This window comes from Cupriavidus sp. 05L411, assembly GCF_056398045.1.
The window spans coordinates 56193-171535 of record NZ_JBFTOQ010000003.1; the positions used below are offsets into that span (position 1 = coordinate 56193).

Here is a 115343-nt window from a genome sequence, read left to right on the forward strand (position 1 = left end):
GCTGTACGCCATCACCACCATGGCCACGCGCCGCCTCAAGGGGATTCCGGCAGGGCAGATCGCGGGCCTGCAGATGGCGATGGGGGTGGTCATGCTGTTCCCCCTGGCGCATCCGGCGGTCGAGACGTTCGGCGGGCGGACCTGGGGGGCATTGCTGGCGCTAGGCCTCGTGCATACGGGCGTGATGTACACGCTGCTGTATGGCGCCTTCCAGCGCCTCAACGTGCTGTCGATCGCCACGCTCTCGTTTGTCTATCCGCTGGTGGCCATCGTGATTGATGTGCTGGTGTTCGGGGTGGTGCTCACGCCGCTACAGCTCGCTGGCATGGCGCTGATCCTGTTGGCGGTGATCGGCAACCAGCTTGGCTGGAATCCGCTGCGGCGGGCGCGGGCGGGGGGCTGACCCGGCGGCGGATTGGAGGGGGCGCCCGGTTGACGCGGTGCCAGCGCCTGTCTGCCGTTTGCAGTATTATCGAACGATCGTACTTTTTTGGTCCCCAACATGTCCGCCACGCCAGCCAGCCAGACCATCCATTCCTTCGACCACGCGATCGCGCTGGAGCCGGCGGGAGGCAATCTTTTCCACGGCCGCACCACGCCGGCCTACTGGAACATGATCGGCCCCTTCGGTGGCATCACGGCGGCCACCTTGCTGCAAGCCGTGCTGCAGCATCCCGAGCGGCTGGGCGATCCGTCCGCGCTGACCGTCAACTTTGCCGGCCCGATCGTCGAAGGGCCGTTCGTGATCGAAGCGCGTCCGGTGCGCACCAACCGCAACACCCAGCACTGGACCATCGAGCTGCGCCAGGGCGATGAAGTGGCGACCACGGCCACTGCCTTCTTCGCCGTGCGCCGCGAGACCTGGAATTGCGGCGAGGCCGTGTTCCCGCAGGTGCCGCCGGCAAGCGATGTCGCCCCGATGGCCGGTTTCGCACCGGTGCGCTGGCTGGATGCGTATGAGTTGCGGCCGGTGCGCGGCGCCAAGCCGAATGTCGAGGCCGGCACCGAGAACCCGGACAGCGTGACCCAGTTCTGGCTGCGCGACGCGCCCGCGCGCACGCCGGATTTCGCCGCGATGGCGGCATGGTGCGACACCTTCTACCCGCGCATCTTCCTCAAGCGCGCCGGCTTCGTGCCGGCCGGCACGGTGTCGCTGACCACGTATTTCCATGCCGATGCCCCGGCCCTGGCCGCGCTGGGCAACAGCCACGTGCTGGGCAGCGCCCAGGCGCAGGTGTTCCGCCAGGGCTTCTTCGACCAGAGCGCGCAGATCTGGAGCCCGCAGGGAGAACTGCTCGCGACCTCGCACCAGATCGTCTACTACAAGCAGTAAGAGGCCATTCTGAAACAGCCTCTAGGCGAGTAAGCGCTCGCGCTGCTGGGTGTCGGGGGGGGCTAGGCCGCGGCGCGGGCCCGGGCTTCGTAGCGATGCACGGTGTTGCGCATCGCCCATAGCAGCACGACGCCGGGCACCGCCGCCACCACGGTGCTCAGGTAAAACGCCGACCAGCCGAAGGCCTCCACCAGGTAGCCCGAGCTGGGGCCAACATAGACGCGCCCGACCGAGGCCAGCGCCGAGAGCAGCGCGTACTGGGTGGCCGAGAACGAGCGGTTGCACAGCGTCATCAGCAGCGCCACGAAGGCCGCCGTGCCCATGCCGCCACAGAGGTTCTCCACGGCGATGGTGGCGCCCATGGTCCACAGGTGCGGCGGCGTCACCGCCAGGATCCAGTAGCCGAGGTTGGACACCCCCTGCAAGATGCCGAACAGCATCAGTGAGCGGTACAGGCCCAGGCGCACCATCAGCGTGCCGCCGAACAGCGCGCCCACAATGGTGGCGGCCAGCCCTAGCGTCTTGTTGACCAGGCCGACTTCACCGGCCGAAAAGCCCACGCCGCGGATCAGGAAGGTGGTGGACAGGCTGCCGGCAAACGCATCGCCCAGCTTGTAGAGCACGATCAGCAGCAGCAGCCACCAGGCGCCCGGGCGCGAGAAGAAGTCGCGCAGCGGGCCCAGGATGGCTTCTTCCATGGAGCGCGGCGTGCGCGCCGGCGATTCCGCCTCGGGCGCCCACAGCAGGCTGACGATGCCGATGCCCATCAACCCCGCCATCAGCAGGTACATCTGCTGCCAGCCCAGCACGCGGTCGGCCAGCCACAGTGCCAACCCGCCCGACACCAGCATCGCCAGCCGGTAGCCCAGCACCTTGACCGCCGCTCCCACGCCACGCTCCGGCGCGCGCAGCACGTCGGTGCTGTAGGCGTCGAACACGATGTCCTGCGAGGCCGACAAGAAGGCCACCAGCGTGGCCAGCGCCGCCAGTGTCCACAGCGCCTCGTGCGGCGGGCAGAAGGCCATGCCCGCGATGCCCAGCACCAGCCCGATCTGGGTCACCAGCAGCCAGCCGCGGCGCCGGCCCAGCAGCGGCGGCGTATAGCGGTCCATCAGCGGGGCCCACAGGAACTTGAAGATATAGGCCTGGCCCACTAGCGAGAAGAAGCCGATGGTCTTGATATCCAGCCCTTCCACCGTCATCCAGGCCTGCAATGTGCCGGAGGTGAGTGCCAGCGGCAGCCCGGACGCGAAGCCCAGCGTGAGCATGGCGCCGATGCGGCGATTGCGGAAAATGTCGAGATAGGCTTGAAAGGTCATGAATCAGGATGGCAAGCGGGGCAATCGGGGCAAATCGGAGCAATCAGGCCGGGCAAGGCGCCGTGTATTATTGCATTACCGTCAGCGCCGCCCCGATGCGCGGGATATGCGGGGCCTGGACCGTGTCCTGGCCGCGTCAACCCTTGCTCACCCTGCTTGCCGAAAACCGCATCCAAGGAATCGTCCATGTCCGATCGCCAGCGTTGTCAGTACCGCCACCGGCGGGCCGGGATTGCGTTGCCACGTCGACTGGCCGCGCTGGCGCTGGCGGCCAGCGCCGCGTTGAGCATGAGTGCGGTCCAGGCCCAGGGCCAGGCCCAGCCGCAGGACGCTGAAGATGGCATCCGCGTGCAACGCGGCGGCGCGTCCATCCGCCAGATCGTGCCGGTCGAGGTCATCGAGCAGCAGGCCTCGCAGGAGTACGAGCAACTCAAGGAAGAGGCGCAGGCCAAGAAGACACTGGTTGGCGACAACAACCCGCAACTGGTGCGCCTGCGCGCCATCGCCAAGCGTATCCTGCCGCAGACCCCGCGCTGGAATGAGCGCGCGAAGCAATGGAAGTGGGAAGTCAACCTCATCAACTCCAAGCAGGTCAATGCGTTCTGCATGCCCGGCGGCAAGATCGCCTTCTACTCTGGCCTGCTCGACCAGCTCAAGCTGACCGATGACGAAGTCGCCATGGTGATGGGGCACGAAATCGCCCATGCGCTGCAAGAGCATGCGCGCGAGCGGGCGGCCAAGTCCGAGATCACCAACCTGGGCGCCAACGTGATCTCGCAACTGTTCGGTTTCGGCAACCTCGGCAATATGGCACTTGGCACCGGCGCGCAGTTGCTCACGCTGCGGTTTTCGCGCTCGGACGAGACCGAGGCCGACCTGGTCGGCATGGACATCGCCGCGCGTGCCGGCTACGACCCGCGCGCCGCCGTGTCGCTGTGGCAAAAGATGGGGGCGGTCTCGCAATCTTCGGCGCAGTCGGGCTCGGAGTTCCTCTCCACCCATCCATCGGGCCGCACCCGCATCGCCGAGCTGGAGAAGCACCTGCCCGAGGTGTTGCCGCTCTACGCGCGCGCGATCGATTCCAGCGTTGGCAAGTTGCCGGCCTATCGGGCCAATATGGCCAACCTGAGCGGCGCGCCGGTCGACAGCGGCGACGACGACCGGCAAAAGCCACTAAAAAAGTAAAGACGCCTGAGAGGCGCTCTTTATGGCGGATCCTGTACGATAAATACATCGAACCGGGGCAATGAGGAGAAGACCATGAAGCGTTGGATGCGATTCAGTCTGATGGCCGGCGCGTTGCTGGCGGGCGGCAGTGCGCAGGCGGCCGACCAGCTGCTGAGCATGCCGATCGACAAGGCGCTGGCCACACCGGGGGCCAAGGAGCGCGTGGACCCGTCGATCAGGCTGCTGTTCGGTTTCAACAAGCTGCCGGGCACCCAGGACGGCCAGTCTTTCAAGACGGTCAAGCGCATGCGCCGGCCTATTGACAACAGCCGCTCCACCGGCGGCCCGCCGCCGCCGGCCGACGACGAGTTGTGCGCCACCCTCTTCGTGCAGGCGGTGCAGGAGTTGCAGCAGTGCGCGACCAAGGAAGGCGGCAGCGCCGTGGTCGATATCCGCAGCAACTGGAAGGACGACGAGACCGCCAGCGACAGCACCTACGTCTGCGCCAAAGGCAGCGCCTACCTTGGCGTTGCGCTCAAGGGCGTCGTGGTCAAGGCCGGGATCTGACCGACGGGATTTCCCGGGGCGAAAAAAAGCCGGCGAAACCATCGCCGGCTTTTTTCATTCGTGCGGCTGGTGCCGCCGCACTAGCGCTTAAGCGTGTCAGGCGCTCAGGCCAGTCGCCTCGTCCGCGCCGACATGCACGTTCATGCATTGCACCGCGGCGCCGGCAGCGCCCTTGCCCAGGTTGTCCAGGCGCGCCATCAGCACGATGCGCTCGGCCGAGCCGAACACGAACAGGTCCACGCGGTTGGTGTCGTTGCTGGCCTGCACGTCGAAGAAGCCGCCGTCCAGGTTGGCCTCGTCGCCCACCGGCATCACGCGCACGAACTGCTCGCCTTCGTAGTGCTTGCGGTACAGATCGGCGATCTGTTCCGGCGTGACCTTGCGCGCCAGGCGATCCGGGTACACCGGCACCGTCACGGCGAGGCCCTTGAGGAAGTTGCCGACGATCGGGTTGAAGATCGGCGCCTGCGCCAGGCCGGCCTGCACGCGCATCTCCGGCAGATGCTTGTGCGCGAGGCCGAGCGAGTAGGGGCGCGGGCTGTCCAGCTTCGGGTTACCGCCGGCTTGGAACTCGGCAATCATCTGCTTGCCCCCACCGCTGTAGCCGGTCAGCGAGAACGCGGAGACCGGGTAGTCGGCCTGCATCACGCCGGCTTCCACCAGCGGGCGCACCGCCATCAGGAAGGCGCTGGCGTGGCAGCCCGGCACTGCAATGCGCTTGCTGGTGCGGATCTTCTCGCGCTGGCCGCGCGTGAGTTCCGGCAGGCCGTAGGCCCAGCTGTCGGTGGTGCGGAACGCCGTGCTGGCGTCGATCACGCAGGTATTGGGATTGGTCACCAGCGCCACGGCCTCGCGGGAGGCAACGTCGGGCAGGCACAGGAAAGCGACGTCGGCAGCATTCAGAAAGCGTGCTCGTTCGGCCGGGTCCTTGCGCTTGTCATCGGCGATACGCAGCAGTTCCACATCGGAACGGCCGGAGAGATAGTCGAGCAACCGGAGACCGGTGGTGCCTTCCTGACCATCTACGAACACTTTGAAAACCATGGCGGACTCACTCGGAAATACGAAGGGTCCCATGCCGGAATCGGATGGGAACCAGCATTGTAACTACGTTGGGGGGAACTGGTGCAGGACACGCGCGACGTGCCCAATACGTACAAGGGCGAAACGGCCATCGTTCCCGCGGTCTCGGGAGGCCTTTTTGTCCGGCGTGCGGGGAAATCGTGACCGGCAAGACCAAGCCGCCGCTGGCGCTGGTCAAGCTGCTCAAGGTGCTGGAGCGGCACCCGGAGCTGCTCGAAGAGGTGCGCTCGGCGTAGCCGGCGCGCCCTCGGCCTTACCTGTTACAGCGGGAAGTCGTAGTCGATCGACAGCGGCGCGTGATCGCTGAATTTCTCGTCCTTGTAGATCGAGGTGGCGCGCGCGGTCTCGGCGATCTTCGCTGTGGCCAGGTGGTAATCGATGCGCCACCCGACGTTCTTCGCATAGGCCTGGCCGCGGTTGCTCCACCAGGTGTACTGCTCGGGGCGCGGGTCCAGCTTGCGGAACACGTCCACATAGCCGTGCACATCGAACAGCTCGCCGATCCAGCTGCGCTCCTCCGGCAGGAAACCCGAGTTCTTCAGGTTGCCCTTCCAGTTCTTGATGTCGATTTCCTTGTGGGCGATGTTGACGTCGCCGCACAGCACGATCTCGCGCCCGCTGGCCTTGAGCTGCAGCAGATGGGGCAGGAAGGCCTCCATGAAGCGGAACTTCGCCTGCTGGCGTTCTTCCCCACTGGAGCCGGAGGGCACATAGACCGAGATTACGGCGAGGTGCGGATACTGCACCTCGACATAGCGGCCTTCGTTATCGAACTCGTCGATGCCGAAACCGGTGATCACGCGCTCCGGCTTGTGGCGCGTGTAAAGGCCGACACCGCTATAGCCTTTTTTCTCCGCATAATGGAAGTAGCCGTGGTAGCCGTGTGGCGCCAGGAACGCTTCCGTCATGTCGGCAGCCTGTGCCTTGAGCTCCTGGACGCAGACCATATCGGCGTCCTGCTTGCCCATCCATTCGAAAAAGCCTTTCTTGGCCGCGGAGCGGATGCCGTTGAGGTTGGCGCTGATAATCCGTAACATCTCGGGAAATTTTGAAATCAGAGAGAAAAGATGACGCAGCAGACGACGCCGCAGCCCGGCGCTGGCGACCTGAGCCAGACCTTCATCCGCTTCGCGCTCGACGCTGGCGTACTGTCCTTCGGCGAATTCGTGACCAAAGCGGGCCGCAAGTCGCCGTACTTCTTCAATGCAGGCCTGTTCAACCAGGGTGCGATGCTGGGCCAGGTGGCGCAATTCTATGCGAAAACCCTGCTCGCATCCGGATTGGAGTTCGACGTGCTGTTCGGGCCGGCCTACAAAGGCATTACGCTGGCGTCCGCCACCGCCGTGGCGCTGGCCGGGCTCGGACGTGACGTCGGCTTCGCCTACAACCGCAAGGAAGCCAAGGATCACGGCGAGGGCGGCACGCTGGTGGGCGCCAAGCTGCAGGGCAAGGTCGTGATCATCGACGACGTGATCTCGGCCGGCACCTCGGTGCGCGAGTCGATGGCGATGATCCGCGCGGCTGGCGCGGAGCCGGCCGCGGTGCTGATCGCGCTCGACCGCATGGAAAAGAGTGGCACCGCCGATCAGGTCGGCACGCATTCTGCAGTGCAGGATGTGCAGCGCGAATATGGCGTGCCGGTGATCTCCATCGCCAGCCTGAAGGACCTGCTGGCTTACCTGGACGCATCGCAGGATCCCGCGCTGGGCGGCTCGCGCGAGGCAGTGGCTGCCTATCGGCAGCGCTACGGCGTATAGTCTGGGATCTGTTGCCTGCTGCTTGCAACGCTTTGTCGCAATGCAGCAGATAGCAGGGAACCGCGCACGAAAATCGCCGGTCTGACTGATCTCGCTGGCCGGCCCCCCGGGGACGCCAGCGATTCGCCTTGCCGCCCGGCAAGGCGGCGCAGCATCTCTTCAGGAGGTTGGCTGGCGATGGACATCAAGACGATCCGCGAGCAGGCATTCGCCATGCCGCTTACCAATCCGGCCTATCCGATGGGGCCATACCGCTTCATCCATCGCGAATTCTTCATCATTTCCTACCGTACGGATCCCGAGCTGTTGCGCGCGGTGGTGCCGGAACCCCTGGAGATCACCGACGCGGTGGTCAACTACGAATTCATCCGCATGCCGGACTCCACCGGGTTTGGCGATTACACCGAATCGGGCCAGGTGATTCCCGTCACCTACCAGGGCAAGCCCGGCAACTACACCCACGCCATGTACCTCGACGACCATCCGCCACTGGCGGGCGGGCGCGAGCTATGGGGCTTTCCGAAGAAGCTGGCCAGCCCCGCACTGGCGGTCCACACCGATACGCTGGTCGGTACGCTCGACTATGGCCCGGTGCGCGTCGCCACCGGCACCATGGGCTACAAGCACCGCGAACTCGACAAGGATGCGCTGGGCCTGGCGCTTGCGAGCACGCCCAACTACCTGCTCAAGATCATTCCGCACGTGGACGGCTCCGCGCGCATCTGCGAGCTGGTCTGCTACTTCCTGAAAGACGTGCAGATGAAAGGTGCGTGGACCGGGCCCGCGGCGCTGTCGCTGTCGCCCCATGCGCTCGCGCCGGTGGCTGGCCTCCCGGTGCTGGAAGTCCTCGGCGCCAAGCATTACGTTGCCGACCTCACTCTAGGGCTGGGCGAGGTGGTGTTCGACTACCTGGCCTGAGCGGCCAGGCATCCAACGATTTCCAACGGTTTCCATCGGTCCCGGCCCCTCCGGCCGGCCCGGCTAACCTGAATCATCCAGACAGGAGAAACGTCCATGAAGCTCCAAGGAAAATCCGCCATCGTGACCGGCGCTGCCAGCGGCATCGGCCGCGCCATTGCTGACCTGCTGGCCAAGGAAGGCGCGGCGGTCGCCATCGCCGACCTGAATCTCGAGGCCGCGCAGAAAGCTGCCGCCGATATCGAAGCTGCCGGTGGGCGCGCCATCGCCGTGGCGATGGACGTGACCAACGAGGACGCGGTCAACAGCGCTACCGAGGAGGTGGCCAAGGCGTTCGGTGGCATCGACATCCTGATCTCCAACGCCGGCATCCAGATCGTCAACCCGATCCAGAACTACGCCTTCTCCGACTGGAAGAAGATGCAGGCCATCCACGTCGATGGCGCCTTCCTCACCACCAAGGCCGCACTCCAGCATATGTACAAGGACAAGCGCGGCGGCACCGTGATCTACATGGGTTCGGTGCATTCGCACGAGGCCTCGCCACTGAAGTCCGCATACGTTGCCGCCAAGCACGCGCTGCTTGGCCTGGCGCGCGTGCTGGCCAAGGAAGGGGCGGAGTACAACGTGCGCTCGCACGTGATCTGTCCGGGTTTCGTGCGCACGCCGCTGGTCGACAAGCAGATTCCGGAACAAGCCAAGGAGCTTGGCATCAGCGAAGAAGAGGTGATTCGCCGCGTCATGCTGGGCGGCACCGTGGACGGCGTCTTCACCACCGTGGACGACGTGGCGCAGACCGCGCTGTTCCTGTGCGCCTTCCCGTCGGCGGCGCTGACCGGGCAGTCCTTTATCGTGAGCCACGGCTGGTACATGCAGTAAGCGACAAGAAAAGCGGCCGGGCGGCGGTATAGCCGCCCGGCCGGCATGACCGCATGCACGGTCGGAAAGCAAAGTCATCAAGGAGGGGTTCGTGGCAGGTGGACGTCGGCAGAAGCTGGATAAAGTGGCACAGGAAAACACAGTGGCACAGAGAAAGGGCACGCCGAAGCAGGCTGTAAAAAGCGCCGCGGCGGCCGTGGTAGCGAACCCGGCGGCGCCCACGCTAAAACGCGAGGCGCCAAAGCCCGAAGCGCTACGAGAGCCGGAGCCCAACCTCCTGCCTCCCGGCGGCTGCGCGCCGCCGGACCTCGCGCCCGAGGGCGCCGGCCGCACGCGGCCGGTTCACCATGAATACACGGTCAGGGCCTTAGTGCTGCAGGGCGGTGGCGCGCTCGGCTCGTATCAGGCGGGCGTGTACCAGGGGCTGGCGGAGGCGGGCATCCAGCCTAACTGGGTGGCCGGGATTTCAATCGGCGCGCTGAACGCAGCCGTGATCGCGGGCAATGCGCCTGAGCGCAGGGTCGAGCAGTTGCGTGCATTCTGGGACTACATCTGCCAGCAGCCCTGGCTGCCCAGCCTGCTGCCCTACGAGGTGGCGGCACAGGGCGCCGCGCACTGGCCCGATCCGCTGCGCATCTGGTTCGACGGCATCGAGGCCGCGCGTGCCATCTTCGAGGGGCAGCGGGGCTTCTTCCAGCCGCGTCCGTGGCCCAGCCTGGTGGAGCGCCAGTGCGGCCCCGCCAATGCCAGCTATTACGATACAAGCCCGCTCAAGGCCACGCTGGAGCGCTTTGCCGATTTTGACCGCATCAACTCGCAACATAACGAGATGCGCGTGTCGGTGGGCGCGGTGAATGTGCGGACCGGCAATTTCGCTTATTTCGACAACACCCGACGCAAGCTGCGCGCCGAGCATTTCATGGCCTCCGGCGCTTTGCCGCCCGGCTTTCCCGCAGTGGAGATCGATGGCGAGTTTTATTGGGATGGCGGCCTGGTGTCCAACACGCCGCTGTCGGAGGTGCTGACCGCCCAGCCCCGGCGCGACGCGCTGATCTTCCAGGTGGACCTGTGGAGCGCGCGGGGCAAGCTGCCGCACAACCTGCTGGACGTGGCCGAGCGGCAGAAAGACATCCAGTACTCCAGCCGCACGCGCACCATCACGGATTACATGAGCGAGCAGCAGAACTACCGCCGCATGCTGAGCGAGGTGATGGCGCTGGTGCCGCAGGGGCAGCGTGACAACGACTGGTACCGCAAGGCGGCGGAGTATGCATGCGATGCGCGCCGCAACGTGATCCAGCTGATCTATCGCGACAAGACGTTTGAGGGCAACGCCAAGGATTATCAGTTTGGCTTGCTGACGATGAACGAGCACTGGACAAGCGGGCTGGACGACATCCGGGAAACGCTGAAGCATCCGGAGTGGCTGGCCATGCCGACGCACGAGAAGCCGTTTGTCACGCACGACATCCATCGCGGCAACGGGCATGCCTGACCCAAAGCGAAGGGGCCGGCCTGGCCTGGTCCCTTCGCGTTGCCCTTGTGCCTCAGACCACCTTCAGCTTCGCCAGGGCCGGCTTTCCCGGCGGATACGCCGGCTTCAATTTCTCGAACACCGCCATCAGGATCTCCGCCACCATCAGGTTCCGGTGCATCTTCGAATTCGCGGGCACGATATACCACGGCGCTTCCGGCGTGCTGGTCGCGGCAATGGCGGCCTCATAGGCGGTCTCGTAATTTTTCCAGTACTGCCGCTCCTCCAGATCCTTCGGGTCGAACTTCCACTGCTTCTGCGGATCCGCCAGCCGTGCTTCCAGCCGGGCCTTCTGCTCGTCCTTGGAAATATGCAGGAAGCACTTGACGATGGTGGTGCCGGTTTCCAGCAGCATCGTCTCGAATGCCCGTAGCTGCTTGTAGCGGCGCTCGCATTCGGCTTCGTCGATCCACTCGTGCACTCGCGTGATCAGCACGTCTTCGTAGTGGCTGCGGTTGAAGACCACGATCTCGCCGGCGCGCGGCACCTGGGCATGGATGCGCCACAGGTAGTCGTGCGCGAGTTCTTCGGCGGTGGGGGATTTGAAGCTGACGACGCGGATGCCGAGCGGGTCGAAGCTGCGAAAGACGCCGCGCACGGTGCCATCCTTGCCGCTGGTGTCCATGCCTTGCAGCACGATCAGCAGCTTGCGCTGGTGCTCGGCATAGAAGATGTCCTGCTGCGCGTCGAGCTGGGTGCTCAGTTCGATGAGGCGGGCCTGGTCGGCGACCTTTTCGCCGCTGGAGAATGGCTTGGCGTCGGGGTTGAAGTCGGCCAGGCTGAAGTTCTTGCCCGAGGTGATGCGGAAATCGGCGAGCGGCATTGGCACTCCATAGAGGGCGCGGCCGTGGCTGGCCGCAAGCCGCTATGGTCAGGCAGGCAGCCGGTCCAGGTCAATGCTGCCTTCGAACACCGTGGTGGCGGGGCCGGTCATGCGTACCGACTCGCCTTCGCCGTCCCAGGCAATCGTCAGGTCGCCGCCATGGGTGTGCACCAGCACCGGCGAGTCCAGCAGGCCGCGGCGAATGCCGGCGACGACCGCCGCGCATGCGCCCGTGCCGCAGGCCAGGGTTTCGCCGGCCCCGCGCTCGAACACGCGCAGGCGAATCGTGTGGCGCTCCACCACCTGCATGAAGCCGGCGTTGACGCGGTTGGGGAAGCTCGCGTGATGCTCGATGATGGGGCCGTCCTGCAGCACCGGGAACGCCTCGGTGTTGTCCACCACCTGCACCGCGTGGGGGTTGCCCATCGACACTGCCGAAATCCACCCAGTGCGGCCGTTCACTTCCAGTCCGTACAGCGTATCGCGGCCTTCGGCCTTGGTCGGCAGGCCTTCAGGGCGGAACGGCACGCGGGCGGATTCGAGTTCCGGCGCGCCCATGTCGACCGTGACCTGGCCGTCGTCCTGCAGCGTCAAGGTGATCACGCCGTTCATCACCTGCACGCGCACCGAGCGCTTGTCGGTCAGGCCGTGGTCGGTGACGAAGCGCACGAAGCAGCGCGCGCCATTGCCGCAGTGCTCCACTTCGCCGCCGTCGGCGTTGAAGATGCGGTAGCGGAAGTCGACGTCGTCCCGGGTGGGTTTCTCGACCACCAGGATCTGGTCGGCGCCCACGCCGAAATGCCGGCTGGCGAGCGCGCGCCACTGCGCCGGGGTCAGGTTCAGGGTCTGGTGGATGCCGTCAAGCACGACGAAGTCGTTGCCGGCGCCGTGCATCTTGGTGAACTGAAGTTTCATAGTGCGATTGTAGTCGGGCCGTCCGGCGCTTGCTGGTGGCGTGTCGAGGGTGGCGCGGGCTGCATGTCTGGCTGGCGATGCCGCCGCCGCGCCCACGTGGTCAGTAGTTTTCGCGCTCGCCGTCGGGGCGGTGCTTGAAGCGCTTGTGCACCCAGTAATACTCAGTCACGCGGGGGCGGATGCAGTCTTCGAAGAAGGCATTCATGCGCCGGGTGTCCTCGGTCACGCTGTCGCCGGGGTAGTTTTCCCAAGCTGGCAGGATACGCAGCACATAGCCCTGGTAATCGGGCAGCATCTCGGTATAGATCGGCACAACCTTGGCCCCCGTCAGCCGCGCCAGGCGTGATACCGAGGTCAGGGTCAGGGCCTCCACGCCAAAGAACGGGATGTACTCGGAGTCGCGCTCGCCAAAGTCCATATCAGCGATCAGCTGCAGGGCCTCGCCCTTGCGCAGGCAGCGGATGATGTCGCGCGCGCTGTCGTTGCGGGCAATCATCTTGGCGCCGAAGCGGCCGCGCGCGTGCTTGAGGAACCCGTCGAACAGGTCGTTCTTCTGCTTGGTGTAGAGCGAGGCGCCGGAGCGTTTGACGTGCTCGCGCAGGTGGATGGTGAGGCGGATCGCGCCCGCTTCGACGCCAGAGAGATGCAGCGTGACGAGGATGTGGGGCGTGCCGTCCAGCGCCACCAGGCCGGCCTGGTCGTCGATCTGGACCCAGCGGCGCATCTGCGCCTCGCTGCCGGTCCAGAAGATGCCGCGCTCGGCAAAGCTGCGAAAGACGGTGCGAAAGGTCTGCCGTGAGAGCGTTTCGATTTCGGCGTCGGTGCGCTCGGGAAAGCACAGGCGCAGGTTGGTCTGCACCACGCGGCGCCGGCTGCTGGGAATGAGGTAGAGCAGGCTGCCCAGGCCTTCGCCGAAGCGTGCCACGAGCGGATAGGGGAGCTTGCCCAGCACGGTCAAGAGGCCGATGCCAAGCCAGGTAAAAATACGGCTCATCTTTGGTCGTTGGAGAGAGAGGCGGGTGCCGGTGCCGGCACCTCCAGGGGGTTGCGCGAGGCGTCGGCCGCCGGGGCGCGAGGTGGCTCCGCGGGCGGCAGCTGCGCGCCGCCTGGGTGCTTGTAGCGGTTGTAGCCCCACAGGTACTGCGTCGGGCATGCCTTCACCAGCTTCTCGACGGCCGCGTTGATCACCGCGACGGCTTCTGCCTGGTCGTCAGGCAGCGGGTCCTTGATGACCTGCATATGGCCGAGGAAGCCGGCGCCACGCGGCAGGCGTTCGGCGAAGATCACCGCGATGGGCGCGCCCGTGAGTTGCTGCAGGCGCTGCACCAGCGTCATGGTGTAGGCCGGCTTGCCAAAAAACGGCGCCCAGGCGCCTTCGCCGCCGGTCGGGACCTGGTCGGGCAGGATGCCGATGGCCTCGCCTCGCTTGAGTGCCTTGACCAGCATGCGCACGCCGCGCGGCTGCGCCGGCGCCATGGCCAGGTTAGGGCGCGTGCGCATCTTGACGATCCAGTCGCGCAGCCAGGCCTGGTGTGGCGGCTTGTACAAGGCCGTGACCGGATGCCGCAGGGCAAATGCCTGCGGAAGCACTTCGAAGCAGCCAAGATGCGGCACCAGGATGATCAGCCCGCGGCCCTGTGCCATCAGCTTGTCGAGTTCCGGCCAGAGCCGGTCGGCAAAGCTGTACATGCGCGCGTCGGGATGGCGCCGGCTCCAGAAATAGGGCATTTCCAGGATCATGCGGCCGGTCGAGCGGGCCGCCTGCGCCACCATCGCGTCGCTGGCGTCGGGGTAGGCATGGCGAAGGTTTTCCCTGAGCCGCGTGCCATAACGTCCCGGCAGGCGTGCCGCCAGCAATCCGAGCGTACCGCCGATGGCGTGCAGCCAGGAGAGCGGCAAGCGGGAAATCAGCCAGAACAGAAAGGTCATCGGATTGCGATAGCGGCCCGGCGGGCCGGGTAGGTCATTAATGTTTTGCCGGGCGCTGCCGTTAGTGGGGCGATCAAAATGATTCTGGTGTTGTTACGGGGCCCACCGTACGGCTTGCACTGCCTGCAGGCTCGCGCCAGGCCGGAATCGCGTCGCTTAACGGGTGGCGCGGCCTGGCCGCGACAGCGTCCGGTATTGGCAGGTGTGCCAGATAACCGGGGCGCTGCAGCGTAGCTTGCAGGCGCGTATAATAGCGCGTATCGCCGAGTTAACTGACAACTTGCGGGGCGATACCGTTCTACCGGAACGGCATGAAAATACCGCTAAAGCGTCGCCGCCCGGGCTTAGAGGTTGGCGCGCAATAGCCAAACCTGGAGAAAAGTTCGTGGCAAACGACTTCTTGTTCACTTCGGAATCCGTCTCCGAAGGCCATCCCGATAAGGTCGCCGACCAAATTTCCGATGCTGTCCTCGACGCCATCCTGGCTCAGGACAAGTACGCGCGCGTGGCCGCTGAAACGCTGTGCAACACCGGCCTGGTTGTCCTGGCCGGGGAAATCACCACGACCGCCAACGTCGATTACATCCAAGTTGCGCGCGACACCATCAAGCGCATCGGCTACGACAACACCGAATACGGCATCGACTACAAGGGCTGTGCAGTGCTGGTCGCTTACGACAAGCAATCGCCTGACATCGCCCAGGGCGTGGACCGCGCCTCCGACGACTACCTGAACCAGGGTGCCGGCGACCAGGGCCTGATGTTTGGCTACGCCTGCGATGAAACGCCGGAGCTGATGCCCTTCCCGATCTATTATTCGCACCGCCTGGTCGAGCGCCAGTCGCAACTACGCCGCGATGGCCGCCTGCCCTGGCTGCGTCCCGACGCCAAGTCGCAGGTGACCGTGCGTTACGTCGACGGCCGCCCGCACAGCGTGGATACCGTGGTGCTGTCGACCCAGCACTCGCCGGATATCAGCCAGGCGCAGATCCGTGAAGCCGTGATCGAGGAAATCATCAAGCCGGTGCTGCCAGCCGAGATGCTCAAGGACACCAAGTACCTGGTGAACCCGACCGGCCGCTTCGTCATCGGCGGCCCGCAGGGCGATTGCGGCCTGACCGGCCGCAAGATCATCGTCGACACCTACGGCGGCGCTTCGCCCCACGGTGGCGGTGCTTTCTCGGGCAAGGATCCGTCCAAGGTCGACCGCTCGGCAGCCTACGCTGCCCGCTATGTCGCCAAGAACGTGGTCGCCGCCGGCCTGGCGCGCCAGTGCCAGGTGCAGGTCAGCTACGCCATCGGCGTGGCCCGCCCGATCAATGTGACGGTGTACACCGAAGGCACGGGCAAGATCTCCGACGAGGCGATCGCCGCGCTGGTGCAAGACCACTTCGACCTGCGCCCGAAGGGCATCGTGCAGATGCTTGACCTGCTGCGCCCGATCTACGASAAGACCGCKGCCTACGGCCACTTYGGCCGYGAAGAGCCSGAATTCTCGTGGGAAGCMACCGACAAGGTCGCGCTGCTGCGCGCTGCTGCCGGCCTGTAAGGCTGCTGCGAACCTCGCATCGGAAAGACCGCCTTCGGGCGGTTTTTTTTCGCGTCAGCGATGGCGTTCCTGGCTTGCCGCCGCCTTGTCCTGCATCAACCGGGGTAAGGCGGGGCGTGGCGCCCCATGGCCGCGAGGGTAGAATCGCGGGATGGCAAGGCGGCCCGGCGAGTGGCGCTTTGTTCGCCTGCCGCGGCGCGCGCATGCGCGCTCAAGACCGCCGGAGCCCGCATACCGAGGATGCCCATGTCACTTGATTCGACCCTTACCCCTTCCACGCCCACCCCCACCTCCGCCACTGCGGCCGGGGCAGCCGCGCCCGCGTTCAACCTGATCCGGCCCCAGCCCTATACCGAGTGGGCCCCGCAACTCGATGCCGGCACCAAGGCGGGGTTGCGCCGCGAGCTGGAGCAGGGCGCCGTGCTGTTCTTTCCCCAGCTTCGCTTCCAGTTCGAGCCCGGCGAGGAGCGTTTCCTGGACAGCCGCTGGTCGGACGGCAAGTCAAAGAACATCAACCTGCGCGCCAACGACCAGGCCGTGCGCGGCGCGACGGGCGGCGAGCAGGACCTGAAAGACCTGTACGTGCTGATTCGCCGCTATGCCGAGTACAGCGAGAAGCTGGTGCTCAGCCTGTTCCCGGAATATGGCCCGCATATGGTGCGCGCCGGCACCTCGCTGCGCCCGAGCGAGATCGCCGGACGGCCGGTGAGCTGGCGCAAGGACGACACGCGGCTGCACGTGGACGCCTTCCCGTCCAACCCGATGCTGGGCCAGCGGCTGCTGCGCGTGTTCCACAACATTGACCCGCAGGCGCCGCGCGTGTGGCGTGTGGGCGAGCCGTTTGGCGATTTCGCCAAGCGTTTCGTGCCGAAGACCAAGGGCATGTGGCCGGGGCAGGCGCGGGTGATGGAGATGCTGCATATCACCAAGCGCCGGCGCTCGGAGTATGACCATCGGATGCTGCAGCTGCACGATCTTGCGAAGGCCGACCTGGAGTACCAGGCCAATGTGCCGCAGCAGGAATTTCAGTTCCCGCCGGGGTCGACCTGGATTGTATTCAGCGACCAGGTGCTGCATGCGGCGATGCGGGGCCGGGCCATGATGGAGCAGACCTACTACCTGTCGCCGAAGGCGATTTCAGACCATACGCATTCGCCGGAAGCCGTGTTGGCGCGGATGCTGGGGCGGCCAATGGTGGTTGGCTGAGGTTTGGTTTGAGCCGCAGGGCGGGTGGTCGTTACGCCAGCGGGCTGGAAAACACCACGGGCTTTGCTTTGCGTGGCTCCTGGCTAAGCCACCCCTCTCCCCGGCCCTCTCCCCCTGAGGGAAGAGGGAGAGACAGCCGTCGTCATGGCGCGCAGCGTTGGCCCGTTCGGCGGCTTCGATCAACGCCGCAGGCTTTCCTTGTCATTCAGCGCATCAACAGCTTGATCATCGTTTCAAAGCGCTTGCCATAGGGTGGCTTCAGCAGCCCGGCGCCATTGATGCCGGATTGGCGGAAGATCGGCTTGAGCTTGGAGAAGGTCTCAAAGCCCGCCTGGCCGTGATATGCGCCCATGCCGCTGGAGCCCACGCCGCCGAAGGGGAGGTCTTCCTGGGCGATATGCAGCAGCGTTTCGTTGATGCTGACGCCGCCTGCCACGGTTTGCGCCATGACGTGGTCGATCGTGCGGCCGTCTTTCTCGAACAGGTAGAGCGCCAGCGGGCGTGGGCGGGCGTTGATGTAGTCAATGGCCTCTTCCAGCGTGCGGTAGGTCACCAGCGGTAGCACCGGGCCGAAGATTTCCTCGCGCATCACGGTGGCGTCGGCGGGGACATCCAGCAACAGCACCGGCGCGAGGCGGCGGCGCTCCGGGTCCGAGGGCAGCTGTGACAGCGGCACCACGCGGGCCCCGGCCCGGGCGGCATCGCTCACCAGGCCGTCCAGCCGCGCGAAGTGCCTCGGGCTGATGACGGTGGTGTAGTCGGGGTTGCCCGCATGGCCCGGCTGGCCCGGCAGGTCCGGATAGAGGCGGGCGGCGCAGGCGCGGGCGGCTTCGACGAAGGGCTCGCGAAGGGCCTCCGGCAACAGCACATAGTCCGGCGCGATGCAGGTCTGGCCGGCGTTGAGCAGCTTGCCCACCAGGATGCGTTCGACTGCGCGCTCCAGGTCGGCGCCGGGACCGACAATGGCCGGCGATTTGCCGCCCAGTTCCAGCGTGACCGGCGTGAGATTGGCGGCCGCCGCACGCATCACATGGTGGCCGACCTGGGTTGAGCCGGTAAACAGCAGGTGGTCGAAGGGCAGGGCGGAAAAGGCGCTCGCCACTTGCGCGTCGCCATTGATCACCGTGACCTCGTCGGCGGCGAAAGCCTGTTGCGCCAGGCGCGCGAACAGCGCGGCGAAGCGCGGCGTGTACTCGGAGAGCTTGGCCATGGCGCGGTTGCCCGCGACCAGTGCGCCCACCAGCGGGCCCACGGTCAGGTAGAGCGGGTAATTCCACGGCACCACGATGCCGATCACGCCCAGCGGCTGCGGCATCAGCCGCGACGTGGCGGGCTTGAACCACAGCCCGGTGCGCACCCGCCGCACCCGCATCCAGCGCTTGCCATGACGCAGTGCATCGTCGATCCCGGCCACGCTGGGAAAGGCCTCGAGCAGCGCGGTTTCCTGGCGGGGGCGGTTGCCGAAATCGGCGCTGATGGCTTGCGAGATCTCGTCCATGTGCCCCGTCACCAGCTTGCGCAGGCGCCGCAGCCGGTCGGCGCGCACGGCCCAGGCCGGGGCCTGGTCGCGGCGCGAGGCGGCGCGCATGGCGTCGAATACGGATGACATCTCGGGCACTTCTCTCATGTCGCGCTCTCCTTGGGGTCGTGCGCTGCCCTCGGCGCGCGCGGCGTTTAGATCCCCGCACCATATGCCAAGCGGCGCCGCCTGACAATGGAGGCCGGCCACTAGCCGCGTGCTTCAAACAACCGTATACACCGGCCCGCCTTCGTCCTTTCCAGTGCCCTGGCAAAGCCCTACACTGATTTCGCGGCATGCTTTCGGCGTGCCAGCCAGACCGGGTTGACCGGCATGCGCGGCCTGCCGAAGCGTTCGGCGCAACCCCGGCACACTGACCTCGGACCAGGCGGGGAGACGGATGGAAACCACCTTTGACTATCTCGTCGTTGGCGGCGGTTCGGCGGGGTGTGCCCTGGCCGGGCGTCTGGCCGACAGCGGCAGCGACAGCGTGGCGGTGCTCGAGACCGGCGGCCACGATCACCATGTGCTGGTGTCGACGCCGGCGGGCTGCGCGGCCATGCTGCCGCGTGCCGGCAGCCATAATTACGGCTACCGCACCGTTGCGCAGCCCGGGCTGAACGGGCGCCGTGGCTACCAGCCGCGCGGGCGCGGCCTGGGGGGCAGTTCCTCGCTCAATGCCATGATCTACACGCGGGGCACGCCGGCGGACTACGACCGCTGGGCTTCGGCCGGCTGCGACGGCTGGGCCTGGGACGATGTGCTGCCCTATTTCCGCCGGGCCGAATGCAATGAGCGCGTGGCCGGACGCGATGACGATCCCTGGCACGGCGGCAGCGGCCCGCTCCATGTGTCGGACCTGCGCACGCCCAATCCCTTTGGCCAGCGCTTTATCGAGGCGGCCCAGCAGGCCGGCTATCGCCGCAACGACGACTTCAACGGCGTGGACCAGGAGGGCGCTGGCTGGTACCAGGTGACCCAGCATGGCGGCGAGCGCTGGAATGCCGCGCGCGCCTACCTGCACCGCGGCGACGCCGCCGACCGTGCCAGCAATGGCGGGCGCGAAAACCTGGCTGTGATGACGGGCGCGCAGGTGCTGCGCGTCGAGTTCGAGGGCCGCCACGCGGTGGGGGTGGTGGTGCGGCTGGATGGCCGCGAGACCCTGTTGCGGGCACGCCGCGAGGTGATCGTGTCGGCCGGCGCGTTCGGCTCGCCGCAACTGCTGATGGTGTCGGGCGTCGGCCCTGCCTCGCATCTGCGCGAGTTAGGTATTCCCGTGGTGCACGACCTGCCGGGCGTGGGCGCCAACCTGCAGGACCATCTCGACGTCATCGTGCACAAGCGGGTGGCGGCGTCCGAGCTGTTCGGCGTCTCGGTGGGCGGCGCGTTTCGCCTGCTGGCCGAGATACTGCGCTACCGGCGCGAGCGCACCGGCATGCTGACTTCCAACTTTGCCGAGGCAGGCGCCTTCCTGAAGAGCCACGCCGGGCTGGACGAGCCGGACCTGCAGTTGCACTTCGTGGTCGGCATGGCCGACGACCATATGCGCCGCATCCGCCTGGGCCATGGCTATTCCTGCCACGTTTGCGTGCTGCGCCCGAAAAGCCGGGGCGAGGTACGGCTGGCTTCGCCCGATATCCGCGAGGCCCCGATGATCGACCCCTGCTTCCTGTCGGACCCGCGGGATCTCGACGGCCTGGTGGCCGGCGTGCGGATCGTGCGCCGAATCCTGGCCCAGCCGCAACTGGCGGCGTTCGGCGGCAAGGAGCTGTATTCGGCGCACTTGCCAGCCGATGGCGGCGACGACAGCGCGATCCGCGCGATGATCCGCGCCCATGCCGACACCATCTACCATCCCGTCGGGACGTGCCGCATGGGCATGGACGAATACGCGGTGGTCGATCCGCAACTGCGCGTGCGGGGCGTGGAAGGCTTGCGCGTGGTGGATGCGTCGATCATGCCAACACTGATTGGCGGCAACACCAATGCGCCGGCCATCATGATCGGCGAGCGCGCGCATGACCTGATCCGGCACGGCCCGCGCGTGGTGTTGCGAATGGCGGAGGTATTGGCCGTGTGAAGGGCGGTGTGTGGAGGGCGGTGCGAGGCGCGGGGCCCGCCCCTCGCGCTCCGCGCTCAGGCAGTGGCCAGGCGGAAGGTCGATACCGTGTCGCGCAGCTTGCCGGCCTGGTCATCCAGCGACTGCGCGGCGGCGGCCGCTTCTTCCACCAGCGCGGCATTTTGCTGCGTGACTTCGTCCATCTGGCCCACGGCCTGGTTGACCTGCTCGATACCCGCGCTTTGCTCGTCGGAGGCCGCGGCGATCTCGGCGATGATGTCCGATACGCGCTTCACCGCGTTCTGGACTTCGCTCATGGTCTTGCCGGCATCCTCGGCTTGCGCCGAACCCGTGCGCACGGTGTTGACCGAGCTGTCGATCAGGTCCTTGATTTCCTTGGCGGCGCTGGACGAGCGCTGCGCCAGGCTGCGCACCTCGCCGGCCACCACCGCGAAGCCCCGGCCTTGTTCGCCGGCGCGCGCGGCTTCCACCGCGGCATTGAGCGCCAGGATGTTGGTCTGGAAGGCGATGCCCTCGATCAGGCTGGTGATCTCCGCGATGCGGTTGGAACTGGTGCTGATCGCGCCCATGGTTTGCACCATCTGCTGCACGGCGGTGCTGCCGTGTTCGGCCACGCTGGCGGCATTGCCGGCCAGGCCGCTTGCCTGGCGCGCGTTGTCGGCGTTCTGGCGCACGGTGGTGGTCAGCTCTTCCATGCTCGATGCGGTCTGCTCCAGCGAGGCAGCCTGTTGTTCGGTCCGTGCCGACAAATCGGTATTGCCCGCGGCGATCTGCCGTGCCGCCACGCTGACGGAGTCGGTCGAATGGCGTACCTCGCGCAGCGCCACGGCTACCCGCTCCAGCAGTCGGTTGAAGGCAGCCGCGGTACGGCCGATCTCGTCCAGGCGGCCCACCGGTGCGCGGCGTTCCAGGTCCAGGGAGTCGCTGACGTACTCCAGGGTCTCCTCGATTTCGGCCAGGCTGCCGTGGATGCGGCGATACAGCGTGGCCGCCAGGAAGCCGGTGACCAGCACGGCCACGGCGATGACCGCCGAGAACACGCGAACCGCCGTGGTGTACTGCTCGCGATTGTGTGTCACGGCGAGTTCGCCCAGGTCGCCGTTATAGTTGATGTGATCGTCGATTGCCTTGCGCAAGGCAATCGATGCGTCGTTCAGTTCGCCGCTCACCAGCATGGCGTGGGCCGTGGCGAAATCGTTGGCGCGCGATTTTTCCAGCATGGCGGCACGCCCGGCGCGGTAGCGCTTGAGCGCGGCGCGGTCGGCTTCGAGCATCTTGCGGTCGGTATCGTCGCTGATGTCGTCGCGCTCATACTTTGCGGCGGTGGTGTCGAACTTCTCGTCGGCGCGGGCCAGGGCGGCTTCCGCTTCGGCCTTGGCCTTGGGGTCTTCGCTCATGGCGTGCCTGTAAAGCGAGATACGCATGGCGTTGACGTTGTCCTTGAGGGTGCCCAGGGTGCGTACGCTACCTAGCGTGTTGTCGTTGAAGTACTCAAAGCGCTGTTCCGACTCGCTGAGTTGCCAGATGCCGCCGAGGCCCACAACGAGCAAGGCGAGCAGGGCCAAGGATAAAGATAGCAACAGGCGTTGGCTGATATTCATGTCGGGATGTCGGCACCCGCCGTGTAGCAGGGCGCGCCGCTTGGTCATTTAAAGGGGATCAATACGCACTTATGTATTAAGTGCATGACATTAATACCAAGGGATTTACGGCAGGACTGGCGCCGCCTGTAGCGCGATGGCCAGAAAAAAAGCGTGACGAGGCGTGTGGCGCGGCCGCGTGCCTCAGGCCGGCCAGGCGCGTGCGATCACCCGCGCCAGCGCGGCATCGTCGCCCTCCAGCGTGCCGAATACGCGGCCGTGCTGGCGCCCGAGCCGGCTGGCCACGAAGCGCTCGGCATCGTCGGTGTCGGCATGGGCGAGCATCAACGCTGCCTGCGCGGTCAGCACGAGGCCCTGAGCAAAGCGCCGCGCGCCGGCTTCGAGGTGATCCGGCGCGTCGCGCAGCATCGCCTGCAGCGAGGCGAGTTCGGCCCGCACCGCCGGATGGCCGCCCGCGCGCCGGCCGAGGTCCTGCAATAGCCGCCCCGCGTCCTCGGGATTGCGCTGGAGCGCGCGCAGCACGTCCAGGCACATGATGTTGCCGGAACCCTCCCAGATCGAGTTGACCGGCGCCTCGCGGTACAGCCGCGCCATCGGGCCTTCCTCCACGTAGCCGTTGCCGCCCCACACCTCCATGGCTTCGCCCGTCACCTCGATGGCCCGCTTGCAGACCCAGAACTTGGCCGCCGGCGTGACGATGCGCTTCCAGGCGGCGGCCAGCGGATCGGCATCGGCCCGCTCGAAGGCGTGCGCCAGTTCCATCATGAGCAGGGTCGCGGCCTGGCTTTCCAGCGCCAGGTCGGCCAGTACGTTGCGCATCAGCGGCTGCTCCGCCAGCAGGCGGCCGAACGCCATGCGATGCCGCGCGTGATGGATGGCCTGCACCAGCGCCGCGCGGATGATGGCGGCGCTGCCGATCACGCAGTCCAGCCGGGTATAGGTGGCCATCTCGATGATGGTCGGGATGCCACGGCCCTCCTCGCCGATCAGGATGCCGGTGGCCTCGCGGAATTCCACTTCGCTGCTGGCGTTGGAGCGGTTGCCCAGCTTGTCCTTGAGACGCTGGATCTGCACCGGGTTCTTGCTGCCGTCGTCGCGAAAGCGCGGCACGAAGAAGCACGACAGCGGCCCATCCTCCGCGCCCATGCGCGCCACCACCAGGTGGGCATCGCACATCGGGGCGGAGAAAAACCACTTGTGCCCGGTGATCGCGTACTCCGCGCCGCGGCCCTCGCCGCGTGCGGCGCGCGCGACGGTGGTGTTGCTGCGCACATCGGAGCCGCCTTGCTTTTCCGTCATGCCCATGCCGATCATCACGGCGTGCTTGTCGCGCCAGGGCAGGTCGCGCGGATCGTGCTCGGTGGCAAACAGCTTCGGCCCCAGTTCGGCGAACAGCGCCGCTTCCTTCTGCAGCACCGGGATGCTGGCGAACGTCATGGTGGGCGGGCACAGGGATCCGGATTCGGCCTGCGCCTGCAGGAAATAGCCGGCGGCGCGCGCCACCCACGCGCCCTCCCTGGGCTGCGCGAACGGCAGCGCCTGCAACTGCTGGCTGCGCAGCAGGGCCAGCAAGGCGTGCCATGCAGGCGGAAATTCCACTTCGTCGATGCGCTCGCCGGTGCGGCTGTGCGTATGCAGCTCGGGCGCGTGGCGATTGGCCTCGTCCGCCCACTGCTGCACATCGGGTTTGCCCAGGCGCGCGCCGAAGACATCGAGCGCACTGGCGTGCCAGCCGCCGCCAAGCCGCTCCAGCGCGGCGCGCAGCGCGGGGTCGCCGGTGAACAGGTTGTAGCCGGTCAGGTCCGGAACCTGGTTGAACACGCGGTGGGTGGCGGCTTCGGTCATGAGGTCTCCTGTGCAGTCTTCTGCGCGCGTCGCGCATGGGCATGCCTGATTGCATGGTAGAGCAAGCGGCGCGCTATGTGCATGGGCTCGCACTGTGTCCGGCCCCCAACACTTTGCACCGCCATGGCAGGGCTCACGGGCCGGGTGCTTGCCGTTCGCCGCTCCCCGGCGATACACTGCACGCTCCTTTCTCGACGCTGCTGCGCAGAAGGTACTTTTTGCCCCGGTTCCCCGGAGGCACCCCCGTACCTTGTATTCCCAGCAGCCATGTCTTCACTTCCCCGTCTTGAAAAAGCCCTGCAGCGCCAGGGCATCCATGTCGAGCGCAGCCAGGGTGTCTATCACTTGCGTAACGAACACGCCCAAGCCTCGGTGCTGTTGCCCGCCACGCTTGCCCTGGAAGCGAAAGCCGTACGGCAGTTGCTCGACTTCGCCGCGGTGCGTTCACCGGACGGCCACCACGGCGTTTGCAAAGCCTGCGCCACGCCGGACTTTCATCCCGGCGGCATCGCGCCGGTCGGATCGATCGTTGCCACCGACGCGGATTTCGTCATTCCCGCCGCGATCGGTACCGACATCAACTGCGGCATGCGCCTGATCACTACAGGCCTGAAGCAAGCCGCCCTGCTGCCCCAGCAGGATGCCCTTGTGAGCAGGCTGACGCGTGCCTTGCTCGATAACGGCCGCGACGTGCCGGTGCATAGCGCCGCGTTCCGCGCCCTGTTCGACGAGGGACCCGCCGCGTTCATCGATCGCGTGGCGCCGCAAGGCTTGTGGGCGCAGGTCGATCGTGACCGGCTGGAGGCCGAACTTGCCGCTTGCGTCGGACTGGACGCGTTTGACGGCAGTGCCCGCTATGCGCCGGATGCGCACGTCGGCAATCGCGAGGTCTTTCGCGATCCCTGTCTCGGCACGCCGGGCGGGGGCAATCATTTTGTCGAACTGCAGGTCGTGGACGAGATCTTCGACAGGCACGCCGCGTATCGCGTTGGCCTGGCGCCCGGCGATGTCGTGGCGATGATCCACAGCGGCTCGCGCGATGTCGGCTTCTACGTGGGCCGGCGCTGGATGGACCGGGCGCGCCAAGCCTGGCCTGCGGGCCTGAAGCATCCGACGAGCGGGCTGTACGGCTTGGCGGGCAGCCTGGCGCACGAGTACCTGGTGGCCATGGGTACGGCGGCACGCTATGCCTGGGCCAACCGGGTCGTGCTGGCCGAACTCGTGCGCAAGGAACTGGCCGAGTTGTGCGGCGCGACGGCTTCGCGGCTGGTGGTCGACGTGCCGCATAACGTGGTGCTGCGCGAAAACGGCCTCAATATCCACCGCAAGGGCGCGACACCCGCGCATCACGGCGACCTGGCCCTGATCCCCGGTTCCATGGGGGATGCGTCCTATATAGTGAGCGGTTTGGGTCACACCGATTGGCTCTCGTCATGCAGCCACGGAGCCGGCCGCAGTGTCCGGCGCCAGGCCTTGCGCCGCTTGAAAAGCGATCATGCCAACGCCGAGTGGCGCTGCGTCACGCTGCGCGAGGAGCGTAGGGTGGAAGAAGCCCCCGAGGCCTACAAGCCGATCGGTCCGGTGCTGCAGGCACAGGAAGAGGCCGGGCTGATCGAAGCCGTGGCGCGGTTGAAGCCTTGGGTGACCTTCAAGGCTTGAAATCACGGCGGTGTTCGAATGGCAGTGCATGCGCACGCTAAGTCATGGTGCGTTGCAGCGTAATGGCGTGCAATGGTGTGCATGCTATCGCCTGGGGGCCGCGCGGCCCTCTGCCATACCTTGACGCACGACACTCCAGATTGAAACAGGGGTGGTCAAGCCCCGAGCCTTGTGCTTAAATTCACCCCGTTGGATGAAACAGGGGTGCCGTACGGATGGGCCGTGCGGCTGAGAGAGTCCCTTCGAACCCGATCCGGCTAGTACCGGCGTGGGAAGTTTCATGGTTACCGAACAGCTCCTGCCTTCTCCAAGGCACATGACCCGGCCACACCGCCGCGGCCATGCTCACAGGGCTCCTGGTTTCGTCCATCCCCGCAAGAGAGAGGACGACACCCATGGCCCGCACAAATACCGCCCCCGCCGCATCTTTCGAGTCGCTTGAAACCGATCTCGACAAAAAATTTGCCTATCCGGCATCCAGCAAGACCTACCTGACCGGGAGCCGCCCCGATATCCGCGTGCCGCTGCGCACGATCCTGCAGACGTCCACGCGCACGGACAAGGGCGAGATGTCCAATCCGCCGATTCCCGTGTATGACACGTCGGGCCCGTACAGCGATCCGGACATCCATATCGACCTGAAGGCCGGCTTGCCCTCGGTACGCGGCAAGTGGATCGAAGAGCGCGGCGACACCGAAGTGCTGTCCGGTCTGTCGTCGGAATACGGCCTGGCGCGCGCCGCCGATCCGGCCACCGCCCACCTGCGCTTTGCCCAGCTGACCAACCCGCGCCGCGCCAAGGCCGGCGCCAACGTGTCGCAGATGCACTATGCGCGCCGCGGCATCATCACGCCCGAGATGGAATACGTGGCGTTGCGCGAGTCGCTGAACCTGCAAGCGCTGTACGACAAGCCCGAATACAAGGCGCTGCTGCGCCAGCACCCCGGCAATGCGCTGGGTGCCGCGCTGCCGCTGCGCCCGGAAGACATGACGCCGGAATTCGTGCGCCGCGAAATCGCTGCCGGCCGCGCCATCATTCCCGCCAACATCAACCACACSGAGCTGGAGCCGATGGCGATCGGGCGCAAYTTCCGCGTCAAGATCAACGGCAACCTGGGCAACTCCGCCGTGACGTCGTCGCTGGCCGAGGAGGTGGAAAAGATGGTGTGGTCGATCCGCTGGGGCGCCGACACCATCATGGACCTGTCCACCGGCAAGCACATCCATGAGACCCGCGAGTGGATCCTGCGCAACTCGCCGGTGCCCATCGGCACGGTGCCCATCTACCAGGCGCTGGACAAGACCGGCGGCATCGCCGAGGACCTGACCTGGGARATGTTCCGCGACACGCTGATCGAGCAGGCCGAGCAGGGCGTGGACTACTTCACCATCCACGCCGGCGTGCTGCTGCGCTATGTGCCGATGACCGCGGACCGTGTCACGGGCATCGTCTCGCGTGGTGGTTCGATCATGGCCAAGTGGTGCCTGGCGCATCACAAGGAAAACTTCCTGTACACGCACTTCGACGAGATCTGCGAAATCATGAAGGCGTACGACGTGTCGTTCAGCCTGGGTGATGGCCTGCGTCCGGGTTGTATCGCCGACTCCAACGACGACGCACAGTTCGGTGAGCTGCGCACGCTCGGCGAGCTGACCGACAAGGCCTGGAAGCACGACGTGCAGGTCATGATCGAAGGCCCGGGCCACGTGCCGCTGCAACGCATCCAGGCCAATATGGATGAAGAGCTCAAGCACTGCTATGAGGCCCCGTTCTACACGCTCGGACCGCTGGTGACGGACATCGCCCCCGGCTATGACCACATCACCAGCGGCATCGGTGCGGCCAACATCGGCTGGATGGGCACCGCCATGCTGTGCTACGTCACGCCGAAGGAACACCTGGGCTTGCCGGACAAGGAAGACGTGCGCGAAGGCATCATCACCTACAAGATCGCCGCTCACGCGGCCGACCTTGCCAAGGGCTGGCCGGGCGCGCAGCTGCGCGACAACGCACTGTCCAAGGCACGTTTCGAGTTCCGATGGGAAGACCAGTTCAATCTCGGCCTGGACCCGGAACGCGCGCGTTCGTACCACGACGCCACGCTGCCGGCCGAAGGCGCCAAGATCGCGCATTTCTGCTCGATGTGTGGTCCCAAGTTCTGCTCGATGAAGATCACSCAGGAAGTGCGCGACTACGCCGCCTCGCTCAAGCCCGAAGCCGAGCAAGGCATGCAGGAAAAGTCGATCGAGTTCGTCAAGAGCGGCAGCAAGATCTACTCGTAAGGCGTAGGGCCATGGTGCGGCGCATGCCCGTGCAGCGCCGCACGCGAAGTACCGTGCCCCTTCCCCGAAGGGGCACGCCATGACTTAAAGGAGGCCGGTGCTCGCCGCGCCATCGCGGCGAGCACCGGCACAACCATCCCCATGACAACGCAGTCGTTTGATGTGGCCGTGCTCGGCGCCGGCCTGGCCGGGCGCCTTTCCGCCTGGCAACTGGTACGTGCCGGCCTGCGCGTGGCGCTGGTCGAGCGCGGTGGCCCCGACGGCGTTGGCTCGGCCGCGCACGTTGCCGCGGCGATGCTCGCGCCCCTGGCGGAATCCGCCATTGCCGAGCGCCGCATCGTCGAGCTTGGCACCGCCAGCGTCGACTTGTGGCGCACCTGGGTGGCCGAATTGCCGGAGCCGGTGTTCTTCCAGGAGGACGGCACGCTGGTGGTATGGCATACCCGCGACCGCAGCGAGATGTCGCTGTTTACCAGCCGGGTGCGCGCGGTGGCGCCGCCGGAGTTGGTGGCCGAGCGCATGCGCGCGCTGGACGGCAATGGCGTCGCCGCGCTCGAGCCCGCGCTCGCGGGCCGTTTCTCCCAGGGGCTGCTGCTGGCCGGCGAAGGCCAGCTGGACAATCGCGGCACGCTGCGCGCATTGCTGGCTTGCGCGGTGGCAGGCGGGCTGCATTGCGTCTGGGAGGCCGGTGAAATCGAAGTGGGCGACCTGCCTGCGCTGGGTATCCGCGCGCGCACGGTGCTGGATTGCCGTGGCCTTGGCGCCCGCGCCGCCTGGCCGGGGCAGCCCACCGCGCACGGCAGCATGCCGGGATTGCGCGGCCTGCGCGGTGAAGTCGTGCGTGTGCACGCACCCGAGGTCAAGCTGCATCGCCCGGTGCGCCTGCTGCACCCGCGTTACCCGATCTATATCGCGCCCAAGCCCAACGACCTCTACGTGATCGGCGCCACCGAGCTCGAAAGCGAAGATGATTCGCCGATGAGCGTGCGCTCCGCGCTGGAGCTGCTTTCCGCGGCGTATTCGCTGCACCCCGCCTTTGGCGAGGCGCGCGTGCTGGAACTCAATGTGCAGCGCCGCCCGACGCGCCCGGACCACCTGCCGGCCATCCGGGTCGACCAGCATGCCCGCATCGTGCGCCTCAATGGCCTGTACCGGCACGGCTTCCTGATCGCCCCGGCGGTCACCGAGGCCGCCTGCCAGGTAGTGCGGGCTCTGCTCGACGACGATCCTGCCGCGCATGCCGTGCCCGCCTCGGTGCGCTGGCCTGGCATGATCGCGGCCGCGCTCGATACCGTCGCCGGCTCGCCGGTGCTGCACTGAACGACAATGACCATGGATATCCTGCTCAACGGCCGTCCGCTCGCCCTTGCCGATAACGCCACGCTGGCCGATGCGGTGGCGGGCGCGGGCATCGCGCCGCCATTTGCCGCCGCGCTCAACGGCCAGTTCGTGCCACGCGCCGCGCATGCGGCCACCGTGCTCGCCGCCGGCGATCGTATCGACCTCGTGCAACCCGTGACGGGAGGCTGACCCCAAATGACCTTCAATTCCACAGAACCCCGGCGCGACCTGTTCGCCGACCCCTTCGTGCTCTATGGCGAGTCGTTTGCCTCGCGCCTGTTGCTGGGAACCGCGCGCTATCCGTCTCCCGCCACGCTGCAGGCCGCGGTGGAGGTGGCCCGGCCCGCCATGCTGACGGTGGCGCTGCGCCGCCAGGGCTCGGTCGGCGATGGCGAGGGCGGCCAGGCTTTCTGGCAGATGCTGCGCTCGCTGAACGTGCCGGTGCTGCCCAATACCGCTGGCTGCATGGCGCCGCAGGAAGCCATCACCACCGCCATGATGGCGCGCGAAGTGTTCGAGACCGACTGGATCAAGCTTGAGCTGGTGGGCGACGACTACACGCTGCAGCCCGATACGCTCAACCTGCCCGCCGTGGCCGAGACGCTGATCAAGGAAGGCTTCAAGGTGCTGCCGTATTGCACGGAGGACCTCGTGCTGTGCCGCCGCCTGCTGGATGTGGGCTGCCAGGCGCTGATGCCCTGGGCCGCGCCCATCGGCACCGGGAAGGGCGCCGTCAATCCGCACGCCATGCGCCTGTTGCGCGAACGCTTGCCGGATACCCCGCTGATCGTCGACGCTGGCCTCGGGCTGCCGTCGCACGCGGCCCAGGTGCTGGAGTGGGGCTACGATGGCGTGCTGCTGAACACCGCCGTGGCGCAGGCTGCCTATCCGGTCAACATGGCACGCGCCTTCGCACTGGCTGTGGACGCGGGCCGCACCGCCTACCTGGCCGGCCCCATGCCGGAGCGCGATATCGCGCAGGCCAGCACGCCGGTGGTGGGCATGCCGTTCTGGCACGCCGAAGGCGCGGAGGACCGCGCATGACCCGCAATCTTCTCCCGGCCGGTATCGACGCCGCGCTGCGCGACACGCTGCTGGCGCGCTATGGCGCCACCTTCGGCACCAGCGGCAAGGCCTGGCGCGCGTGGGGGCAGGGCAACGCCCCCGCCGCGCTCGGCGATGCCGACGTGGTGCTGTTCGACGGCGAGGCCGACGAGGCCACGCTGGCGCGCATTGCCGGCGCTGGCGCCATTGCCATCGAGAGCGACCGCGAAGGCGGGCAATGGAGCGACACCGTGCGCTCGCCGATGGGCACCTGGGTCTTCAGTGCCCATGCCGACGACGACACCGCGCATTCGCCGGCCTTCGTCGCCGTGCTGCTGGCTTGCCTGGCGCTGCATTTCCCCGCGCACGATGCGCTCTGCCTGGCGCGCGCCTGGCAGCCGGGCTCGCTGGACTGGCCGGTGGACTTCGCGCGCTTCCCGCACGTGCGCCACGCCGCGCTGGTCGCGCCGGAGCAGCGCGCCGAGCCCTTCGCACCGTGCCCGCCGCTGGGTTTGTACGCGGTGGTGCCCAGTGCCGCATGGATCGAGCGGCTGGTGCCGCTGGCGGTGCCCACCGTGCAGCTGCGCTTCAAGTCCGACGACGCGCAGGCCGTGCGCAGCGAGATCGAGCGCGCCGCCAAGGCCGCGCGCGGCAGCGCTTCGCGCTTGTTCATCAACGATCACTGGCGGGCTGCCATCGACTACCACGCCAGCCAGGGTGGCGACAGCGGCATCTATGGCATCCACCTCGGCCAGGAAGACCTCGACGAGGCCGACCTCGATGCGCTGCGCGCCTCCGGGCTGCGCCTTGGCGTGTCCACGCACGGCTATGCCGAGATGCTGCGCGTGGCCACCATCGGCCCGAGCTACCTGGCGCTGGGTGCGATCTTCCCGACCACCACCAAAATCATGCCGACCGCGCCGCAGGGCCTGGGCCGCTTCCACGCCTACGTCAAGCTGATGCAGCCTGTGGTGCCTTCGCTGGTGGGCATCGGCGGCGTCGATGCGGCGCGCTTGCCGGAGGTGCTGGCGGCTGGCGTTGGCAGCGCGGCCGTGGTGCGCGCGATTACCGAGGCGGCTGACGTGCCTGCGGCGGTGACGAATCTGCTGGGGATGTTTCCGGCGGCGTGATGTGCCGCCTGGCCCGGAGCGAGGGTACGCATGCGTGCGTCTGACCGCTCTCACTCCGGGAGTCCGAGCTTGCACATTCCGCCGCATACCGATGCCAGTCATTCGCTTAGCAACTCCCGAAGACGTACCCGGCCTGCCTGCCATCGAACGCGCAGCGGCTGAACTATTCCCCGAGTCCGACCTGCCTCCCGCGCTGCGCCAGCAAGTCACGCCGCTCGAAGACCTGCAACGCGCGCAGCGTGAGCGCCGCCTGTGGGTCGCTATCGCCCCCGACGGCACGCCAGCCGGCTTTGCGCTCGCCAGCGTGCTTGGCCAGCATGCCTGCCTTGACGAGATGGACGTCCACCCCGCCCACGCCCGCCGCGGCATCGGCCGCGCACTTGTGCGCGCCGTAGCCGATGGTTTGCGCCGGCAAGGCCTGCAGGCGCTCCATCTCACCACCTTCAGCCACCTGCCGTGGAACGCGCCGTTCTACGCAAGCCTCGGCTTTTGCCGTCTCGATGAAGCCGATCTCAGCCCGGCGCTTTGCGCCGCACTGGCGCGAGAGGCGGCGCTCGGCTTGCGCCAACGCATCGCCATGCGCCTGGCGTTGTGAGCCACGCCGGCGCCGAACGGCGTTACGATAGCGGCGTGCCATCCACTCCGGCGAACCCCATGATCTCGTCCCAGTTCGTCAGCCGCGTCACCCTGCGGCGCGACATCGTCGACAGCTTAGAGCGCTACCCCTTCAACCTGCCCGCGGTGCGCACGCTGGACGCGATGGAGATGCACCCCAAGGTGACCTTCCTGGTTGGCGAGAACGGCTCGGGCAAGTCCACGCTGATGGAGGCCATTGCCGTGGCCATGGGTTACAACGCCGAGGGCGGCTCTCGCAATTTCAGCTTCGGCACACGCCGGTCGCATTCGGTGCTGCACGAATACCTGCGCGTTGCGCGCGGCTTCAAGCGCCCGCGCGATGGCTTCTTCCTGCGCGCGGAGAGCTTCTTCAACGTGGCCACGGAAATCGAGCGCCTGGACCAGGAGCCGGCCTTCAGCCCGCCCGTCATCAACGCCTACGGCGGGCGTTCGTTGCACGAGCAATCGCATGGCGAATCGTTTCTCGCGCTGATGATGCATCGCTTTGGCGGCAATGGGCTCTACCTGCTCGACGAGCCCGAGGCGGCGCTGTCGCCGCAGCGGCAACTGGCGGTGCTGTCGCGCATCCATGATCTGGCCGAAGACGGCTCGCAGTTCATCATCGCCACGCACTCGCCGATCCTGATGGCCTATCCGAATGCGTGGATCTACACCTGCTCGCCGGACGGCGTGGCGCGGATCGACTATCAGGACACCGAGCACTTTCGCGTGACGCGCGATTTCCTGGCCAATCCCGAGCGCATGCTGCGCGTGCTGTTTGGCGACGAGCCGGGCGGCGAGAGCGAGACAGTCTAAATGCTCCGCTATCCCACGCTGATCGTTTCGCTGATGATGCTGCTTCTCACATTCAGTGGCGGGGATGCGTACTGGATCGCCGGTGTTGGCGTGCTTGACCGAGCGTTGCAGGGCGGCGCCTTTGTCTGGATCTTCCTGTTTTGCTTCCTGGCCTACATGCCGCTCCTGGTGCTGGTTGCCAGCTACACGCTGCGGGATCTGCTGGCGCTCTACCTGTATAGGAACCGGCGCGCTGTCGTCAGCCTGTTCTTGTTTTCCGTGATGCCATCGATCGCGCTCTATCGCTTCAATGCCTGGTTCGTCCGGGAGATCCTGTAGGCGCTGGCAAGCGCCTGCGCTCAGCCGCGCGCGCCACGCTCCAGTATCTTGTACAGATGCGAGCGTGAAATGCGCAGTTGCTCCGCCGCGCGCTTCTTGTTGCCACCGTGCCGCGCGATGGCCTGCAGCACGGCCTCGTACGCGACTTCCCGCAGGTCCGCCGGCGATGCGGCGCGCGCATCGGTCTCAGCCTCGTCCGCCGCCTCGTCCAATGCCTCGCCATACGGCAACGGCGGCTCGTTCAGGCTGTACGCCACCGCGCTTTCCTCACCCCGGGCGAAATCCGCCGCGCGCAGCACGCGTGCGTCGCAGAACACCAGCGCCTCTTCGATCTTCTGCCTGAGCTGGCGCACATTGCCCGGCCATCGCCGCTCGGCCAGATAGCGCGGCACCTCGGATGCCACTTCCGGCACCGGCACCTTGTTGCGCGCGCAGAAGCCGCGCACGAAATGGGTCAGCAGGGCAGGGATGTCCTCGCGCCGCTGGCCCAGCGCGGGAATGCGCAGCACCACGCCGCTCAGGCGGTAATACAGATCCAGGCGGAAGCGTCCGCCATCGATCAGCGCCTGGATGTCGCGGTTGGTTGCCGCCACCAGCCGGAAGTCCACGCGCTGCGCCTGCCGGCTGCCCAGCCGTTCCACCATATGGTCCTCCAGCACGCGCAGCAGCTTGACCTGCATCTCCATCGGGATATCGGCAACTTCGTCGAGGAACAGCGTGCCGCCGGCGGCCTGCTCCAGCTTGCCAGCCTGCCCAAGGCGATGGCTGCCCGTGAAGGCGCCCGCCGCATGCCCGAACAGTTCGGCCTCGATCAGCGTGGCGGGCAGCGCGGCCAGGTTCAGGCTGACCAGCGGCTTGCCCTGGGCCGCGCGGCTGGCGCCGTGGATGGCGCGCGCCACCAGTTCCTTGCCGGTGCCGCTTTCGCCGAGGATCAGCACCGGCACGTCCAGGCGCGCCACCGTGTCGATCTCTCGGCGCAGCCGCTGCATGGGGGCGCTGTCGCCAATCAGCAGGCCGGGGCCGGCGCCCGCCTGCTGCTCGCGCAACGCGTCGAGCTCGCGTTGTGTTTGCGCCAGTTGCGAGCGCAACTGCGTCATCTCGCGGTGCATGCGGCCGATGGCTTCTGGCTCCTTGAAGAGGATCTGGCCGATGGCGCCAACCACCTCGCCCGCGGCACTGATCGGGATGCGGTTCACCACGCGTGTCACCCCGTTCATCTCCTGCAGTTGCCCGATCTCGGCTTTGCCGCTGGCGGCCACCTGCGCCAGGCGCGAGTTGGGGATGACGTCCACTGCGGGCCGGCCCGTGCCTTCACCGGTGCGCAGGCCGAGGAATTTTTCGTGCACCGGGCTGATGAAGCGCACGTTGCCCGCGCGGTCCGCCACGGTGATGGCCTGATAGGGGTTGGTGATGAAGTGATCGAGGATCGCGCCGGCAAAGGGTACCGCGCCGAGGAAGTCGAAGAGGGCTGCGTCACGCTCGGCCGGGCGCAGCAGGATGACCTGCCGCTCGCGGTCGCGCAGACGCATGGCGATGAAGCGGTGCGCGGGCTTGCTGTCGGGGCCGGGCAGGGTGCATTCGAACAAGCGGCCGGCATCCTGGGGGGAGTCGCCGTCGCCGGCGAGCCCTGCGCTGGCGGCTAGCGCGGCGGTTGCCAGCGTGGCGTTGGCGGCGAGTCCCAGGCTGGCTAGTACGTCTCCCGCGTGGCTGGCGACCAGTACGCCAAGGCTGTCTTCAGTGCCGGGGAAAGTGTCTTCAGGTGTCGCTGATGACGACATGTTGTGTCTCCGTCGTGGGCACTTTTGTGTCCTTATTGCGAACACAATATCAGCGAGCCATAGAAAGAACAATGAAATCAAGGGCTGGCGCGCCTGGCACGTTTGCTGCGTTTATGCATTTAGATAGCCCACGACCATAACAACAGCACTAAGGAGACCGCCGTGTCCTGGCAGCCCGAAATCGATGAACTGGCCTACCGCAAGCAACTCGCCGCGCAGCTCGGCGGCCCCGACAAGGTCAAGCGGCACAAGGACGCCGGCAAGCTGACCGTGCGCGAGCGCATCGACGCGATCGCCGATGCCGGATCGTTCCGCGAGGTGGGCGCGCTCACCGGCAGCGGCCAGTACGACAGCAACGGCCGCCTGGTGGGCCTGACGCCCGCCAACCTGGTGATGGGGCGCGCCAAGGTGGACGGCCGCCCGGTGGTGCTGGTGGGCGATGACTTCACCGTGCGCGGCGGCGCCAACGACGGTGCCGTTGGCGAGAAGCTGATCCACGCCGAGAAGATGGCGCACGACCTGCGCTTGCCCATGGTGCGGCTGGTAGACGGCACCGGCGGTGGCGGCTCTGTGCGCAATATCGAGAACAAGGGCTACACCAACATCCCCACCATGAAGGTGTGGCAGCACGTGGTGGAGAACATGTCGCTGGTGCCGGTGGTGTCGCTGGCGCTGGGCTCGGTGGCCGGCATGGGCGCGGCGCGCGTGGCCGCGAGCCACTACTCGGTGATGGTCAAGGGCACCGCGCAATTGTTCAACGCCGGCCCGCCGGTGGTGGCGCGCATCGGCCAGGTACTGGAAAAGAACGAGCTCGGCGGCAGCCAGATCCATACGCGCAATGGCGTGGTCGATGACGAAGTGGCGAGCGAGGAAGAAGCCTTTGCGCGCGCGCGCCGCTTCCTGTCCTACCTGCCGGGCTCGGTGCATGAACTGCCGCCGCGCGTTGAGCCAACCGACGATCCCGCCCGCCGCGATGAGTGGCTGCTCAGCGCGATCCCGCGCGATAGCCGCTCCGTCTACAAGGTGCGCCCCATTGTCGAGACGCTGGTGGACCAGGGCTCCTTTTTCGAGATGGGCCGGCACTGGGGCCGCGCCATCGTGACCGGGCTGGCCCGCGTGGATGGCTGGCCGGTGGCGGTGGTGGCGAGCGATCCGTATCACTACGGCGGTGGCTGGGACGGCCCCACCGCGGAGAAATTCATCCGCTTCGTGGACCTGGCCGAAGCCTTCCACCTGCCGGTGATCAATATGGTCGATATCGCCGGCTTCCAGATCGGCCTGGAAGCCGAGAAGGCCGGCACCATGCGCTACGGCGTGCGCGCGCTGGCCGCGGTGTACCAGGCCACCACGCCGTGGTGCTCCGTGATCCTGCGCCGCGCCTATGGCGTGGCGGCGGCGGGGCACCAGCATATGGGCCGCTTCAACTTCCGCTACGCATGGCCGTCCGGCAACTGGGGCTCGCTGCCGATCGAGGGCGGGCTGGAGGTCGCCTACAAGGCCGAGATCGAAGGCGCCGACGACCCTGTGCAAAAGCGCGCCGAGATCGAGCAGCGCGTGCGCAGCCTGACGTCGCCGTTCCGCAGCGCCGAAGCCTTCGTGGTGGAAGACATCATCGACCCGCGCGATACGCGCTCGCTGCTGTGCGAGTTCGCCAACCTGGCGGCGCCGCTGCGCGAGCCGGGCGTGCGCAAGTTCGGCATCCGGCCCTGAGACGAGAGTCCGCCAGGCAAATCAGACACAAGCAAAATAATGGAGACCGCCTTGCCCAATCACAGACCTATCCTTGCGCACCGCCCCACCCTCAACGCCATCGTTACCGCCACGCTGGCCGTTGGCGCCGCACTGCTGAGCGCCACCGGCGCGCAGGCGCAGGAGCACTGGCCGCAGAAGCCCGTCACCATCGTCGTGCCGTTTCCCGCCGGCGGCATGACCGACCTGCTGGCGCGCCGCATCGCGCGCGACATGCAGGCCGAGTTCAAGCAGCCGTTCGTGGTGGACAACCGCGCCGGCGCCAGCGGCCAGATCGGCACCGAGATCGTCGCGCGCGCCAACCCGGACGGCTACACGCTGCTGGTCAGCGCCACGCACCAGGTGATCAATCCCGCGGTGCGGCCCAAGCTACCGTACAACGCCAGCAAGGACTTCACCCCGATCGCGCTGCTGGCGACCACGCCCAACGTGCTGGTGGTGAACAACAATGTGCCGGTGTCGAACCTGCAGGAATTCCTTGCGTACGCGAGAAAGCAAAAGGACGGCTTGTCATTCGGCTCATCCAGCATCGGCGGCGCCACGCACATGTCGGGGGAGCTGCTGCGGCTGATGACCAACACGCCGCTGACGCACATTCCCTACAAGGGCGCGGCGCCGGCGCTGTCGGACCTGCTCGGCGGCCAGATCCCCGCGCTGTTCCATGACGTGATGACGATGGCGCCCTATGTGAAGGACGGCAAGGTCAAGGCCATCGGCGTGACCTCGGCCAAGCGCAGCGAGGCCTTGCCCAATGTGCCCACCATTGCCGAGCAGGGCGTGCCCGGCTACGAGGCCACCACGTGGATTGGCTTCTATGGCCCGGCCAACCTGCCCAAGCCGCTGGTGGAGCGCCTGAACCGCGACGCCGTGAAGAGCATGAACACGGCGGAATCCAAGGCTAACCTGGCGCAGAGTGGCACCACGCCCGGCACGCTGAATGCCGAGCAGTTCGGCGCGTTTGTGCAGGCGGAACTGGTCAAGTGGAAGCGCGTGGCCACCGAGGCCAAGGTGAAGGTGGATTGAGATGAGCGACAACATGCTTGAACTGCTGGCCCCGCGTTCGGTTGCCATCCTTGGCGCCTCCGATAATCCGATCAAGGCCGGCGGCCGGCCGATCGATTACATGCGCCGCTACGGCTTTGCCGGGCGTGTGTATCCGGTCAACCCCAAACGCGCGCAGATCCAGGGCCTGCAGGCCTATCCCGAACTGGCCGCGCTGCCCGATGCGCCCGATGTCGTGGTGGTCAGTGTTGCGGGGCAGGAGGTCGAACAGGCCATCGACCAGTGCCTGGCGATCAACGCGCGCGCGGCGGTGATTTACTCATCGGGCTTTGCGGAGCTTGGCGAAGCCGGCGCGGCGCAGCAGCGCAGGCTGGTCGAGCGTGCGCGCGCGGGCGGTTTGCGCTTGTTCGGCCCCAATACGCAGGGCGTGGCCAACTTCCGCGATGGCGCCATCCTGCATTTCTCCACCATGATCAACGAGGAAGCCGGTCAGGACGGGCCGGTCGCCATCGTCAGCCAGAGCGGCGCGGGCTCTTCCATCGTCTACGGTGGACTGCGCCGCAAGGGCATCGGCGTGCGCTATATGGTGGCGACCGGCAATGAGGCGGACATCACTGCCGCAGAGGTGCTGCGCGCGGTCGCGGACGATCCGGACATCCGGGTGCTGCTGCTCTATATCGAATCGCTGAAAGACCCGGCCGTGCTGGCGCAGGCCGCGCGCGTCGCGCATCAGCGCGACATTCCCATCCTCGCGGTCAAAGCTGGCCGCACGCAGGCCGGGCAACTCACCGCCAGCTCGCACACCGGAGCGCTGGCCGGTGAGGACGCACTAGCCGACGCCTTCCTGCGCCAGAACGGCATCCAGCGCGTGGCGGATTTCCGCGAGCTGGTCGAGTACAGCCAGGTGTTTATCGGCGGGCAGCGTCCGCGTGGACGCAAGGTAGTGGCGATCAGCAATTCCGGCGCGACATGCGTACTGGCGGCCGATGCCGCCGAGGACCAGGGCCTCGCGCTGTGCCAGTTCGCAGGCGATGGGCAAGCCGCGCTCAAGGCAGTGCTTCCATCGTTCGTGTCGGCGCGCAATCCGATCGACATGACCACCGCGCTGCTGGGCCAGCCGCACATCTATGGGCAGACGCTGGAAGTGGTGGCCGCGCAGCGCCAGGCCGACATGATCTACGTGGGCTTTCCCATCGGCGGCGAGGGCTACGATTTTGCCGACTTCTCCGCGCAGACCGGCCGCTTTGCGTCTGCCAGCGGCGTGCCGGTGGCGGTCAGCGCCAACCAGGAATGGGTGGCGCAGGCGTTCCGCGCGCAAGGCGTGCCGGTGTTCGACAGCGAGCGTGCCGCCATGCGCGCACTGGGCATGCTCGCGCGGCACGTGGAGGTGAATGCCGCCGCGTTGGCCGAGCCCGCCGCGTTGCCGCCGGTGTTCGCCAAGGACAATGCGGCCCCCAACGTATCGCTTGACGAAGTGGCAAGCCTGGCGGCGCTGGCGCAGGCCGGTCTGCCGGTTGTGCAGCATCGCCTGTGCCGCAGCGCGGATGACGTGCGCCGCGCGCTGGGCGAACTGGGCACGCCAGTGGTTGCCAAGGGCGTTTCGCCCGATATCACGCACAAGTCCGAACTCGGGCTGGTGCGCCTCGGCCTTGCCGGCGAGACGCAGGCACTGGCTGCCTTCCATGACCTGGACCGTGTGCTGCGAGGGCTGTCTGCCAGCCAGGGTATCCACCATGGCGGCGTCTTGCTGGCGCGCCAGCAACGCGGCGCTTTCGAGCTGGCGGTGGGCGCGCACATCGACGACGTCTACGGACCGGTGGTGATGGTGGGGCAGGGCGGCGTGCTGGTCGAAGCGATAGACGACGTGCAGTTTCTCGTCGCGCCCTTCAACGCCACGCAGGCGCGCGAGGCCATCGGCCGGCTGCGCATTGCGCGCGCCTTTGGCGCGCTGCGCGGCATGGCGGCGGTCGATGTGGATGCGCTGGCGCAAATGCTGGTGCGCCTGGGCGACTGGATGGTGCAGGCACAGGGACAGGTACGCTCGGTGGACGCCAATCCGGTCATGGTGAGCCGCGCCGGCGTGGCGCCGGTGCTGGTCGACGCGGTGGTGATCCGCGCGGGAGAAAGGTCATGAATGCCACGACGAAAGCCTGCGGAACGCTACGTCCAGCACGTCCARCACGCCCGGTAAGCCGCGTGCTGGTCGCGAATCGCGGCGCGGTAGCGGCGCGCGTCATCCGCGCGCTGCGCGGGCTGGGCCTGGAATCGGTCGCGGTGTACTCGGATGCCGACGCCGGCTTGCCCTATCTGCGCGAAGCCGATGCCGCGCTGCGCCTGGGCGAAGCGCCGCCGCTGGCCAGCTACCTGGACCAGGACAAGTTGCTGGAAGCCGCGCGCGCCAGTCGCGCCGATGCGGTGCATCCCGGCTATGGCTTCCTCTCGGAAAACGCCGCTTTCGCCGAGCGCGTGGAAGCCGCCGGCCTGTGCTTTATCGGCCCGTCCCCGCACTGGATCCGGCGGCTTGGCCACAAGACCGAAGCGCGCGCTTTCATGGCCGCGCAAGGCATGCCGCTGGCGCCCAGCTCCGAGGTGCTGCCCGACGACATGGACACCGTTGCCGCCGCGGCGCAGGGTATCGGCTATCCGGTGCTGATCAAGCCCGCCGGCGGCGGCGGCGGCATCGGCATGGTGCCGGTGCGTGACGCGGCCGGCTTGGCCGCTGCCTGGCAGCAGGCGCGCTCGGTGGCGCAGCGCAGCTTTGGCCAGGCCGAGTTGTACCTGGAGAAGCTGGTCGAGCAGCCGCGCCATATCGAGTTCCAGGTGCTGGCCGACCGCCACGGCGGCGTGCGCATCCTGTGGGAGCGCGATTGCTCCGTGCAGCGCCGTCATCAGAAGGTCATCGAGGAAGCGCGCGCGCACGGGCTGGACCGTGCCGAGGTGCAAGCCATGGCGGCCAAGCTCTCGGCACTGCTGTCCGGCATCGGCTACGACGTGATCGGCACGGTGGAAATGCTGCACACGCCGGCCACCGGATTCGTCTTCCTGGAGATGAACACGCGCCTGCAGGTGGAGCACGCCGTCACCGAGCAGATCACCGGCGTGGATATCGTGGCCGCGCAGATCCGGCTGGCGCGCGGCGAGCGCATCGATGATGTGCTGCCGGGCGGCCAGGTTCCCGCGCAGGGCCATGCCATCGAGGCGCGTGTGTATGCCGAGGACCCGTTGCGCTTCTTCCCGTCGCCTGGCCCGCTGGAGGTATTCCGCCCGCCGCAAGGTGCGGGCATCCGCGTGGAAACCGGCTACGCCGAAGGCGAGCGCGTCACGCCGTACTACGATCCCATGCTGGCCAAGGTGATTGCCACCGGCGCTGATCGCGGCGAGGCCATCGCCACGCTGCGCGCGGCGCTGCGGGATTTCGCCGTTGCCGGCGTCAAGACCAATATCCCTTTCATCCTGCGCGTGCTCGCGCATCCCGATTTCCTGGCCGGGCGCATCGATACCGCGCTCGTCCAGCGTGTGCTGGCCACGCCTGCCGCAGAGAACCCACAACCTACACAGAGAGCTGCCTGATGAACAAGATCGAAGCCGCGGTAAGCGGCCATGTCTGCGCCATCCACATCGAAGTTGGCGCTACCATTGCGGCCGGCGACGCCGTGATGATGATCGAGTCCATGAAAATGGAGATACCGCTCGAATCCGAATATGCTGGCGTGGTCAAGGCCATCCTGGTGCAGCCAGGCGACGCCGTCGCCGAGGGCCAGGCGGTGGTAGAACTCGCATAACGCGAATAAGGAAGCATTGTTTTGGAAAGTCCCGCTCAGATTGTCCCGGTAGCGCCGGGCACACCCGAGAAACCCTACTTCGGCATCGACGTGCCGCTGATGCGCCATCTTGGCCTGCAGCCCGTGCGGATGGAAGAGGGCCTGTGCCACACGCGCCTGCCGGTCAGCCCGTTCCTGGTCAACAGCCGGGGCGACGTGCACGGCGGCACCTTGATGGCCACGCTGGATTTCACGCTCAGCGGCGCCGCGCGCTCGCATGCGCCGCTGGAAACCGGCGTGATCACCATCGATATGTCCACGCATTTCCTGGCTGCGGCACGCGGTGAACTGCACCTGGAAGCGCGCTGCATGCGGCGCGGCGCGCGCATCGCGTTTTGCGAGGGCGAAGTGAAGAACGCCGCTGGTGAAGTAGTTTGCGTGGCACGCGCGGCGTTCAAGCTGGTGCCGCTGAGCAGCGGCGGGGACTGACGCTTCAGGCGTTGCCGCTGGCCGGACGGTAGACCTGGGCGAAGCGCGCCTGCTGAACGACGCCGTAGTCGTTCGGCGCGTATTGCATCAGCCAGTCGCCGGCCGCGCCATGCAGCACGTCGCCGCCGGCTGAGCGGGCGATGCTGAAATCCTGGTCCATGCGTTTGGCCAGCACCACGCCCGGGATGTTCTGGTAGGCGCCATCCTGGCCGTGGGTGCCGGCTTGCAGCGGTTCGTACTTGGGGTCGAAGCGTTCGCGCGAGACGACCCAGCGGTCGCCGGTGGAGCCGGTGATGATGGCGTCGCCGGGCTGGTAGCGGTTGGGGCCTTCGAGGCTGATGAGTTCGCCGGGTTCTTTGGCGAAGGCTACCTGTACCACTTCGTGCTTTTGGTAGGCGGCGGCGGCGGGGTCGGTGCGCAGGTCGATCTGGGTGAGGATGGGCATGGCGTGGCGGATGGCAGGCTGGGGCGCAAATCATACCGCTGGTTCGCTCCCCGCTCCTTAGCCCAGTACTTAACCCAATACTTAACCCAATACTTAACCCAGCACCCGCGGCGCAAAGCCGTGGTTCAGCGGCCCGTTGCCCGTCCCAAGCGCAAAGTCAGCGCCCGCCACAATCGCATCGGCCACGAAATCCAGCGCCACTTCCACCGCGTCTTCCAGCTTGTCGCCCCTTGCCAGCTGGGCAGCAATGGCCGCGGCCAGCGTGCAGCCGGTGCCATGCAGGTTGCGGGTGTCAACCCGCTGATGCCTGAACACGCGCACAGTGCCGTCGGCACTCAGCAGCAGGTCGTCCAGGCCGGCATCGGCCGGATCCAGGTGCCCGCCCTTGAGCAGCACCGCCGGGCAGCCCAGCGCGACCAGGTCGCGTGCAGCTTGCTCCATCTCTTCGCGGCGGGTGATTTCGCGGCCCAGCAGGTAGGACGCCTCCGGCAGGTTGGGCGTGACCAGCACGGCGCGCGGGAACAGCAGGCGCACCATGGCCTGGGTGGTGGCGTCGTCCGCCAGGGTGGCGCCGGAGGTGGAGATCATGACCGGGTCCACTACCAACTGGCGAATGCCATGGCGGTCCACCGCGGCGGCTACCGCCTCGACGATGGCTGCGGTGCCCAGCATGCCGGTCTTGGCCGCATCCACGCCGATATCGCTGGCAACCGCATCGATCTGGGCCGCTACCATGTCGGCCGGGATGGCATGCACGCCGGTCACGCCGAGCGTGTTCTGCGCCGTGATGGCGGTGATCGCGCTCATGCCGAAGCAGCCCAGCGCCGCAAAGGTCTTGAGATCGGCCTGGATGCCGGCGCCGCCGCCCGAGTCGGAGCCGGCGATGGTCAGGGTGCGCGGGGGGCGGTGTGTCGTCAGGGTCATGTGCTGGGCCGGCGGTCAAGAAAAATTCATGGCGGTGGCGGTGCCAAGCGTGCCGGGGCAGGCTACAATACCGCCACTCCGAGGAGCGTTGCAACGAATGGGCCTTATTGTGCCATTCGCCAGGCTCGGACTGTCTTCAACGGCGCTCGCTGATCCGTGGCATACACACGGAGGCGAGTCGACCTATCCGCCCGTTATGCAAAGGCCCTGGTGTTCACCATCCTTGCATGGCGCGGCCGTATTCCCCGCACTCGTCCTTCGTCGCCACTCTTCATCGGAGTGAAACATGAACGCAGTGACTGACCTGAAGAACGATTACCTCGTGGCCGATCTGGGCCTCGCCGGCTGGGGCCGCAAGGAAATCGCCATCGCCGAAACCGAAATGCCTGGCCTGATGGCCATCCGCGACGAGTACGCTGCCGCCCAGCCCCTGAAGGGCGCGCGCATCGCCGGCTCGCTGCACATGACCATCCAGACCGCCGTGCTGATCGAGACGCTGGTGGCGCTTGGCGCCGACGTGCGCTGGGCATCGTGCAACATCTTCTCGACCCAGGACCACGCTGCCGCGGCCATCGCCGCTTCGGGCACGCCGGTGTTCGCCTTCAAGGGCGAATCGCTGAAGGAGTACTGGGACTTCACCCACCGCATCTTCGACTGGAAGGATGGCGGCACCCCCAACATGATCCTGGACGACGGCGGCGATGCCACGCTGCTGCTGCACCTGGGCGCCCGCGCCGAGAAGGACGCATCGCTGATCGCCAACCCGGGCAGCGAGGAAGAGACCTTCCTGTTCGCTGCGATCAAGGAAAAGCTGGCCAAGGACCCGTCCTGGTACAGCCGTAACCTGGACGCCATCAAGGGCGTGACCGAGGAAACCACCACGGGCGTGCACCGCCTGTACCAGATGGCGCAAAAGGGCGAGCTCAAGTTCCCCGCCATCAACGTCAACGACTCGGTGACCAAGAGCAAGTTCGACAACCTGTATGGCTGCCGTGAATCGCTGGTGGACGGCATCAAGCGCGCCACCGACGTGATGATCGCCGGCAAGGTTGCGCTGGTGGCCGGCTACGGCGACGTGGGCAAGGGCAGCGCGCAGGCACTGCGTGCCCTGTCGGCCCAGGTGTGGGTGACCGAAGTCGACCCGATCTGCGCACTGCAGGCCGCGATGGAAGGCTACCGCGTGGTGACCATGGAATACGCTGCCGACAAGGCCGACATCTTCGTCACCTGCACCGGCAACTACCACGTCATCACCCATGACCACATGGCCAAGATGAAGGACCAGGCCATCGTCTGCAACATCGGCCACTTTGACAACGAGATCGACATCGCCTCGCTGGAAAAGTACGAGTGGGACGAGATCAAGCCGCAGGTCGACCACGTGGTGTTCCCCGCCGTTGGCGATCAACCCAGCAAGAAGATCATCATCCTGGCCAAGGGCCGCCTAGTGAACCTGGGCTGCGGCACGGGCCACCCGTCGTACGTGATGAGCAGCTCGTTCGCCAACCAGACCATCGCCCAGATCGAACTGTGGCAGGAACGCGAAAGCGGCAAGTACCCGGTCGGCGTCTACACGCTGCCCAAGCACCTGGACGAAAAGGTCGCGCGCCTGCAGCTGAAGAAGCTCAACGCGCAACTGTCCGAGCTGACCGAGCAGCAAGCCGCCTACATCGGCGTGAGCAAGCAAGGCCCGTACAAGGCCGATCACTACCGTTATTGATCTGCCGGTGACCGGCGGCTGATCTGCGTTTGATCAACCGCCGGTTCGTCAGCCTGCGGCGCCCGCGCGCCGCGGGTGCCGTGCCCCGAATCTGCCCCGAATCCGTTTTACCCAAGCGAAGGAGTCGTCATGAGATTGTTGGCCGTCTGGATCATCAACGCCGCCGCGCTGTTCCTGGTGGGCAGCCTGATCGATGGGATTCATCTTGGCGGCTTCGGCTCGGCCATGATCGCTGCGCTGGTGCTTGGCCTGGTGAATACCTTGATCCGCCCGATCCTGGTGATCCTGACCTTGCCGGTGACGCTGCTGACGCTTGGCCTGTTCATCTTCGTGATCAACGCGCTGCTGTTCCTGTTCGTGGGCAAGCTGCTGGCCGGTTTCGTGGTCACCGGCTTTGGCGCGGCCCTGCTCGGCTCGATCCTCTACAGCGTGATCTCCTGGGCCCTGTCGAGCGTGCTGCTCGGCGAACGCCGCAGCGCCTGACGCCGTCCGGCGTCCCATGCCAATTTTTCAGCGCGCCGCGCCATAGGCGGCGCGCCACCATCATGCAAGACCGCTACTTCAGCTTTGAATTCTTCCCGCCCAAGACGGCGGAGGGCGCCGAGAAGCTGCGCAACACGCGTGCGCAGCTCGCTCCGCTGCAGCCCAAGTTCATCTCGGTGACCTTCGGCGCCGGCGGCACCACCCAGCAGGGCACGCTGGACGCCGTGCTGGAGATCCAGCGCGAAGGCATCGAGGCCGCGCCGCATTTGTCGTGCGTGGGGTCCTCGCGCGAGAGCATCCGCAATATCCTCAAGACCTACCGTGACGGCGGCATCCGCCATATCGTCGCGCTGCGCGGCGACATGCCGTCGGGCATGGGCGAGATCGGCGAGTTCCGCTATGCCAACGAACTGGTGGAGTTCATCCGCGCCGAGACCGGCGACTGGTTCAACATTGAGGTGGCGGCTTATCCCGAGTACCACCCGCAGGCCAAGTCGCCCCGCCACGATCTCGAGAACTTCGTGCGCAAGGTCAAGGCCGGCGCCGACTCGGCCATCACCCAGTACTTCTTCAACGCCGATGCGTACTTCCGTTTCGTCGAGGACGTGCGCGCCATGGGTGTGGACGTACCGATCGTGCCGGGCATCATGCCGATCACCAATTCCTCGCAGCTGATGCGCTTCTCCGAGATGTGCGGTGCCGAAGTGCCGCGCTGGGTGGCCAAGCGGCTGGAAGGCTTCGGCGATGACCGCGAGTCGATCCGCGCCTTTGGCCTGGATGTGGTCACCGCGCTGTGCGAGCGCCTGCTCGCGGCCGGCGTGCCGGGGCTGCATTTCTATACGCTCAACACAGCCAGCGCGACCAAAGCCATCTGGCAGCGCCTGAAGCTCTAAGGCATCCGCCCGCACCAGCGACATGCCAGCCCGCCGCCCCGACCCCTTCATCGACCATCTGCTCGAACTGCTGGGGCCGCTGGCGGCGCGCATCGGCCCGATCACCACGCGCCGCATGTTTGGCGGCCACGCCCTGTACTACGACGGACTGGTGTTCGCGCTGGTGCTGGGCGGGCGCTGCTACCTGAAAGTGGACGACCAGACGCGCGCTGGCTTCGAGGCCGAGGGCGGCGAGCCGTTCCGCTATAGCCGTAACGGACGCGAGATCTCCATGCAGCATTACCTGAGCGCTCCGCCAGCCTGCCTGGAGTCGGCCGAGGCCATGACGGCCTGGGCGCGGCTTTCCGTGGAATCCACGCTGCGGCTGGCCAACCAGGGGGGCTGAGGCGCTGCCGGGCGGTGGCATACTTTGGCTCATGGCCACCGACCCTGCCACCGTCACCGCCACGTTTCGTTTCTACGAGGAACTGAACGATTTCCTGCCGCGCGCGCAGCGCGGCCGGGATTGCGTGTGCACCTGCGCGCGCGCCGCCACCGTCAAGCACATGATCGAAGCGCTGGGCGTGCCGCACACCGAAGTGGAGCTGATCCTGGTGAACGGCGCGTCATGCGGCTTCGAGCGCCTGCTGCAGGATGGCGACCGCGTCTCCGTCTATCCCAAGTTCGAAGCCTTCGACGTCACACCGCTGCTGCGCGTGCGCGCCGAGCCGCTGCGCGCGACCCGCTTTGTTGCCGACGCCCACCTGGGCGGGTTGGCGCACCTGTTGCGCCTGACCGGCTTCGACACGCTTTACGACAACCACTACGCCGATAGCGAGATCGAAGCCATCGCCATGCGCGAGGGCCGCATCGTGCTCACGCGGGACCGCGAGCTGCTCAAACGGCGCGGGGTCACCCATGGCTGCTACGTGCGCGCCATCAAGGCCACGCCGCAATTGCGGGAGATCTTCGCGCGGCTCGACCTGGCCCGTAGCGCGCGGCCGTTCTCGCTGTGCCTGGACTGCAATGCGCCGCTGCGGGCGATCGACAAAACCGAGGTCGACGGCCGCGTGCCGCCGGGCGTGCTTGCGCGCCAGGAGCGGTTCGTGACTTGCGATTGCTGCCAGCGCGTGTTTTGGGAGGGGTCGCATTGGCGGCATATGCGGGGTTTGGTGGATGAGTTGGTGCCTGTGGGGCGTTGTTTGTAGTTTGTGGCTTTGTTTCTTGGGGGGCGCTGCTTCTTTGTACGGCGATGGTTTTTGCACCCAAGGGCCGTACGACATCCCCCTGCGGGGGCTGCCGGTCACTTTTCTTTGACCGGCAAAGAAAACTAACGAAAAGAAAGCCGCCCTGCCGGGAGCAGAGCAATAAGGCTTATATGGGGCAGTGGTTGCGTCGTACGGCCCGGAGTGTTTGCTGGCGGATCCTACCAACCCTAAGGGCATCGCATTTACATGACCTGCGGGTTACGTGGTGCAGCCCCTGACCTCGTGTGCGATGACCATTCCCACATCTGCCGTTCGCGAGGCGAGGGGCTGCGCCGTTTCGGGTGTGGCTGGTTTCGTGGTTTTGTCTCGGAGGACGAGCGCCGTGGGTGTGAGCGCGGCCCTCGCGGACGGGCCACGGTGCCCACCACGAAACCACCAAGGCAGGCAGGATCGTGGTGCTGCGCACCGCGAACGGCAGATGCCCGAACGCGCACCGAGCAAAGCGATCACGGGCACCACCACGTGACCATTTGGTCATGCCGTAGCGATGACCTTCAAGCCGGCATGGCAAAGCTAGCCAACACTCCGGGCCGTGCGACGCAACCACCGAGGCAAAAACAGCCTGATTGCTCTGCTCCCGGCAGGGCGGCTTTCTTTTCGTTAGTTTTCTTTGTCGGTCAAAGAAAAGTGACCGGCAGCCCCCGCAGGGGGATGTCGTATGGCACCTTGGGTGCAAAAACCATCGCCGTACAAAGAAGCAGCAATCAACCCCGCAGGGGGGATGTCGTATGGCTTTTGGGTGCAAACGCCATCGCCGTTCAAAGAAACAGCGACCACCCCCCCAATGGGATAAGGACACATCCTAAATCCCTCAAAACACCCCCCCCTCACTAACCACCCAATCCATCGGCAAATCATGCCCCTGCGGCACCAACGCAATCCGGCAGGCCTCATGCCCGATGCCGATCGCCACCGGCGCGTTCCCGCTGGCGGCCAGCGCCGCCAGCGTGCGGTCGTAGAACCCGCCGCCATAGCCCAGGCGGAACTTATCCCCGCTGAAACCGACACATGGAATCAGCAGGACGTCTGGCAGCAAGGGCGGTGTGCCGTCGGGCACAGGAATGCCGTAATGCCCGGCAACCATTGGCGTAGCCGGTTCCCACTGGTGGAAATCCAGCGGCGCGCCCGGCCGGCTTACCACCGGCAGGGCCGCTTGCCTCCCGGGAGCGCCGGCCAGCCAGCGCGAGACCACGCCACGGGCGTCGAACTCCTGCTGGATCGGCCAGTAGAAGCCCAGGCGACGCACGGGCAGGCGCTCCAGCAGGGCGGCCAGTGCGGCTTCGATGGCGGCGTCGGCTGCGGGGCGCTGCGGCAACGCGCCGCGCAGCGCCAGCAACTGGCGCCGTAGTGCCGCTCGCGGCATGCCGGAGTCGGGCTTTCCGGGCGCGCCGGAGGGGCTGCGAACGTCGTCGCTTGGCATGGCTGCGTGGGATAATGTCTGTTGTTGACCCAACATTGCACGGTCGGATGCGCGCCCTCGAAAGGTGTTGTCCGGCCGTCACAACAAGGAAGAAGAATGCCGAAGGGAGTATATCCGCAGCGTGTGGCCAAGGCCGCCCTGGCGGCGATCGCGTGCGCAGTGCTTGCCACGCCGGTATTTGCGCAGAAACGGCCCCAGCCGCAACCCCAATCGCAGTCGCTCGCCATCCCGAGCAACCCCGACGACGCTTTCGTGGCGCTGCGCGAAGCCGCGCGCAAGAACGACGTGGCACGCACCGACGCCATCTCGGCCACGCTGGTGGACTACCCGATCTCGTCTTACGTCGAGTACTTCCGCATCAAGCCGCAGATGTTCGACGCCAGCGGCCTGGCCCGCATCGACGCCCCTGACGACCAGGTGCGCGCTTTCCTGCAGCGCTACAAGGGCGAAGCCATTGCCGACCGCATGCGCAATGACTGGCTGCTGGTGCTGGGCAAGAAGCGCGACTGGGCCAATTTCGACGCCGAATACCCGCAGTTCGTGCTCAAGGACGATACGCAGGTCGAGTGCTACGCGTTGCTGTCGCGCGCGCTCAAGGGCCAGAACGTGGCGGCGGACGCACGCGCGGCGCTGAGCGATCCGCGCTACTACGGCGAAGGCTGTGTCGACCTGATCGGCTACCTGGCCCAAAGCAGGCAGATCGAGCCGAGCGACGTGGCCTTCCAGGCACGCCAGGCGCTGGAGCAGAACTATGTGACGCTGGCTGGGCGCATCGCCGCCACCGCGCCGGACGCGCGCGGCGACAGCAACACGCTCGCCACCGTGGTCAAGATGGCGCGCAACGATCCCGCCCAGGCCGCGGCCTACCTGAGCGCCAACGCCGGCAGCCTGTCGCGCGACGAGCAGGGCGCCGGCTGGGGCGTGGTCGGCCAGTACGCCGCCAAGAAGCTTGCACCCGAGGCGGCCGGCTACTACCGCCGGCAGATGGACCTGGGCGGCAACCAGTGGCTGTCCGACGAAACGCAGGAGTGGCGCGTGCGCGCCGCGCTGCGCCAGGGCGACTGGAAGCAGGTGCGCCAGGCCGTGGAGCTGATGCGCCCCGAGCTGCGCGCCAAGGACCCGGCCTGGACCTACTGGCACGGGCGCGCGCTCAAGGCTGACAACCGCGGCGCCGAGGCCGAGAAGCAGTTCCAGTCGATCGCCGGCCAGTTCAACTTCTACGGCCAACTGGCCAGCGAGGAACTGGGCAACCGCATCGTGCTGCCGGCACGCACGCAGGTCAGCGATGCYGAGGTCAATGCCATGCGCACCCGCCCGGGCTTCCTGCGCGCGCAGAAGCTCTACGACCTGAACCTGCGCTTCGAAGGCAATCGTGAATGGAACTGGGAACTGCGCGGCATGACCGACCGCCAGCTGCTGGCCGCCGCCGACTATGCCCGCCGCATCGAGTTGCTGGACCGCGCTGTGAACACCGCGGACCGCACCCAGGCCGAGCATGACTTCTCGCTGCGCTTCCTGATGCCGTACCGCGACATCATGCAGCGCGCCACCGATGACGTGGGCCTGGATATGGCATGGGCCTATGGGCTGGTGCGCCAGGAGTCGCGCTTCATCATGAACGCGCGCTCGTCCGCCGGCGCTCATGGCCTGATGCAGGTGATGCCGGCGACCGCCAAGTGGGTTGCGCGCAAGATTGGCATGACCGACTTCTCGCCCTCGATGATGAGCGATCCCAATGTCAACATCCAGCTTGGCACCAACTATATGAGCATGGTGCTGACTGACCTGGACAGCTCATGGACGCTGGCTTCGGCCGCCTACAACGCCGGCCCGGGCCGTCCCAAGAACTGGCGCTCCAGCTTGCCGCGCCRGGTCGAGGGCGCGATCTTCGCCGAGACCATTCCATTCTCGGAGACCCGGACCTACGTGAAGAATGTGCTGTCGAACGCCACGTACTATGCTGCATTGATGAGCGGCCGGCCGCAGTCGCTCAAGGATCGCCTGGGCGTGGTGTCGCCGTCGCAGATCACCACCACCAGCCTGCCCTGAGGTTTTAACGCCTTCGAGGCAGCGCGGTCTGCAGGCCATGCGGTAGCCGGCGCATGCTCCAGCCCCGGAGCGTGCGCCAGTCGTCCCTTGCCGCGGAGAGATCCATGCAGACCAGCAACGTTCTAGTGATCGGAGGGGCCGGCTTTGTCGGCAGCCACCTGGTAGCCCGCCTGGCAGGTGTTGCCACCGCGTCGGCCACGCCGCTGGAGCCGGGCACCGTCGTGGAGCCGCCTCTGGACCCTGAGCGCATCGTGGCCGCTACCCGCGACGCCGAGCATGCGCAGCACCTGCTGCTGCTGCCGCGCGTCGAGGTGATCGAGCTGGACGTGAGGAACGATGCTGCGCTGAACGCCGCCATTGGCACGCTGGGCACCGACGGCATCGTGGTGAACCTGGTCGGCATTCTTCATGGCGAACGCGCCGAGCCCTACGGCGCGGCCTTTGCCGCCGCCCATGTGGACCTCGCGCGGCGCATTGTCGAGTCTTGCCACAGTACCGGCGTGCGCAGGCTGTTGCACATGAGCGCGCTGGGCGCCGACAGCGCCGGCCCGTCGATGTACCTGCGCAGCAAGGGCGACGGCGAGCGCGTGGTGCGCGAGAGCGCCCTGGACTGGACCATCTTCCGCCCGTCCGTGATCTTCGGCCCCGACGACCATTTCCTCAATCTGTTCGCCCAACTGCAGCAACTGGCGCCCGTGGTGCCGCTCGCCTGCGCACATGCCAGGTTCCAGCCGGTGTACGTGCAGGACGTGGCGCAGGCCATGGTCAACGCCATGGCGACGCGAGACACCATCGGCCGCGCCTACGACCTGGCGGGGCCGCAGGTCTATACGCTGGAGGCGCTGGTGCGTTTTGCGGGCCGCGCCAGCGGCCACCCGCGCCCGGTCCTGCACCTGCCCGACGCCCTGGCCCGCGTGCAGGCAGCCATCCTCGAACACATGCCGGGCGCGCCGGTGATGTCGCGCGACAACCTGGACTCCATGCGGCTCGACAATGTCATGCGGGGGGCGATCGCGCCCGAGCTTGGGCTGGGCCAGCCGGTGGGGCTGGAGGTGGTGATGACCGATGTGCTGGCGGGCCGCGGGCACGAGAGCCAGATGCTGGGACTGCGGCGCAGCGGGTATCGTTGAGCGGCAGGCAGCCCGGGCCGGCTTTGCCCCTCGCATGTGATCAGGATTCACATCGCTGCGAGCGTAATTCGCTTGGAAGCGCTTGGCGCGGCTGGCTACAATGGTTCGTTCGCCGCCGTGCGCTTGCGTGCGCACGCCTCGCGCTGCGGGCTTGCCCCGGCCGCGCGCGCTCCCCCACGTTTTCCTGCAAGGATTTTGCGATGAAGCTCGTCATCGGCAACAAGAATTACTCTTCCTGGTCGCTGCACCCCTGGCTGCTGATGCGGCAGGCTGGCATTGCGTTCGAGGAGGTCAAGGTACGCTTGTTCGTGGCCGGGTTTGAGCAAGCGATTGCGAAGCACTCGCCCACCGGCAAGGTGCCGGTGCTGGTCGATGGCGATGTCTCGGTGTGGGACTCGCTGTCGATTGCCGAATACCTGGCCGAGTCCTTTCCCGAGAAGCAGCTCTGGCCGGCCGACCGTGCAGAGCGTGCGCATGCGCGCTCGATCTGCGCGGAGATGCACTCGGGCTTCGGCAACCTGCGCAGCCAGTTGCCGATGAACGTCACCGCGGTGCTGCCCGGCATGGGCTGGAACGTAGCGGTGCAGCGCGATGTGGATCGTGTTGCCGCGATCTGGTCGGACCTGCGCGCGCGGCATGCGGCCGCAGGCCCGTTCCTGTTCGGTGCGTTCACCATTGCCGACGCATTTTTCGCGCCGGTGGTCAGCCGCTTTGCCACTTATGGCATTCACCTGCCAGAGGCCGCCAAGCAATATGCGGACTTTATCCTGGCGCTGCCGGCCATGCAGGCGTGGATCGCCGATGCCCGTGAAGAGCGCGATTTCCTCGCCTCCGACGAGCCCTACCGCCTCACCCCCGATCGCGCCGACGCGATTGTGATCAACCATTGAGCTCGTCCATGCAGGTGTATGCCGTAGGCGGCGCCATTCGCGACGCCCTGCTGGGCTTGTCGAGCCAGGACCGTGACTATGTGGTGGTGGGCGCAACGCCGGCCGAGATGGAAGCCCAGGGCTATAAGCCGGTAGGCAAGGATTTCCCCGTGTTCCTCCATCCCAGGACCCGGGAGGAATACGCGCTGGCCCGCACCGAGCGCAAGACCGCGGCAGGCTACAAGGGCTTTTCGTTCTATTGCGCGCCGGACGTGACGCTGGAAGACGACCTCGTGCGGCGCGACCTCACCATCAACGCCATGGCGCAGGCGGTGGGCGATGACGGCGCGCTTACGGGCCCTGTGATCGATCCCTACGGCGGGCAGCGCGATCTCGCCGCACGGTTGTTTCGCCATGTGTCGGACGCCTTCGCCGAAGACCCGGTGCGGATCCTGCGCGTGGCGCGCTTCGCCGCGCGTTTCAATGATTTCACGGTAGCCCCCGAGACGCTGGTGCTGATGCGCCGGATGGTGGAAGCCGGCGAGGTCGACGCGCTGGTGGCCGAACGCGTCTGGCAGGAACTCGCGCGCGGCCTGATGGAGGCACGGCCCTCGCGCATGTTCGAGGTGCTGCGCGAATGCGGGGCGCTGGCGCGACTGCTGCCCGAGCTGGACCAGCTATGGGGCGTGCCGCAGCGGGCCGACTACCACCCGGAGGTGGATACCGGCGTGCACGTGATGATGGTAGTGGATACCGCCGCCGCGATGGGCACCTCGCTGCCGGTGCGCTTTGCCGCGCTGATGCACGACCTGGGCAAGGGCACCACGCCCGAGGATGTGCTGCCGCGCCATATCGGGCACGAGCAGCGCAGCGTGGCATTGCTGGAGGCAGTTTGCAAGCGGTTGCGCGTGCCGACTGACTGCCGTGACCTGGCAGTGGTGGTGGCGCGCGAGCATGGCAATATCCATCGCTCCGAGGCGTTTGGCGCTGCCGCGCTGACGCGTTTGCTGGAGCGGTGCGATGCATTGCGCAAGCCGGCGCGGTTTGCTGAAGCGCTGCAGGCATGCGAGGCGGATGCGCGGGGACGGCTTGGGTTTGAGGACCGGGAGTATCCGCAGACGGCGCGGTTGATGATGGCGCTGGAGGCGGCGGCTTCGGTGGACGCCGGGGCTGTGGCGCGGCAGTGTGCTGGGGATCCTGGGTTGATCAAGGATCGGGTGCATGCTGCGCGGGTGGCGGCAGTGGAGGCTAAGGTAGGGGGGGTAGGGGGGTAACTGCAACTGCAAATTCAGCCGTTGCAGTTGTAGCTGCAGTTGCAGGCCAGCAGTGTCCGCAGTGTCCGCCCCACACCCTAAAACAACTTCCCAATCACCAACGCCACCATCGACAACAAAACCGTCGAAGCAAACGGCAACACAAACTCCCGCCCAAACAACCGAAACCGCAAATCCCCCGGCAACCGCCCCAACCCCAGCTTCTGCAGCCAGGGCAGTGCCGCCGACAGCACGATGACGGCCAGGAAGATGGTGAGGGTCCAGCGCAGCATGTTGGGGTGCCTAAGGGGAGAGGGTGAAATGCGCGGACTATAGCGCGTGGCTGCGATCGCCGCGTGCGAAGCCTGCCAGCGGCAGCGCCGCATCAAAGTCGCGGGTCAGCGCGATCACCTTGAACAGTTCGCCCATCTCGGCCTCGGACAGCAGCTTTTGCACCGCGTTGGCGGCGGGCAGGAAGTTGCGCGTGTCGTTGGGGTCCAGCGCCATCAGCAGCTCGGTGATGCCGGCGTTCATCAGGAAGCGCGCCTGCGAGGCGAAGCCGGCCACCGTCAGCCCGGCATCGGCGGCGGCGTGGGCGATGCCGCTGAAGTTGACGTGGGCGGTGATGTCCTGCAGGCCAGGGTAGAGGAAGGGGTCCGGGTGGGCGTGATGGCGGTAGTGGCACATCAGCGTGCCGCCGACGCGCTGCGGATGGTAGTACTCGGCAGCGGGGAAACCGTAATCGATCAGGAACACCGCACCCCGCGTGAGCATCGTGCCCACCGCGCGCATGAAGCCTTCGGCCTCGGCGTGGGTTTCGGTGACGATGTCGTGGTCTCCGGCCACGGCGTGCAGTGTTTCAGGCAGGGCGTCGGCCGCCACGGGACGGTCCGAGAAGCCGAAGGCTGCATCGGATGTGTCGGATGCGTCAGCATCGCTGTCCCGGCGGACTACGCCACGCTCCAGCCAGCGGCCGTGGCTGCGGGCGAACAGCCGCACTGGCATGGCGTCCAGCACTTCGTTGCCGACCACGATCCCTTCGAAATGCTCGGGCAGGGTATCCAGCCAGGCGACGCGTGGGGCCAGATGCGGCGCGCGCGAGGCCAGCATGGCCTGCTGGCGCGCGCGCAGCTCGCCGGAGAGCTCGACGATGGCGTAGCGCTCGGGCAACTGGCCTTCCTGCTCCAGGGCCAGCAGCAGGTCGGCGGCGAGYCGGCCGGTGCCGGCGCCGAATTCCAGGACCTGCGACAGGCCCTGCGCCAGCAGCGGCGCGAACTGGCGCGCGAGCGTACGGGCGAAATACGGGCTGAGTTCGGGGGCGGTGATGAAGTCGCTGCCATCGCGCGCGTCGCGGCCGAACTTGGCGGCGCCGCCGCTGTAGTAGCCCAGCCCGGGCGCATATAGCGCAAGCGCCATATAGCGGTCGAAACCGAGCCAGCCGCCCGCGTCGTCGATAGCCTGGCCGATGTGCGCGCTCAGCGCGGCGGACGCCGACAGCGCGTCGGCGGGGGGAAGGGGTAAACTAGCGCCTTTGTGCATACCGCGATTGTAGCAATGCCAGCCTCCGAATCCCCTGACTCCGCATCGCCTGCCGGCGCTACCGCCGCCGCCGCCGCCTCTGCTACCCCCGCGCGCGGTATCGCGCTCGTCACCGGCGCCGCGCGCCGGCTCGGGCGCGTGATCGCGCTGGAACTGGCCCAGCGCGGCTGGGACGTGGCGGTGCATTGCCACCGCTCCGTGGCCGAGGCCGAGGCGCTGGCCGAACAGATCCGCGCCGGTGGCCAGCGTGCCGCCGTGCTGCAGGCCGACCTGGCCGACGAGGCGTCCACCGCCACGCTGATCAAGGCCTGCACCGATGCGCTGGGCGTGCCGACCTGCCTGGTCAACAATGCCTCGCTGTTCCAGTACGACGTGGCCACCAGCTTTTCCTATGCCTCGCTCGATACGCATATGCGCACCAATGTGGCCGCGCCGCTGCTGCTCGCGCGCGAAATGCACCGCGCCATGTCGGACACGCAGCGCGGCGTGGTCATCAACCTGCTCGACCAGAAACTGGATAACCTGAATCCGGACTTCCTGTCGTACACGCTGTCCAAGGCGGCGCTGCAGACGGCTACCGTGCAGCTGGCCCAGGCGCTGGGACCCAAGCTGCGCGTGGTGGGCGTGGCGCCCGGCATCACCATGGTCTCGGGCGACCAGTCCAGCCCGGGCTTCCGGCGCGCCCACCGCATGACGCCGTTGGGGCAGTCGTCCACGCCGGAAGACATCGCGCAGGCGGTGGCCTACCTGGCCGAAGCGCGCGCCGTGACCGGCACCACGCTTTACGTCGACGGCGGCCAGCACCTGATGCCGCTGGCGCGCGACGTGATGTTCCTGACCGAATGATCCAATAACGTACCCGGCGCGCGCGCCAAGTCCGCGCGCGCCTTGTCCCTCATTTTTCCTCTCCCCATCATGACCATGCTCGCCGCCCTCACACATCCCAGCCTGCAAGACTGCCGCCGCATGTTCTTGCGCAACTACGAAGTGCAGATCAATATCGGCGTGCACGAATTCGAGAAAAAGGGCGAACAGCGCGTGCTGATCAATATCGACCTGTTCGTGCCGCTGGCCCAGAGCACGCCCCAGGACGACAAGCTGCAGGAAGTGGTGGACTACGACTTCATGCGCAATACGGTCGCCGAGCGCATGGCGCAGGGCCACGTCCACCTGCAGGAAACCCTGTGCGACGACGTGGCGCGCGCCATGCTCAAGCATCCCAAGGTGCGCGCCGTGCGCGTATCGACCGAAAAGCCGGACGTGTACCCGGATTGCGATTCGGTCGGCGTCGAGGTGTTCCACATCAAGAGCGAGCCGGTTGGCCAGTAAGTGAGCCGCTCTGGGGCTGCCGGCGCAGGGTGGCGGCTCACGGTAAAATGCCGGGTTCTCCGGCCCCGGCAGCTTGCATGTGATGCGACTGCCGCATTGCGCGCCGTTTTGCCCTTGCTTTGCCGTACCCGATCGCCCCTTCGCCCCATCACCCCATCGCCATGACCGCCACCACGCATTCCAAGAACTTCTTCCGTCTGGAGACCTATCTCCAGTCGCAGACGGGCCGCGCCATCGGCGATTTCAAGATGATCGAGGATGGCGACACGGTGCTGGTGTGCCTCTCCGGCGGCAAGGACTCGTACACCATGCTGTCGGTGCTGATGGCGCTGCAAAAGCGCGCGCCGGTCAAGTTCAAGCTGATCGCGATGAACCTGGACCAGAAGCAGCCGGGCTTTCCCGCGCACATCCTGCCGGCCTACCTGAAATCGGTGGGGGTGGAGTATGTGATCGTCGACGCGGATACCTATTCCATCGTCAAGGAGAAGGTGCCTGAGGGCAAGACCACCTGCTCGCTGTGCTCGCGCCTGCGCCGCGGCGTGATCTACCGCACCGCCAAAGAGCTCGGCGCCAACAAGATCGCGCTGGGCCACCATCGCGACGACATCATCCAGACCTTCTTCCTGAACCTGTTCTTCGGCGGCAAGATGAAGGCGATGCCGCCCAAGCTGGCCACCGACGACGGCCAGCACATCGTGATCCGCCCGCTGGCCTATTGCCCAGAAAAGGACATCGCCAGCTACGCACGCGCGATGGAATACCCGATCATCCCGTGCAACCTGTGCGGCTCGCAGGAAAACCTGCAGCGCAAGAAGGTCAAGGAGATGGTGCTGGAGTGGGAGCGGACCAATCCGGGGCGCACCGACAATATCTTTGCCGCGCTGCGCAGCGTGGTGCCGTCGCATCTGGCCGATACCGATCTGTTCGATTTCAACGGGCTGGCAACCGGCCTGGCCAAGGTGGACGAGGCCTCGCTGTTCGGCGAGACCACCTTCTCCCAGCAGCCGCTGGTCTTTGCGGGCGGCATGGAAGAGAACAAGCTGGAATTCGTGCGCTTCGAGAAGTCCGCGCCCGCCAGCCCGGCGCAGCCTGCCGCCGAATAGGCCAGGGGCCGGCCTCCCGGCCCCTTGTCAGTTCTCAGCGCGCGTTGGCCGGGGCGCCGCCGCATTGGCGGTGCCATCGCGCATCAACGCGTTCGCGTCATCGATCCATTTCTGGAAGCGATCCACCGCATGGGCTTTTTGCTCCGGTGTGGTCAGGTTGGCAATGGTGACGGTCAGCGCCAGCCCGGCCTCGTTGTTGGCGTCGTAACGGGCATTGCGCTCCCGCGTGGGCGGGTTCTGCCAGTGATCGCCATAGCGCCTTAGCATTTCCACGACCTGGGCCTTGGGCGGATGCTCGGCCTGCACCTGGCGCACCAGCGCCAGCCATTCCTGCTGGCGCTTGACGCGTTCCGCATAGCGCGCCTCGGCGCCTTGCACCACGGGCGCCATGGCGCGGCGGATAGTGGCCTCCTGGTCACTCGAGAAGCGCCCGTAGACCAGCCGCGCATAGTCCATCACCTTGTCGAACCGGGCTTCCTCGCGGGCCGCCGGGTCGGGGCGCAGGTATTCCTTGCGGTATTTGGCGTTGGCATCGGCAAATTTCTTCTCCATGCGGGCGATCTGCTCAGGGGTCAGCGTCAGCAGCAGGTCGGCCACGTCGGGCGTGGAGCGATCGAAGGCAACGCGTGCCAGGCGCTGGGCGTCGTCCTGGATCTTGCCCACCGCGGCGGCGGAGACCGGCTGCTGTACCTCGCTCTTGGCCTGGCGCAGCAAGCCGGCGATCTCAGGCAACTGGTCCTTGCGATGCCAGGCAAAGAAGCGGGCGATGGCATCGCGGGTGAGGGGTTCCTGGCTGGCGGAGACGTCCACGTAGTTGTCGATCCACCAGTAGGCGAGCCGGTCGCCCTGCTGGTAGCCTAGCTTCAGGGCATTGCAGGCCGTCAGGGCGACCACCGCTGTGACCAGAAGGAGACACCGGACACGGTCCCTGCGCAGGAAGGGATTGGCGGTCAAACGGCGCAAAACCCCCATGATAGAATCCTTTTCCGCGCGTTTTGGCAGCTGATCGCGCCCGCGATTCCCAACCGTTGCTGGCTTTGCCGCCGGTTTCGGGGTTCGGGCCCGGACCCTGGCCAACGCTGCTGGCCCCCGGGCTCGCCGAGGGGGTGATTCATACTGTTTGCTGGACACACTCACTTAGGACCCTCCTTGTGAATATCGTCATTCTCGCTGCAGGAATGGGCAAGCGGATGAACTCCGCGCTGCCCAAGGTCCTGCATCCTCTCGCAGGCCGGCCGCTGCTCGCCCATGTGATTGAAACGGCACGAAAATTGTTGCCGACCCGGCTCGTGGTGGTGGTTGGGCATGGTGCCGACCGCGTTCGCGAGGCGGTTGGCGCGCCAGATGTTGCCTTCGCCCTGCAGGCCGAGCAGCTTGGCACCGGCCATGCCGTGGCGCAGGCGCTCCCGCTGCTCGACGACAGCCAGCCGACGCTGGTGCTGTACGGCGATGTGCCGCTGACCGAAGCCGCCACGCTGCAGCGCCTGGTGGCTGCGGCCGGCAGCGAGCGCTTCGGCATCCTGACGGTTGAAATGGACGACCCCACCGGCTATGGCCGCATCGTGCGCGAGGCGGGCAAGATCGTGCGCATCGTCGAGCAAAAGGATGCGAGCGAGCCGCAGCGCGCCATCCGTGAGATCAACACCGGCATCATCCTGGCACCCACCGGCCCCCTGCGTCGCTGGCTGTCCACGCTGCGCAATGACAACGCCCAGGGCGAGTATTACCTGACCGACGCTGTCGAGCGCGCGGTGGCGGATGGCATGGAAGTGGTTTCCGCGCAGCCCGATGCGCTGTGGGAAACGCTGGGTGTGAACAGCAAGGTGCAGCTCGCCGAGCTCGAGCGCATCCATCAGCGCAACCTGGCGCAGCGCCTGCTTGAAGCCGGCGTGACGCTGCTGGATCCGGCGCGCATCGATATCCGCGGCGAGCTTACCTGCGGGCGCGACGTCACCATCGATGTGAACTGCGTGTTCGAAGGCCGCGTGCATCTGGAAGACGGTGCGCATATCGGCGCCAACTGCGTGCTGCGCAACAGCACCGTGGGCGCTGGCGCGCGGGTGCAGCCGTTCTGCCATTTCGAGGATGCCAGCGTTGGCGCGGCCGGCCGCATCGGCCCGTACGCGCGCCTGCGTCCCGGCACGGTGCTGGGCGAGGATGTGCACATCGGCAACTTCGTCGAGGTCAAGAACAGCCAGATCGCCGCGCACAGCAAGGCCAACCACCTTGCCTACGTGGGCGACGCCACGGTCGGCTCGCGCGTCAACATCGGCGCGGGCACCATCACCTGCAACTACGATGGCGCGAACAAGTACCGCACCGTCATCGAGGATGATGTCTTTATCGGTTCCGATACGCAGCTGGTCGCGCCGGTGACCGTGCGCCGCGGCGCCACCATTGGCGCCGGCACGACGCTGACCAAGGAGGCGGCGGCCGACAAGCTGACGCTGTCGCGCTCCAAGCAGATGACGCTCGACGCGTGGCAGCGCCCGGTCAAGCAAGCCAAGAAATAGGCCCCGCCGCCGCTTGGCCGGGATACGGCCGGGCGGCAATGGCAACTCGCGGGAGACGGCAGCGCCGTCCTCGCGCCAATCATCCGGTGCGGCCGTGTCCGCGCCCTGTGGGAGAAGAATATGTGCGGCATCGTCGGCGGGGTTTCCTCGCGCAATATTGTTCCGGTCCTGATCGAAGGACTGCGTCGCCTCGAGTACCGTGGCTATGATTCCTGCGGCGTGGCGGTAGTGCGCGACAACGCGCTCGAGCGCGCCCGCACGGTCTCGCGCGTGGCCGACCTGGACGAGCAGACCCGCGCGTCCGGCCTGACCGGCATGACCGGCGTGGCGCATACGCGCTGGGCCACGCACGGCAAGCCCGACACCACTAACGCCCACCCGCATTTCTCGGGTGAGTCCATCGCGCTGGTGCACAACGGCATCATCGAGAACTACGAGCCGCTGCGCGAAGAGCTGCGCGCTGCCGGCTATGGCTTCGAGTCGCAGACCGACACCGAAGTGGTGGCCCACCTGATCCACCAGGTCTACACCTACCCGAGCAGCGCCACGCGCGGCGACCTGTTCGCCTCGGTGCGTGCCGTGACCAAGCGCCTGCACGGCGCCTACGCCATCGCCGTGTTCTCCAAGGACCATCCGGAACGCGTGGTCGGCGCCCGCGCCGGCTCGCCGCTGGTGGTGGCGCTGGGCGACAACGAATCCTTCCTGGCTTCCGACGCGCTGGCCGTGGCGGGTACTGCCAACCGCATCATCTACCTGGAAGAAGGCGACGTGGTGGAACTCACCCGCGAAGGCGCCACCATCCGCGACGTGCACGACCACCTGGTCGAGCGCGAAGTGCGCGTGGTCGAGACGCACGCCGCGGCGGTGGAGCTGGGCCCGTATCGCCACTTCATGCAGAAGGAAATCTTCGAGCAGCCGCGCGCGCTCGGCGATACGCTGGAAGGCATCGACGCCATTACGCCGGAACTGTTCGGCGAGACCGCCCAGAGCGTGTTCAGCGAGATCGACAGCGTGCTGATCCTGGCTTGCGGCACCAGCTATTACTCGGGCTGCACCGCCAAATACTGGCTCGAATCCGTGGCCAAGATCCCGACCCAGGTCGAGGTGGCGAGCGAGTACCGCTACCGTGAAACCGTGCCCAACCCGCGCGCGCTGGTGGTGGTGATCTCGCAGTCTGGCGAGACCGCCGATACCATGGCCGCCCTGCGCCACGCCAAGGCGCTGGGCCACACGCACACCCTGGCTGTGTGCAATGTGTCCACCAGCGCCATGGTGCGCGAGACCGCGCTGCGCTTCCTGACGCGTGCCGGCACCGAGATCGGCGTCGCGTCGACCAAGGCCTTCACCACCCAGCTCGCCGCGCTGTACATGCTGACCCTGGCGCTGGCCAAGGTACGCGGCAGGCTCACGGCCGAGGCGGAAGCCGCGGCGCTGACCAACCTGCGCCACCTGCCCGTGGCCCTGCACGGCGTGCTGGCGCTGGAGCCGCAGATCATCTCCTGGTCCGAGGACTTTGCCCGCCGCGAGAACGCGCTGTTCCTGGGCCGTGGCCTGCATTACCCGATCGCCCTGGAAGGCGCGCTCAAGCTCAAGGAAATCTCGTACATCCACGCCGAAGCCTATCCGGCCGGCGAGCTCAAGCACGGCCCGCTGGCGCTGGTGACCGAGGCSATGCCSGTGGTSACGGTGGCGCCCAACGACGCGCTGCTGGAAAAGCTGAAGTCCAACATCCAGGAAGTGCGCGCCCGCGGCGGCCGGCTGTATGTGTTCGCCGACAGCGACACCCACATCCATTCCACCGATGGCATCCAGGTGATCCGCCTGCCCGAGCACTATGGCGACCTGTCGCCGATCCTGCACGTGGTGCCGCTGCAGTTGCTGGCTTACCATACCGCCTGCGCGCGCGGCACCGACGTGGACAAGCCGCGTAACCTGGCCAAGTCGGTCACGGTGGAGTAACGCAAGCGATAGCTGCGAGCCGCGCCGCACGGCATGGCCAGGAACGCCTGGCCGGCCGGGCGGCATGGGTAAGCGTCTATTCATGCCAGTTGCCGGTGGAGGGCGCGCGGCCAGGTGGCCGGCTTCGCGCCGATGCTGGTCTCAGGATGGCCCCTCGGCTCGCCATCCGCTGTCGGTGAGTTGCCTACTTTGGTATCGGCTACCGCCGCCGGTTCGCCTCGTTCGTTTGGCGGACTTGAACAATCCCGGCCAATAGCCAAGAATCTCGCACGGCTGTGTTCTCGCCGAAGACGTGCCCGCCACTGGGCCTCCTGCAGATCCAGATCACCAGATCACCAGATCAGCGGGAAGAAGACAAAAAGATAAGAATATAAAACACCAAATACGATAATGCGGACCAGGTGCTCTAGGAGTCCCGCCGCACACCTTGCCTCGGGAAAGACTGAAGATTGGCTTGCGGGGCGGCTCCTCAGCCGCCCAGGATTGCTGGCGTGCCCAGCTGGCGGAGTCACGCGCCTGCAGCCTCGCCATTCTCGTTGTCCCTGCATCCTGGCGGCGGACGGTCACGGTCACGGTCATGCGTCACGCAGTGCAGCAGGATCGGTCTTGTGATCCGGCCGCCTGGTTTCGCCGCATGAGCGCCGCCGACCCGCCCTGGCACCATGGCGCTGGCCTCATGCTGGCCCGCCGCCTCCATGCGGCCGGTCTTATCGGCATGCTGGCCTGGCTGCTGGTGGCGCGGGCCTGGGCCTCCGATGCCGGCCCGCTACCCCTGCAAAGCCCCGACGTGTCCTGGTTGCGCGATCCGGGCGGGCGGCTCACGATCGCGCAGGTTGCCGCGCATGCCAACGGATTCGAGCCATTGCGCGGCGGCCTGAGCGAGGGTTTCACCCATGACGTGGTCTGGCTCAAGGTGGTGCTGCCCGCGGCGGCCCAGGGTGGCGAGCGCTGGCTGGAGATCTGGCCGGGGGCGCTCGACGATGTGCGCCTGTACCAGGCAGCAGAGAACGGCGCCTGGGTGGAGCGCCGCAGCGGCAATGGGCTGCCCTTCGAGGCCCGCGACGGCCCCGATGGGCGTAGCCGCAACCTGGCCTTCCGGCTCGCGCAGCCGCAGCCTGGCGATGTGCTCTACCTGCGCATCCGGACCACCGGGACGATGGCGGCCGCGTTGCGGCTGTGGCATGGGTCCGAGCTGCGCGCGGCAAGCGCGGCCGCCAACATCGGCTATGGCATGCACCTGGGTTTCATGGCCACGGCGGTGCTGTTTTACCTGGCAGGCTGGCTGCTGACCCGCCGCGCGCTCTACGGTGCATTTTCCCTGCTCGTGGCCGTGGCTACCCTGCGCTGGTTTGCCGCTGACGGACTGGCCAGCCAGTTTCTCTTTCCGCGCGATGCCACCGTGCCGCTCTTGGCCGCCAAGGCCTTGGTGGGGCTTCAATGGGCGTGCGCCAGCCTGTTCGTGATCTGCCTGCTGCAGTTGCGCGAGCGCGCGCCGCGCCTGCTGCACTATTACCAGGGCCTCATGCTGACGGGCCTGGCGGTCGCCTTGTCGTCATCGAGCGATTACTACGGTACTGCGGTTTGCGTGCTCTATATCGGGGTGTTGCTGGGGCAATTGTTCTCGATTCCCGTCTATCTTCACCTGTGGCGTACCGGAGGGGTTTCCGGCCGGCTGGTCGCGGCTTCGCTTTCGCTGTACTGCCTCATCATCCTGCCTGGCTGCCTTGGCGCGTTCGGCTTGTTGCCGCTGAGCCCCGCCACCTTGCAAGGCGCACACCTGCTCGACCTGCCGCTGATGCTGACGCTGCACCTGAGCATTGTGCTGCGCGTGCGCGAAGCGGAAAGCGAGCGCAAGAGGGAGCGGCAGCAGGCCAGCGAGGCTATGGCGTCTTCCCTGCGCGAGCGGCGTGCGTTCGAGGAGCAAAGCCGTTTGCTCGCGATGATGACGCATGAGGTTCGCACGCCGGTGGCGGTGATCGATGCCGCGGCCTATAGCCTGCGCCTGCTCGATGACATCGGCGGCGACCGCGCGCAGCGCGAGAGCCGCTACCAGAGCATCCAGCTGGCCGTGCGGCGGCTGAAGCTCCTGATGGAGCTGGCCGAGGCGCGCGAGCGGCTGGTGCCCGGCGAACAGCAGCTCGACACTGCGCCGTTTGGCTTCGCCGAACTCAGCCGGGACGTGCTCGCGTCGCTCGAGCCGCAAGCGGCGGCCCGGGTATCCCTGGAGGCCGGGGCCGGGTTGCCGCAGCTCGATGGGGATGTCCGCCTGCTGCACTTCGCCTTGCTCAACCTGCTCGACAACGCGCTCAAGTACGCTTACCCGGCCAGCCGCATCCTGATCGACATCGCCGCTGGCATGCGCGAAGGCGTGCGCGGCGTGGCCTGGCGCATTCGCGACCAGGGGCCCGGCGTGCCCTTGGGCAAGGAAGAGGTGATCTTCGAGAAATTCCGCCGGCTCGGAGAAATTGCCGACCAGCCCGGCCTCGGGTTGGGCCTGCCGCTGGCGCGCAAGATCATGGAGCTGCATGGCGGGACCCTGTGTTGCGATCCGGGTTGGCGCGAAGGGGCTTGCTTCGTGGCGTGGCTGCCGGAGGCCGCATGACTGTCGCCGCCGCGCTTGCCGCCCTCGATGCTTCCGATGGCGCCCTAACCGGGGTGTCCGAAGGGATGGCCGAAGGGGTTCCCATTGCGCTGGTCGAGGACAACGAGCGCCTGCGCACGGAGCTGGCCTTTCACTTGAGCCACGCCGGCTATGCCGTCGCAAGCCTGGCCGATGCAGCCTCGCTGGACGCGCACCTGGCCAGCCAGCCGTGCCGGCTGCTGATACTGGACCTGGGCCTTCCGGATGAGGATGGGCTGTCGATCTGCGAGCGCCTGCGCCGGACCCGGCCCGACTTGGGCATCGTCATGCTGACCGCGCGCGGCATGGCACACCACCGGCTCGCCGGGCTGCGCGGCGGCGCCGATGGCTATCTCGTCAAGCCGGCGCGCACGGAAGAGCTGCTGCTGGTGATCGCCAACCTGCTGCGCCGCCTTGGCCCCGTGACGCCCGACGTTCCGTTGCCGCCGATGGCCGGCGCTCCCGCGCCGGCCTGGTGCCTCGACGCGCGCCGTCTCATGGCCATCACGCCGGCTGGCAACTCGCTCCTGCTCACGCGCATGGAAGGCCAGCTGCTGCAGGCCTTGCGCCGCAGCGCGCCCGATGCGGCCGGCCGCCGCCAATTGGTGGAGGCGCTGGGTGGCAACTACCTTGACTTCGACGAGCACCGGCTCGATGTCGCCATCAGCCGGCTGCGCGGCAAACTCTCGCGGGCTTGGCCGCATGGCCCGGCGATCCGCACGGTGCGTGGCGTCGGCTACCTGCTGGTGCAGCGCTGGCTGGACCAGGCTGAGGGATAGCGCCGGGAGGCCGGCGGCGAGCGGTTTGTATTTGTGAGCTTTGCCGGCGAGGATTTTTGTATGCTCACCCACCGTCACGGGGCTGGCCGGCTCGCTTAAAGGTGTCGTCCGCTGCGCGGGAAACCTCGATGCCCGCCACACCCGGGAAGAAGCGTCAGAAGTATAAGTAGCGTGGAGCAAGAATGAGGCAGAGCGAGCTATTGGGAAGAGTGGCCAACGGGGCGGTCCTGCGCATTGCTCGCGATCCCTGGGGCAGGCTCTTGCCAAGCGTCGTGCTGGTGGAACCTGGCGCGCAAGGCAACGACGAAATCGTTCACCGCTGGCAGATCCGCAAGATGATGGATTCGGGCTTGCTGCAGTACGACGGCAGTACGGCCGAGGACTCCAGCATGTACGTCCCAACCTCTGCCGGGCTTGCGATTGGCAATGCGTGGAACCGCGCGAAGGCGAGAGCCATGGCGGCCGGGGCATCTGCCGCCGGCCCGGCGCAGGGCTCGGACTAGATCAGTCCTGGCTCGCCACGCAGTTCCTGCCCGCGGCCTTGGCCTGGTAAAGGGCCTTGTCGGCCGCGGCCAGCACATCGTCCAGCGTGCCCCCGGCGCCAGGCATCGTGGCGCAACCCAGACTTACCGTGCAGCGGATGTCCACGCCATTGAAGCGGAACGCGTGCTGCTCCACCGCTTGCCGGATGCGCTGTGCCGTCGCCCTGGCGCCATCCGCATCGGTCGAAGGCAGCAGCAGGGCAAACTCCTCCCCGCCCAGCCGGGCAATGATATCGACGGCGCGCAGCACGCCCTGGCAGCAGGCCACCAGTTCCTTGAGGACATGGTCGCCCGCCGCGTGGCCGAGGTTGTCGTTGATGGCCTTGAAATGGTCGGCGTCCAGCATGACGACCGACAAGGGCTGCCGCAGGCGCCGGGCACGCACCACTTCTGCCTCGCCGACGTCGAAGAAATGCCCGCGGTTGGCGGCCCCCGTCAGGTGGTCCCTGGTGAGCAGCTCCTTGACCTTGTCGATGCTGAGCTTGCGTTCCGTGACATCGCGCAGCACGACCGAGTAGCCGGAAACCTCGCCGTCGATCTCCTCCAGCGCCGCCACCAGCAACTGGCCCCAGTAACGCCGGCCGTCACGGGTGACGCACCATAGCTCTTCCACATGCCAGCCGCTTTCGCGCGTGAGCCGGAGCTGCTCGTCGACCCGCGCGGGGAAGTCGCTGTCCGGATGGCAGAACAGGCGCAGCGTGGCGCCGTCCACGTCCTGCGTTTCGAAGCCGGTCTGGCGCTGGCCGGACTGGTTCCAGCTGTCGATCCGACCGGAGGCGTCCAGGGAGAAGTACGCGAAATCATTCACCGCCGAATAGACCGCGGCGAGCCAGGATTCGGTCTGCTTGAGGCTGCGCTCCTGCGCCACCACCTTCGAGATGTCCGTGAGCACTACCATCGTGCAGTCCTGGGCGACGCGCAGCATGGAGCAGGACAGGACATTGGGCTCCTGCTGTTTGCGCGCGGGCAGGAAGATGCGATGGTTCTCGCAGATATAGCCGCGCTCATGCGCGAACGTGGCCGCCATGTTCCTTAGCTCAGGAGCCAGATCCTCGAATACGGCAAAGAGATTGTCCAGGCTGCCCGTGCGCGAGATGGGCATCAACACCTGGGCTGCCTTGGGGTTTGCCATCTCCACGTTGCCGGCTGCGTCGATGCGCAGGATGCCTGCCGGAGACATATAGAGGAAGGTCAGCAATTCCTCGTTCTCGGCCGCGAGAGCGGCCAGGTCGCCCTGGCTCTCCCCGGGATATGCCGTTGCCATGGCGCGCCTATCGCTGGATCAGCACATAGCGCCGGTCGCGGCCGGGACTCTTGAGCAAGCGGAGCTTGACCGGCGTGGGGCGCATGCGCAGGGTGAGGACATAGTCGATGGTTGCGTCCAGCGAATCGGCATCCTCGAAGCGCTGGGCCACCATGAAATTGTTCATGCAGATGGCCACCTCGGCAAAGAAATGCCGGCCGAGCACCCGTTCCGGGGACAATCCCGCGAGCCGCGATTCGGTGGCGTTGTAACGCTCAACGATGCCCGTCGACGCAAAGCCGATGGTGCCGAAGGGCAGTGCGTCGGCGTCCTGCGCCGAGAGGCTATCCAGCTGCTCCAGCGAAATCTCCGAAAAACTCATCCTCATCCTCATTTTCCAATCTGGGGGTAACAATGCCTGCGGCCAGCACCGCGCCTACCTGTGCTCGGCAGACCTGAGGAAGCTCGCCGAGATCTCCCGCGTGAGCAGGCTGATGGCTTCCATCTCCCCATCGGACAGCCCGCCCGTGCAGGCCGCCGAGCCCCAGTCTCCGCAGATCATGGCGACGCAGCGATTCTTGATCATCACGGGCGCCAGCAGGATGGAGCGGGCATCGGGCATCTGTTCCCGATACCAGCGGGGCACGCGGTGCGCCACCTCTTTGTCAAAGGAGTCTTCGAACAGCAGCGGCTTGTTGCCGATGGCGGCGAAGTGAAAGATATCTGGGACGAAGCCCTCTTCGAAGGATAGCGCTTCCATCTTCTCGCGCATGCCCTCGCCAAATCCAACCCGTGCGCCAAAACGCTTCGCCATGGGGTTGAGCAGCATGAGGAAGCAATGCGAGAAGTTCAGCGCCCGCATGGCCGATTCGAGCACCAGCGGCGCCAGCTCGGAGACCGGCAGCTCGCCGCCCTCGCGCTGTACTTCCTGCAGGCTTTGCTGAAGGCGCTTGAGGGCATCCTTCGGCTTACCGGCATTCAGGGCGGGGGTGGCCTTGGCCGCTTCGGGTGACTCCGCATTGGTCATGGAGACGTTCAGTGCCAGGGCCTGCCGGACTGCGCCTTCTACCGCGCACGCCTGCAGGCCCAGTGCCTCGGCGTGATCCAGCAGCAAGGCCTGGACCTCTTCCTGCGGCGCGTCCCTCGCCACCAGCGTGGCGGCCCGGGAGGAGATGTTGGCAATCGCGCCCAACCAGTCGGCGTGGGATTCCAGCACCGAATCCGAGTCGAAGCGCTGGCAGCGCATCGACGTCGCGATCAGGCTGGGCAGCCTCCATTTGATCGCCGCCGCTGCCGCGATGTCTTCGAGGGTGACGCCCAGCACTTGCTGGCACGCTTCGCTTTCCTTCTCGGAATCGCCCTTGCACAGGGCCTGGATCTGTTCCCACTCCTCGGCAAAGTAGAAGACCAGAAGCAGGCGGCTCATGTGGTGCATCAACGTGCAGACCACGGCTTCTTCCGCCTGCCTGATGCCTTGGGCGTTGCTGAGCGCGCGCGTGAACTCGCCGGCGATCAGGGCCTGCTTCAGTTCAGTGGTGGCCTGCGGCCGGTTGATGGCTACCCCGGAGAAATAGTCCAGCAACTGGACCCCGAGCGTGAGGTGGCTGATCGCTTCAACCCCCAGGACCAGGATGGCGCGCGACACCGTCGTGACTTCGCCCCCGAACGAGCGATACATGGCGGAGTTGGCCAGGCGAATGACCTTTTGCGACAAGCTGAAATCGCAGAGCACGCCCGCAGCCATCTCGCCGACGCTGGTGTCGCTGTTGAGCGTCTTGAAAACGTTGTCGATGCAGAACTGCAGCGTGGGGAAATCCCCTTGCTGCGCCATGCGGCTCCATAGTGTCTCGAAGAGCGTATTGCTTTCATTGTTTGACATGGCGGCGCCTACTTCGAGAACACTTGGGCATTGCCAAGCTGCAGCGTGCCGGCTTGCGCCAGGTCCACGAACCGGGCCGGGCTCATTGCCTTTGCATAGCGCCAGCCCTGCACCAGCTCACAGCCTTGCTCGGCCAGCAACTGGCTTTGCTCGTCCGACTCCACGCCTTCGGCGATGGCTACCAGCCCGAGTTCCCGCGCGAGCGACAACACGGCAAACACGATGGTCCGCGCATGCGGGGAGTCCATCATGTCGGCCACAAAGCTCTGGTCGATCTTCAGTGCCGAGAGCGGGAAGCGGCGCAGGTACGACAAGCTGGAATACCCCGTGCCGAAGTCGTCGACCGCGAACCGCACGCCCAATGCGCGCAACTCCGTCAGCAAGTCTTGCGCCGCCTCGGGGTCGGTCATCAACGCGCCTTCCGTGATCTCCAGGACCAGCCGGTGCGAGCTGACGCCGGAATCTTTGATGGCCCGCCTGACGCTGTCCGCGAAGCCGGGGTGCCTGAACTGGACCGGAGAGACATTGACCGATATGTATCCCACGTCCAGCCCGAGCGCGTCCCAGCTGGCCAGCTGCGCACAGGCGCAGCGCAGCGCCCACGCCCCGAGATGGTTGATGAGGCCGTTATGCTCCGCAACCGGGATAAACACGCCCGGCGGGATGGACCCCGTCGGGTGTTGCCACCGCATCAGCGCCTCGACCGCGCAGACCTTGCCGGAGCCGGGCCACACGATCGGCTGGTAGTGAAGCAGGAACTCGCCGTTCTGGACGGCCTCGAACATGTTCTGTTCGATCCGGAACTGCTCGTCCAGCCGATGCTCCAGCTCCGGCGTGTAGACACAGTATCGATTCTTGCCCTGCGCCTTGGCGTCATACATGGCCAGGTCCGCACGCTTGAGCAATTGCGACTCGGACTGATGGGCCAGCGCGCCGAAGGTGAGCCCCAGGCTGGTGGTGACGCGGATCTGGCAACCGGCCAGGTGAAAAGGCTGCCTGCAGACATGGATCACCTTCTCCACGATGCCGATGGCGGCCGCTTCCGAGGCGATGCCGTCGAGCAGCAGCACGAACTCATCGCCGCCCAGCCGCGCGACCATGTCCGTCGGGCGAACCGCCCCGAGCAGCCGCACGCTGACTTGCTTGAGCAAGGCATCGCCAAATTCATGGCCGAGCGAGTCGTTGACCTTCTTGAACCCGTCGAGGTCCATCAGGGCAAGCGCAAATGGCGCCTTTCCCGTGCCATCTTCGGCAAAGTACCCGGCAATGCGTTCGCGCACCATGGCGCGGTTGCCTACGCCGGTGAGCGGGTCGCGAAAGGACGCCTCGATGAGCCGCTCTTCGTTGTCGACCCAGTCGGTCACGTCGTAGCCAAACAGCAGCAAGCTCGGGTTGCCGTCCTCGTCGGCATGGCGGCACACGCGCAGGTCCAGCCAGCGGCTTTCGCCGACGCCGCCTGAGAAGCGGATGCGGCCGGTCTTGCAAGGCGCTTCCTGCTCGCAGGCACGCAGCAGCCCGGCGAGCTGCTCGCGCTGCTCGAACGAGACGACATCCAGGATCGAGGATTTAAGAAGGTATTCCCGGGGATAGGCAAGCAACTGCGCCGAGGCTTCGGTTGCCAGGATGATGTTGCCCGCGACATCGATCTGCAGGGCGAGCGCGCCCGAAGCCTCGAGCAATGCCCAGGCATCCCGCGCCGATACCCCGGCGGATAGCAGTGGGTTCCGGTCGGAGGATGGCCACTCAGGGGGCTCGTCCGCTAGAACTGCGTCATACGTAAACGACGTCATGGAACTCTGGTTGAAACTCGGGCCGAATTGAGCGTCTGGTAATCGAGTGCCGCCAGCGTAGCCGTGCCAGGCTGGCTCGCGCATTAAAGTGATTTTAGGTGCATGTTAACCATGCTGCGCATGCCAGTTTAACGCTTAACCGCAACATCCGATCACCCGAATGCGTTGCCTGGCAAGAGTTTGTGGCGCCGTTGCACAGTGGGATCCGATACATCGATGGCCCAAGCGTGGCCGCCCCGAATTGGCCGGGCACGCGCCGCCCCGCGAACGTCCGCGGACGACTGCCTTTAGAATGCAGCACAAACCAATCGGAGACCGTGCATGCTGTGGAAATCACCCCCCTCCCTGAAAGACCTCCAGGCTCGCCACAAGGACACCGCTGTCGAGCAACTGGGCATCGAGTTCACCGAGATCAGCGAGGCTTCGCTCAGTGCACGCATGCCGGTGGACCGCCGCACGGTGCAGCCGCATGGCATCCTGCACGGCGGCGCTTCGGTGCTGCTGGCGGAGACGCTGGGCAGCTGCGCCGCCAGCCTGTGCCTGGATAGCGAGACCCAGTATTGTGTCGGGCTCGACATCAATGCCAACCATGTGCGCGCGGCGCGCACGGGCTTTGTCACCGGCACCGCCACGCCGGTGCATATCGGCCGCACCACCCATGTGTGGGCCATCGAGATCCGCAACGAAGAAGGCAAGATGGTGTGCGTCTCCCGGATCACCATGTCCATTCTTTCGCGCTGATCGCCCCGGCCTTCGGCAAGCGTGCGGGCGCCGTGTGCGCCCCGTGCAGAGTTTTTCATTTCCGGCTACACTGCGCCCCGCACTGTAAGCGCGGCGCCAAAGCACGGTGTCACGGCAGCGGCGGGGTGGCAGAGTGGTTATGCGACGGTCTGCAAAGCCGTAAACGACGGTTCGATTCCGTTCCCCCGCCTCCAATTCCCACTCGCATTGGTCCTTGTAATTCAATGGGTTAGCCATGTTCTGGCCGAACTCGATGGGCCTTCCCGAGCTGCTCGAAAGGGCTCGTGCCACCTCGAAACGGTGACATTGCCACCTTAAAATCGGCTCGTTGGCCGTTCGGCGAACCTGGTCGCTATACGTCTTCTTCAATAACTTGATGAGGACAACCATGTCAATTCACATTCGCCAGCGCAACGGGGGCCCGACCTCGGAACTGCGCATCAAGCACAAGCTGCTGCCGAAACCGCTCTACTTTACGTTTGCCTCTGAAAACGAAGCACGTCGCTATGGGGGGGCTGTTGAGGCCACATTAAAGCGTGGCATCGTCCCCGAGGGCCTGGTCTCTCACCGCAAGCCCGCAATTTCGGATGTTGCAGGAGCCATCGACGAGTACAACCGCGCCTGCGCGGTTATGCCGGATTCTGCAGCCCTGCTCAGGACGATTAAAAAAGATGTGGGTGCGACGAAACTCGAAAAGGTGGATTACGCGTGGGCAGAATCGTGGGTCCGAGCGCAGAAGCTTGAGTTTGTGCGCACACCTGGCACGATTCGTCATCATGTGGGGGCTTTGCGACGCTGCCTCAGCTGGCTGGTGAAGACGCATCCCGACGCACTCGCCGCCAATCCGTTGCGGCTCCTGGAGCGTGGCTACTCCACCTATAACTCATTCGAGCGCAGGGAGTTGGCGCTGCGAGGCATCGACCCGCGAGTAGATTGCGAACGGAACCGCCGGCTGTGTCCGGATGAGGAGCAGCGCATTGTCGAGGTCCTGCGCGTAGCCATCGCGGGAGCTCGGACCGACGAGGAGCGTGCCCGGTACGAAGGGATGCAACTGATGTTCCTGCTTGCGCTGGAAACGGCAATGCGCATGCGCGAACTCTACACGCTCCACTGGGCTCAGATTGACATGCCCCGCCGCACGATATTTTTGACCAAGACGAAGAACGGCGAGTCGCGCGAGGTCCCTTTGAGCACCGTCGCCTGCCAGTTGCTTAGCCAATCCTGGCCCGCACTTGCGCACGCCAAGCAGGACGGCCGCTTACTGCCATTTTGGCAAGGCGTGGGCGACGAGGAGGAGCTGGGGAGGGTGACACGCCGCGTCTCGAACTATTTTTCGGACATCTTTGATGTTGCGGGCTGTCCGGACTTTGTGTTTCACGACACGCGGCATGAGGCGACCTGCAGAATTGTGCTTCGTACATCGCTTTCGTCGGTTGAAATCAGCCGCATCACCGGTCACACCGACCCGCGCATGCTGCGACGCTATATGAGCCTGCGAGGCTCGGAGTTGGCCGAAAAACTCTGGTAAAGAATCCCGGGGCGAAACAAGGACACTCGGGAAACAACCAGGCTGCTTCCCTTGGTGACAGCCAGGAGCCGTCACCAAGGGAAGCCCCAACTTCGAAGCCCTCTTCTAGAAGTGAGGTTCCAGAAGCAGGCGTTCGCAAATTGCCAAATTTGTGCTCTAAAAGTCTCGTAAGCGAGAAAATCATGGGGCACTGCGGGATTTTCCACGTCAGGAAACAAGCACGGCACTGAAAAACTGGAGGCGTTTTCAACCAGCCACATCAAGGAGAAATCCCATGGCAAAGAAACAGCCGGTTGACCGCGGCGTCTTCAACGCGGCAAACAACCAGTATCACGGTGTGGAATCCGTCAAAGAGTTTGGCGCTTTGGCCCATGCGAATAAGTTTGCCCGCATCCTGCTGCGCGAGGGCAAAGTGTCGACGGAGGAAGAGGCGCTTTCCATCGCGAACTTCGAGGTCCATCGCCTCCGCTGGACCATCGAGGGCTTCCAAGGTAACCGCATGGCTCGCGACGAGTTGCGCCTCGAACGTAAGGTGCGCGAAGCCCAGTTCGGCCATCTGCGCCCGAACACGAACTCGAAATAACAAACTACCAGCAAAAACTGTGATGAGCTGGAGTAGCTCCCATTTTGAGTTGCTCCAGCTTGCCGAAAAGTCGTGTCAAGTTACGACGCGTAGTAGCGTTAATGATAGATGCCGGCAAGAAGGTGAACTTGGCCGTCCCGGCGTCGTAATCCCTACGGTTTGTAGGCGTGAGTTTGCCGGCTGCTGCGCGGCCGGTCACCTACGAGGCTATATGAAAACTACCATGCATAGAGAGGAACGCGAACTTCTCTACCGCCATCTGCCGGACATCCTGAGTATAGAGCAAAGCACACTGCCGGCTCTTCTGAAACAACACCAGGAAGAAGCTGGAAAGATGGCCCACGTCTTTGCGTTAGTCTCCGACCAGATGGAGAACCACAAATGGTCAGATGCCGTGTTGGCCAAGGTACCGCTGGATTCTTGGAGGCGTGGGCCCGGTAATACGGAACACATCAATCCGAGTCGGACAGCGTCCATGCGATATCTATCGCGTGAGGCGGAACCGGCGGATAACGCGTTCGAACTTGTGAAGGCCCGTCGAACGCTCCTCGAGGGCTTGCTCGGCGCAATGCCGGGCCCGTTGCGGATGCAGTACAGGCCAATGATGGAATGGCGTGATGCCGAACATTTCGGCTCAGTTGATATTGCGAGATACCCGCTGAGTTCGGACAGCGCCTTCGGCTACAACTTTGTTTTTCTCGAGAACTTGCTTTCCCAGCAGATTCTCATCTATGACCAAAATTGGCGGCAAGAAGAGCGCATCCCTATCGATGAAGCTACGCCCTGTGCCGTGACACACGCCTCCTCTCAGATGGCATTGGACCACTTGGGCTCAATCATCCAGGGTTGGGTGGTCGAACAAGACCCGTTGCAGACGGTCGTACCGGAAAGCATGTTGGCACGTGTCAGCGCCAACCTTTCAGTGAACCGGGCGCTGTTAGAACGAGCTGCCATGGATGGCCTAGGCGCGGACGCTGCGGAGATGAGCGCACCGTTCCTAACCGAGCTCAATCGTCAAGGAGTCACGACGGTGCCAGAAGGCATAGTGGGGTGCAACCCCGACGAAGTCCAGCATCGCGTGCGGGAGCAGCTCAAGTCCTGGTTTGCCCACGGTGGCTCGTTGATTAGCTCCGACGGCTTCTTTCAGAGGCACATGACAAACTCGGACATTGAAGCGGTTGTCCAATGGAGTCTAGAGCTCCAGGAGCTCTACATGTCCTCTAGAGGCGCCCAAGGTGGAGCGGCATATGCAAAGAAATCACACGGGAATCCGGGTAACTTCTTCATCTTTGCCTTGGCCATGACGGCATCGTTTTACTGCAAAGCCCGCGCTCCGTACGAACTCACAGGCAAAAACAACTCGACATACGCGGTGTTTCCGCCTCGGGGTAAGGCAGTGGATGAGCCTCCCACCCACGCGTCACAGATGCTCATGCAAAGCTATGGTCAGATATTCTTCGCCAATTCTGAGTGGAACCTTCACGCTGAGAGGGTAAGCGCCTATGCAGAAACGACGCGCATCAAGCGCGCCCATGTGCAACAGCTATTGAGCTTCGCTGTGAAGCACCGTTCGTCCAGAGAACTCCTGGCGGTGCACACCAGGCTGCAGTACTACCATGAACAAGCTCTGAAGGATGCACAGGCTCAGAGCGAGTATGGCGATAGATTCTGACTCTGGATGATGTAGGAGGGCGGGACCGCCCTCGCTTTCAATAGCTAATCGCTTTCTCACCTGGGACGAGTCGACAATCGAAATGCGCGGACTCGAGTTGCTGGACCGTGCGTTGACGCTTTGGAGCAGAGGCTAAGCTTGGTGCAGCTAGATTGAACATGTCGCCGGGCCATCGGGGGAAATCAATCTCGATGACTTTTGATGAGTCCGCGGCTCAGGTTACAGAAGCCTGATTGCTGACGAGGGAATACGGTGGCCTCCTGGCGAGCCATGGTGAGCATCTCCCTGTCTGGCAAAGGTTGAATGGCGCCTGAGCGAGACCTGTTGTGCGGCCGACCCAACCCCTCCCTGGGGATGAAGAAAAGGGCGCCGGCGGCTGAATGTCTTCGGCGCTCATCTGGATTAGACGAAGCCTAAAGGGCCGGAACGGTATTCCGAGGCCGCCCCGGCCGTCTAACTTGGCTAGGGGGGGCAACGGGCAGACGGCATATCAGCCCATCTCCCTGGGACGGCCCGTGCCTGGCGCTCTTGCGCTCTAGCGATTCGCGCGTACAGCGCTCTGCCACATGTGCGATGAGTTGCGCTGTCACAAAAACCCAACCGCGACCGAATTTGGTCGCGGGGAGTTCGCCTCGTTCAGCCAGTTCTTCGACAGTGGCTTTGCTACAAAAAAGCAGCTGAGCGCACGCCTGGGCGTCCATGGTTGCGGGAAGCAATGCTAAGGCGGGATTGGGCGCTGACTTTTCAGTGTAGTGTGCTGGGTGCATTCACCTGATAGCGAACACGCCCAAAATTGCCTTTAAACAATGGAAGAGCACAACGCTACTCACATTTTCCAAATTCATTGGCCGCTGCTGAGCTAACTGTTAATCAGTATTCCTTGCGGCAGCCCACAGCCTCACCGCGTCCCGTCTTCCGACTCCAGCTCTGCCATCGCCTGGGCAACGCCCGAATGCAAGGTCCGTAGCCCATCGTCCACCTCGAGGTGTGCATATGCTTTCATCACCGAGGCCAGGGTGTCGTGCAACAATTGTGCCACCGTCAAGTAGTCCTTAGGATGCCGCTTGAGATGGTCCGTTGCAATCACATGTCGAAACGCTTGGGGTCCAAAGGCATCGCACAGGGGGAAATAGCGTTCCGTAACAACCTTGATGCGCTTTGTCATGGAATCGGCGTTCCACATTCCGGTCGGCACCAATCCCAATTTCTCGTATCCAGCGCCCCGATTTGGGCCATGCACTCCGGGCAGGAACAGGTAGTCGTTTTCGGCGTCGAGCAGGTAAGGGCGAGCCTCCGACAGGTAGCGGTTTAGCCATGGCGTGACCGATGACTCGAGTGCGACATCGTAGGGCTCGCAAGCGGCTCCCTTCTCATTCTTAAAGGCATCCGGCTCGAAGTGCATGCGCCAATGTCCGTCGGGCGTTCGGCGCAGATTGGACTCGGGGCCGCGAAAGCGCATCGCGGCATACTGACCGATGCGCAGTGGATTGCTCACCAGCATTTTTAATTGCAGCACATCGCGTATCCACGCGACGTAGTCACGGTGGTGCGCGTGTGGGGGCGGGTCCCCTTCCAGCAGGCGGATGCCTCTGACCAGCGCCTTCAGGGGAAATGGGTCCGCCAGCAGTGCTTTGATGCGTGCGTCTGGCTTGCGCACACGGCGCACTTTTCCGTGGGAGGTAAGTGACTCATCAACTGCAATCAGCTCCCGATACGCGCATTCGCAATGATGCTGCCATTGGCGACGTTTCTGAACCGGGGAGCTGGCGGCGATGGTTTTCGCAAACGAAACGCCCGCTTCCGCTAGGTCATCCGCGAATTCGGGCCGACACCACAAAAAACCGGTCTTTCTGCGCAAATGGGAGCGCACCGAAGCGAGAAAGGTCACCACGCCGTTGTGTGTGATATTGCCCGCAGCGAGTCGCAGGTGCTGTACGTAAGACTTGACCTGAGGTGTGACGGCGAGCCATGCCAACGTGTCAACAAACTTGCTGTCAATCGCTCGCTTGCCCGGCGATGAGTCGGTGAGGTAACTCAGATAGCTACTGAAGAAACCCCAATGTACGCCGGCGGTGGCACAAACCAGTCCATCGCAGAGCATGCTCCAAAGAATTCGGCTCCCAGTCTTGTCCACTGACTTCAGCCTCCAGGTGTTCCGCGGCGTCGCGCCGTCGCGGGTGAGGTCCGCCTTGAAGCGGATGAGTTCCAGCCACTGCTCTTCGAGGCGCGCGGTGGGTGGAAACATGCGCCCGCGGGGCAATATTGCCGGCTGCTTTGGTCGGAGAGAGTGTGTCTGGGCCCTGCTTTGGTCGCGCTCGTAACGCAAGCGCCGGCGCAGTGGCAGTCGGCGGAGGAGCGTATCAGGCGGCAAACGAAGTGTCCGTTCCAGCGAGGCAAGCTGTTCGAAGCTGCCCGCACTGGGTGTGTGCGCCCGTGTTATCCAGTCTTCGAGAACTTTGCTCCGGATTCCGCTATCGCGCGCGACATCGGCAAGTGACAGACCGCTGTACTTGATTGCGTACGTCAGCGCGTCATGAAAAGGTGCGGGAAGTAAATCGACAATGGTAAGCGCATCGTAGAGACGACGAAGCAGGAGAATATGTTCCTGACGGTCCTTTTGTGTGCGCGGAGCCAAGGTTGTGGCAAGTTGGTCTTGGTAAAAGCGAAAGCTCTGCTGAAACTCGTGCGAGAACTCCGCGCCTAAGTTACTGTCACGGTTGAGGCCGAAGACTCGTTGCCAACTGTGGAGGGCAGACACAATGTTGGCGATGCGCTGAGGTGACCAATCTTGCGCAGCAAGTTCCTCGCGGATTTCGTTCTGGAATTCCGCGTAGGTGAGATGGCAGCCGTTTGGGGTGCCCCGCGCGGTCGGTGCTGGGGTTACATTTGGGTTCATGGGGAGGCTCCACGCGGCCATAACGGCTCCGTTAGCTTGGAGTTAACGGCGAGCTGTCTGCTAACCCAAATGACACGGGCCGGCGCGCGGAAATCTTTCATTCGGATTTGGTTGATGAAGTACGGTACGACTGCCGTTATGCTCGGTAGGTCGTTTCCGATGCAAGACGCCGAGTTTGTCAGCGGAGCCGGCGTCCTCTTCATATAGCGACCGATGAAATGACATCGGCGTTATTAAATAGATTTCGTCGGCGGGGGGACGAGCATGACACCTCATGTAACCTCACCGAATACCACAAGACTGCATCGTGGTTCCCAGGTGGGTCAGCCTGTTGCTTTACGGTTCGCCTCGGTAAATCGCTTCTGATTGTCGCGCGATGAAGCTGCGTTGGTCTCGGTGCCAAGGCGCGCTAATGTGCCTGAGTTTGGTTCTACCTGGCCACAAAAGGAACCAAAGTCGATGAAATGGATTGCCCGGTGGGTGCGAGAGGGCCTGCGAAGAGGCTTTTTGGTGCAAGTCTCCGGCGCTACTTTGAACGCAAAGAAAACTGTGGGCTGTGGTAGTCGATGTCGGAGGGCTAAACTGTGTTGTCACAGTCTTTATGACGTCAAGCTCTGTGCATTCGAGCAGCGCATACCTCGCCCCCCATACTCGCGGAACTGCTCGGCCTAACGTCCGCCACCGTGGCGTTACGAACAAGCCAGCGGCTCTAGCTATGGCCATCTCACGCCCAGTTTCATGACCCCGAATTGCTGGGGCGGACAACCACGGGATAGTCGAATAGTCGCCCAAGGGGGGAACACAATTGATAGCTCGTGTGGCAGCGCCCAACGGCTACTCTATTTCTGCATCAGTTACCTGGCATTTATTCATGCCCTTCACAGGGCACTTGCTGTCGCCTGCCCGCCAGAAGTAGTCGATGATGGGGCGTTATCAGCGATGCTTTGCAGGTCTCGGTCGCGGGGTTGGCCCTCAATGCGAGGTGTCCACGTCCGTTAGGGACTCCGGGGCGGGCTAGATGTGTCTATCTTGAGAATCTTTCCCGCGGGAGAGTTACTCGGCCGAGTCTTTCTCGCTTGCGGGTGTATGTATCCCCGCGGCAAGGATGTCCGCAACGTCTACACCCAGGGCCTCCGCGAGCAACACGAGGTTGTCCAACGAAACATTAGTCACTAGGCGCTCAACCTGGCTTATGTAAGTACGATGCAAACCAGCACGGTCGCCGAGGTCCTCTTGCGACATGCCAATTTGTTTTCGAAGGCGCTTTAAATTGTCGGAAAGCCGCTTGCGAGCAGCCTGTTGTGCTGAAGTTAAGTCCGCCATATTGGCGGGAGGATGACCTATCGCAGCGCCTGAATCTACAGACTATATATCTACATAGTTTACATCTACAGAGTTTACATCTACACTGAGGCCATCGTTTGGAGTTCATGCTTGCCGCTCGGCACTGGTTCGGTGTCGTTGGTGGCGGCGTTTAAATTTGGGTCCAATAGGGCGGCTTCGACTGCTGTCAACGGAATGAATCGTGAAGGGTGCACTTGTAAGTTACGTCCCGGCTACGACGCGAGCTGCGCTCGCCCGGTTCGGGGTGTCGTTGGATGCGAAGATTGTCGGAAATGCCGAGCACATCAAAATTTCGCCACACGAGCTACCTGGCGAGGTTGAGTGGAGGGTAGACCTGCTGCATTGGTACATCGAGAAAGTAGTTGTGGACCTAATATGGCTCCCCGCGGAGGAACGAGTTGCATATCTTCCCCGGGTTAGGCAAGTGCTCATTCTCGAGTGTCAGTTGCACCCGCAAGAAGCCGATTTGGTTCTCAGCGCGGCGAGTTCCAATCTCGAGCGCATTGGCCCCCGACTGCAGTTTTCAGTCGAAGGACACCAGCGACTTGTTGAGCGCCTGCATAGTTTCTGGGACCAGCTTCAAGAGCGGTACTGTGCAATTGTTCTTTCATCGCCGCAAAGATGACTCGCCCGTTGAGAGTTATTTTTCTGGACTATGACGGCGTTTTGCATCCAGTGTCTGCACTTGCTCGGTTCGCTATGCGCATGTCGCGCGACGATGCAATCCGTCAAGGCAGGCTATTCAGATGGACCTGGGTGCTTGAAGAAATTCTCCATGAAACAGATGTCCGAATCGTTGTTCATAGCTCCTGGCGTTGTCTTCTCAGTACAGCGGAAATGCTCGAGTATCTGGGCCCGCTTGCCGTGAGATACAGCGGTGCAACGAACGCAGAGATGCTCCGCTGGGAGGGCATCCAGCGCACTGTAAATCAGCTCGGTTTGGGCGACGAGCAGTGGCTTGTCTTGGATGACCACGCGAGCCAATTTCCAGACCCGCCGCCGCGACAACTCGTACTTTGCAATCCCGAGAATGGCATATGGGACCAGCAAGTTCGCGAGCGTGTGCGCGCCTGGGTCACTGGCAATACAGCGAGAAATAAGTGGAGTGATGATGACGTATGACGACCAGGCGGCGAGCGATGAACGTGACAGCGTAGAAAGCGCTACCCGCAAAGGGCGCGACGTCGTCGGGCTCTGGTCCATTTTCCAGGGCGAGCTGCCGGCACGCATCCACATACTTTCCGACATCCATTTAGATGGCGGTCCGTACGAAATACCCGCCGACTTGGATTTCGACCTCCTGATTGCCGCAGGCGACATCGGTCCACTCGAGCTTGCTATTCCGTGGCTTGCAGGTATTGGCAGGCCTGTTGTGTACGTCCTTGGCAATCACGAGTATTACGGGCAGGACCTACATGGAGCCGTGCTTAAGGCTAAAGCAATGGCCGTGGGCACCCGTGTTCATGTGCTGGAGAGGGACTCGGTCGTTGTTCATGGCGTGCGCTTCATCGGTGGAACACTCTGGACTGATTTCGGTGACTGGTCACAATCGCTCGTGCAAACGGCCTCAGCGCTCATGCGTGATTATCGGGAAATCCGCGTGACGCCGTCGGGCGAAGAAGAGTCAACCGCCACGTCGGTGAAGCGCGCTGTGTCACACATGGCGGAAAGGCGGGGCCGCATGCTTCGGCCGCGCGACGTCTATGAGGTACATCGCGATACGCTGGCATACTTCAGTAGTGAGCTGTCGAAAGCGGACGACTTGCCAACGATTGTAGTGACCCACCATGGTCCCAGCTACGCTTGCTTGAAGGCGGACGGCGTCCTTTCCGAACTCATCCACGGTCGAGATTGGTGGCGTTTGCAGACTCATCCTTCCATGGTAAAAGTTGCCGCATACGCGAGCGCTCTTGAGCCGTACCTTGCCCGCCAAAGGGGAAGGCTTGCTGGCTGGGTGCACGGCCACATTCACACACGCTCCGACTTAATTATCGAGGGGGTGCGAGTGATATCGAATCCGCGCGGCTATCCGCTTGGTCCAATGAGCAAGGAGCGTGTGGAGCAGGCGCGCTGGTACGGAATCCGCTACAGCGCTGACGAACTTGAGAGGGGGAACAGGCGTTACGATGAGGACCCCTATGCCGGCGACGGAATAGACTTTGAGCGCCATTTTGTCTTCAACGTGGCGGAAGGATTTGGGCCTCCCCTAGCCGAGCTCGCTGCTGGAGCTACAAAGAAGATAGTGCCGCTCATTCGGCAATGCGAAGAACTGCGCGCATACCTTAATCACTGTGACCCCGTGCTGCGCAATGCGGTGCGTCGGACGTTTTCGGAAGACGTCGAGCGGGCGGAGATGATTGTGCACAACATGCGTGTCGGAGCGCCGGTTGTATTCCAAGCGCTCGAGAACCGCCCGTTACCAGAGGGAATCAAGGTTCCGATGCATCTCCCGTTGCTCCGCTCATACGAAGGTATGCACGCGGAGCCGGGCGTCGTGTCGCTTTACGATAGGGCGATAGTGCAAATGGCAGAATGGAGCGCGTGGCTAACTCGCCTGCCTAACATTCGCACCGAGCTCTGGATACATTGGCTGCGAACTGCCGTGCTGGTGCTGGAATGGCTCGGGCAGCAGGGCATCGAGGGCAAGGTCTTATCTCCCACCTGGCGGAGTGCGTTCGACTACAGCATGGCAACTCGAATGATGGTTGCCCTCGGAAAGGAGCCGGTCGGCTTCCCAGGATACAGAGAATTGGACTCGCTTTTGGAGAGGCAAGGAAGCAAAGGGTTCGAGCCAATTTTCAATGATATGAGCGAGGATTTCAGTCCGGACGAAATTATGAGACTGATGACAAAGGGCGACCTCGAAGATGCGCTCCGCTACTTTGATGATGAGCAGTAGAATTGGACGTCCGGCTGACGGCTCATCGCAGCCGCCGGTACTCTTTTTGGACTTCGACGGAGTTCTGCACCCAGTCGGCGAGCCTGCTATTGACGAGAACTTCCAGCTTATTGACAACGAGGCCTTATTTGTCTGGTTGCCGATACTCGAGTCCTTGCTTGTCCCGTTCCCGGATGTGCGTATTGTGGTCAGTTCAGACTGGCGGCGCCTCTTCGACGACCAGTGTCTGATTCGGCTATTGGGTCCGCTCGGGAGCCGCTTCGCTGGCGTGGTTGAAACCTACGGGGCATCCCGCTCAGAGGAAATCTTGGGGGAAGTCCAACGGCGACTGTTAGCAAGATGGATTGCACTGGACGACCATCCTAGCGTCACAGTTGGTAGCAGAACGGATGTTAGATTCATAGCATGTGCGTCGGATGGGGGAATCAGTGACCAGAAGACACAGCGACGACTTGAGCGGATGCTGAATAGCCTATAGGTAACGATGGCAACTCATCAATAGCTGTGCCTTTTTGATGGTGGGATTGACTAATGGTGCTCTACGGCTGCTGGCTCTTCCAGATTGTGTGTTGAGTACGTAGTCCATCCTCGGCCGCTTGGAGCTCTGCATCGAAGTCCGGTATGGCTCCTCTTCTTTCGACCAGCTCGCTAGCCTCACGGACAATCTCCCAGGCGAGATAGTCATGGAACGGATTCAAGCCAATGACATTGCCAAGTGTAGAGTCGGTTGGCTCCGGCGCCTTCAGTACCAATGCAAGCTTTGTGACTGCGGTTTCCATACTCCAGTTCGACGAGTGAAGCAGGAGCGAGCAAAACGCGAGCAGTAACTGAGGGGCTCCACGGAAGCGGAACGCGGCAACGTCACCGTCGCTGTATTTCAGATGTCGACAGTTCTTCGCGAGGAGCGCGCATAGTTTCAGCGTTTTATCGTACGGCACTTTTAGGCAGGATGGATTGAGAACTTCACGGCCCTGGTAGCGCTCAATCAAACTCTTAGCACGAGGTATCGCGTCTAGAAGCGTCCGAGCGGTACCCCTCCGCAGTCCCGCCGCGTCGCGCGCCAAGGTAATACGCGCGGCGAGAGCCCAGTCAAAGTCGGGAAGGTCCCCTTGACTGGGATGGAACGGTATGAAGTCGGGGTAGAGAATCATTCGCTCGAGCTTTGCCAGATATTCCACGGCTTCAACGGTGCCGGTAACGGTGAACAGGTTCTCTACCTTCGTCTCAAAATACCATTGGCGCATCGAGCGAATAGTCGCCTGAGAGAAGTGACTCTGCTCAATTCCAATGCATACAAGGCGTCGAATGAAGCGGGTTTCACCACTGCGCTCAGAGCTGAGGTCGACCAAGCTCTCCTTGTCTTCCTTCAGCAGATTCCCAGGGCTGAAGTCGCAGAGCGGATGGTGAGCATCTCGGCCGTCTGGTGCTGTGAACCGGAAATGCGCTTGCCGAAGGGGTGAGGTGGCCCGCTTGGAGGTCGCACCACTCACTATCTGTGTCTCTCCGGCGCCACATGATGGGCACCGGATATCTTGACGAATATGCTCCCGCCAGGTGGCCGGCAGCCAACCTAAGTCTTGTGCGTGCGGCAGGGCGGAGCCGCTGTTCATCAAAATGAGCAATTGCTCCACATCCAGCTCTTTCGCGAATCGGCTTGAATAGGCGGTCTTTGACATACGTCTAAAAAAGTTGGTTGCTGCTGTTGTGAGCGGTTCGCGGTTCCGGGGAAGGCGCAGCGGACTCCTTCCAGCTGATTCCATCCTGCGAAAAGGAGTGCGACACTGCTTCAATACGGATGAGTTGCATCTCCGAGCACAGCAAGCGCAATGTGGGCTGCTCCGGCGCAGGTTCCGATAGACAAGGAACCTCTTCCAAGGATTTATCTAAAAAGTCGAACGCGTCTTCTATCGTCGCAGGCTCATAACTCGCTTTGAGCTGTAGTTGACCGGTTTCCCAATCTGTCTGAGCACTTACGTCGCGACGCTGGCCTACAGGCAAGGGAACCAGCGTGCTTGCATGCTGGAAGAGTACGAAATTTCTCGTTGAGCCGCCGGCTTGTGTGGATGCATACACCACGCCGTCAAATGCTGGAGAGCATCGTGTTCCCAGATACTCGGCGACCATTTGGGTCGGAAGATATCGAGTCGATTCTTCGCTAGGTAAGGTCGGTTGCTGCAATCTATAGCTCAAATCTCGTAGTAACGCCGCGCGCTGATGCTTCTTCACGAAATCGGGGTCGAAGTGGGATAGAGTTTCGGCCTGGGCATCCAACAGAGCGGGGAGGTCAAGGAGACGAAGGTCCCTCACAATCTCGAATGGCGATGCTACAGCGAAACTTCCCGCAGGGGCACGAACCTCAGCGATGCACGTCGCGATGTCCTCCGCACCGTAGAATACGGATATGCCCGAGGCATTCATTCGGCCCGAGGTCGCGTACCGGGACGGTGGCGGCCCAAGTTCCTGCTCTGGATTCGTGACAAATAGCTCGGCTTGATTTCTATCAGCCGCGAGCCTTACGCGCCAAAGCTTCATCGGTTCGGTTGACGGACCTATGAGCCGAATGACTGACTGACCCGAAGTGCTGGCGACCTTATCTATGCCAGCGAACAAGTCATGAAGCCATTCCTCGACCGCGGGGTTGAAGTATCTAGAGCGGGTGCGTAGGCTTTTTTCAACGGCATCCCATCCGGTGCTTGAATAGTCACGCAGTGGATTCAGTCTGTAGCGAAGGTCATCATCCAATGGGTCTTCCCCTCCGTCACGAGGGTCCCACCACCAGACCTCTCGAAGTGAGGACAGTAGGAGTTCGGCAGCTTTGTCGTCATCGCACTTCGTTATCCTGGCAACAAGCTCGACGTTGGTCATCCCCGAAGGGGACACTATTCGCCCCATCGAATACTCGGGGAGTGCACATTCAAAGTGACTCTCGATTATCGGTTGAATCAGGTGAGCATACTGGCGCGAAGACAGTGCCTTGGCGGTGCGAGCGCAGACGGCGCAGACCTCACGGCTTCCGCGCTTTCGGACTACATTTTGCAACAACTCGTCGTTGAAGCAGTTCACGCAGATTGGTACGTCGTTATCATCCCGTTCCATAGGACACTCGGTTGAAGTCGGCATGCGCATACGATGGCGCGAGGGGCTCAGACTAGGGGCTCATACACCCACGAGTCGAACGGGCCATCCTCTGAACGAGGAAGGGGATTGGCAGTGGTAGTCTTGATGAGTGTAGGCATCGCAAGGCTTCCCCCGAATACCATCGCGTGCTGTCTTGGCAATCCTGCGATTCTACGGACATCGCGCCGGTCTGCCCACTCGGAGGCAGCTTGGATTGCGTTTAAGTCCTTCTCGGACGTCAAGCGAAACGTCACCCAGTTGTTACATTGGGATAATACGGTAGGTGATATCTCCGAAGGTCTCTGCGTACTGAGCCAAAGTGCCAGCCCAAACTTCCGTCCCTCCTTTGCCAAGCGCTCGTAGGCAAGCGAGTTTTCTGCTGCTTCTTCTCCACTGCCAATCTGGCGCAAGTAGTGGTGCGCTTCTTCAAGAACGAGAAGTGTGGGAATCTTATTCTCTTGCCCGCGCTTGAATAGCTCGTGCGCATATAATTCAAGAAGAGAGCCCATCACGAACGGCATCAGGTCGTGGGTGACCCGGCGGAGGTCAACAACGTGGGCGCGCCAAGTGGACATAGAGTCCCCGAAGATGTCAGCTACGAGTTGCGACGATTCTCGTTGCCAATTGAGGCCAGGTTGTCGCGGCGCTCCACCTCGAACATCGACCACGTCTGTGAACATTTCGTCGTCTATGAAGCGGCGAATTCGGGTGACGAGAGGAGATACGTTAGAGAAGAAGAAGGCATCTCTTTTGTATCCAGTCCTCTGGTCCGGGGTGATTGCGTGACTTTCTGCAACCAAAGCACAGAGCGCTTCCATACCCGGCCAAGCGGTCGAAGCTGGTACAGCATTGCTTCGGAGCTGACCTATCCGAGCAAAGGCGTCCGGAGCGCCGTCGGTTCTGCAGTCGTCGAAGAGGAATGCCCTAGTGTCGGTAGAGAGGCCAACACCGCCGGCAAATGATTGGACTTGATGCAGGTGCTGGAGGCTAAAGGCAAGTGCTGGCCGCTGCGTCTTTTCGCTTGGCATCAGGAGGCGGCTTAGTCCGTACCTCCCCAAGGCGTAATATGGGATGCGGTAGGCGTTCTGTTCGGCTCCTCCGATTCGAGTTACCTTTACCGTGCCCGGTGCCAGTCCTTGCAACCTCAATGCATCCTCGTATTCCCCATTTACGTCGAAGATTACGATGCGCGATGCCGGGAACTTGATGACCTGCTGCAAGACAGCTGCTGTGAAGCAGCTTTTCCCCTGGCCGGAACTTCCAAGGACGGCTACGTGCCGAGATACCAAGCTTTCTAGGCCGACATGCAATTCGCCGCCGCCTCGTAAATCAGTTCCAAGCGTCACCGGCGCAGCGAGATGGCCCTTGCTACCGAGAACGGTCGCCAGTTCCGCTCCCGCTAAGGGGAACGCTTCGGCCCCCAATTGTGGAGTCGCCAGCGAATCCGGTTCGAACGTCAGGCCGCTATCTCGTCGAACTAGACGGCCGACCACAACCCCACGCAGATGGCGCAATGGCTCAAGTTGATGGGTGCTGGAGCCAACGCCAGCGCGATGGGCCTCTTTTGGTTCGGCAAAACTCAACGCCAAGACTTTTACTATTAGCGCTTGCGGACCATTGCTGACGCAAAGCAGGCTTCCGACCTCCGTTACCGAGGAGACGCCATAAGCGTGGGCTGCGAACTGGCCACGGTGTAAGTCGAGAAGATTAAGTGTGATATCGGCACCATCTACCTCCACCACATAGCCAACCGGAAGCCGGCCGTTCATGATTGTGCTCCCGGCAGAGGGTAAGGTGGCTCCTGCAATGGCGGTGCTAGGGGTGCCCGTGGTACTGGTGGTACTGGTGGAAAAGGCGGTACTGGTGGAAACGGTGGTACTGGGATGGCTGCCGCCGGCCTTTGAAGTGCTTCTTTCAGCTTTCGCAAATCTTCATCGTAGAGTGCCGGGTCGGGAAGATGTTGCGCGAGCTTGTCGAGAAAGGCTTCTGGCCCGCCGCCGACAACAGTTACCCGAGGATTCTTAAGAGCCAGGAGCTGGCGAACTGCAGCAGGAACACGGACGTCCAGTGAATTGCCGTCGAACTCGGGTGAGTAAATCACTAGCTGCAGCGTTGGGTTCAGCAGCGCCGACCGCATTAGTCGGTTAATGTGGGCGTCGCCAAAGCCGTAGCCATTAACGAGGAGACAAGTTTGTGGTCTAGCGAGAAACTCGGAGAATCGTCTTAACAGTTCACCAAGGACGTATCCGATGGTTTGGAGGTATTTAGCGGCTCGCGGGAGAACCATGAAGCCAAGCTCTGTCTGCCACGGCTGTGTCAGGAAAGCATTCAGCCGACCCCACGCGTGCGGAGCTGGAATCTCGAACAACTCGTCGCCTTGCTCTTGCCAAGTGAGGGAGCCGTGCAACTTGGCAAGATAAATGTTGTAGGTTCCGAAGCGGGCTTCACCACGTGCTTGTACGTTCCGATAGCCTAGGTCGAAGCTTTGAGGGGAAAATCGTCGGCTGTGAACGCCGAGAAAGCCATTGCTCACCTGCAGTTCTATTGACTCGGCAGCCCATTCGACTGCTAGGTCATAGTTTGTCGTAAAGACCCAAGGAGCTCCTTGGCCGGGTTGGCGGGCCGCGGCGAGTTTTTGAAGTATGGTCCGGTGATGCTGCAGAAGGCCTTCATCGTTCTGTGCTCCTGACGGGCCTTCCCACCATTCCTGCCTCAGAATCGCCGCCTTAACAACCGCCCTGAACAAGTCTGCTCTTGCACTCAGCAGTCGTGGTAGGTTTGCATCTGCTACCCGAGTCCATTCGGAGAGTGCTATCTCCAACGTGTCGATGAGAGTCTCGATGTTCGGAGTCACTCGCAGTTGGGGCGCTGCGAGGTTCGCTGGACCAATGAATCGGAGGTCGGCGAGCGTGTTGGCGGAAGCTTGAAACTCGGAAACGAAGGTGTCCCAGAGGCCGTACATAGTCCGGCCACCCGCCGAGCAAGAAGCCCCTGAGCCAAGCAGAAGGCCGACGTTCTCTAACCTGAGTAAGGAAGCCAAGTGCGCGCATAGTTCATTGGAGTCGGAAAGGGGAGTGCCACCGCGGTTGGCGACAAAGGGCATCTAACGCTCCTAGAATGGCTCGGTCTGAGCATTTAGCAGTGGAAATTATAGGATGCTAGCTTTCGCTTGACTCACGTTTCCGACTTTTTGCGCTGCCTTGATGTTCTTTGCTTTGGGGCTAGCGACGGCGTCACAATGGCGGACGGCACCGGGCGCATTGCCTAGTTATTCCATCCATGTTCGGCCTTCTTCTCACGCCCCGGAAGACGCAAGGTCATGCGTGGGCGAGCGCACATATTACGCTGAAGAAAGAATCAAGTGACACGAATTGACGTACATCTGGGAGGCGCGCGGCAGGATGGGACTTCGGCACGATGCGAACAGATTGCGATGACTCGATTGATATCCGGCTACGACCATGCTGTTGGATGCTCTGTCGACCTGTGGACTGGCGAGTTCCAGGTTTCCTAGGCAGCGCTGGGTGGGGGCGGGAAGCTCAAAGCGCTCCCCTGCGGTCGCATAAGCCTTTCTGCAGGCGTCGCGATTCGTAAGCACGTTGTACCGGTCAGAATGCCACTTCGGTTGAGTTACCATCGCCGCGTTCCCTTTATGGTTGGCTCCTTGGACGCCAACTCCAACGAGTCCACCATCTCAAGAGCGACCCTGCCTGTCTCCTTGCTCACACGGCTTACGAGAATCGGCATAGATAGCTCCAATGGCTGTGATAGATTCGCAGCGTGAACTTGGCAGAGTAGTCGCGCGCTGGATTTCTCGCCATCCGGTGGATTGGGGATGAAGAGCTCGCAGTCAAATACTCCCGCCTTGTGCTGATGCCGAAACTCTTCGCATTCATACACGATGGTAGTGAGTTCCCCATCGCGGGCATGCGCGTAGAAGGCGTTTCGGTCTTGGCTTCTATGAAAGATATCTGGAAAGACTGGAGTATCAAAACGAGGTGAAGCAAGCGTCGACCCAATAGACGCGAAGTCTGTGAAGGAGCTCCTAAACTCGTATTCTGGAGGAGCAGGGGCCTTCGGCAGGCTAACGTCGAAACGCATAACGCCTGCTGAATCCGCGCTACCATTCGCGGTGATAATGGTGGCCGCACCATCGACGAATAATCGGACCAAGACCTTCTCCGCGGGCCGCTCCCCTTGATTGCTAACCTCAATTCGGATGCGGAGTACGCTTGCATTTGCCTCAAGGTCCGTATGTAGACGCTCAAGCTTCGCATGCAGTGCGGCAACCCACTCCGGATATGCGGAGTTCCCGTACGCCTCTATTTCATTCGCAGACGGCGGCACCCACTGGCCGCCGAGGCGCGCTATATTAAACCCTGCTGCCCCGTTATGCCGTGGTGGGGCCGTCGGAACTTTAAGCGGGAAGCGCCCCTTCGCTCTTGCTACGAGGAATTCAATCTGCTCTTGCCGCATGGCATCGTACACGTCACCGAGAAACTCGATACGTTGCTCCAACTGCTGGCCGCCCCCGTCGAACAGCTTCACCGAAAGTGCTGGGCGGTTTCCCTCCAGTCGTTCCACGCGGCTCCGAAGCTCTTTCAGCTCTTTGCCACGTGAGTCTGGTTCTTCCGGCAGACGCCATTCATCCGGCAACTCGACAAATCGCACATCAAATTGCTTTGCGACCCCGCAGAGAAAAGTATCCGCAGTCGCAAGAATCGGCACCTCCTCTAACCCATCCTCAATTGCACGCAATATTTCCGCAATAATTCGCTGGTCAGGGGCATTAAGGTCGAGCTCAGGATACTTTTCCGAGTCAAGACGCCTTAGACGCATGAGCTTGACGCGAACATCGCTGGTTCCATCAAGGAGTACACTTTCCTCACTGGAGTGCACTAACTGCCTAAAAAGAGGAATGGTCTTACGCGCCCTAGTTGAACGACGTGAGTTCCCATCCGCCTTGTGCCTTTCCAATTCCCTTTGGACTGTTAGTGGAATCAATAAATTGACCCGGCCCTTACCAACGAGCTCGGTCCAAGGTAACTCTCGCAAGTCTCGGTACTGAAGGAATACGTTGGTATCAAGTATGACAATTGGCATGGCAATATGTCGTAGAACTTGCAGCGCACCGTGGCCGCCGTTGTTTGGCTAAAGTGGTGCCCTAGCGACGGGCCACAAAGAGGAAGATGACGAAAGCGATAATCACCCAGACCCACCAAGCCAATCCACCATTTTTTGCGCTCTTACCGGAGTGTTGGTGCTTCGATTGGCTACCATAGCCCCCGAAGGAACTTGGTGTATTTGAATTCGCAGTCCTATGCGTCGGAGAGGGAGAATTATGGGAGGGGCTTGGAGCTGCAGTTGCGCTGCCTCCGGTCGACTTGGCTCTCATCTGGTTCAAGAGTTGCTGGTTCGCCGAGCCGCTTTGTATTGTCGTTGATGCCGTCACGCGTGGCGGAGGTGTACCCTGGGCATCGCGCATGCGTTCAAACATAGCCCCATTTGTTGCACGTGCCCCACCTCCCACGTCTATTGCCGCCCCCCCGTCTGCGCGAATGGGCCCCTTTCCTAGCCGGTACTTAGCCTCCGGTTCACCAATCGATTGGATTTGATGGGCTGTCGAGATTGTAATGCCAACATGCTCGTACTTGAGCTTCTTGTTTACGTACACCGGGTCAACCATCCCCTTGACGCTAACCCATCGGCCGACCCACGAAGCATCGGGCTTTACTGCCATCTTGGCGAGCGCGTCGCTCCAAATTGAGAGCTTCGCAGTACGGCCCCGCCAATCTGCGAAATTAATAAAAATGTACGGTTTCTTTCCGTGCTTGGTCAGCCCTGGCGTAACTTCGACGATGCACCCTACCAACTCGACCATCTGGCCGACATGGCGAGTGAATACGTCAAAACTTGTTGCATCGAGTACAGGATAGGGCCCAATGTAGGGAGTGCTATCGCGCGATTGAACCCGACCCGCATCGATGACAACAATCTGCTGAGGAACACTCCGTCCAGCGAGAAAATCGGAAAGAGTGGGAACCTCCGCGTAGCCCGCTCGGCAGACAGCTGAAAAATTGCGTGCATCGCGCTCCAACCCTGGGAGGCGCGATACGGCGTCAAAAGCCAATGAACTGCTTGGAGCGGCATAGTCATTTGCTCGGAAGACGACCGCGTCGGCTTCGCTTTGCGTCCGCGACCAGAGAGTCGGGTCTGCTCGCAATGCCCGAAGGGCGAGATTGAGTTGGATGAATGAAAACCGGTCCAACTTCGCGTCAAACTGCTGGTTCGTACGCGCTGGATGCTGAAAATTGCGGTGACCAAGTTCAGAAGCACCCAACCGGGCTACCTCTGGAACATACATTCCGTCGTAGTCGATTAACTGGACACGCTTCCCGTCTGGGGAAACCATCAGATTGCCCGACTGAATATCTCCGTGTGCGATACCATGTTGTTCCAGATAGACAGCCAGTGCCTGAAGCGAACTCTCCAAGGCTCCGATTCTGGCGGCATCGCTATAGTTGGACTCGAGAAACTCTCCAAGAGTCTCCCCAGACGCCCACTCCATTCGAATCAGGGGATGGACATTGCCAAGCACACGTACGCCTTGCGGCTGATAGGCGAAATCAAGAAAATACAGTGATTTCTGCGCTCTCAGCCTTCGCGAGATTGCCTCGTAACGTCGCTCAAGGCCCTTGGCCTCCTTGTGGAAACAACGAACCGCAAATTGCCGGTTCTGCGCTTTCACCTTATATGTGAGTGCGAAGCCGCCACTGATTACGAGCGGAAGGCCCAGCCCAGTTGACTGGATAGAACCCGCTGCGAGCTCTGGGTCAGTAAACGCTACTCGTGGGTGTTGAAGCGCCTCTTGATATTGCTCAAGCGTAGGATATGCCATATTTCAGACTACCTTTGCACCAACGGTAAGCCGAACTAGGGTCGTATCATCGAGCCGAATAGCATAGGTAGCGCGCAAGGCTAGCACGAGTCTTTCGAACTCGTTGAGTTCTTGCACTTCCAACAGAGCTCGCAGCATTCGCCCCGAACTTTTCATATCGCGAAGTAGACACTGTCCTAGCGCATCTGTCAGAAGCAGAACCTTGGCACCAGGGATGAACGGCCAAGTAGCCGTGTGATTCTTATAGAAGAGCGGCTGACCCACAAATGCATTGGCCTCTCCCCTTGTGGATAGTAGCTCCGGCCGAGCATCAAATTGTTCGGGTTGTGTGAAAGGGAAGCTATCCGAAATCCTGCCTTCAACGCAGTGTACAGCCAAGCAATCGCCTATGCTAAACACGTCTAGCTCGTTCGAGTCCGACCGGCAGGCGAGTGTCAGAAGCGTCGCAAAGCTCCCCCTATCAAACGCAGCTTGTTGCGACCAAGACAAGCTATCAAAGTCGAAACGGTCACGATATAAGTCGACGGCACTTTCAACCCAATCCGGGGTGAACTCAGGGGCAGCCACGTAGCGACTTGTGAGAAGCCGCGCCCACGTCTGGGAATCGTATGACTCTGAAGCGCCGTCGGAAAGTGCAAAGTGCCCAGTCTCTTCGTCAGCGAAAAAGCAGTCTTCATTCAGTTCCGGGTGGCCAAGCTCTTTTGGAACAGACGCCACAAAGTCGATGCTGAGCATCTCCGCACGTCCTCTAGCGCAACTGGGATGCCCGAGTGCCGATGTCAAAGAAGTCGACAATCTCCGCGGCCTCGGCATTGAACATAAAGCCGCGGGATTCGAAAGATGCGCTCAGCCCCTTGTCCTGCGCGAATCGGACAAGGTGTTCCGGCAATCCACTCGACATCCTATACAAGAGCTTTGCATATTGGTCCGGTAGCCCGGCCTCCGAAGGAGGGAACGCAATAGGATTACCTGGTCGAGAGCTAACATGCAGATTCAAAAACAACACATTTCCATCGTTGGTTTGGAACTGTCGGAGGGTGTCTGCCAATGCCTCCGGGTCTCCATCTGTCGACTCACCGTCCGTCACATGGAGAACGGTAGGTGGATAGCTATCCGGGTGCTCATCGCACCAGGCCGCAAGCGACTCTGCTGCTGTAGTAATAGCCTGGCACATCGGCGTACCCCCGTTCGCCTGAGCTTCGAACCAGACCGGAAACTTCACCGTCTGCTCAATAATGCCGCCCGCCCCGTCGTCTGTCTTGCGCTTTCTCTCTTCCACACGAAGTGGATTGGCTTCCAGCATCGAGATGGGATTTAGCGTGGTCACTCCCAATGGGCCCTGGAACGCATTCTGTGCGCCCTGAGCCCCGTAGCCAATTACACCAACATGGAAGTAATCTCGCGTCCCCTCCGGCTTCGCACACCGCGTGACCAGATTCATCAGAGTTCGATTGAGCACGTCCGCCACGAACTCAGCTTTTGTTCTCTCGATGCCCGCCATCCTATCTGCCATCGACCCGGACTGGTCGACGAGAAACAGGAAGGCTGTCGGGGTGCTTCGCTGGATGGGAGCTTGATATGCCACGCATTTCTCCGGGTTAAACTCTGACGTTCACGGCGGTAGCCACAAGTTCGTGAGCAAGACCACTATGCGGGGAGTTTCTGAAAATAGGTAAAGCTGTCACTGTACGGCCTCAAAGGAGTATTCCATGCCCCCACTAAAGGAGGGGGGGCAGGCGAGGCGTCCTCCTGTTGGCACCATGTTCCATTCCTAGGTCATGACTCACTGTGGGCCAGGCGTGTCAACTTGAAGCGCAGCTTCGATTGAGGACCTCCAGCCGCAATGCCGGTTTCTGCCTCGCGGGCGATATATCGTTCATCTCTTCGGCTCGCGCAGACCACACTAGGAGGACCGTGCTCCTTCATGTATGTTGCTGTGCAACGCAAAATCAAAGCTCTCGTAGATTGCTCGCACCCCTCTTGTGTGGGGGGTGGAGACATCTATCGATGTCTCTCAGCTGCGCTATGCTCGCGGAACGCTCGAATAATGGGACTAAAAGCGAATTCCATGAACGAATTTGATAGCTCCCTTCGACTTCCCTCAGGTTCTCGATTGGTTTCGAATCGCCCGAATTAGGGTAGCTTCTCGTAATGAGTGTGGACCTAAGGAATTGATGACCGAGATTTCCAGGGGGGCGGGATTATGGGCTGGAGCTTTAGAAAAAGTATCAAAGTGGCGCCGGGTGTTCGTATTAACTTCAGCAAGAGCGGCGTAAGCACGTCAATTGGCGGCAGAGGGTTTACCTACAACTCTCGCGGACGTGTCACAGCAAGCATCCCCGGCACCGGAATCCGGTATGCACATCACTTCAATTCTCAAAGGACGTCTCGTCCTATCAATTCCGTGGTCGCAGGTAGCGGTCGTATCGGCGCCACAAGCACCGAGCGCCTATCGAAACGAGAGCAGGCAACCTGGGATTTCGTCTCGATGGTGCAGACTCGGACGTCGACTGCATTGGTGCAGTACTTCATCTCTCACGGCGTGTATGTCGCGGCAGGTGACTTGGGTGAGGCCGTCACCCTGGAGGAGCATCAGCCCGTTCTCGAGACGCTATCACGGGAATTCGAAGTCACCACAAAAGCTATCGGGCTTGCCATTGACATTGGCTCGATTTCGCTCGCCGAGAAAGAGAAGGCGATGCTGGCGGTGTACGATATAGAGAGGAAGTGCGCGGAACATCACGGAACTCATGCTGAGCTGGAAGCCGCGTCAGGCGCGCTCCAGAGTAGCGTTCGTGCGTGGCCGAAACCCCCGGCGTTCATGGCGCCGCTTTTAGCTGGGCTGTTCGGTTGCTCCTTGATGCTTGCCCACATCGTACCAGCCGGTTTGACCCTAGTCGGTTTTGCACTCGCGTTCGGAGGCTATCGCACATTAACGTTCATGCGCAAGAAAGCTGCGGCCACTACGGCGATTGCGGAGACGAACGAGCGGTTTGACTCCCTGGTGACCCTTGAAGTGACACCCCGGCCGGCAGTCACCGAAGGCAACGACTACGTGTCGCAGAAGGCCATCGGGCTTGGGGCGGTGATTTTGGTCGCTGCGGTCTACGTGCTGGCTGTATCTCCACGTCAATCCACTAACAAGAGCGACACTCCTGTACAGGCCGCGACAACTGGGCGGGAAGCGCCGGTGACCGAAACAGCGACTGTGCCTTCCAAGGCAAGTCGTTCAGGTACCGATTTCGGCTGGCTCGTGGGGAAGTATCCGTCGCACGTCGTGAATGACCGCCGCTTTCGTGCGGCCTTCAGAAACATATCGCGCGCTGACTGGGAAAAAATCGCCGAACGTCTTGCCGTGACCAACTCCGCTGGCATCCAATCGAAGAATGGATACATCGTCGCTCAGGGCTGCAAGGCTCATTCTTGTGGCACAGACCAGGCAGCCTTTGCCATCAACGAGGCGACAGGTAAAGGTGACCTTGTGTTCAGCGAAACCCTGACCTCCTCGAGCAACGCCATGGTGAAGGGATACCAGTGGCCAGAGCTACCTATTAGCGAGACTCCTCTGGCCGGCTGGGCACGCGAAAACGGAATGAGTATCGGCACTGAGGTCGCAGCATCAGCTGCACCAACAATGCAGACAAGCTTTGATTGCACGAAGGCGCGCTCAGATGCAGAGCGTCTTATCTGCAGTGACTCGGAACTGGCGGCGGATGATGTGCGGCTTGCGCGTATCTACGCCGAGGCGAAGGCTGCTGCCAAAGACCAGGCTGCCTTTAGGGAGCGGACACGGGCTCAGTGGAACTTCCGCGAGCGGCAGTGTCACGACCGAGAATGCCTAGCGCGTTGGTACGCGGACCAAAAGGTAGTGCTCTCCGAGATTGCAAATACGGGGGATGCTGCCGGGCAGTGACCTAGCTGTATCGGCACCGGCGGCCAGCGGGTCCACTGTGGCGTGGCGACTGCCATACGTCCCCCGATTGAGGGATGGTCGGCTCTCCTGCATGGCCGGACCATCTCCCTGGCACCACGGTGAAAAGGGAGGAGCCACAAGCCTCCCCATACGCTCAAATGTTTGGGGTAGCTGCTTTTACATGGTTCTTGGTTCCCGCAGTATAAAAAAAGCTCGACAAGCGACGTAAGGGCACAGAAAATAGCCACTCTGGCAAGAATGCATAAAAAATCCGGAACGAATATGCGCATCATGAACCGAATTTAATAGCCCTCATGATAGGCATACAAAAAGAACTGCCGTTAGAGCAAGTCGTATCGGACCTGTTCCGCGATTTCAAAGGGGATGAAATCGGCGGTCAACACGCTTCGCGTGGTTTCAACTTCCAGGTATGGCATGCGGTGCTTGAGGCCTTGAAAGCCTACAAAAACGGCGAAGACTATGCTGTCGTCCTCGAATGGCAGCAGGACGTAGCTGTGCTCAACTCTTCGACCGCGCCCACGGCGGTTCGCTTCGTGCAGCTGAAGAAGCACGAGACGGCTACGCATTGGAAGTTGCACCACCTTATCGCCCCCGAGAAGGGTGACGACGCGCCCGCCGCGAACGATGCGGCTACCGACGCGTCACCACCAAGCGACGCGCAGCCTCCTGCGGACGGGAAGCCTGCAAAGAAGCCCCGGAAAACCAAATCCAAAGCGCCGAAGCCGTCTTTCTTAGCGAAGCTCTACGCGCATCGCAGGCGGTTCAAAGAACTGTCGCAGTCGCGGTTGGAGTTCGCGTCGAATGCCAAATACGAGATTCCTGATTCCGCCGGCGCCACGACGATGCTATCGAGCATTGAGCTGATGGGGTTGGATAGCAAGATTCGAGAGGACCTTGAGGAAAAGGTGCGGAGCCAGCTTGGGGTGCCCGCCGACGAGCCAATCGACTTCTCGGATTTTGGTTTGCTTGTCAGTGAATGTCCTATTGCCGACCCGCACAAGCACGTCGCTGGCGAGCTTGCTGAAATGCAGATTGGGAGCGAATTGCAATTGAGTGGCGCGGCCACGATGCTCGCGGTGCTCGTGATAGCCTCCTATGTGCATCAGCGCGCCGGCACAACGCGATTTGCCAAAAATCTTCCGGAGTTGCTTGAACGCGCAGTGACCCGCAGCGATGTTGACACCTATTTGGTTGCTGCGAACGACGCGCGAATCTCCACAGAAGAGCAGGTGCAGGACGTCATCAGCCGGCTGAACGCTGAGTTGGCGCCGTTTGCCCTAGTCAGCAAAATGAAGCGTGAGCTGTCGCGCGCGTGTGTCGAAATCACGAATCGTGCCGGCCCTGTTCCCATGGTGGCAGCGCACCTGAAGGCGCTATACGAGAAAAATTCCGAATACGAGGAGCACCCGAAGGTTGTTGATATCTTCGCGGCATGGTACGAAGACTTTGAGAAATTAGCACTTCCCGACGCGTACCTGTATAAGCGCGAGTACCTGTATTGTCTTATGTCCATGACTATTCAAAATGCAAATCCTATACAGCAACTACCATCTGTTCCGCCTGGTTCGCAATCTGAGGACAAAGAATGAAGCGGACCGTCGTTTATCACGCGCTTTGGCTAGTGTCAGAAAGGGACGAGAGCGCGAGGAAAATCTCGTTCAGCCCCACCCACAACCTACTCGCGGGTGAGAACGAGACTGGCAAATCTCGCATCCTGAAGCATCTTGTGTGGGCGCTCGGCTGCGAGCCGACGGCACGTGATGCTGGCAATTGGGATTCAAACCTTGTCGCAAGCGTTGACCTGAGCATTGACGGTACGCGATACACGTTCACGCGGCGGGGTACCCATCAGCGGGCGGCGTTCGATGCTGAGGGGAAGCTGCTTATCGGCACGGAGAGCGCTTCAGCCTGGGCGAAGTTCTTTGCAGCCCGGTTCGAATTCCCTTTGAAGCTGCAGCGGCATCAGGAGGGGGCGTTTGCGCTTGCCGGGCCTGAATACGCTTTGCTCCCGTTCTATATCGACCAGGAAGGTGGCTGGGGCAGAAAGTGGAGCAACTTCAAGCGCCTGACGCAGTTTGCTCGCTGGGAATTGCCGGTCTTCGAATCATTTACCGGCCTGCGACCGCAGCGATATTTCGAGGCCCAGCTCACGCGCGACGAACTCGCACATCAGCTGAAGGAGGCTCGCGCACAGGCAAAGGTTCAAGCGAAAGCCTATGAACAGGTCAAGGCGATGCTTCCGTCTACGGAAACCAAGCTGGACGAGGCGCTTTTCGCTCAAGAATTGAGGGAAATGTCCGCAAAGGTCGCTGAGCTCGGCAAGGAAGAAGACAAGGTCCGCATGGAGCTTTTCGACGTGGCTCAACAACTCCAGGAGCGGACGGCCGAATTGCGGATGGTCACCCGCGCGGAGCAGGACCTGGTCGAGGATTTGGCCTACCTGACGAGGGTGCCCGATAACGGCAAGCTGGCCTGCCCGACATGCGGCCAAGAGCACGGTGTGACGTTCCGCGCCAGGCTGGACCTGGCGTCCGACGCCAAGGACGCTCATCAACTTGTCCTGAAAGTGCGAGGACAGCTGGAGAAGCTGCGCGACCGTGAAGTGAAGCTTCGTGTCCAGTTGAATCATGTCACTGCCAGAATGGGGCAGCTTCGGTCTTCGATGGAGCGTTACCGAGGGGAGAGCAGTGTTTCTGACATTGTTATCGCGAAAAGTCTGGACACCATCGCGCTCGCTTATGAAAAAACTCGTCGAGACTTGAGGCACCATATCGATGAGCTCGATGAGAATAAGCAGGCGCTGCAAGAGGAGCTCGCGAAGCTGACTGACGAAGACCGTGTAAAGGAAGTTCGCAAGTCATTCAGGGAGTCAGTTAAGTCTCACGCGGACCGGCTGGGCATTGCGGCTGCAGAGATTAAGGGCATCAAAATTGGGGCTCGGCCGGCGATGGCGTCGGGCAGCTCCGGCCCGCGTATCTACTTGGCCATGCACTTGGCGCTGCTCGAAATCAATGCCAAATACGGCAGTGGGCCTCGCTTCCCCTTCATCATCGACACTCCGCGCCAGCAGGGTCTCGACGACAAGAACACGGCGAAGCTCCTAAACGCAATCTACGGCCATACGGCACCTCATCAAATTTTCGTTGCGAATGAGTCTGTGCCTGAGAGTTGGCAGGGGCGTGAACACTGCCGCATCATCAATTTCGAAGAAAAACGCAATGTGTTGCGTGAGTCTGAGTACCGAGTGTGCTTGGAGATGCTTGCTCCGTTGGTACAGGCGATGCAGGAAGCTATCCGCATTGAGCGGGAGGCCGCCGCACAAGATAGCGGTGAGAGTGAAGACGACGATGCAGATGTAGACGCCCCTGTCGTGGATGACAACGAAGACGAGGATGATTGACTTGCCCCCGGTCTTAATGCGGCGTCATGACGGTTATGAGCGGGATTCTCGGCGAGCCTGACAGTAGCTACGTGTGGAGCTATAGCCGCTTCACGGACGTCAAATCGCCGTGCAGAAGCGATGGCTGCGGAATCGATGATGCTGCCGTCGGCACCAGATTCAGCGCGGCGACACGTACTGACCCTGGATGTGCGCAGGTGGCTGGTTCGAAGTCTCTCCCGGAAGATGGCATTTCGCCGGCAAGCGGTTGTTTCCCCATGATGCTGTTCCTCAGTCCCACAACAATGGAAGGCCGCATGCCTCTATGTTTCATGTGCGGCCAGGCCCGATGCGGACCCTCGCTTGTCCCGCTGGATGAGCGGCAGATGTCCATACGCTCTCAATTGCGCAAGTTCTTCCCGCGTCACCTGAGAGACACCCGGGCCGGCAAGCGAGGCGGCTTCGATGCCGAAGGAGCCGCATTTCGTGCGGGTGTATCGAATCCCCGAAGCCGGGGCGACTGATTCCGCTCGCCGCCGCTGCTGCCTCCCAGTCAGCCTCCATAACAACCACACCATCCGCTTCCATCTCGTGCACCTTGCGGTAGCACCAAGGGCAAGACGCCCAATCTCTGTCCAGGATGCCCCCTAGGTCGAAGTGAGGCTCGCGGACCCTGCCGGCCGCACTAGCGTCTTCGTGGGAGCCGCAATGTAGAATATTCGCTCACATCTAAGTCATAAGAAGAAATATGAATATCTCAACCACCTCAGTGTGCGCGAGCGACGGCTCCGTTACTAACCAAGACGCGTACCGTGATTGCGTTACGGCCCTTGAGTTGCAGATTCCTTCTGACCTCGTTACTCGACTAAGAGACGAGATTATTGCTGACTATCACCCAGGCAAAGACGATGAAGAGCGACGCGATTTTGCTTATGGCACTGCATGTCCGCAGATAGTCAAAAATTGCACCAAGGAATGGAGCTCCAATTCAAATAGTCTTCCCCTGGCACAACTGTCAAATTTGGTGGTGCAGGCAATGAACCGGTGGTTTCGTCACGTCGACATGGGAAAGTCGTTTATGCCGCCGCAAATTGCTGTGCGCACGGATGACGACGTTCATTTCGGCCCCCATGTCGATGGATTGACTGATGGTGCGAATACCGAAGTTCCCAACGTTCCATTTGCGGTCGTGGGCATTTATCTTGACGACGTCGCTAAAGAAGAGGACGGCGCGCTTCTATATTGGCCGACGCAGGCGGAGATAGTACGAGAAAAGCTTGCTATGTTTTCCGGACCTCAGCTTGCAAAATCCCTGCTGGAGGTCGGCGAAGCATGCAATGACCTACCAGCGAGCGTGGTATTGGGACGAGCCGGACACGCCTACTTAGTTGGAGGCAACGTTCCACACTGCAATCATCAGCGCAGCGTCGAAGGGAAACGGGTCGCTGTGTACTTCCGCGTGTACGTCAACGCGGGAGCATCCTGAATCGCTTCGTCTCAACCGAGAATTTTGCCTCCGGCATAGAGAGTTACAACAGTCGTAGCTAGCCAGCTGACCGCTGGCTATCGCTTTCGTCCTATAGGGAATATCCTTCGCCCGCAGGCGTAACCGGAGTATGTAGGAGGCCAAGTTCATACCGCGGTGAGCGCTTGTGGCAGAGCAGTGTTGAAATATCGCCGGAGCTGTCTTTCCGCGATACCACCTTCCCAGCTATGTCGGCCAATGATGAAGTTGTCTTCGAGCACGCTGTGCACGTCAGATTTATAGGGCGCGACAAAGACTGCAACACTGCCCGTTGCATCTTGTCCAAGCCATAGTGAAGCGCCGGCTTCGGCTGTTGGCTCTGCCCATGGCTCTTCGTCTTACTTGCTTTTGAACGTGTGCATCACGTTCAGTCGTCTAAACCCTGCGGACATCTGAACCTGGTTGATGATGTCTATAGGCGTGTACCGCGAATTCGCTAATGGCGGAAGGTCGCGATTGGTGCTGATGTAAAGCCCGCCCAACTCAGCGGATGCATCCTCGTTCGTCATGGCAACCTCGAAGACTTGGCGGAAGATTTGCTCGAGTTCTAGCCATGCCACCCTGCATGTAAATGCTCTATCTTGACCGCGAGCAGGTACGTGCGTGCATGCACATGCTGTTTCTTCACCTTGTGGCTCCCGATAGGTCTTCCAGCAGCTTTCTCGCCTGGTCGTATCTTGGGATATCGCTACGCAGCGTTCCGACCAACTCGCTCCAATGCTCGGCGACCTGCCCTCGAATGACATCCTCAGATGGACTGCCAACCGGACGAAATCTCATGAAAGGCACGCCGGCCGTTGCAAACAAGCGGTCCTTGCGCTCGTCTTTCGCAATCTGGCGTTCCGTGTCGTGCCAGGGACTGTCTATACCTTGATGGCTAGCAGGGAGGTATGTCGTGGTCGAAACTACGACGATATCCGCGGGTTTTCGTTCTTTGGAAGAAATGTGGCGGGACTAACCAATGGTCGTTCCAGCAAATCGCCCCCACCCTCGGCGCTCGAGAATCCACCGTTGCAGCCAGTTTTCTAGCAGTAGAAAGCGTTGAAGCGGCGAGTGTCCAAGAGACTCTTCATAGCCCGCTGCAATGATGAGCGCAGTATATTCCCCGCTTGACAGCACTCCAGCTTCGGGCGGCTCTTGGCATTGCATATGCCAGCGCTCCAGCAGGTCGTCAAGTTTTCTGAGAATGTGCTGTTCCCAGTCAGTCAGCATTGTTGATGTGGGAGTGGTTTTCGATAGTTCTACGTTCATCTGTTGCCCTTTTTGGGTGACGTACCAGTGGGGGAACGTAAGTCGTTCCTTTAACCTGTAGCGAGCAAGTGGAAAGAGTATTTTAAAAAATAATCAAGTTTGGTGATGATGTTAAAGGAAGGGTTCATGTCCTGTTTAATGTCATATCGCCAGTTCGACGTCTCGGAGTTTTCGGTAATGTCATCGTTGACGATTCCGAAAGCCATCGCAAACACGTTTTGGCGACGGTATGCAAGTTGCTCTCGCTGGCCGCGTTTGAGTGGGCCCGTCCCGGCGCACTTCACGCTGTCGGATAGAGAGTATGCGGGTGACACTCGGTATTCTCGCGGCGCACTTCATCAAATGAAGCCCTTGGTCAAGTGCGCGAAGCGCGAGGGCGTGGCAGACGCCGCGCTGGGCGTTAACGCGAGCAAGTTCAAGCTCATGCGGAAGGGCTCCTCTATAAAGTTCAATCTCTTGAGAAGGAGTTTTTAAGGCTCTTTTTTTGGGAAGAACTTTTTCGGAGGAGCGAAAGCACCCCCAACCCGGCCGGCAGGCAGGGGACGTGCGACGCATCCAAGCAAAAAACTATTGGAGCATGCGAGTCGCCGTGTCGCTCACACTGGCCAGACTTAGGCGCACACACGACGCCCCAGTCACCCTCTGGCCTACGCACCCAGGTCGCGCCCATGACTTCCCCGCGTTGGCGCACTTCGTGACGGCCGCGGTGGTTTGCCCCCCTCCTCCGTCTCTTGGTATAAGCGCTGCGTTTATATGCGAGGAGAGTGACGGTAGAGAGAAGCTGGCGTTTGCTCAACACCAAAGGCGACGAACGCTTGGATTGTAGGACGGGGATGACGTGGTAAATGCCTCAGAGTCGCAGCTTAGCTTGGCAGAGAGGCGCCGGCCGTTGCCGTTCATGGGCGGAGGACAAAAGCTGTGCGGCGGCGTGATTGGCGAAGACGCTTTGCTGGGTGGACTTTGTCGCGCGTTCCGTCCGCAGCCCAGCTTATATGTCAATACAATGTCGCCGTCATGGTGTGCACCGTTCGGTGACGTGCTTCGCTGGACGTCGCGCCCGTTGGGCAAAAGTCGCCAGCGGGGTTGCTCAGGCCCTGTATGGGCTCTAACCTACCAGCAGGCAGGGTAGGGCGACGAGGTGTAACCAGGCGGACGATGTGGCCCGTTTGCAGGTCCAGCTGGGCGAGCTACCTCGGCAGATTTTCGGGGAAGTGCTAGCCTAGACAAGTCGACGTATAGCGTCGCAGGTGGCTCAGGTGGCGCATGTGGTAAAAGTAGGTGGAAATCTCTGTAACTCCTTGATTTTTCAAGGCTTGTGACGGCCTGCAAAGCCGTACACGGCGGTTCAATTCCGTTCCCCCGCCTCCAGTATTCCGGTCATGGCCAGGGCGATCGCGCCATGCAGCCGGGCGCCGCGATGCTTCGCGCTCCTTTCCATTTCCCTTTGTTCTTTCCCTTTCCCGCCAGGCTATTTTGCCTTGGCCCCGCCTCATTCATTCGGTGGATAAGGCGCTGCTTATGCCGTTTTCCCCGCTGGAACAAGTCGCTCGAATCATGTAGTGTGAAGTCAGCGCAGTCCATCCATGACAACCTCCGCCATCGTGCGTGGCGGGGAGATAATTGCAATGACAAGAGATCTGCGTATCCGCGCCGCACAACCGGCCGATTGGCCGGCAATCGCGGAAGTCCTTGAAGCATGTGGCCTCGCCAGCGACGATCTCGATCCCTCGCTGGCGTTGTTCCATATTGCGGTGCTCGACGGCGGCATTGTCGGTTGCGCCGGCGCCGAAGGCTATGGCGACACCGTGGTCGTGCGCTCGGTCGCGGTATTGCCGCCTTATCGCGATCGCGGCATCGCCTCCCATATGGTTTCCGCCATGCTCATGCGCGCCCGCGCCAACGGCAGCACGCGCGCCGTGTTGCTGAGCGCCAGTTGCCCCAGCTACTTTGCCCGCTACGGCTTCTCGCTGATCTCGGCGGATCGCCTGCCGCCGGAGGTACGCGCGTCGCGCGAGTTCCGGCAGCAAGAAGGCGCGCTGCCGCTATGCATGTGTTGCGAGCTGAAATGATCTACCCGACGAACCAGACCGAACCGACCCAGCCGGCGAGCGCTGTCCCCTTCGATTGCCTGGTCTATATCGGCCGTTTCGAACCCTTGCACAATGGTCACTTCGCCATGTTGCGCCAGGCGCTGGCGCAGGCCAGCACGGTGATCGTGGTGCTGGGTTCCGCCGGCGGCGCCCGCACCGTCAAGAATCCGTTTTCCGCGGATGAGCGTCGCCAGATGATCGAGGGCGCTGTCGCGGCATGGGACGCCGCGCGCGTTGCCGACCTGCGTTTTGTGGCGGTGCGCGACTACTACGAAAGCGCGCGCTGGACGGCGGCGGTGCGCGCCGTGGCGGGCGCGGCGATCGAGGCTTGCGCGCACGGCACGCCGCGCGTTGGCCTGTTCGGGCATTTCAAGGATGCCTCTTCGGGCTACCTGAATGACTTTCCCGGCTGGGAGCTGGTGCCGCAGCCCAGCTTCGGGCAGCTCAACGCCGCCGACGTGCGCCGGCAATGGTTCGAGCAGCAGGGCGGGCTGGAGGGATTGCAGAGCGTGCTGCCGCAGCCGGTGGCCGCCTTCCTGCGCGAGTTCGCCGGGCGCGAAGCGTTTGCGGCCTTGCTGGCCGAGTACCACTTCCTGCAGGACCACAGCCGCCGCTGGGCCGCCGCGCCGTATCCGCCGGTCTTCGTGACCGTGGATGCGGTGGTGCGCTGCTGCGGCCAGGTGCTGCTGATTCGCCGCGGCGGACAGCCCGGCCGCGGCGCCTGGGCGCTGCCCGGCGGTTTCCTGGACCAGCATGAGCGCGTGGCCGACGCGGTGCTGCGCGAGCTCGACGAGGAGACGCGCTTCGGGCTGCCCAAGGCGGCGTTGCAGCAATCCTTGCGCGACCAGGTGTTGTTCGATCATCCCGAGCGCAGCCAGCGCGGGCGCACGCTGACCCACGCTTTCTTCTTCGACCTGCCGCTCGATGCGCTGCCGGCCGTGGCCGCCGCAGACGACGCGGCCGCGGTGCGCTGGGTACCGCAACAGGAGCTGCTGGCGCTGGAAGGGCAGATGTTCGAGGATCACCTGCTGATCCTCGATCGCTTCCTGCACCTGTTCGACGGCGAGGCGCAGCCGGCGGGCTGAGCGGTTCGCCGCCGGGTTCAGTGCCCGCCCAGGTACGCCTGCGCCAGCGCGGGATCCCGCGCCAGTTCGTCCGCCGGCCCGCTGGCCACCACGCGGCCTTCCTCCATCACATAGCCGCGATCGGCCAGCGCCAGTGCCAGCGCGGCCATCTGGTCCACCAGCAAGATGCTGATCGAGGCCTCGCGCAGCTGGTCCAGCGAGGCGAACAGCTCCGCGATCACCTTGGGCGCCAGGCCTAGCGATGGCTCGTCGAGCAGCAACACGCGCGGATTCGACATCAGCGCGCGCCCGATCGCCAGCATCTGCTGCTCGCCGCCGGAGAGCAGGCCGGCACGCTGATGCTGGCGCTCGCGCAGCCGCGGGAAGCGGGTCAGCATGGCTTCGACCCGCTTGACCATTTCCATATGGGACAGCGGACCGGACGGAAACGCGCCCAGCCGCAGGTTGTCGAGCACGGATAGCTCGGGGAACACTTGCCGGCCTTCCGGCACCAGCACCACGCCCATGGCCGCGATGCGCTCGGCGTCCAGCCGCGCCAGGTCCACGCCGTCGAAGGTGATGCCGCCCTGCACCGGGCGGTGCAGGCCAGACAGCGCACGCATCAAGGTGGATTTGCCCGCGCCGTTGGCGCCCAGCAGCGCCACCATCTCGCCTTCGCGGACCTGCAGCGCCACGTCGTGCAGCACTGGCGCTGCGCCGTAGCCCGCGCTGAGCGCATTTACACCCAGCACTTCGCGCAGCGCGTCGGACGGCACCTTGTGCGGGCGGGCGGCCTGGGCGCTGCCCTGCCCGAACACCGTGGCCTCGCCGAGGTAGGCGCGGCGCACGTGCGGATCGCTGCGGATGGCCGCCGGCGTGCCCGCCGCCAGATGCTGGCCGGCATCGATGACGACAATGCCGTCCGACACGTCCATCACCAGCGACATATCGTGCTCGACCAACCCCACCGCAATGCCGCTGTCGGCAATCCTGCGCAGCAACGCACCCAGCCGCGCCTTGTCCTCGCGCGACAGCCCGGCGGCCGGCTCATCGAGCAGCAGCACCGCGGGGCGGGTGGCCAGCGCGCGCGCAATTTCCACCAGGCGCCGGTCCACGTGCGCCAGGTCGGCCGCGCAGGCGTGCGGATCGCCGGCATAGCCGCACGCGGCAAGCAGGTCCAGCGCTTGCTGGCGCACCACCGGCGCGGTGAAGCCCGCGATGCCCAGCAGCGCGCCAAGCCGCCCGCGCCGCAAGGCGATGGCCACATTGTCGGCCGCGCTCATGCCGGCGAACAGCTGCGAGGTCTGGTAGGTGCGGGCGATGCCGTTGCGCGCGCTATGGCAGGCGCCGCGCGCCGGCAGCGCGGCCTGGCCCAGGCTGCGGCCGCCGGCGCGCGGGCGGTAGTAGCCGGACAACAGATTGAGCACCGTGGATTTGCCCGCGCCGTTGGGGCCGATCAGGCTGGTCACCGCGCCGGCGGGCATGTCGAAGGAGAGATCGTCGACCGCGCGCACGCCGCCGAATACCATGGACAAGCCCTGCGCGGCAAGCCCGCGCTGCCGGGCGGCGGCCAGGGCGGGCAAGGCGGGCAAGCTGGCATTGGCCTCTTCCCCTGAGGCACGATGCTGCGCACGGGCGCGTTGCCATAGCCGGCCGACCACACCGGCGATGCCACCTGGCGCAACCCACAGCACCAGCAACAGCAGGCCGCCGAAAAACAGCAGGCGCAGGTTCTCCAGGCTCGACAGCAGCTCCGGCAGCACGCCCACCACTACCGCGCCCAGTACCGGCCCGGCCACCGTGCCCGCGCCGCCGATCATGACCACCAGCACGAACAGGATCGATTGCAGGAAGGAGAACATGCCCGGTGTGACCATGCCCTGCAGCGGCGCGAACAGGCCGCCGGCCAGCCCGGCGAGCGCGGCGGAGAAGGCAAAGCCCACGGTCTTGACCACGAGAGGATCGATGCCGATGGACGCCGCCGCGGTCTCGCTGTCGCGCACCGCGCGCATGGCCGCGCCCCAGGCGCCGCGCGAAATCCGCGCATAGGCCGCGAGGGCAATCGCCAGCACCGCCAGCGCGATCAGCGCGAGTGCGCGCTCGCCGCCATCCACGCCCGGCAGCGAAGGCTGCGCGATGCCCATCAGGCCGTTCTGCCCGCCGGTGAGCGCGCGCCACTCGACCGCGCCGTGCTCCACGATAAAGCCAAAGGCGATGGTCACCATCGCCAGGCCGGGCCCTTTCACGCGCAACGCCGGCAGCGCCAGCAGGGCGCCAGTGACCGCGGCGATCAACGCGCCCACCGGCCACGCCGCCCAGAAGCTCCAGCCGGCCGGGCCGGTGAGGATGGCCACGGTGTACGCGCCAATGGCATAGAAGGCCACGTGGCCGAACGAGATCTGCCCCGTCAGCCCCAGCAGCAGGTTCAGGCCCACGCCGCAGATCGCCAGCATGGCCACCCCGGCGATGACGAAGACGAAGTAGCCGTTGACCAGCAGCGCCGCGGCACCGGCCACGATGAGGGCCAGCGCCATCGCGCTGACCTGCAGCGGCGTGCCCAGGCCCAGCAGCGGTGAGCGCACGCTCGCGGGCGCGGCGTGCGGTGAGGCGGCGCGCGGCGCGCCACCGCGCGTGGATGTCAGCGTGGAATCGTTCATACCTTGCGCACCTCCGCGCGCCCGAACAAGCCGTCAGGCCGCATGGCCAGCAGCAGGATCACCAGGGAGAAGGTGATGATCTGGGTGTAGCCGGAGCCGAGCGAGGCCGTCACCAGCGCCTCCGCCACGCCGAAGATCAGGCCCGCCACCATCACGCCCCAGGCGCTGCCGAGCCCGCCCAGGATGGCAACGGCGAAGGCCTTGAGGCCAAACACCGTGCCCATGTCGGACTGCACGTTGAACAGCGGCGCGATCAGCACGCCGGCGATGCCGGCCAACAGCGTGGACAGCGCAAACGCCGCCGCTACCAGGCGCCGGATCGGAATGCCCATCAGCCGCGCGGCGTCGCGGTTCTGCACCACCGCCAGCATTGCCACGCCCCAGCGCGAGCGGCGCAGCACCAGGTGCAGCACGCCGGCCAGCGCAAGCCCGATCACCGGGATCAGCAATTGCAGCGGATACACCCCGAGGCCCGTGTCGCCGAGCTGCATCGCGGACGTGGCGAGTGGCGAGGGCAGGCTGCGCGGCTCGGTGCCGAAGGTCAGCATCACCACGTTATCGAGCACGATGCCCAGCGCCACCGTGGCCATCAGCCACGCGTTGGAGCCGCGGCTGGCAAACGGGCGCACCGCCAGGAACTCCACCGCCAGCCCGTAAAGCGCGCACAGCGCCAGCGCCAGCACCACCGCCAGCGGCATCGGCCAGCCCAGTGTCTGGGCGAAGGTGTAGGTCAGCACCGCGCCCAGCATCATCGAGCTGCCCTGCGCGAAGTTGACTGTGGCCGAGACCGCGTAGGTAATGTGAAAGCCGAGCGCCATCAGGCCGTACATGCTGCCCAGGCCGAGGCCGCTGATCAGGGCGGAGATCCATAACATGGTGAGTCCTTGTTGCGACGCCAGCATCTTGTTGAAATGGCCTCTTACTTCGCCACCGGCACGATCCGGTTGTCGATGAACTGCGCCCACACGTAGTCGTTCTCGCTGAGCGCGTCGTGCGACTCCGGCGAAAACGGCTTCACATACGTCTTGATCAGGCCTTCATAGCGCTCGATCTTGTAGAAGCCCTCGCGTACCGCGTCGCCCTTGGTCGAGCCTGCGCGCGCGATGGCCAGCGCGGCAAGCTGCGTGGCATCGTAGGCATTGGCCACGCCCACGGCCGGCGTGATGTCGTCCGGGCCCTTGATGTCGCTGTACTTCGCCTTGAGTTCCGTCACCACGCGCGTGCTGACCGGCGAGGGCGAGCCGAAGAAGCTATACGTCTGCACGAAGTGCACGTTCCTGGCATTGGGTCCGGCCAGCTCGGTGAAGCGTCCGCCGGCGGGGCCCCAGTGAGATACCACCGGCACCTTCCAGCCCATGCGGTCCAGCGACTTCACCACCTGCGCCGACGGCCCCACGTTGCCGACCATGAACAGCACGTCGGCACCGGCCGCCTTCAGGCGTCCAAGCTGCGGCACCACGTCCACGTCATTGGCCTCGAACTTCTCGATGCCAGCGGGCTTCATGCCCTTGGCGGACAGCGCCGCCACGATGCCCTTCTCGTTCGATTCGCCCCAGGGATTGTTGACGAGGATCAGGCCGGGCTTGCTGGCATTGAAGCGCTTCTGCGCGTACTGCAGCATGGCCTTGTCCACGACCTCATCGACTGCCGAGACGCGGAAGGCGTAGTTGGGGTTGGCGCCATTGCGCGTGATCGGCGTGCCCGCTGCCCACGGGCCCATGAACGGCACTTTCTCCTGGTTGGCGACCGGCACAATGGCCATCGACACCGGCGTGTCCAGCCCGCCGAACAGTACCGCCACTTTCTCCTTGTAGATCAGCTCGCGCGCGGCCAGCACGCCCTTGGCGGGATTGCCTTCATCGTCGCGCCGCACCAGCTCCAGCTTGCGCCCGCCCAGCAGGCCACCCTTGGCGTTGATCTCGTCGATGGCGATGGTCATGCCGCGCGTGAGCGACTCCCCAGCGCGGGCCGACTGGCCGGACAACGCGGTGACCAGGCCGATCTTGATGGTGTCGGCGGCCAGCGCGGGCAGGGCCGGCAGGGCGCAGGCGGCGGCGATGGCAGCGAGCAGGGCGCGGCGTGAGACGGTGGACATGGCGGTTCTCCGGAAAGGAATGCGGCAAGAGGGAAGGGGTCGGTGATGCGTGGTGTCCCGCTCGCAAGAGCCATGCCATACATCGACAAACCACTCGAATATCGTTCTGCGACAGTGAAATCAATGTGTCTACGATATGGCCTGATTTTTGCGAACAATATGCGTGACAACTTGCATACGATCAACCCGGTGCCATGCCTGCACGATGTCGGTGCCGGATGCCGCCAGATGCCACCGGATGGCGCCAAAGCGGGGCATGGCCGGCGCTGGCGGTTCCCCTGCATTGGCAAAGACGCATTGAGGCAATCCAGAAGATGACGCATAACCCGACCCCTTCCGCCGCCCAGGCACCCGGCGGCCCCCACGGAGCGGCGCCCGGCCCCGAGTACGGGCCGCTGCGCACGCACGGGCGCTTTGGCTACCGGCCCATCACCGATGTGGACGCCTATCGCTGGCCCGGCGGCGCCAACCTCGCGGTCTACCTGGGCTTCAATATCGAGCACTTTGCTTTTGGGGAGGGGCTGGGTGCCAACCTGGGACCGGTCGTGCCCCAGCCCGACGTGCTCAACTACAGCTGGCGCGAGTACGGCAACCGAGTGGGCGTGTGGCGCTGCCTGGAGTTGTTCGATCAGCTGGAGCTGCCGGCCGGCGTGCTGATCAACACCGCGCTCTACGATCATTGCCCCGAGGTGGTCAGCGCTTGCCTGGCACGCGGGGACGAACTGATCGGGCACGGCCACACCAACGCACGCCGGCAGAGCGACCTGGACGAAGCCGGCGAGCGCGCGTTGCTGCTGCATTGCCGCGAGCGCATCGCCGCGCATGCGGGCGCCGCGCCATCGGGCTGGCTGTCGCCCTGGATCGCCGAGACTGCGCTCACGCCCGACCTGCTGGCCGAGACCGGCTACCGCTACACGCTCAACTGGTGCCACGACGACCGCCCGGTGCGCATGGCAACGCGCGGCGGCCCGCTATGGTCGATTCCCTATCCGCAGGAGCTCAACGACATCCCGATGATCGTGGGCCGCCATCTGGACGGCAGCGCTTTCGCCGACATGATCATCGACCAGTTCGACGAAATGCTGGCGCAGGCCTGCCACGCGCGGCATCCGCAACCGCTGGTGATGGGCATTGCCTTGCATCCCTACCTGGTGGGCCAGCCGTATCGCTTGCGCCACCTGCGCCGCGCGCTGGCGCATATCGCCTGCAGCCGCCGGCAGGGCAAGGTGTGGTTCACCACGCCCGGCGCAATCTGCGATCACCTCGAACAGGTGGCGCCGCTGGCCGCCGCTTCGCGCTAACATCATGCGCTCCATGTCCCCGACCGACGTCATGCCTCGCACCGCATCGCCCCGCACCGCCAAGCCGAAGGCGGTAAAGCCAAAAGCCGTCAGGCGGAAGCCCGACGCAGCGCCCGTTGCTGCAACCTCGAAGGACGCCGGCGCGGAGCTCGGCGGCGACGCTGACGCGCGCATCTACCAGTCCATCTTCGATGGCGTGCTCAACCACCGGCTCACGCCCGGCACCAAGTTGCCAGAGCCGGAGCTGTGCCAGTTGTTTGGCGTAGGCCGCGCGGTAGTGCGGCGCGTGCTGGAAAAACTGGCGCACGATGGCATCGTCGACCTGCGCCCCAACAAGGGCGCGGTCATCGCCGAGCCCACGCCGGCCGAGACCAGCCAGATCTTCGAAGCGCGCCGCGCCATGGAGCGCGTGCTGGTGGAACTCGCCGTGGCTCGCGTCACGCCCGCCGACCTGCGCGAGCTGCGCCAGCAACTGGCCGCCGAGCACGAGGCCATGCACCGCTTCGACCAGCCCTCATGGGCACGGCTGGCAAGCGGCTTTCACCTGCGCATCGCCGCGCTCGCGCGCAACCCCGTGCTGCAGCGCTACCTCACTGAACTGGTCTCGCGCTGCTCGCTGATCGTCGGCCTGTACGAGCCGCCAGGCCACGCGCCCTGCGAGCACGACGAGCACGCTGCCATCGTGGACTGCATCGAGCGGCGCGACGCCGCCGGCGCGGTCGAACGGATGGAGTCGCACCTGCGCGAGCTGGAGCAGCGCATCGAAACGTCCCGCATGCAGGGCGAGAAGAGCCTTGCGCAGATGCTGGGCCTGGCCGGGGAGTAAGGCCGAATCAGAGGAAACAAGCATGGAAATCGATTTCGAGGCCATCACCGAATACCAGCGCTACAAGCTGATGGCCAGCCTGATCGTGCCGCGGCCGATCGCACTGGTCACCACGCTGTCGGAAGACGGCACCGTCAATGCCGCGCCGTTCTCGATGTTCAACATGCTGGGCGAGGAGCCACCCATCGTGATGATCAGCATCAACCGGCTGCACGACGGCGCGCTCAAGGACACCGCGGCCAATATCGTGCGCACCGGGGAGTTTGTCGTGCACCTGAGCGATGAAGCGATGGCGGAGCAGATGCATGGCTGCGGCGAGCGCTTGCCGCCGGAGCAGAGCGAGCTCGCGCGCGTGGGGTTGACGTCGGTGCCATCGAGCGCGGTGGCGCCGCCGCGAATTGCCCAAGCGCCGGTCGCGTTCGAGTGCACCCTGTGGGAAACGCTGGAGACGACCAGCCGACAGATTTTCATAGGCCGCGTGCTGCGGCTGCATGCGCGCGACGAGCTGATCGATACGCAGGCCTGGCGCGTGCGGCTGCAGAACTACTTTCCGGTGGGACGATTCGGGGCCAGCTTCTACGTCACCACGCGGGATCGGTTCTCGATGGAGAAAGAGGCGGGTGTGGTGACGGCGACCACGGCGGTGGACGAGATGTGAGCCGGCTGCTCGCGCAACAAGGATCAATGGCTATGCATAAGATGTCAGACGAAGACTACTTCGAGTCAAGCGATGGTTCGATAAGGATCTGGATCGAGCAAGATTCGTCCATCCAGATCAAGGCGGTTGCCAAACATGATGACCCCGTGGAGCTCTCGGCGGAGGAGGCTATTGCGTTGGCAACCGTGCTTCAGGAATTTGCGGGGCGGATCTAGTCCAATCGGCGGCGCGGCACATCCGCCTGACCCGCACTGGCAACTGATGGCTGATGATCCAGGGACGCCCGGCAGCTTTGCGAGAAGGGCAGGTCGCCTAAGATCGCGGGCACGTATCATCCGTGCGGCTGCGTGGGCTCTTGGCAGCATGCTGACACAAGTCTCTGCTATCTTAGGCGCCCAGCCCGTCGCTGGACACCATTCCCACATCGGCTCCCATGCAAGCTACGACCACCACGCCAGACACCGGCGCCCCGGCCGCCATCACCTTGCGCCAGGCATTCTGGTACTGGCTCAAGCTGGGCTTCATCAGCTTTGGCGGCCCGGCCGGGCAGATCGCCATCATGCACGAGGACCTGGTCGAGCGGCGCCGCTGGATCTCCGAGAGCCGTTTCCTGCACGCGCTTAACTACTGCATGGTGCTGCCCGGGCCAGAGGCGCAGCAACTGGCAACGTATATCGGCTGGCTGATGCACCGGACCTGGGGCGGGGTGATCGCGGGCGGGCTGTTCGTGCTGCCCTCGTTGCTGATCCTGATGCTGCTGTCGTGGATCTACATGCGCTTTGGCGAGGTGCCAGCGGTGGCGGGGGTGCTGTACGGCATCAAGCCGGCGGTAACGGCCATCGTGATGTCGGCGGCGTGGCGCATCGGCTCGCGGGCGCTGAAGAACAGCTGGCTGTGGGCGATCGCGGCGGCTTCGTTCGTCGCCATCTTCGCGCTGGAATTACCGTTCCCGGTCATCGTGCTGGTCGCGGCCTTGATCGGCTACGCGGGCGGCCGGTTCGCGCCGGCGCGCTTTGCCAGCGGGGGCGGCCATGGCGCGGGCAAGACCGGTTTTGGTCCCGCGCTGCTGGACGACCACACGCCCACGCCGCCGCATGCGATGTTTACCTGGAAGCGCTTCGGGCTGGTGCTGGCGGTGTTCCTCGCGA

The 115343-nt window shown here is 63.9% G+C and carries 96 protein-coding genes, 1 tRNA gene, 1 pseudogene and 2 riboswitches (2 of these 100 cut by a window edge); of the genes and pseudogenes, 63 read left to right on the forward strand and 35 right to left on the reverse strand.

From position 1 onward, the window contains the following. Nucleotides 1-403 carry the 3' portion of a DMT family transporter gene (locus AC1DQR_RS04285; protein ID WP_416050249.1) on the forward strand. It extends 542 nt beyond the left edge of the window, so only the last 403 of its 945 coding nucleotides appear in the window; the start codon falls outside the window, past its left edge; the stop codon is at nt 401-403. Nucleotides 404-502: 99 nt separating this feature from the next. Continuing rightward, complete coding sequence (locus AC1DQR_RS04290; RefSeq protein ID WP_416050250.1) at nt 503-1333, forward strand: acyl-CoA thioesterase; 831 nt, start codon at nt 503-505, stop codon at nt 1331-1333. Between the two features lie 62 nt (nt 1334-1395). On the opposite strand, the gene AC1DQR_RS04295 is transcribed toward AC1DQR_RS04290, so the two are convergent. Then, entirely contained in the window at nt 1396-2652 is a 1257-nt protein-coding gene (locus tag AC1DQR_RS04295; protein WP_416050251.1) for a muropeptide transporter, read from the reverse strand. A gap of 186 nt (nt 2653-2838) precedes the next feature. On the opposite strand from AC1DQR_RS04295, the gene AC1DQR_RS04300 reads away from it, so the two are divergent. Further along, the gene (locus AC1DQR_RS04300) at nt 2839-3837 is read left to right on the forward strand and encodes a M48 family metallopeptidase (protein WP_463322594.1); all 999 of its coding nucleotides are present in this window, start codon (nt 2839-2841) and stop codon (nt 3835-3837) included. A 75-nt stretch (nt 3838-3912) separates the two neighbouring features. Beyond that, a complete protein-coding gene (locus AC1DQR_RS04305) occupies nt 3913-4386 on the forward strand; it encodes an excinuclease ATPase (RefSeq protein WP_477132582.1) in 474 nt (157 codons plus the stop codon). 96 nt (nt 4387-4482) lie between these two features. Here the strand turns inward: AC1DQR_RS04305 and argC are convergent, their stop codons facing one another. Continuing rightward, nucleotides 4483-5430 (reverse strand): N-acetyl-gamma-glutamyl-phosphate reductase, encoded by a 948-nt coding sequence (argC, locus tag AC1DQR_RS04310; protein ID WP_416050253.1) that lies wholly within the window; start codon nt 5428-5430, stop codon nt 4483-4485. Between the two features lie 78 nt (nt 5431-5508). On the opposite strand from argC, the pseudogene AC1DQR_RS04315 reads away from it, so the two are divergent. Next, nucleotides 5509-5705 (forward strand): annotated as a pseudogene (locus AC1DQR_RS04315) (type II toxin-antitoxin system MqsA family antitoxin). A gap of 24 nt (nt 5706-5729) precedes the next feature. Here AC1DQR_RS04315 and AC1DQR_RS04320 read toward each other — a convergent pair. After that, on the reverse strand, nt 5730-6506 hold the full coding sequence (locus AC1DQR_RS04320) for an exodeoxyribonuclease III (RefSeq protein ID WP_174426066.1): 777 nt from the start codon (nt 6504-6506) through the stop codon (nt 5730-5732). Between the two features lie 30 nt (nt 6507-6536). On the opposite strand from AC1DQR_RS04320, the gene pyrE reads away from it, so the two are divergent. From pyrE to AC1DQR_RS04340, 4 genes are all read left to right on the forward strand, one after another. Beyond that, a complete protein-coding gene (pyrE, locus tag AC1DQR_RS04325) occupies nt 6537-7226 on the forward strand; it encodes an orotate phosphoribosyltransferase (protein WP_006162743.1) in 690 nt (229 codons plus the stop codon). A 177-nt stretch (nt 7227-7403) separates the two neighbouring features. Beyond that, nucleotides 7404-8144: an acetoacetate decarboxylase gene (locus AC1DQR_RS04330; RefSeq protein ID WP_150989874.1), complete on the forward strand. Its 741-nt coding sequence runs from the start codon at nt 7404-7406 to the stop codon at nt 8142-8144. A gap of 96 nt (nt 8145-8240) precedes the next feature. Further along, nucleotides 8241-9023, forward strand: a complete 783-nt coding sequence (locus AC1DQR_RS04335) for a 3-hydroxybutyrate dehydrogenase (RefSeq protein WP_174426068.1) — start codon at nt 8241-8243, stop codon at nt 9021-9023. 142 nt (nt 9024-9165) lie between these two features. After that, nucleotides 9166-10518 carry a DUF3734 domain-containing protein gene (locus AC1DQR_RS04340; protein ID WP_416050254.1) on the forward strand — a complete coding sequence of 451 codons (1353 nt, stop codon included), beginning with the start codon at nt 9166-9168 and terminating at the stop codon, nt 10516-10518. 52 nt (nt 10519-10570) lie between these two features. Here AC1DQR_RS04340 and AC1DQR_RS04345 read toward each other — a convergent pair whose 3' ends face one another. The 4 genes from AC1DQR_RS04345 to AC1DQR_RS04360 form a co-directional block, all read right to left on the reverse strand. Continuing rightward, on the reverse strand, nt 10571-11380 hold the full coding sequence (locus AC1DQR_RS04345; RefSeq protein ID WP_416050255.1) for a polyphosphate kinase 2 family protein: 810 nt from the start codon (nt 11378-11380) through the stop codon (nt 10571-10573). 48 nt (nt 11381-11428) lie between these two features. Next, entirely contained in the window at nt 11429-12295 is an 867-nt protein-coding gene (gene dapF, locus AC1DQR_RS04350; RefSeq protein WP_477132583.1) for a diaminopimelate epimerase, read from the reverse strand. Nucleotides 12296-12395: 100 nt separating this feature from the next. Then, complete coding sequence (locus AC1DQR_RS04355; RefSeq protein WP_477132584.1) at nt 12396-13289, reverse strand: lipid A biosynthesis lauroyl acyltransferase; 894 nt, start codon at nt 13287-13289, stop codon at nt 12396-12398. Beyond that, nucleotides 13286-14224, reverse strand: coding sequence for a lysophospholipid acyltransferase family protein (locus AC1DQR_RS04360; RefSeq protein ID WP_477132585.1), 939 nt, complete (start codon nt 14222-14224; stop codon nt 13286-13288). Before AC1DQR_RS04360 ends, AC1DQR_RS04355 begins: the two co-directional genes overlap by 4 nt. Before the next feature lie 385 nt (nt 14225-14609). Between AC1DQR_RS04360 and metK the strand changes: the two genes are divergently transcribed. Together metK and AC1DQR_RS04370 are read left to right on the forward strand one after the other, a co-directional pair. Then, nucleotides 14610-15773: a methionine adenosyltransferase gene (metK, locus tag AC1DQR_RS04365; protein ID WP_477132586.1), complete on the forward strand. Its 1164-nt coding sequence runs from the start codon at nt 14610-14612 to the stop codon at nt 15771-15773. Nucleotides 15774-16019: 246 nt separating this feature from the next. Beyond that, entirely contained in the window at nt 16020-16979 is a 960-nt protein-coding gene (locus tag AC1DQR_RS04370) for a Kdo hydroxylase KdoO (RefSeq protein ID WP_416050259.1), read from the forward strand. A gap of 205 nt (nt 16980-17184) precedes the next feature. Here the strand turns inward: AC1DQR_RS04370 and AC1DQR_RS04375 are convergent, their stop codons facing one another. Further along, complete coding sequence (locus AC1DQR_RS04375) at nt 17185-18606, reverse strand: coniferyl aldehyde dehydrogenase (protein ID WP_477132587.1); 1422 nt, start codon at nt 18604-18606, stop codon at nt 17185-17187. 292 nt (nt 18607-18898) lie between these two features. On the opposite strand from AC1DQR_RS04375, the gene AC1DQR_RS04380 reads away from it, so the two are divergent. Further along, a complete protein-coding gene (locus tag AC1DQR_RS04380) occupies nt 18899-20578 on the forward strand; it encodes a GMC family oxidoreductase (RefSeq protein ID WP_416050261.1) in 1680 nt (559 codons plus the stop codon). Between the two features lie 56 nt (nt 20579-20634). Here the strand turns inward: AC1DQR_RS04380 and AC1DQR_RS04385 are convergent, their stop codons facing one another. Together AC1DQR_RS04385 and AC1DQR_RS04390 are read right to left on the reverse strand one after the other, a co-directional pair. Beyond that, entirely contained in the window at nt 20635-22179 is a 1545-nt protein-coding gene (locus AC1DQR_RS04385; protein ID WP_416050262.1) for a methyl-accepting chemotaxis protein, read from the reverse strand. Between the two features lie 183 nt (nt 22180-22362). Further along, nucleotides 22363-24024 carry an acyl-CoA dehydrogenase family protein gene (locus tag AC1DQR_RS04390; protein WP_416050263.1) on the reverse strand — a complete coding sequence of 554 codons (1662 nt, stop codon included), beginning with the start codon at nt 24022-24024 and terminating at the stop codon, nt 22363-22365. Nucleotides 24025-24291: 267 nt separating this feature from the next. On the opposite strand from AC1DQR_RS04390, the gene AC1DQR_RS04395 reads away from it, so the two are divergent. From AC1DQR_RS04395 to AC1DQR_RS04435, 9 genes are all read left to right on the forward strand, one after another. Beyond that, the gene (locus AC1DQR_RS04395) at nt 24292-25683 is read left to right on the forward strand and encodes an RtcB family protein (RefSeq protein WP_477132588.1); all 1392 of its coding nucleotides are present in this window, start codon (nt 24292-24294) and stop codon (nt 25681-25683) included. A 190-nt stretch (nt 25684-25873) separates the two neighbouring features. Further along, a riboswitch (TPP riboswitch) is annotated at nt 25874-25975 on the forward strand. 103 nt (nt 25976-26078) lie between these two features. Continuing rightward, entirely contained in the window at nt 26079-27965 is a 1887-nt protein-coding gene (gene thiC / locus AC1DQR_RS04400) for a phosphomethylpyrimidine synthase ThiC (protein ID WP_416050286.1), read from the forward strand. A gap of 141 nt (nt 27966-28106) precedes the next feature. Beyond that, the gene (locus AC1DQR_RS04405) at nt 28107-29285 is read left to right on the forward strand and encodes an FAD-dependent oxidoreductase (protein ID WP_416050287.1); all 1179 of its coding nucleotides are present in this window, start codon (nt 28107-28109) and stop codon (nt 29283-29285) included. Nucleotides 29286-29297: 12 nt separating this feature from the next. Then, complete coding sequence (gene thiS, locus AC1DQR_RS04410; protein ID WP_150989923.1) at nt 29298-29495, forward strand: sulfur carrier protein ThiS; 198 nt, start codon at nt 29298-29300, stop codon at nt 29493-29495. A 6-nt stretch (nt 29496-29501) separates the two neighbouring features. After that, nucleotides 29502-30350, forward strand: coding sequence for a thiazole synthase (locus tag AC1DQR_RS04415; protein WP_416050288.1), 849 nt, complete (start codon nt 29502-29504; stop codon nt 30348-30350). Further along, nucleotides 30347-31480 carry a thiamine phosphate synthase gene (locus AC1DQR_RS04420; RefSeq protein ID WP_477132589.1) on the forward strand — a complete coding sequence of 378 codons (1134 nt, stop codon included), beginning with the start codon at nt 30347-30349 and terminating at the stop codon, nt 31478-31480. Before AC1DQR_RS04415 ends, AC1DQR_RS04420 begins: the two co-directional genes overlap by 4 nt. Before the next feature lie 91 nt (nt 31481-31571). Continuing rightward, entirely contained in the window at nt 31572-32075 is a 504-nt protein-coding gene (locus AC1DQR_RS04425; protein WP_416050290.1) for a GNAT family N-acetyltransferase, read from the forward strand. A 59-nt stretch (nt 32076-32134) separates the two neighbouring features. Beyond that, nucleotides 32135-32911, forward strand: a complete 777-nt coding sequence (locus AC1DQR_RS04430) for an AAA family ATPase (RefSeq protein ID WP_416050291.1) — start codon at nt 32135-32137, stop codon at nt 32909-32911. Beyond that, nucleotides 32912-33229: a hypothetical protein gene (locus AC1DQR_RS04435; RefSeq protein ID WP_416050292.1), complete on the forward strand. Its 318-nt coding sequence runs from the start codon at nt 32912-32914 to the stop codon at nt 33227-33229. A 20-nt stretch (nt 33230-33249) separates the two neighbouring features. On the opposite strand, the gene AC1DQR_RS04440 is transcribed toward AC1DQR_RS04435, so the two are convergent. Further along, the gene (locus AC1DQR_RS04440) at nt 33250-35007 is read right to left on the reverse strand and encodes a sigma-54 interaction domain-containing protein (protein ID WP_416050293.1); all 1758 of its coding nucleotides are present in this window, start codon (nt 35005-35007) and stop codon (nt 33250-33252) included. Nucleotides 35008-35169: 162 nt separating this feature from the next. On the opposite strand from AC1DQR_RS04440, the gene AC1DQR_RS04445 reads away from it, so the two are divergent. Genes AC1DQR_RS04445 through AC1DQR_RS04470 form a run of 6 tightly spaced genes read left to right on the forward strand, consistent with a single transcriptional unit; the run spans nt 35170 to nt 42008 of the window. Further along, a complete protein-coding gene (locus AC1DQR_RS04445; protein WP_043343137.1) occupies nt 35170-36717 on the forward strand; it encodes an acyl-CoA carboxylase subunit beta in 1548 nt (515 codons plus the stop codon). A gap of 51 nt (nt 36718-36768) precedes the next feature. Continuing rightward, the gene (locus AC1DQR_RS04450) at nt 36769-37779 is read left to right on the forward strand and encodes a tripartite tricarboxylate transporter substrate binding protein (protein WP_416050295.1); all 1011 of its coding nucleotides are present in this window, start codon (nt 36769-36771) and stop codon (nt 37777-37779) included. Nucleotide 37780: 1 nt separating this feature from the next. After that, a complete protein-coding gene (locus AC1DQR_RS04455) occupies nt 37781-39892 on the forward strand; it encodes an acetate--CoA ligase family protein (protein WP_416050296.1) in 2112 nt (703 codons plus the stop codon). Then, nucleotides 39889-41328: an acetyl-CoA carboxylase biotin carboxylase subunit gene (locus AC1DQR_RS04460; protein ID WP_477132590.1), complete on the forward strand. Its 1440-nt coding sequence runs from the start codon at nt 39889-39891 to the stop codon at nt 41326-41328. The genes AC1DQR_RS04455 and AC1DQR_RS04460 overlap by 4 nt, the downstream gene beginning before the upstream one ends. Further along, on the forward strand, nt 41328-41540 hold the full coding sequence (locus AC1DQR_RS04465) for an acyl-CoA carboxylase biotin carboxyl carrier protein subunit (RefSeq protein ID WP_174426091.1): 213 nt from the start codon (nt 41328-41330) through the stop codon (nt 41538-41540). Before AC1DQR_RS04460 ends, AC1DQR_RS04465 begins: the two co-directional genes overlap by 1 nt. A 21-nt stretch (nt 41541-41561) precedes the next feature. Then, complete coding sequence (locus tag AC1DQR_RS04470; RefSeq protein ID WP_150989937.1) at nt 41562-42008, forward strand: PaaI family thioesterase; 447 nt, start codon at nt 41562-41564, stop codon at nt 42006-42008. 4 nt (nt 42009-42012) lie between these two features. Here AC1DQR_RS04470 and AC1DQR_RS04475 read toward each other — a convergent pair whose 3' ends face one another. Both AC1DQR_RS04475 and thiD read right to left on the reverse strand, forming a co-directional pair. Beyond that, entirely contained in the window at nt 42013-42453 is a 441-nt protein-coding gene (locus AC1DQR_RS04475; protein WP_477132591.1) for a PGDYG domain-containing protein, read from the reverse strand. 93 nt (nt 42454-42546) lie between these two features. Beyond that, a complete protein-coding gene (thiD, locus tag AC1DQR_RS04480; RefSeq protein ID WP_416050299.1) occupies nt 42547-43377 on the reverse strand; it encodes a bifunctional hydroxymethylpyrimidine kinase/phosphomethylpyrimidine kinase in 831 nt (276 codons plus the stop codon). Between the two features lie 74 nt (nt 43378-43451). Then, a riboswitch (S-adenosyl-L-homocysteine riboswitch) is annotated at nt 43452-43532 on the forward strand. A gap of 131 nt (nt 43533-43663) precedes the next feature. Here thiD and ahcY point away from each other — a divergent pair. The 5 genes from ahcY to AC1DQR_RS04505 all read left to right on the forward strand — a co-directional run bounded on the left by ahcY (nt 43664) and on the right by AC1DQR_RS04505 (nt 47660). Beyond that, a complete protein-coding gene (ahcY, locus tag AC1DQR_RS04485; RefSeq protein WP_043343154.1) occupies nt 43664-45097 on the forward strand; it encodes an adenosylhomocysteinase in 1434 nt (477 codons plus the stop codon). 129 nt (nt 45098-45226) lie between these two features. Then, on the forward strand, nt 45227-45580 hold the full coding sequence (locus AC1DQR_RS04490; protein WP_150989950.1) for a phage holin family protein: 354 nt from the start codon (nt 45227-45229) through the stop codon (nt 45578-45580). Between the two features lie 62 nt (nt 45581-45642). Continuing rightward, a complete protein-coding gene (metF, locus tag AC1DQR_RS04495) occupies nt 45643-46473 on the forward strand; it encodes a methylenetetrahydrofolate reductase [NAD(P)H] (protein WP_416050300.1) in 831 nt (276 codons plus the stop codon). A gap of 22 nt (nt 46474-46495) precedes the next feature. Further along, nucleotides 46496-46858: a TfoX/Sxy family protein gene (locus AC1DQR_RS04500; RefSeq protein ID WP_416050301.1), complete on the forward strand. Its 363-nt coding sequence runs from the start codon at nt 46496-46498 to the stop codon at nt 46856-46858. 31 nt (nt 46859-46889) lie between these two features. After that, nucleotides 46890-47660: a Mut7-C RNAse domain-containing protein gene (locus AC1DQR_RS04505; RefSeq protein WP_477132592.1), complete on the forward strand. Its 771-nt coding sequence runs from the start codon at nt 46890-46892 to the stop codon at nt 47658-47660. Nucleotides 47661-48531: 871 nt separating this feature from the next. Here AC1DQR_RS04505 and AC1DQR_RS04510 read toward each other — a convergent pair. Continuing rightward, on the reverse strand, nt 48532-49083 hold the full coding sequence (locus AC1DQR_RS04510) for a 5-formyltetrahydrofolate cyclo-ligase (RefSeq protein WP_477132654.1): 552 nt from the start codon (nt 49081-49083) through the stop codon (nt 48532-48534). A gap of 153 nt (nt 49084-49236) precedes the next feature. On the opposite strand from AC1DQR_RS04510, the gene AC1DQR_RS04515 reads away from it, so the two are divergent. The 4 genes from AC1DQR_RS04515 to AC1DQR_RS04530 all read left to right on the forward strand — a co-directional run bounded on the left by AC1DQR_RS04515 (nt 49237) and on the right by AC1DQR_RS04530 (nt 54462). Continuing rightward, a complete protein-coding gene (locus AC1DQR_RS04515; protein WP_477132593.1) occupies nt 49237-51189 on the forward strand; it encodes a lytic transglycosylase domain-containing protein in 1953 nt (650 codons plus the stop codon). A gap of 104 nt (nt 51190-51293) precedes the next feature. Further along, the gene (locus tag AC1DQR_RS04520) at nt 51294-52319 is read left to right on the forward strand and encodes a complex I NDUFA9 subunit family protein (RefSeq protein ID WP_416050304.1); all 1026 of its coding nucleotides are present in this window, start codon (nt 51294-51296) and stop codon (nt 52317-52319) included. Nucleotides 52320-52519: 200 nt separating this feature from the next. Continuing rightward, nucleotides 52520-53209: a glutathione S-transferase family protein gene (locus tag AC1DQR_RS04525; RefSeq protein WP_477132594.1), complete on the forward strand. Its 690-nt coding sequence runs from the start codon at nt 52520-52522 to the stop codon at nt 53207-53209. An 8-nt stretch (nt 53210-53217) separates the two neighbouring features. Then, nucleotides 53218-54462, forward strand: a complete 1245-nt coding sequence (locus AC1DQR_RS04530; RefSeq protein WP_416050305.1) for a multifunctional CCA addition/repair protein — start codon at nt 53218-53220, stop codon at nt 54460-54462. Nucleotides 54463-54539: 77 nt separating this feature from the next. Here the strand turns inward: AC1DQR_RS04530 and AC1DQR_RS04535 are convergent, their stop codons facing one another. Beyond that, nucleotides 54540-54734 (reverse strand): DUF2905 domain-containing protein, encoded by a 195-nt coding sequence (locus AC1DQR_RS04535; protein ID WP_150992005.1) that lies wholly within the window; start codon nt 54732-54734, stop codon nt 54540-54542. Nucleotides 54735-54771: 37 nt separating this feature from the next. After that, nucleotides 54772-55980, reverse strand: coding sequence for a class I SAM-dependent methyltransferase (locus tag AC1DQR_RS04540; RefSeq protein WP_416050306.1), 1209 nt, complete (start codon nt 55978-55980; stop codon nt 54772-54774). Between the two features lie 15 nt (nt 55981-55995). Between AC1DQR_RS04540 and AC1DQR_RS04545 the strand changes: the two genes are divergently transcribed. The 3 genes from AC1DQR_RS04545 (at nt 55996) to ttcA (ending at nt 58412) form a co-directional block, all read left to right on the forward strand. Further along, on the forward strand, nt 55996-56826 hold the full coding sequence (locus AC1DQR_RS04545; RefSeq protein ID WP_416050307.1) for an SDR family oxidoreductase: 831 nt from the start codon (nt 55996-55998) through the stop codon (nt 56824-56826). 69 nt (nt 56827-56895) lie between these two features. Further along, nucleotides 56896-57309, forward strand: coding sequence for a dihydroneopterin aldolase (locus AC1DQR_RS04550; RefSeq protein ID WP_150992011.1), 414 nt, complete (start codon nt 56896-56898; stop codon nt 57307-57309). A gap of 161 nt (nt 57310-57470) precedes the next feature. Continuing rightward, nucleotides 57471-58412 carry a tRNA 2-thiocytidine(32) synthetase TtcA gene (ttcA, locus tag AC1DQR_RS04555; RefSeq protein ID WP_150992013.1) on the forward strand — a complete coding sequence of 314 codons (942 nt, stop codon included), beginning with the start codon at nt 57471-57473 and terminating at the stop codon, nt 58410-58412. Between the two features lie 27 nt (nt 58413-58439). On the opposite strand, the gene AC1DQR_RS04560 is transcribed toward ttcA, so the two are convergent. After that, on the reverse strand, nt 58440-59384 hold the full coding sequence (locus tag AC1DQR_RS04560; RefSeq protein WP_416050308.1) for a DUF6279 family lipoprotein: 945 nt from the start codon (nt 59382-59384) through the stop codon (nt 58440-58442). A gap of 179 nt (nt 59385-59563) precedes the next feature. On the opposite strand from AC1DQR_RS04560, the gene glmU reads away from it, so the two are divergent. From glmU to AC1DQR_RS04585, 5 genes are all read left to right on the forward strand, one after another. Next, the gene (gene glmU / locus AC1DQR_RS04565) at nt 59564-60925 is read left to right on the forward strand and encodes a bifunctional UDP-N-acetylglucosamine diphosphorylase/glucosamine-1-phosphate N-acetyltransferase GlmU (RefSeq protein ID WP_253932589.1); all 1362 of its coding nucleotides are present in this window, start codon (nt 59564-59566) and stop codon (nt 60923-60925) included. Nucleotides 60926-61045: 120 nt separating this feature from the next. Beyond that, nucleotides 61046-62884: a glutamine--fructose-6-phosphate transaminase (isomerizing) gene (gene glmS, locus AC1DQR_RS04570; RefSeq protein ID WP_416050309.1), complete on the forward strand. Its 1839-nt coding sequence runs from the start codon at nt 61046-61048 to the stop codon at nt 62882-62884. Between the two features lie 634 nt (nt 62885-63518). Beyond that, entirely contained in the window at nt 63519-65486 is a 1968-nt protein-coding gene (locus AC1DQR_RS04575) for a sensor histidine kinase (protein ID WP_477132595.1), read from the forward strand. After that, nucleotides 65483-66283, forward strand: coding sequence for a response regulator transcription factor (locus tag AC1DQR_RS04580; RefSeq protein ID WP_416050311.1), 801 nt, complete (start codon nt 65483-65485; stop codon nt 66281-66283). Before AC1DQR_RS04575 ends, AC1DQR_RS04580 begins: the two co-directional genes overlap by 4 nt. A 182-nt stretch (nt 66284-66465) precedes the next feature. Then, on the forward strand, nt 66466-66786 hold the full coding sequence (locus AC1DQR_RS04585; RefSeq protein ID WP_416050312.1) for a hypothetical protein: 321 nt from the start codon (nt 66466-66468) through the stop codon (nt 66784-66786). 1 nt (nt 66787) lies between these two features. On the opposite strand, the gene AC1DQR_RS04590 is transcribed toward AC1DQR_RS04585, so the two are convergent. From AC1DQR_RS04590 to AC1DQR_RS04605, 4 genes are read right to left on the reverse strand one after another with little or no spacing between them, the layout of a single operon-like run. Beyond that, nucleotides 66788-68089 carry a sensor domain-containing diguanylate cyclase gene (locus AC1DQR_RS04590; RefSeq protein WP_416050313.1) on the reverse strand — a complete coding sequence of 434 codons (1302 nt, stop codon included), beginning with the start codon at nt 68087-68089 and terminating at the stop codon, nt 66788-66790. Between the two features lie 7 nt (nt 68090-68096). Next, a complete protein-coding gene (locus tag AC1DQR_RS04595) occupies nt 68097-68456 on the reverse strand; it encodes a phosphonate transporter (protein ID WP_416050314.1) in 360 nt (119 codons plus the stop codon). A 48-nt stretch (nt 68457-68504) separates the two neighbouring features. Beyond that, entirely contained in the window at nt 68505-69947 is a 1443-nt protein-coding gene (locus AC1DQR_RS04600; RefSeq protein ID WP_416050315.1) for an HDOD domain-containing protein, read from the reverse strand. 8 nt (nt 69948-69955) lie between these two features. Then, nucleotides 69956-71737 carry a putative bifunctional diguanylate cyclase/phosphodiesterase gene (locus AC1DQR_RS04605; RefSeq protein ID WP_477132596.1) on the reverse strand — a complete coding sequence of 594 codons (1782 nt, stop codon included), beginning with the start codon at nt 71735-71737 and terminating at the stop codon, nt 69956-69958. A 321-nt stretch (nt 71738-72058) separates the two neighbouring features. On the opposite strand from AC1DQR_RS04605, the gene AC1DQR_RS04610 reads away from it, so the two are divergent. The 5 genes from AC1DQR_RS04610 to AC1DQR_RS04630 all read left to right on the forward strand — a co-directional run bounded on the left by AC1DQR_RS04610 (nt 72059) and on the right by AC1DQR_RS04630 (nt 76261). Then, a complete protein-coding gene (locus AC1DQR_RS04610) occupies nt 72059-72478 on the forward strand; it encodes a hotdog fold thioesterase (RefSeq protein ID WP_174428053.1) in 420 nt (139 codons plus the stop codon). Between the two features lie 119 nt (nt 72479-72597). Beyond that, nucleotides 72598-72672, forward strand: a tRNA-Cys gene (locus tag AC1DQR_RS04615). Between the two features lie 194 nt (nt 72673-72866). Then, nucleotides 72867-74006 carry a site-specific integrase gene (locus AC1DQR_RS04620; RefSeq protein ID WP_477132597.1) on the forward strand — a complete coding sequence of 380 codons (1140 nt, stop codon included), beginning with the start codon at nt 72867-72869 and terminating at the stop codon, nt 74004-74006. 274 nt (nt 74007-74280) lie between these two features. Then, nucleotides 74281-74589 (forward strand): hypothetical protein, encoded by a 309-nt coding sequence (locus AC1DQR_RS04625; protein WP_477132598.1) that lies wholly within the window; start codon nt 74281-74283, stop codon nt 74587-74589. Between the two features lie 211 nt (nt 74590-74800). Next, nucleotides 74801-76261, forward strand: a complete 1461-nt coding sequence (locus tag AC1DQR_RS04630) for a hypothetical protein (RefSeq protein ID WP_477132599.1) — start codon at nt 74801-74803, stop codon at nt 76259-76261. Nucleotides 76262-77159: 898 nt separating this feature from the next. Here the strand turns inward: AC1DQR_RS04630 and AC1DQR_RS04635 are convergent. Together AC1DQR_RS04635 and AC1DQR_RS04640 are read right to left on the reverse strand one after the other, a co-directional pair. Then, nucleotides 77160-79157, reverse strand: a complete 1998-nt coding sequence (locus AC1DQR_RS04635; RefSeq protein WP_477132600.1) for a hypothetical protein — start codon at nt 79155-79157, stop codon at nt 77160-77162. Between the two features lie 1053 nt (nt 79158-80210). After that, nucleotides 80211-80480, reverse strand: coding sequence for a helix-turn-helix domain-containing protein (locus AC1DQR_RS04640; RefSeq protein WP_477132601.1), 270 nt, complete (start codon nt 80478-80480; stop codon nt 80211-80213). Nucleotides 80481-81122: 642 nt separating this feature from the next. On the opposite strand from AC1DQR_RS04640, the gene AC1DQR_RS04645 reads away from it, so the two are divergent. Genes AC1DQR_RS04645 through AC1DQR_RS04655 form a run of 3 tightly spaced genes read left to right on the forward strand, consistent with a single transcriptional unit; the run spans nt 81123 to nt 83878 of the window. After that, the gene (locus tag AC1DQR_RS04645) at nt 81123-81623 is read left to right on the forward strand and encodes an HAD domain-containing protein (protein ID WP_477132602.1); all 501 of its coding nucleotides are present in this window, start codon (nt 81123-81125) and stop codon (nt 81621-81623) included. Further along, the gene (locus tag AC1DQR_RS04650) at nt 81610-83400 is read left to right on the forward strand and encodes a metallophosphoesterase (RefSeq protein ID WP_477132603.1); all 1791 of its coding nucleotides are present in this window, start codon (nt 81610-81612) and stop codon (nt 83398-83400) included. Before AC1DQR_RS04645 ends, AC1DQR_RS04650 begins: the two co-directional genes overlap by 14 nt. Next, nucleotides 83390-83878: an HAD domain-containing protein gene (locus AC1DQR_RS04655; RefSeq protein ID WP_477132655.1), complete on the forward strand. Its 489-nt coding sequence runs from the start codon at nt 83390-83392 to the stop codon at nt 83876-83878. Before AC1DQR_RS04650 ends, AC1DQR_RS04655 begins: the two co-directional genes overlap by 11 nt. A 61-nt stretch (nt 83879-83939) precedes the next feature. On the opposite strand, the gene AC1DQR_RS04660 is transcribed toward AC1DQR_RS04655, so the two are convergent. From AC1DQR_RS04660 to AC1DQR_RS04695, 8 genes are all read right to left on the reverse strand, one after another. After that, nucleotides 83940-85076 (reverse strand): hypothetical protein, encoded by a 1137-nt coding sequence (locus tag AC1DQR_RS04660; protein WP_477132604.1) that lies wholly within the window; start codon nt 85074-85076, stop codon nt 83940-83942. 4 nt (nt 85077-85080) lie between these two features. Continuing rightward, nucleotides 85081-86496 carry an RES family NAD+ phosphorylase gene (locus AC1DQR_RS04665; RefSeq protein WP_477132605.1) on the reverse strand — a complete coding sequence of 472 codons (1416 nt, stop codon included), beginning with the start codon at nt 86494-86496 and terminating at the stop codon, nt 85081-85083. A gap of 47 nt (nt 86497-86543) precedes the next feature. After that, complete coding sequence (gene herA, locus AC1DQR_RS04670; protein WP_477132606.1) at nt 86544-88286, reverse strand: anti-phage-associated helicase HerA; 1743 nt, start codon at nt 88284-88286, stop codon at nt 86544-86546. After that, the gene (locus tag AC1DQR_RS04675; RefSeq protein WP_477132607.1) at nt 88283-89620 is read right to left on the reverse strand and encodes an SIR2 family anti-phage-associated protein; all 1338 of its coding nucleotides are present in this window, start codon (nt 89618-89620) and stop codon (nt 88283-88285) included. The genes herA and AC1DQR_RS04675 overlap by 4 nt, the downstream gene beginning before the upstream one ends. A gap of 527 nt (nt 89621-90147) precedes the next feature. Next, nucleotides 90148-91620 (reverse strand): PIN domain-containing protein, encoded by a 1473-nt coding sequence (locus AC1DQR_RS04680; RefSeq protein ID WP_477132608.1) that lies wholly within the window; start codon nt 91618-91620, stop codon nt 90148-90150. Between the two features lie 61 nt (nt 91621-91681). Next, nucleotides 91682-93265 carry a serine/threonine protein kinase gene (locus AC1DQR_RS04685; protein WP_477132609.1) on the reverse strand — a complete coding sequence of 528 codons (1584 nt, stop codon included), beginning with the start codon at nt 93263-93265 and terminating at the stop codon, nt 91682-91684. A gap of 153 nt (nt 93266-93418) precedes the next feature. Further along, on the reverse strand, nt 93419-94150 hold the full coding sequence (locus AC1DQR_RS04690; RefSeq protein WP_477132610.1) for a hypothetical protein: 732 nt from the start codon (nt 94148-94150) through the stop codon (nt 93419-93421). A 13-nt stretch (nt 94151-94163) separates the two neighbouring features. Next, a complete protein-coding gene (locus AC1DQR_RS04695) occupies nt 94164-95000 on the reverse strand; it encodes a vWA domain-containing protein (protein WP_477132611.1) in 837 nt (278 codons plus the stop codon). A gap of 618 nt (nt 95001-95618) precedes the next feature. Here AC1DQR_RS04695 and AC1DQR_RS04700 point away from each other — a divergent pair. The 4 genes from AC1DQR_RS04700 (at nt 95619) to AC1DQR_RS04715 (ending at nt 102214) form a co-directional block, all read left to right on the forward strand. Next, nucleotides 95619-97328 (forward strand): DUF4236 domain-containing protein, encoded by a 1710-nt coding sequence (locus AC1DQR_RS04700; RefSeq protein ID WP_477132612.1) that lies wholly within the window; start codon nt 95619-95621, stop codon nt 97326-97328. A 314-nt stretch (nt 97329-97642) separates the two neighbouring features. Next, nucleotides 97643-98938, forward strand: a complete 1296-nt coding sequence (locus AC1DQR_RS04705) for a dsDNA nuclease domain-containing protein (protein ID WP_477132613.1) — start codon at nt 97643-97645, stop codon at nt 98936-98938. After that, nucleotides 98935-100749: an ATP-binding protein gene (locus tag AC1DQR_RS04710; protein WP_477132614.1), complete on the forward strand. Its 1815-nt coding sequence runs from the start codon at nt 98935-98937 to the stop codon at nt 100747-100749. Before AC1DQR_RS04705 ends, AC1DQR_RS04710 begins: the two co-directional genes overlap by 4 nt. Nucleotides 100750-101476: 727 nt before the next feature. Next, the gene (locus AC1DQR_RS04715) at nt 101477-102214 is read left to right on the forward strand and encodes a hypothetical protein (protein ID WP_477132615.1); all 738 of its coding nucleotides are present in this window, start codon (nt 101477-101479) and stop codon (nt 102212-102214) included. 993 nt (nt 102215-103207) lie between these two features. On the opposite strand, the gene AC1DQR_RS04720 is transcribed toward AC1DQR_RS04715, so the two are convergent. Continuing rightward, nucleotides 103208-103504 (reverse strand): hypothetical protein, encoded by a 297-nt coding sequence (locus AC1DQR_RS04720; RefSeq protein WP_477132616.1) that lies wholly within the window; start codon nt 103502-103504, stop codon nt 103208-103210. Nucleotides 103505-105129: 1625 nt separating this feature from the next. On the opposite strand from AC1DQR_RS04720, the gene AC1DQR_RS04725 reads away from it, so the two are divergent. Then, nucleotides 105130-105573: a GNAT family N-acetyltransferase gene (locus AC1DQR_RS04725; RefSeq protein ID WP_416050317.1), complete on the forward strand. Its 444-nt coding sequence runs from the start codon at nt 105130-105132 to the stop codon at nt 105571-105573. Further along, complete coding sequence (locus AC1DQR_RS04730; protein WP_416050318.1) at nt 105570-106679, forward strand: bifunctional nicotinamide-nucleotide adenylyltransferase/Nudix hydroxylase; 1110 nt, start codon at nt 105570-105572, stop codon at nt 106677-106679. Before AC1DQR_RS04725 ends, AC1DQR_RS04730 begins: the two co-directional genes overlap by 4 nt. A 17-nt stretch (nt 106680-106696) precedes the next feature. Here AC1DQR_RS04730 and AC1DQR_RS04735 read toward each other — a convergent pair whose 3' ends face one another. From AC1DQR_RS04735 to AC1DQR_RS04745, 3 genes are read right to left on the reverse strand one after another with little or no spacing between them, the layout of a single operon-like run. Further along, nucleotides 106697-109315: a branched-chain amino acid ABC transporter ATP-binding protein/permease gene (locus AC1DQR_RS04735; RefSeq protein WP_477132617.1), complete on the reverse strand. Its 2619-nt coding sequence runs from the start codon at nt 109313-109315 to the stop codon at nt 106697-106699. Further along, nucleotides 109312-110190 carry a branched-chain amino acid ABC transporter permease gene (locus AC1DQR_RS04740; protein ID WP_150992039.1) on the reverse strand — a complete coding sequence of 293 codons (879 nt, stop codon included), beginning with the start codon at nt 110188-110190 and terminating at the stop codon, nt 109312-109314. Before AC1DQR_RS04740 ends, AC1DQR_RS04735 begins: the two co-directional genes overlap by 4 nt. Nucleotides 110191-110234: 44 nt before the next feature. After that, nucleotides 110235-111410: an ABC transporter substrate-binding protein gene (locus tag AC1DQR_RS04745; protein ID WP_416050320.1), complete on the reverse strand. Its 1176-nt coding sequence runs from the start codon at nt 111408-111410 to the stop codon at nt 110235-110237. 314 nt (nt 111411-111724) lie between these two features. Here AC1DQR_RS04745 and AC1DQR_RS04750 point away from each other — a divergent pair, with 314 nt between their 5' ends. From AC1DQR_RS04750 to chrA, 5 genes are all read left to right on the forward strand, one after another. Next, nucleotides 111725-112711 (forward strand): polysaccharide deacetylase family protein, encoded by a 987-nt coding sequence (locus AC1DQR_RS04750; protein ID WP_416050321.1) that lies wholly within the window; start codon nt 111725-111727, stop codon nt 112709-112711. Between the two features lie 13 nt (nt 112712-112724). Continuing rightward, nucleotides 112725-113537 carry a GntR family transcriptional regulator gene (locus AC1DQR_RS04755; protein WP_416050322.1) on the forward strand — a complete coding sequence of 271 codons (813 nt, stop codon included), beginning with the start codon at nt 112725-112727 and terminating at the stop codon, nt 113535-113537. Between the two features lie 22 nt (nt 113538-113559). After that, nucleotides 113560-114195, forward strand: a complete 636-nt coding sequence (locus tag AC1DQR_RS04760) for a flavin reductase family protein (protein WP_416050323.1) — start codon at nt 113560-113562, stop codon at nt 114193-114195. A 41-nt stretch (nt 114196-114236) separates the two neighbouring features. Continuing rightward, the gene (locus tag AC1DQR_RS04765) at nt 114237-114410 is read left to right on the forward strand and encodes a hypothetical protein (RefSeq protein ID WP_416050324.1); all 174 of its coding nucleotides are present in this window, start codon (nt 114237-114239) and stop codon (nt 114408-114410) included. Nucleotides 114411-114628: 218 nt separating this feature from the next. Further along, a protein-coding gene (chrA, locus tag AC1DQR_RS04770) for a chromate efflux transporter (RefSeq protein ID WP_416050325.1) crosses the window boundary here: on the forward strand, nt 114629-115343 show its 5' portion. It continues 647 nt past the right edge of the window; 715 of the gene's 1362 nt are visible here — the first part of the coding sequence; its start codon is at nt 114629-114631; the stop codon falls past the right edge of the window.

Bases quoted from the DNA above. Each gene is read 5' to 3' on its own strand.
- AC1DQR_RS04505 (WP_477132592.1), top strand. From the start codon at position 46,890: ATGGCCACCGACCCTGCCACCGTCACCGCCACGTTTCGTTTCTACGAG.
- AC1DQR_RS04700 (WP_477132612.1), top strand. From the start codon at position 95,619: ATGGGCTGGAGCTTTAGAAAAAGTATCAAAGTGGCGCCGGGTGTTCGT.
- AC1DQR_RS04545 (WP_416050307.1), top strand. From the start codon at position 55,996: ATGCCAGCCTCCGAATCCCCTGACTCCGCATCGCCTGCCGGCGCTACC.
- AC1DQR_RS04375 (WP_477132587.1), bottom strand. From the start codon at position 18,606: ATGAGAGAAGTGCCCGAGATGTCATCCGTATTCGACGCCATGCGCGCC.
- ttcA (WP_150992013.1), top strand. From the start codon at position 57,471: ATGACCGCCACCACGCATTCCAAGAACTTCTTCCGTCTGGAGACCTAT.
- AC1DQR_RS04690 (WP_477132610.1), bottom strand. From the start codon at position 94,150: ATGCTCAGCATCGACTTTGTGGCGTCTGTTCCAAAAGAGCTTGGCCAC.
- AC1DQR_RS04475 (WP_477132591.1), bottom strand. From the start codon at position 42,453: ATGCCCATCCTCACCCAGATCGACCTGCGCACCGACCCCGCCGCCGCC.
- AC1DQR_RS04380 (WP_416050261.1), top strand. From the start codon at position 18,899: ATGGAAACCACCTTTGACTATCTCGTCGTTGGCGGCGGTTCGGCGGGG.
- AC1DQR_RS04455 (WP_416050296.1), top strand. From the start codon at position 37,781: ATGAGCGACAACATGCTTGAACTGCTGGCCCCGCGTTCGGTTGCCATC.
- AC1DQR_RS04525 (WP_477132594.1), top strand. From the start codon at position 52,520: ATGAAGCTCGTCATCGGCAACAAGAATTACTCTTCCTGGTCGCTGCAC.
- AC1DQR_RS04630 (WP_477132599.1), top strand. From the start codon at position 74,801: ATGAAAACTACCATGCATAGAGAGGAACGCGAACTTCTCTACCGCCAT.
- AC1DQR_RS04600 (WP_416050315.1), bottom strand. From the start codon at position 69,947: ATGTCAAACAATGAAAGCAATACGCTCTTCGAGACACTATGGAGCCGC.
- AC1DQR_RS04300 (WP_463322594.1), top strand. From the start codon at position 2,839: ATGTCCGATCGCCAGCGTTGTCAGTACCGCCACCGGCGGGCCGGGATT.
- AC1DQR_RS04320 (WP_174426066.1), bottom strand. From the start codon at position 6,506: ATGTTACGGATTATCAGCGCCAACCTCAACGGCATCCGCTCCGCGGCC.
- AC1DQR_RS04745 (WP_416050320.1), bottom strand. From the start codon at position 111,410: ATGTCCACCGTCTCACGCCGCGCCCTGCTCGCTGCCATCGCCGCCGCC.
- AC1DQR_RS04360 (WP_477132585.1), bottom strand. From the start codon at position 14,224: ATGACCTTTCTGTTCTGGCTGATTTCCCGCTTGCCGCTCTCCTGGCTG.
- thiS (WP_150989923.1), top strand. From the start codon at position 29,298: ATGGATATCCTGCTCAACGGCCGTCCGCTCGCCCTTGCCGATAACGCC.
- AC1DQR_RS04395 (WP_477132588.1), top strand. From the start codon at position 24,292: ATGTCTTCACTTCCCCGTCTTGAAAAAGCCCTGCAGCGCCAGGGCATC.
- AC1DQR_RS04740 (WP_150992039.1), bottom strand. From the start codon at position 110,190: ATGTTATGGATCTCCGCCCTGATCAGCGGCCTCGGCCTGGGCAGCATG.
- ahcY (WP_043343154.1), top strand. From the start codon at position 43,664: ATGAACGCAGTGACTGACCTGAAGAACGATTACCTCGTGGCCGATCTG.
- AC1DQR_RS04290 (WP_416050250.1), top strand. From the start codon at position 503: ATGTCCGCCACGCCAGCCAGCCAGACCATCCATTCCTTCGACCACGCG.
- AC1DQR_RS04590 (WP_416050313.1), bottom strand. From the start codon at position 68,089: ATGGCAACGGCATATCCCGGGGAGAGCCAGGGCGACCTGGCCGCTCTC.
- metF (WP_416050300.1), top strand. From the start codon at position 45,643: ATGCAAGACCGCTACTTCAGCTTTGAATTCTTCCCGCCCAAGACGGCG.
- AC1DQR_RS04705 (WP_477132613.1), top strand. From the start codon at position 97,643: ATGATAGGCATACAAAAAGAACTGCCGTTAGAGCAAGTCGTATCGGAC.
- AC1DQR_RS04580 (WP_416050311.1), top strand. From the start codon at position 65,483: ATGACTGTCGCCGCCGCGCTTGCCGCCCTCGATGCTTCCGATGGCGCC.
- argC (WP_416050253.1), bottom strand. From the start codon at position 5,430: ATGGTTTTCAAAGTGTTCGTAGATGGTCAGGAAGGCACCACCGGTCTC.
- AC1DQR_RS04750 (WP_416050321.1), top strand. From the start codon at position 111,725: ATGACGCATAACCCGACCCCTTCCGCCGCCCAGGCACCCGGCGGCCCC.
- AC1DQR_RS04760 (WP_416050323.1), top strand. From the start codon at position 113,560: ATGGAAATCGATTTCGAGGCCATCACCGAATACCAGCGCTACAAGCTG.
- AC1DQR_RS04295 (WP_416050251.1), bottom strand. From the start codon at position 2,652: ATGACCTTTCAAGCCTATCTCGACATTTTCCGCAATCGCCGCATCGGC.
- AC1DQR_RS04610 (WP_174428053.1), top strand. From the start codon at position 72,059: ATGCTGTGGAAATCACCCCCCTCCCTGAAAGACCTCCAGGCTCGCCAC.
- AC1DQR_RS04625 (WP_477132598.1), top strand. From the start codon at position 74,281: ATGGCAAAGAAACAGCCGGTTGACCGCGGCGTCTTCAACGCGGCAAAC.
- AC1DQR_RS04490 (WP_150989950.1), top strand. From the start codon at position 45,227: ATGAGATTGTTGGCCGTCTGGATCATCAACGCCGCCGCGCTGTTCCTG.
- AC1DQR_RS04535 (WP_150992005.1), bottom strand. From the start codon at position 54,734: ATGCTGCGCTGGACCCTCACCATCTTCCTGGCCGTCATCGTGCTGTCG.
- AC1DQR_RS04500 (WP_416050301.1), top strand. From the start codon at position 46,496: ATGCCAGCCCGCCGCCCCGACCCCTTCATCGACCATCTGCTCGAACTG.
- AC1DQR_RS04730 (WP_416050318.1), top strand. From the start codon at position 105,570: ATGATCTACCCGACGAACCAGACCGAACCGACCCAGCCGGCGAGCGCT.
- AC1DQR_RS04585 (WP_416050312.1), top strand. From the start codon at position 66,466: ATGAGGCAGAGCGAGCTATTGGGAAGAGTGGCCAACGGGGCGGTCCTG.
- AC1DQR_RS04415 (WP_416050288.1), top strand. From the start codon at position 29,502: ATGACCTTCAATTCCACAGAACCCCGGCGCGACCTGTTCGCCGACCCC.
- AC1DQR_RS04720 (WP_477132616.1), bottom strand. From the start codon at position 103,504: ATGAACGTAGAACTATCGAAAACCACTCCCACATCAACAATGCTGACT.
- AC1DQR_RS04655 (WP_477132655.1), top strand. From the start codon at position 83,390: ATGAGCAGTAGAATTGGACGTCCGGCTGACGGCTCATCGCAGCCGCCG.
- herA (WP_477132606.1), bottom strand. From the start codon at position 88,286: ATGAACGGCCGGCTTCCGGTTGGCTATGTGGTGGAGGTAGATGGTGCC.
- AC1DQR_RS04550 (WP_150992011.1), top strand. From the start codon at position 56,896: ATGACCATGCTCGCCGCCCTCACACATCCCAGCCTGCAAGACTGCCGC.
- AC1DQR_RS04560 (WP_416050308.1), bottom strand. From the start codon at position 59,384: ATGGGGGTTTTGCGCCGTTTGACCGCCAATCCCTTCCTGCGCAGGGAC.
- AC1DQR_RS04595 (WP_416050314.1), bottom strand. From the start codon at position 68,456: ATGAGGATGAGTTTTTCGGAGATTTCGCTGGAGCAGCTGGATAGCCTC.
- AC1DQR_RS04425 (WP_416050290.1), top strand. From the start codon at position 31,572: ATGCCAGTCATTCGCTTAGCAACTCCCGAAGACGTACCCGGCCTGCCT.
- AC1DQR_RS04385 (WP_416050262.1), bottom strand. From the start codon at position 22,179: ATGAATATCAGCCAACGCCTGTTGCTATCTTTATCCTTGGCCCTGCTC.
- AC1DQR_RS04420 (WP_477132589.1), top strand. From the start codon at position 30,347: ATGACCCGCAATCTTCTCCCGGCCGGTATCGACGCCGCGCTGCGCGAC.
- AC1DQR_RS04530 (WP_416050305.1), top strand. From the start codon at position 53,218: ATGCAGGTGTATGCCGTAGGCGGCGCCATTCGCGACGCCCTGCTGGGC.
- AC1DQR_RS04370 (WP_416050259.1), top strand. From the start codon at position 16,020: ATGTCACTTGATTCGACCCTTACCCCTTCCACGCCCACCCCCACCTCC.
- AC1DQR_RS04645 (WP_477132602.1), top strand. From the start codon at position 81,123: ATGACTCGCCCGTTGAGAGTTATTTTTCTGGACTATGACGGCGTTTTG.
- AC1DQR_RS04430 (WP_416050291.1), top strand. From the start codon at position 32,135: ATGATCTCGTCCCAGTTCGTCAGCCGCGTCACCCTGCGGCGCGACATC.
- AC1DQR_RS04710 (WP_477132614.1), top strand. From the start codon at position 98,935: ATGAAGCGGACCGTCGTTTATCACGCGCTTTGGCTAGTGTCAGAAAGG.
- AC1DQR_RS04680 (WP_477132608.1), bottom strand. From the start codon at position 91,620: ATGCCAATTGTCATACTTGATACCAACGTATTCCTTCAGTACCGAGAC.
- AC1DQR_RS04435 (WP_416050292.1), top strand. From the start codon at position 32,912: ATGCTCCGCTATCCCACGCTGATCGTTTCGCTGATGATGCTGCTTCTC.
- AC1DQR_RS04650 (WP_477132603.1), top strand. From the start codon at position 81,610: ATGATGACGTATGACGACCAGGCGGCGAGCGATGAACGTGACAGCGTA.
- AC1DQR_RS04465 (WP_174426091.1), top strand. From the start codon at position 41,328: ATGAACAAGATCGAAGCCGCGGTAAGCGGCCATGTCTGCGCCATCCAC.
- AC1DQR_RS04335 (WP_174426068.1), top strand. From the start codon at position 8,241: ATGAAGCTCCAAGGAAAATCCGCCATCGTGACCGGCGCTGCCAGCGGC.
- AC1DQR_RS04660 (WP_477132604.1), bottom strand. From the start codon at position 85,076: ATGTCAAAGACCGCCTATTCAAGCCGATTCGCGAAAGAGCTGGATGTG.
- AC1DQR_RS04665 (WP_477132605.1), bottom strand. From the start codon at position 86,496: ATGGAACGGGATGATAACGACGTACCAATCTGCGTGAACTGCTTCAAC.
- AC1DQR_RS04345 (WP_416050255.1), bottom strand. From the start codon at position 11,380: ATGCCGCTCGCCGATTTCCGCATCACCTCGGGCAAGAACTTCAGCCTG.
- AC1DQR_RS04765 (WP_416050324.1), top strand. From the start codon at position 114,237: ATGTCAGACGAAGACTACTTCGAGTCAAGCGATGGTTCGATAAGGATC.
- AC1DQR_RS04620 (WP_477132597.1), top strand. From the start codon at position 72,867: ATGTCAATTCACATTCGCCAGCGCAACGGGGGCCCGACCTCGGAACTG.
- AC1DQR_RS04640 (WP_477132601.1), bottom strand. From the start codon at position 80,480: ATGGCGGACTTAACTTCAGCACAACAGGCTGCTCGCAAGCGGCTTTCC.
- AC1DQR_RS04635 (WP_477132600.1), bottom strand. From the start codon at position 79,157: ATGAACCCAAATGTAACCCCAGCACCGACCGCGCGGGGCACCCCAAAC.
- dapF (WP_477132583.1), bottom strand. From the start codon at position 12,295: ATGAAACTTCAGTTCACCAAGATGCACGGCGCCGGCAACGACTTCGTC.
- pyrE (WP_006162743.1), top strand. From the start codon at position 6,537: ATGACGCAGCAGACGACGCCGCAGCCCGGCGCTGGCGACCTGAGCCAG.
- AC1DQR_RS04510 (WP_477132654.1), bottom strand. From the start codon at position 49,083: ATGCCGCGAGCGGCACTACGGCGCCAGTTGCTGGCGCTGCGCGGCGCG.
- AC1DQR_RS04405 (WP_416050287.1), top strand. From the start codon at position 28,107: ATGACAACGCAGTCGTTTGATGTGGCCGTGCTCGGCGCCGGCCTGGCC.
- AC1DQR_RS04725 (WP_416050317.1), top strand. From the start codon at position 105,130: ATGACAAGAGATCTGCGTATCCGCGCCGCACAACCGGCCGATTGGCCG.
- AC1DQR_RS04715 (WP_477132615.1), top strand. From the start codon at position 101,477: ATGAATATCTCAACCACCTCAGTGTGCGCGAGCGACGGCTCCGTTACT.
- AC1DQR_RS04305 (WP_477132582.1), top strand. From the start codon at position 3,913: ATGAAGCGTTGGATGCGATTCAGTCTGATGGCCGGCGCGTTGCTGGCG.
- AC1DQR_RS04355 (WP_477132584.1), bottom strand. From the start codon at position 13,289: ATGAGCCGTATTTTTACCTGGCTTGGCATCGGCCTCTTGACCGTGCTG.
- thiD (WP_416050299.1), bottom strand. From the start codon at position 43,377: ATGACCCTGACGACACACCGCCCCCCGCGCACCCTGACCATCGCCGGC.
- AC1DQR_RS04675 (WP_477132607.1), bottom strand. From the start codon at position 89,620: ATGCCCTTTGTCGCCAACCGCGGTGGCACTCCCCTTTCCGACTCCAAT.
- AC1DQR_RS04735 (WP_477132617.1), bottom strand. From the start codon at position 109,315: ATGAACGATTCCACGCTGACATCCACGCGCGGTGGCGCGCCGCGCGCC.
- AC1DQR_RS04755 (WP_416050322.1), top strand. From the start codon at position 112,725: ATGTCCCCGACCGACGTCATGCCTCGCACCGCATCGCCCCGCACCGCC.
- AC1DQR_RS04605 (WP_477132596.1), bottom strand. From the start codon at position 71,737: ATGACGTCGTTTACGTATGACGCAGTTCTAGCGGACGAGCCCCCTGAG.
- AC1DQR_RS04520 (WP_416050304.1), top strand. From the start codon at position 51,294: ATGCAGACCAGCAACGTTCTAGTGATCGGAGGGGCCGGCTTTGTCGGC.
- AC1DQR_RS04330 (WP_150989874.1), top strand. From the start codon at position 7,404: ATGGACATCAAGACGATCCGCGAGCAGGCATTCGCCATGCCGCTTACC.
- AC1DQR_RS04390 (WP_416050263.1), bottom strand. From the start codon at position 24,024: ATGACCGAAGCCGCCACCCACCGCGTGTTCAACCAGGTTCCGGACCTG.
- AC1DQR_RS04575 (WP_477132595.1), top strand. From the start codon at position 63,519: ATGAGCGCCGCCGACCCGCCCTGGCACCATGGCGCTGGCCTCATGCTG.
- AC1DQR_RS04440 (WP_416050293.1), bottom strand. From the start codon at position 35,007: ATGTCGTCATCAGCGACACCTGAAGACACTTTCCCCGGCACTGAAGAC.